General features: G+C 70.8%; 98 protein-coding genes, 2 pseudogenes and 1 riboswitch (2 of these 101 running past the window's edge). Of the genes and pseudogenes, 28 read left to right on the top strand and 72 right to left on the bottom strand.

What is annotated here, in order from left to right; all coding sequences use genetic code 11:
* Positions 1-515 carry the 5' portion of a transcription termination factor NusA gene (gene nusA, locus MQE23_RS12795; RefSeq protein WP_020269632.1) on the bottom strand. Its footprint begins 484 nt before the window's first position, so 515 of the gene's 999 nt are visible here — the first part of the coding sequence; its start codon is at positions 513-515; the stop codon falls past the left edge of the window.
* A gap of 2 nt (positions 516-517) precedes the next feature.
* Entirely contained in the window at positions 518-1,018 is a 501-nt protein-coding gene (rimP, locus tag MQE23_RS12800) for a ribosome maturation factor RimP (protein ID WP_020269633.1), read from the bottom strand.
* A gap of 205 nt (positions 1,019-1,223) precedes the next feature.
* Here rimP and MQE23_RS12805 point away from each other — a divergent pair, with 205 nt between their 5' ends.
* Genes MQE23_RS12805 through MQE23_RS12815 form a run of 3 tightly spaced genes read left to right on the top strand, consistent with a single transcriptional unit; the run spans position 1,224 to position 3,160 of the window.
* Positions 1,224-1,751, top strand: a complete 528-nt coding sequence (locus MQE23_RS12805) for a hypothetical protein (protein WP_243379217.1) — start codon at positions 1,224-1,226, stop codon at positions 1,749-1,751.
* Positions 1,748-2,212: a ferritin-like domain-containing protein gene (locus MQE23_RS12810; protein WP_020269636.1), complete on the top strand. Its 465-nt coding sequence runs from the start codon at positions 1,748-1,750 to the stop codon at positions 2,210-2,212. The genes MQE23_RS12805 and MQE23_RS12810 overlap by 4 nt, the downstream gene beginning before the upstream one ends.
* Positions 2,213-2,260: 48 nt before the next feature.
* Complete coding sequence (locus MQE23_RS12815; protein ID WP_020269637.1) at positions 2,261-3,160, top strand: aminoglycoside phosphotransferase family protein; 900 nt, start codon at positions 2,261-2,263, stop codon at positions 3,158-3,160.
* A 39-nt stretch (positions 3,161-3,199) separates the two neighbouring features.
* On the opposite strand, the gene MQE23_RS12820 is transcribed toward MQE23_RS12815, so the two are convergent.
* From MQE23_RS12820 to MQE23_RS12835, 4 genes are all read right to left on the bottom strand, one after another.
* On the bottom strand, positions 3,200-4,900 hold the full coding sequence (locus tag MQE23_RS12820) for a proline--tRNA ligase (protein WP_020269638.1): 1,701 nt from the start codon (positions 4,898-4,900) through the stop codon (positions 3,200-3,202).
* A gap of 72 nt (positions 4,901-4,972) precedes the next feature.
* On the bottom strand, positions 4,973-5,503 hold the full coding sequence (locus tag MQE23_RS12825) for a GNAT family N-acetyltransferase (protein WP_020269639.1): 531 nt from the start codon (positions 5,501-5,503) through the stop codon (positions 4,973-4,975).
* Positions 5,504-5,533: 30 nt separating this feature from the next.
* A complete protein-coding gene (locus MQE23_RS12830; protein WP_243379218.1) occupies positions 5,534-6,382 on the bottom strand; it encodes a GNAT family N-acetyltransferase in 849 nt (282 codons plus the stop codon).
* Positions 6,383-6,494: 112 nt separating this feature from the next.
* Entirely contained in the window at positions 6,495-8,561 is a 2,067-nt protein-coding gene (locus MQE23_RS12835; protein ID WP_243379219.1) for a tail fiber domain-containing protein, read from the bottom strand.
* 185 nt (positions 8,562-8,746) lie between these two features.
* Between MQE23_RS12835 and MQE23_RS12840 the strand changes: the two genes are divergently transcribed.
* Positions 8,747-8,989 (top strand): hypothetical protein, encoded by a 243-nt coding sequence (locus tag MQE23_RS12840; protein ID WP_020276776.1) that lies wholly within the window; start codon positions 8,747-8,749, stop codon positions 8,987-8,989.
* A 154-nt stretch (positions 8,990-9,143) separates the two neighbouring features.
* On the opposite strand, the gene ispG is transcribed toward MQE23_RS12840, so the two are convergent.
* The 4 genes from ispG to MQE23_RS12860 form a co-directional block, all read right to left on the bottom strand.
* Positions 9,144-10,301 (bottom strand): flavodoxin-dependent (E)-4-hydroxy-3-methylbut-2-enyl-diphosphate synthase, encoded by a 1,158-nt coding sequence (gene ispG / locus MQE23_RS12845; RefSeq protein ID WP_037673331.1) that lies wholly within the window; start codon positions 10,299-10,301, stop codon positions 9,144-9,146.
* Positions 10,302-10,469: 168 nt separating this feature from the next.
* Positions 10,470-11,762 carry a site-2 protease family protein gene (locus MQE23_RS12850; RefSeq protein WP_128092693.1) on the bottom strand — a complete coding sequence of 431 codons (1,293 nt, stop codon included), beginning with the start codon at positions 11,760-11,762 and terminating at the stop codon, positions 10,470-10,472.
* An 8-nt stretch (positions 11,763-11,770) separates the two neighbouring features.
* Complete coding sequence (dxr, locus tag MQE23_RS12855; RefSeq protein WP_243379220.1) at positions 11,771-13,027, bottom strand: 1-deoxy-D-xylulose-5-phosphate reductoisomerase; 1,257 nt, start codon at positions 13,025-13,027, stop codon at positions 11,771-11,773.
* A 94-nt stretch (positions 13,028-13,121) separates the two neighbouring features.
* Positions 13,122-15,062, bottom strand: coding sequence for an acyl-CoA dehydrogenase family protein (locus tag MQE23_RS12860; RefSeq protein ID WP_037673336.1), 1,941 nt, complete (start codon positions 15,060-15,062; stop codon positions 13,122-13,124).
* 345 nt (positions 15,063-15,407) lie between these two features.
* On the opposite strand from MQE23_RS12860, the gene MQE23_RS12865 reads away from it, so the two are divergent.
* The 3 genes from MQE23_RS12865 (at position 15,408) to MQE23_RS12875 (ending at position 19,884) form a co-directional block, all read left to right on the top strand.
* Positions 15,408-16,421: a LacI family DNA-binding transcriptional regulator gene (locus MQE23_RS12865; protein WP_243379221.1), complete on the top strand. Its 1,014-nt coding sequence runs from the start codon at positions 15,408-15,410 to the stop codon at positions 16,419-16,421.
* 120 nt (positions 16,422-16,541) lie between these two features.
* A complete protein-coding gene (locus tag MQE23_RS12870) occupies positions 16,542-18,584 on the top strand; it encodes a glycoside hydrolase family 31 protein (RefSeq protein WP_037673328.1) in 2,043 nt (680 codons plus the stop codon).
* A 112-nt stretch (positions 18,585-18,696) separates the two neighbouring features.
* On the top strand, positions 18,697-19,884 hold the full coding sequence (locus MQE23_RS12875) for a sulfotransferase (RefSeq protein ID WP_243379222.1): 1,188 nt from the start codon (positions 18,697-18,699) through the stop codon (positions 19,882-19,884).
* Positions 19,885-19,916: 32 nt separating this feature from the next.
* Here the strand turns inward: MQE23_RS12875 and MQE23_RS12880 are convergent, their stop codons facing one another.
* The 7 genes from MQE23_RS12880 to MQE23_RS12910 form a co-directional block, all read right to left on the bottom strand.
* Complete coding sequence (locus MQE23_RS12880) at positions 19,917-20,630, bottom strand: hypothetical protein (RefSeq protein ID WP_243379223.1); 714 nt, start codon at positions 20,628-20,630, stop codon at positions 19,917-19,919.
* Between the two features lie 35 nt (positions 20,631-20,665).
* Positions 20,666-22,855 (bottom strand): glycoside hydrolase N-terminal domain-containing protein, encoded by a 2,190-nt coding sequence (locus MQE23_RS12885; RefSeq protein ID WP_243379224.1) that lies wholly within the window; start codon positions 22,853-22,855, stop codon positions 20,666-20,668.
* The gene (locus tag MQE23_RS12890) at positions 22,852-24,831 is read right to left on the bottom strand and encodes a beta-galactosidase (protein WP_243379225.1); all 1,980 of its coding nucleotides are present in this window, start codon (positions 24,829-24,831) and stop codon (positions 22,852-22,854) included. Before MQE23_RS12890 ends, MQE23_RS12885 begins: the two co-directional genes overlap by 4 nt.
* Positions 24,831-27,032 (bottom strand): sialidase family protein, encoded by a 2,202-nt coding sequence (locus MQE23_RS12895; protein ID WP_243379226.1) that lies wholly within the window; start codon positions 27,030-27,032, stop codon positions 24,831-24,833. The genes MQE23_RS12890 and MQE23_RS12895 overlap by 1 nt, the downstream gene beginning before the upstream one ends.
* Positions 27,033-27,163: 131 nt before the next feature.
* On the bottom strand, positions 27,164-28,114 hold the full coding sequence (locus MQE23_RS12900; RefSeq protein WP_020277415.1) for a carbohydrate ABC transporter permease: 951 nt from the start codon (positions 28,112-28,114) through the stop codon (positions 27,164-27,166).
* Positions 28,111-29,151 carry an ABC transporter permease subunit gene (locus MQE23_RS12905; RefSeq protein ID WP_020277416.1) on the bottom strand — a complete coding sequence of 347 codons (1,041 nt, stop codon included), beginning with the start codon at positions 29,149-29,151 and terminating at the stop codon, positions 28,111-28,113. Before MQE23_RS12905 ends, MQE23_RS12900 begins: the two co-directional genes overlap by 4 nt.
* Before the next feature lie 26 nt (positions 29,152-29,177).
* Complete coding sequence (locus MQE23_RS12910; RefSeq protein ID WP_020277417.1) at positions 29,178-30,863, bottom strand: extracellular solute-binding protein; 1,686 nt, start codon at positions 30,861-30,863, stop codon at positions 29,178-29,180.
* 326 nt (positions 30,864-31,189) lie between these two features.
* Here MQE23_RS12910 and MQE23_RS12915 point away from each other — a divergent pair, with 326 nt between their 5' ends.
* Entirely contained in the window at positions 31,190-34,027 is a 2,838-nt protein-coding gene (locus tag MQE23_RS12915) for a glycoside hydrolase family 3 C-terminal domain-containing protein (RefSeq protein ID WP_243379227.1), read from the top strand.
* Positions 34,028-34,121: 94 nt separating this feature from the next.
* Here MQE23_RS12915 and MQE23_RS12920 read toward each other — a convergent pair whose 3' ends face one another.
* The 4 genes from MQE23_RS12920 to MQE23_RS12935 form a co-directional block, all read right to left on the bottom strand.
* A complete protein-coding gene (locus MQE23_RS12920; protein ID WP_037674149.1) occupies positions 34,122-36,923 on the bottom strand; it encodes a hypothetical protein in 2,802 nt (933 codons plus the stop codon).
* A gap of 186 nt (positions 36,924-37,109) precedes the next feature.
* Complete coding sequence (locus MQE23_RS12925; protein ID WP_020277421.1) at positions 37,110-38,555, bottom strand: aldehyde dehydrogenase family protein; 1,446 nt, start codon at positions 38,553-38,555, stop codon at positions 37,110-37,112.
* Positions 38,556-38,675: 120 nt separating this feature from the next.
* A complete protein-coding gene (locus MQE23_RS12930; protein WP_243379228.1) occupies positions 38,676-40,349 on the bottom strand; it encodes a PucR family transcriptional regulator in 1,674 nt (557 codons plus the stop codon).
* 152 nt (positions 40,350-40,501) lie between these two features.
* Complete coding sequence (locus MQE23_RS12935) at positions 40,502-42,649, bottom strand: ATP-binding protein (protein WP_243379229.1); 2,148 nt, start codon at positions 42,647-42,649, stop codon at positions 40,502-40,504.
* Between the two features lie 253 nt (positions 42,650-42,902).
* On the opposite strand from MQE23_RS12935, the gene gabT reads away from it, so the two are divergent.
* Positions 42,903-44,237 (top strand): 4-aminobutyrate--2-oxoglutarate transaminase, encoded by a 1,335-nt coding sequence (gene gabT / locus MQE23_RS12940; RefSeq protein ID WP_243379230.1) that lies wholly within the window; start codon positions 42,903-42,905, stop codon positions 44,235-44,237.
* Between the two features lie 163 nt (positions 44,238-44,400).
* Positions 44,401-44,616: pseudogene (locus MQE23_RS12945) on the top strand (phosphoesterase); the annotation flags it as partial.
* 28 nt (positions 44,617-44,644) lie between these two features.
* Here the strand turns inward: MQE23_RS12945 and MQE23_RS12950 are convergent.
* Positions 44,645-46,375: an acyltransferase gene (locus tag MQE23_RS12950; protein ID WP_243379231.1), complete on the bottom strand. Its 1,731-nt coding sequence runs from the start codon at positions 46,373-46,375 to the stop codon at positions 44,645-44,647.
* A 63-nt stretch (positions 46,376-46,438) separates the two neighbouring features.
* Here MQE23_RS12950 and MQE23_RS12955 point away from each other — a divergent pair, with 63 nt between their 5' ends.
* On the top strand, positions 46,439-47,107 hold the full coding sequence (locus MQE23_RS12955) for a phosphatase PAP2 family protein (protein ID WP_243379232.1): 669 nt from the start codon (positions 46,439-46,441) through the stop codon (positions 47,105-47,107).
* Positions 47,108-47,110: 3 nt separating this feature from the next.
* On the opposite strand, the gene MQE23_RS12960 is transcribed toward MQE23_RS12955, so the two are convergent.
* The 7 genes from MQE23_RS12960 to MQE23_RS12990 form a co-directional block, all read right to left on the bottom strand.
* A complete protein-coding gene (locus MQE23_RS12960; RefSeq protein WP_020272867.1) occupies positions 47,111-47,566 on the bottom strand; it encodes a hypothetical protein in 456 nt (151 codons plus the stop codon).
* 158 nt (positions 47,567-47,724) lie between these two features.
* A complete protein-coding gene (locus MQE23_RS12965) occupies positions 47,725-49,152 on the bottom strand; it encodes an FAD-dependent oxidoreductase (protein WP_020272868.1) in 1,428 nt (475 codons plus the stop codon).
* A gap of 18 nt (positions 49,153-49,170) precedes the next feature.
* On the bottom strand, positions 49,171-49,971 hold the full coding sequence (locus tag MQE23_RS12970) for an ABC transporter permease (RefSeq protein WP_020272869.1): 801 nt from the start codon (positions 49,969-49,971) through the stop codon (positions 49,171-49,173).
* Positions 49,972-50,901 carry an ABC transporter permease gene (locus MQE23_RS12975; RefSeq protein ID WP_020272870.1) on the bottom strand — a complete coding sequence of 310 codons (930 nt, stop codon included), beginning with the start codon at positions 50,899-50,901 and terminating at the stop codon, positions 49,972-49,974.
* Positions 50,901-52,046: an ABC transporter ATP-binding protein gene (locus MQE23_RS12980; RefSeq protein ID WP_128092564.1), complete on the bottom strand. Its 1,146-nt coding sequence runs from the start codon at positions 52,044-52,046 to the stop codon at positions 50,901-50,903. Before MQE23_RS12980 ends, MQE23_RS12975 begins: the two co-directional genes overlap by 1 nt.
* 5 nt (positions 52,047-52,051) lie before the next feature.
* Entirely contained in the window at positions 52,052-53,299 is a 1,248-nt protein-coding gene (locus tag MQE23_RS12985; RefSeq protein WP_243379233.1) for a spermidine/putrescine ABC transporter substrate-binding protein, read from the bottom strand.
* A gap of 56 nt (positions 53,300-53,355) precedes the next feature.
* On the bottom strand, positions 53,356-54,891 hold the full coding sequence (locus MQE23_RS12990; RefSeq protein ID WP_020272873.1) for a gamma-aminobutyraldehyde dehydrogenase: 1,536 nt from the start codon (positions 54,889-54,891) through the stop codon (positions 53,356-53,358).
* Between the two features lie 200 nt (positions 54,892-55,091).
* Here MQE23_RS12990 and MQE23_RS12995 point away from each other — a divergent pair, with 200 nt between their 5' ends.
* Positions 55,092-55,661, top strand: a complete 570-nt coding sequence (locus MQE23_RS12995) for an NADAR family protein (protein ID WP_020272875.1) — start codon at positions 55,092-55,094, stop codon at positions 55,659-55,661.
* Positions 55,662-55,707: 46 nt separating this feature from the next.
* Here MQE23_RS12995 and MQE23_RS13000 read toward each other — a convergent pair whose 3' ends face one another.
* Positions 55,708-56,172 (bottom strand): DUF4190 domain-containing protein, encoded by a 465-nt coding sequence (locus MQE23_RS13000; protein ID WP_243379234.1) that lies wholly within the window; start codon positions 56,170-56,172, stop codon positions 55,708-55,710.
* 69 nt (positions 56,173-56,241) lie between these two features.
* Positions 56,242-56,886: a DUF4190 domain-containing protein gene (locus tag MQE23_RS13005; RefSeq protein WP_037669419.1), complete on the bottom strand. Its 645-nt coding sequence runs from the start codon at positions 56,884-56,886 to the stop codon at positions 56,242-56,244.
* A gap of 156 nt (positions 56,887-57,042) precedes the next feature.
* On the opposite strand from MQE23_RS13005, the gene MQE23_RS13010 reads away from it, so the two are divergent.
* Together MQE23_RS13010 and MQE23_RS13015 are read left to right on the top strand one after the other, a co-directional pair.
* Positions 57,043-58,185, top strand: coding sequence for an adenosine deaminase (locus MQE23_RS13010; RefSeq protein WP_128092566.1), 1,143 nt, complete (start codon positions 57,043-57,045; stop codon positions 58,183-58,185).
* Positions 58,186-58,268: 83 nt separating this feature from the next.
* Positions 58,269-58,973 carry a glycerophosphodiester phosphodiesterase gene (locus MQE23_RS13015; RefSeq protein ID WP_243382614.1) on the top strand — a complete coding sequence of 235 codons (705 nt, stop codon included), beginning with the start codon at positions 58,269-58,271 and terminating at the stop codon, positions 58,971-58,973.
* Here MQE23_RS13015 and MQE23_RS13020 read toward each other — a convergent pair.
* From MQE23_RS13020 to MQE23_RS13030, 3 genes are all read right to left on the bottom strand, one after another.
* Positions 58,918-60,561, bottom strand: a complete 1,644-nt coding sequence (locus MQE23_RS13020) for a sigma-70 family RNA polymerase sigma factor (RefSeq protein ID WP_243379235.1) — start codon at positions 60,559-60,561, stop codon at positions 58,918-58,920. The genes MQE23_RS13015 and MQE23_RS13020 overlap by 56 nt on opposite strands.
* A gap of 128 nt (positions 60,562-60,689) precedes the next feature.
* On the bottom strand, positions 60,690-61,217 hold the full coding sequence (locus MQE23_RS13025; RefSeq protein ID WP_020272881.1) for a hypothetical protein: 528 nt from the start codon (positions 61,215-61,217) through the stop codon (positions 60,690-60,692).
* Between the two features lie 108 nt (positions 61,218-61,325).
* Entirely contained in the window at positions 61,326-62,765 is a 1,440-nt protein-coding gene (locus tag MQE23_RS13030; RefSeq protein WP_020272882.1) for a gamma-aminobutyraldehyde dehydrogenase, read from the bottom strand.
* Between the two features lie 164 nt (positions 62,766-62,929).
* Here MQE23_RS13030 and MQE23_RS13035 point away from each other — a divergent pair, with 164 nt between their 5' ends.
* The 7 genes from MQE23_RS13035 (at position 62,930) to MQE23_RS13065 (ending at position 69,905) form a co-directional block, all read left to right on the top strand.
* Positions 62,930-63,445 (top strand): Lrp/AsnC family transcriptional regulator, encoded by a 516-nt coding sequence (locus MQE23_RS13035; protein WP_010044422.1) that lies wholly within the window; start codon positions 62,930-62,932, stop codon positions 63,443-63,445.
* Positions 63,446-63,464: 19 nt separating this feature from the next.
* Entirely contained in the window at positions 63,465-64,826 is a 1,362-nt protein-coding gene (locus MQE23_RS13040; protein WP_020272883.1) for an aspartate aminotransferase family protein, read from the top strand.
* 207 nt (positions 64,827-65,033) lie between these two features.
* A complete protein-coding gene (locus tag MQE23_RS13045) occupies positions 65,034-65,783 on the top strand; it encodes an ATP-binding cassette domain-containing protein (RefSeq protein WP_020272884.1) in 750 nt (249 codons plus the stop codon).
* A complete protein-coding gene (locus MQE23_RS13050) occupies positions 65,765-67,366 on the top strand; it encodes a hypothetical protein (RefSeq protein WP_243379236.1) in 1,602 nt (533 codons plus the stop codon). The genes MQE23_RS13045 and MQE23_RS13050 overlap by 19 nt, the downstream gene beginning before the upstream one ends.
* 121 nt (positions 67,367-67,487) lie before the next feature.
* A complete protein-coding gene (locus tag MQE23_RS13055) occupies positions 67,488-67,895 on the top strand; it encodes a VOC family protein (protein ID WP_020272887.1) in 408 nt (135 codons plus the stop codon).
* Between the two features lie 24 nt (positions 67,896-67,919).
* Complete coding sequence (locus MQE23_RS13060) at positions 67,920-69,041, top strand: LOG family protein (RefSeq protein ID WP_020272888.1); 1,122 nt, start codon at positions 67,920-67,922, stop codon at positions 69,039-69,041.
* A gap of 204 nt (positions 69,042-69,245) precedes the next feature.
* Entirely contained in the window at positions 69,246-69,905 is a 660-nt protein-coding gene (locus MQE23_RS13065) for an LAETG motif-containing sortase-dependent surface protein (protein WP_020272889.1), read from the top strand.
* Positions 69,906-70,003: 98 nt separating this feature from the next.
* Here the strand turns inward: MQE23_RS13065 and MQE23_RS13070 are convergent, their stop codons facing one another.
* The 4 genes from MQE23_RS13070 to rlmN form a co-directional block, all read right to left on the bottom strand.
* Entirely contained in the window at positions 70,004-71,023 is a 1,020-nt protein-coding gene (locus tag MQE23_RS13070) for an ABC transporter ATP-binding protein (protein ID WP_020272890.1), read from the bottom strand.
* Positions 71,023-72,702, bottom strand: coding sequence for an iron ABC transporter permease (locus MQE23_RS13075; protein WP_243379237.1), 1,680 nt, complete (start codon positions 72,700-72,702; stop codon positions 71,023-71,025). The genes MQE23_RS13070 and MQE23_RS13075 overlap by 1 nt, the downstream gene beginning before the upstream one ends.
* On the bottom strand, positions 72,678-73,715 hold the full coding sequence (locus tag MQE23_RS13080) for a thiamine ABC transporter substrate-binding protein (protein ID WP_051185576.1): 1,038 nt from the start codon (positions 73,713-73,715) through the stop codon (positions 72,678-72,680). The genes MQE23_RS13075 and MQE23_RS13080 overlap by 25 nt, the downstream gene beginning before the upstream one ends.
* Positions 73,716-73,839: 124 nt before the next feature.
* Positions 73,840-73,946: riboswitch (TPP riboswitch) on the bottom strand.
* A 40-nt stretch (positions 73,947-73,986) separates the two neighbouring features.
* Positions 73,987-75,093 carry a 23S rRNA (adenine(2503)-C(2))-methyltransferase RlmN gene (gene rlmN / locus MQE23_RS13085; protein ID WP_020272893.1) on the bottom strand — a complete coding sequence of 369 codons (1,107 nt, stop codon included), beginning with the start codon at positions 75,091-75,093 and terminating at the stop codon, positions 73,987-73,989.
* A 621-nt stretch (positions 75,094-75,714) separates the two neighbouring features.
* Here rlmN and MQE23_RS13090 point away from each other — a divergent pair.
* On the top strand, positions 75,715-76,239 hold the full coding sequence (locus tag MQE23_RS13090; protein WP_128092567.1) for a hypothetical protein: 525 nt from the start codon (positions 75,715-75,717) through the stop codon (positions 76,237-76,239).
* 552 nt (positions 76,240-76,791) lie between these two features.
* On the opposite strand, the pseudogene MQE23_RS13095 reads toward MQE23_RS13090, so the two are convergent.
* The 8 genes and pseudogenes from MQE23_RS13095 to rpsB all read right to left on the bottom strand — a co-directional run.
* A pseudogene (locus MQE23_RS13095) lies at positions 76,792-76,935 on the bottom strand (YdcF family protein); the annotation flags it as partial.
* Positions 76,920-77,324, bottom strand: coding sequence for a VOC family protein (locus MQE23_RS13100; protein WP_051185573.1), 405 nt, complete (start codon positions 77,322-77,324; stop codon positions 76,920-76,922). The gene MQE23_RS13100 and the pseudogene MQE23_RS13095, both read right to left, overlap by 16 nt.
* Positions 77,325-77,416: 92 nt before the next feature.
* Complete coding sequence (locus MQE23_RS13105; RefSeq protein ID WP_020272896.1) at positions 77,417-77,866, bottom strand: SRPBCC family protein; 450 nt, start codon at positions 77,864-77,866, stop codon at positions 77,417-77,419.
* Positions 77,867-78,016: 150 nt separating this feature from the next.
* Positions 78,017-79,168 carry a phosphatidate cytidylyltransferase gene (locus MQE23_RS13110; RefSeq protein WP_243379238.1) on the bottom strand — a complete coding sequence of 384 codons (1,152 nt, stop codon included), beginning with the start codon at positions 79,166-79,168 and terminating at the stop codon, positions 78,017-78,019.
* Entirely contained in the window at positions 79,168-79,725 is a 558-nt protein-coding gene (gene frr / locus MQE23_RS13115; protein WP_037669428.1) for a ribosome recycling factor, read from the bottom strand. The genes MQE23_RS13110 and frr overlap by 1 nt, the downstream gene beginning before the upstream one ends.
* Positions 79,726-79,890: 165 nt before the next feature.
* Positions 79,891-80,649: a UMP kinase gene (pyrH, locus tag MQE23_RS13120; RefSeq protein WP_010044452.1), complete on the bottom strand. Its 759-nt coding sequence runs from the start codon at positions 80,647-80,649 to the stop codon at positions 79,891-79,893.
* A gap of 184 nt (positions 80,650-80,833) precedes the next feature.
* Positions 80,834-81,670, bottom strand: a complete 837-nt coding sequence (gene tsf, locus MQE23_RS13125; protein WP_020272900.1) for a translation elongation factor Ts — start codon at positions 81,668-81,670, stop codon at positions 80,834-80,836.
* A 175-nt stretch (positions 81,671-81,845) separates the two neighbouring features.
* Positions 81,846-82,754, bottom strand: coding sequence for a 30S ribosomal protein S2 (gene rpsB, locus MQE23_RS13130; RefSeq protein WP_010044455.1), 909 nt, complete (start codon positions 82,752-82,754; stop codon positions 81,846-81,848).
* 273 nt (positions 82,755-83,027) lie between these two features.
* On the opposite strand from rpsB, the gene MQE23_RS13135 reads away from it, so the two are divergent.
* Entirely contained in the window at positions 83,028-83,612 is a 585-nt protein-coding gene (locus tag MQE23_RS13135; RefSeq protein ID WP_051185574.1) for a M23 family metallopeptidase, read from the top strand.
* Between the two features lie 39 nt (positions 83,613-83,651).
* On the opposite strand, the gene MQE23_RS13140 is transcribed toward MQE23_RS13135, so the two are convergent.
* The 18 genes from MQE23_RS13140 to proS form a co-directional block, all read right to left on the bottom strand.
* Positions 83,652-84,209 (bottom strand): TetR/AcrR family transcriptional regulator, encoded by a 558-nt coding sequence (locus tag MQE23_RS13140; protein WP_243382616.1) that lies wholly within the window; start codon positions 84,207-84,209, stop codon positions 83,652-83,654.
* A 94-nt stretch (positions 84,210-84,303) separates the two neighbouring features.
* Complete coding sequence (gene whiG, locus MQE23_RS13145) at positions 84,304-85,146, bottom strand: RNA polymerase sigma factor WhiG (RefSeq protein ID WP_020270719.1); 843 nt, start codon at positions 85,144-85,146, stop codon at positions 84,304-84,306.
* 272 nt (positions 85,147-85,418) lie between these two features.
* On the bottom strand, positions 85,419-86,579 hold the full coding sequence (gene dprA / locus MQE23_RS13150) for a DNA-processing protein DprA (RefSeq protein WP_243379239.1): 1,161 nt from the start codon (positions 86,577-86,579) through the stop codon (positions 85,419-85,421).
* Complete coding sequence (locus MQE23_RS13155) at positions 86,576-88,201, bottom strand: YifB family Mg chelatase-like AAA ATPase (protein WP_020270721.1); 1,626 nt, start codon at positions 88,199-88,201, stop codon at positions 86,576-86,578. Before MQE23_RS13155 ends, dprA begins: the two co-directional genes overlap by 4 nt.
* Positions 88,201-88,593 (bottom strand): YraN family protein, encoded by a 393-nt coding sequence (locus MQE23_RS13160; RefSeq protein ID WP_063610741.1) that lies wholly within the window; start codon positions 88,591-88,593, stop codon positions 88,201-88,203. The genes MQE23_RS13155 and MQE23_RS13160 overlap by 1 nt, the downstream gene beginning before the upstream one ends.
* Positions 88,594-88,681: 88 nt before the next feature.
* Positions 88,682-88,990, bottom strand: a complete 309-nt coding sequence (locus MQE23_RS13165; protein WP_003993268.1) for a DUF2469 domain-containing protein — start codon at positions 88,988-88,990, stop codon at positions 88,682-88,684.
* A gap of 56 nt (positions 88,991-89,046) precedes the next feature.
* Positions 89,047-89,571, bottom strand: a complete 525-nt coding sequence (locus tag MQE23_RS13170) for an NUDIX hydrolase (RefSeq protein ID WP_037667652.1) — start codon at positions 89,569-89,571, stop codon at positions 89,047-89,049.
* The gene (lepB, locus tag MQE23_RS13175) at positions 89,561-90,340 is read right to left on the bottom strand and encodes a signal peptidase I (RefSeq protein WP_020270724.1); all 780 of its coding nucleotides are present in this window, start codon (positions 90,338-90,340) and stop codon (positions 89,561-89,563) included. Before lepB (MQE23_RS13175) ends, MQE23_RS13170 begins: the two co-directional genes overlap by 11 nt.
* Positions 90,341-90,391: 51 nt before the next feature.
* Positions 90,392-91,342: a signal peptidase I gene (gene lepB / locus MQE23_RS13180; RefSeq protein ID WP_243379240.1), complete on the bottom strand. Its 951-nt coding sequence runs from the start codon at positions 91,340-91,342 to the stop codon at positions 90,392-90,394.
* Positions 91,230-92,321: a signal peptidase I gene (gene lepB, locus MQE23_RS13185; RefSeq protein WP_020270726.1), complete on the bottom strand. Its 1,092-nt coding sequence runs from the start codon at positions 92,319-92,321 to the stop codon at positions 91,230-91,232. Before lepB (MQE23_RS13185) ends, lepB (MQE23_RS13180) begins: the two co-directional genes overlap by 113 nt.
* On the bottom strand, positions 92,314-93,039 hold the full coding sequence (gene lepB, locus MQE23_RS13190) for a signal peptidase I (protein ID WP_243379241.1): 726 nt from the start codon (positions 93,037-93,039) through the stop codon (positions 92,314-92,316). The genes lepB (MQE23_RS13185) and lepB (MQE23_RS13190) overlap by 8 nt, the downstream gene beginning before the upstream one ends.
* 45 nt (positions 93,040-93,084) lie before the next feature.
* The gene (gene rplS, locus MQE23_RS13195; protein WP_010044485.1) at positions 93,085-93,435 is read right to left on the bottom strand and encodes a 50S ribosomal protein L19; all 351 of its coding nucleotides are present in this window, start codon (positions 93,433-93,435) and stop codon (positions 93,085-93,087) included.
* A 135-nt stretch (positions 93,436-93,570) separates the two neighbouring features.
* Positions 93,571-94,404 carry a tRNA (guanosine(37)-N1)-methyltransferase TrmD gene (gene trmD / locus MQE23_RS13200; RefSeq protein ID WP_020270728.1) on the bottom strand — a complete coding sequence of 278 codons (834 nt, stop codon included), beginning with the start codon at positions 94,402-94,404 and terminating at the stop codon, positions 93,571-93,573.
* Positions 94,404-94,979 (bottom strand): ribosome maturation factor RimM, encoded by a 576-nt coding sequence (rimM, locus tag MQE23_RS13205; protein ID WP_020270729.1) that lies wholly within the window; start codon positions 94,977-94,979, stop codon positions 94,404-94,406. The genes trmD and rimM overlap by 1 nt, the downstream gene beginning before the upstream one ends.
* An 81-nt stretch (positions 94,980-95,060) precedes the next feature.
* Positions 95,061-95,300 (bottom strand): RNA-binding protein, encoded by a 240-nt coding sequence (locus MQE23_RS13210; RefSeq protein ID WP_003973401.1) that lies wholly within the window; start codon positions 95,298-95,300, stop codon positions 95,061-95,063.
* Between the two features lie 2 nt (positions 95,301-95,302).
* Positions 95,303-95,722 carry a 30S ribosomal protein S16 gene (gene rpsP / locus MQE23_RS13215; protein WP_020270730.1) on the bottom strand — a complete coding sequence of 140 codons (420 nt, stop codon included), beginning with the start codon at positions 95,720-95,722 and terminating at the stop codon, positions 95,303-95,305.
* A 293-nt stretch (positions 95,723-96,015) separates the two neighbouring features.
* Entirely contained in the window at positions 96,016-96,618 is a 603-nt protein-coding gene (locus tag MQE23_RS13220; protein WP_020270731.1) for a hypothetical protein, read from the bottom strand.
* A 271-nt stretch (positions 96,619-96,889) separates the two neighbouring features.
* The gene (gene proS, locus MQE23_RS13225) at positions 96,890-98,305 is read right to left on the bottom strand and encodes a proline--tRNA ligase (protein ID WP_243379242.1); all 1,416 of its coding nucleotides are present in this window, start codon (positions 98,303-98,305) and stop codon (positions 96,890-96,892) included.
* A 199-nt stretch (positions 98,306-98,504) separates the two neighbouring features.
* Between proS and MQE23_RS13230 the strand changes: the two genes are divergently transcribed.
* Together MQE23_RS13230 and MQE23_RS13235 are read left to right on the top strand one after the other, a co-directional pair.
* Positions 98,505-99,359 (top strand): methyltransferase domain-containing protein, encoded by an 855-nt coding sequence (locus MQE23_RS13230; protein ID WP_082319767.1) that lies wholly within the window; start codon positions 98,505-98,507, stop codon positions 99,357-99,359.
* Positions 99,360-99,495: 136 nt separating this feature from the next.
* Positions 99,496-100,098 carry a hypothetical protein gene (locus MQE23_RS13235; RefSeq protein WP_243379243.1) on the top strand — a complete coding sequence of 201 codons (603 nt, stop codon included), beginning with the start codon at positions 99,496-99,498 and terminating at the stop codon, positions 100,096-100,098.
* A gap of 78 nt (positions 100,099-100,176) precedes the next feature.
* On the opposite strand, the gene ffh is transcribed toward MQE23_RS13235, so the two are convergent.
* The 5 genes from ffh to MQE23_RS13260 all read right to left on the bottom strand — a co-directional run bounded on the left by ffh (position 100,177) and on the right by MQE23_RS13260 (position 107,804).
* Positions 100,177-101,727 (bottom strand): signal recognition particle protein, encoded by a 1,551-nt coding sequence (gene ffh, locus MQE23_RS13240; protein WP_020270369.1) that lies wholly within the window; start codon positions 101,725-101,727, stop codon positions 100,177-100,179.
* A gap of 83 nt (positions 101,728-101,810) precedes the next feature.
* On the bottom strand, positions 101,811-104,258 hold the full coding sequence (locus MQE23_RS13245; protein WP_243379244.1) for a [protein-PII] uridylyltransferase: 2,448 nt from the start codon (positions 104,256-104,258) through the stop codon (positions 101,811-101,813).
* A 28-nt stretch (positions 104,259-104,286) separates the two neighbouring features.
* Positions 104,287-104,625, bottom strand: a complete 339-nt coding sequence (locus MQE23_RS13250; protein WP_003993253.1) for a P-II family nitrogen regulator — start codon at positions 104,623-104,625, stop codon at positions 104,287-104,289.
* Complete coding sequence (locus MQE23_RS13255; protein ID WP_243379245.1) at positions 104,622-105,965, bottom strand: ammonium transporter; 1,344 nt, start codon at positions 105,963-105,965, stop codon at positions 104,622-104,624. The genes MQE23_RS13250 and MQE23_RS13255 overlap by 4 nt, the downstream gene beginning before the upstream one ends.
* A gap of 339 nt (positions 105,966-106,304) precedes the next feature.
* Positions 106,305-107,804: a hypothetical protein gene (locus tag MQE23_RS13260; RefSeq protein ID WP_020270373.1), complete on the bottom strand. Its 1,500-nt coding sequence runs from the start codon at positions 107,802-107,804 to the stop codon at positions 106,305-106,307.
* 445 nt (positions 107,805-108,249) lie between these two features.
* On the opposite strand from MQE23_RS13260, the gene MQE23_RS13265 reads away from it, so the two are divergent.
* On the top strand, positions 108,250-108,915 hold the full coding sequence (locus MQE23_RS13265; protein ID WP_243379246.1) for a bifunctional DNA primase/polymerase: 666 nt from the start codon (positions 108,250-108,252) through the stop codon (positions 108,913-108,915).
* 115 nt (positions 108,916-109,030) lie between these two features.
* Here MQE23_RS13265 and ftsY read toward each other — a convergent pair whose 3' ends face one another.
* Positions 109,031-110,230, bottom strand: coding sequence for a signal recognition particle-docking protein FtsY (ftsY, locus tag MQE23_RS13270; protein WP_243379247.1), 1,200 nt, complete (start codon positions 110,228-110,230; stop codon positions 109,031-109,033).
* Positions 110,231-110,380: 150 nt separating this feature from the next.
* Here ftsY and MQE23_RS13275 point away from each other — a divergent pair, with 150 nt between their 5' ends.
* Together MQE23_RS13275 and MQE23_RS13280 are read left to right on the top strand one after the other, a co-directional pair.
* On the top strand, positions 110,381-111,352 hold the full coding sequence (locus MQE23_RS13275) for an LLM class flavin-dependent oxidoreductase (RefSeq protein ID WP_243379248.1): 972 nt from the start codon (positions 110,381-110,383) through the stop codon (positions 111,350-111,352).
* Between the two features lie 52 nt (positions 111,353-111,404).
* Positions 111,405-111,782, top strand: coding sequence for a hypothetical protein (locus MQE23_RS13280; protein ID WP_243379249.1), 378 nt, complete (start codon positions 111,405-111,407; stop codon positions 111,780-111,782).
* Positions 111,783-111,893: 111 nt separating this feature from the next.
* On the opposite strand, the gene MQE23_RS13285 is transcribed toward MQE23_RS13280, so the two are convergent.
* Positions 111,894-113,312, bottom strand: coding sequence for a sugar porter family MFS transporter (locus MQE23_RS13285; RefSeq protein ID WP_243379250.1), 1,419 nt, complete (start codon positions 113,310-113,312; stop codon positions 111,894-111,896).
* A gap of 223 nt (positions 113,313-113,535) precedes the next feature.
* A protein-coding gene (gene smc, locus MQE23_RS13290; RefSeq protein WP_243379251.1) for a chromosome segregation protein SMC crosses the window boundary here: on the bottom strand, positions 113,536-114,680 show its final stretch. 2,434 nt of this gene lie beyond the right edge of the window; 1,145 of the gene's 3,579 nt are visible here — the last part of the coding sequence; its start codon lies beyond the right edge, outside the window; it ends in the stop codon at positions 113,536-113,538.

Genomic DNA, 114,680 nt, shown 5'->3' on the forward strand with positions numbered 1-114,680 from the left:
CCGCGGACGCCCTTGGCCACCCGGACGACGTAACTGCGCAGCCGCATGCCGTGCGGGTAGGTCTCGCCCGGCACCTGCTCCTGCACCGGCAGGATGGCCTCCAGCTTGCCGATGTCCACGAGCACGTTCTTCGGGTCGCGGCCCTGCTGGACCACGCCGGTGACGATGTCGCCCTCGCGGCCGGCGTACTCGCCGAGCGTCGCGTCGTCCTCGGCGTCGCGCAGGCGCTGCAGGATGACCTGCTTGGCCGTGGTGGCGGCGATACGGCCGAAGCCGGACGGGGTGTCGTCGAACTCGCGGGGCTCCTGGCCCTCCTCGAGGTCGTCGGGGTCCTCCTTCGCCCACACGGTCACATGGCCGGTCTCCCGGTTGAGCTCCACGCGCGCGTGGCGGCGGCTTCCCTCGGTGCGGTGGTAGGCGATGAGGAGGGCCGACTCGATCGCCTCGACCAGCAGGGGGAAGGAGATCTCCTTCTCCCGAACCAAGCCCCGCAGGGCACTCATGTCGATGTCCACGGCTACGCCTCCTCTTCCTTCTTGTTGTCCTTGCGGCTGAACTCGACCTGGACGCGCGCCCGGACGATGTCGTCGAAGGCGAGTCTGCGCGCGGTGGCCTTGCGGCCCTTCACCCCGGGCACCTCGGTGTCGATTCCCTCGTCGTCGACCTTGAGGATCCTGGCGACCAGCTCGCCGCCCTCGGCCAGCTGGAACTTCACCAGCCGGTCCGTGGCGCGGACGTAGTGCCGGTGTTCCGTGAGGAGGCGCTCCGCGCCCGGGGTGCCGACCTCGAGGGTGTACTCCCCCTCGCCCATCGCGTCCGTCTCGTCGAGCTTCGCCGAGAGCGCGCGGCTCACATCGGCGATCTGGTCCAGGTCGGCGCCCGTGTCCGAGTCGACGACGACGCGCAGCACACGCTTGCGTCCGACGGAGTCCACTTCGATCTCTTCGAGGTCCAGACCCTGGGATGCGACGAGCGGTTCCAGCAGTTCTCGCAGCCTCTCGCTCTGGGTGGTGCTCATCCGGGTGACTCCTCGGCCGCGTGTGCTGTTGTGGGATGGGTCGCGTGTCTGGTCAAAGGGTATCCGGTCGCGGGGTGTGTTGCCGTCCACCCGGTGACGAACGGTGCCGCTGAGTGGTCCCGGGCGGGGGCCCGGGTACCGTGATCACGGGCGTTCAGCCCTTAGAGTCGCTTCTTTCTCTTACGAGCTCCCGAGGACGTCTGACGTGCCGTTCCCCTCATCTCCGCGCGCCCACTGGGGGCCGCGCAGAAGGACTCTGCTCGCCGTCGGCCCGGCGGCCCTCGCCCTGGCGGGCTGCACCGCCGGGGGCGAGGGTCCGGGTGCCTCCGAGAACGGCCCGTCGGGGGCCGAGCGCCGGGCACGCGCGCGTGCGGCGCGGGACAGCGAGGGGCTGGTGGAGCGGTACGACGCCGTGATCGCCGCCCACCCGGGGCTCGCGGAGCGGCTGGGGCCGCTGCGGGCGGAGACCGTACGGCATGCGCAGGCCTTCGGAGGGGGCCCGGGCCGGAAGCCGTCCCCCTCTCCCTCCTCCCCTTCCGCTTCCTCCTCGGCCGCCGCCGTGCCGGGCGACGACAAGGACGCGCTGGCGGCCCTCGCCGCCGCGGAGCGGGAGCTCGCCGACCGGCGGGCCAAGGCGCTGCTCGACGTGCCGGGCGAGCTGGCGCGGCTGCTGGCGTCGGTGGCGGCGGCCGGGGCGGCGCACGTGTATCTGCTGACGGAGGGTGGCGCGTGAGCGAGGCGAAGGACCGGGAGCTGCGGGCCCTCCAGGCGGCGCTGGCGGCCGAGCACGCGGCGGTGTACGGGTACGGCGTGGTCGGCGGGCGGATCGGCGACGGACGGCGCGCCGAGGCACGGACGGCGTACGACGCGCACCGGGCGCGCCGGGACGCGCTGGTGCGCGAGGTGAAGGACCTGGGGGGCAGGCCCGGGGCGGCGGCCGCCGGGTACGCGCTGCCGTTCCCGGTGCCGGACGCGGCGGCGGCCGTGCGGCTCGCCGCCGAGCTGGAGGACCGGGTGGCCGGGGTGTACTCGGACCTGGTGCGCGCGGCGAGCGGCGCGCGGCGGGCCCTGGCCGCCGAGGCGCTGCGGGAGGCGGCGGTGCGGGCGGTGCGCTGGCGCGGCGAGAGCGTAGCCTTCCCTGGGCTCGCCGAGCGGGCCGGCACGGCCCCGCCCCTGGCGGCGCCGACGGCGTGACCCCCGCGGGGCACGCACCGCGGACAGCACGAAGGGAACGACTCGCGCATGGTTTTCGAACCGCCGAAGCGTCTGGTCAGGGCGCTCGGTGAGACGGCACCGGACGGTGACGACTGGCTGGAGAAGCTGCCCGAGGCGGCGCAGCAGGCCGTCGCGCTACGCGAGTTGACCGTGGAGCGGGTGCAGGTGCCCGGGGGGCGCAGCAGCCTGGTCGTGCTGGTGCGGACGGCCGACGGGAAGCCCGCCGTGCTGAAGCTGGCGCCGGGCCGGGCCCGCCCGGAGGCGGAGCGGGCCGCGCTCACGCACTGGGCCGGGCGGGGTGCCGTACAGCTGCTCGAACCCTGTCGGACCGAGGGTGTGCTGCTGCTGGAGCGGCTGCATCCGGACGTGTCGGTGCGGTCGCTGCCGGAGGCGAAGGCGCTGCTGGAGGCCGCGGGGACGCTGCGGCGGCTGTGGGTGGAGCCGCCGGCCGACTTCCCCTTCGAGACCGTGGCCGAGCGGACCGGGCGGCAGGCCGAGGCGATGCGGGCACGTGCCCGGGTCGATGCCGAGGTGGCGCCGCTGGTCGACGTGGCACTCGCGGCGCGCGAGGAGTTGCTGGCCGCGCCGCCCGAACACCGTCTGCTGCACGGCACGTTCCGGCAGAGCAAGGTGCTCGCCGGGGAGCGGATGCCATGGCTGGCCGTGGGACCCGATCCGGTGGTGGGCGAGTGCGCCTTCGATCTGGCCCGGCTGGTCCGCGACCGGGTGGAGGACCTGATCGCCCAGCCGTCCGGCGCGGCGACGACCCGGCGCCGGGTGAAGCGGCTGGCCGAGTCCCTGGACGTGGACCAGGAGCGGCTGCGCGGCTGGACGCTGTTCCGGGCCGTGGAGTCGGGCGTGCGGGCGGGGCGGGTCGGACGCCCGCGGGACGCGGAGCTGCTGCTGGAGTTCGCGGGCTGGCTGTGAGCGCTCCGCAGGCCCGGAGCGCTCACAGGGCCAGGGCACTCAGGCCGTGAGCCGTGCGACGGCCTCCTCGACCGTCAGCTCCTCGCGCTCGCCGGTGCGGCGGTCCTTCAGCTCCACCACACCGTCGCCCGCGCGCCGCCCGGCCACCAGGATCTGCGGTACGCCGATCAGCTCGGAGTCGGTGAACTTGACGCCCGGGGAGACGCCGGCGCGGTCGTCGACCAGGACGCGGACACCGGCGGCGGCCAGCTTCTGGGAGATGTCGAGGGCCAGTTCGGTCTGGAGGGCCTTGCCGGCGGCGACCACGTGGACGTCGGCCGGGGCGACCTCCTTGGGCCAGCACAGGCCCTTGTCGTCGGCGCTCTGCTCGGCGATGGCGGCGACCGCGCGGGAGACGCCGATGCCGTAGGAGCCCATGGTGACGCGGACCGGCTTGCCGTTCTGGCCGAGGACGTCGAGCTTGAGGGCGTCGGTGTACTTGCGGCCCAGCTGGAAGATGTGGCCGATCTCGATGGCCCGGTCGAGGACGAGGCCCGTGCCGCACTTCGGGCAGGGGTCGCCCTCCTGTACGACCACGACGTCGACGTAGCTGTCGACCTCGAAGTCGCGGCCCGCGACGACGTTCTTGGTGTGCGTGCCGGCCTTGTTGGCGCCGGTGATCCACGACGTGCCCGGGGCGACCCGCGGGTCGGCGATGTACGTGACCTTGTCCAGGCCCTGCGGTCCGACGTAGCCGCGGACCAGGTCGGGGCGGGCCGCGAAGTCCGTCTCGGTGACCAGCTCGACGACGGCCGGGGCGAAGTGCGCCTCGACCTTGTCCATGTCGACCTCGCGGTCGCCGGGGACGCCGACGGCGACGATCTCGCCGTCGACCTTGACGAGGAGGTTCTTCAGCGTGGCCGAGGCCGGGACGCCGAGGGACGCGGCGAGGGTCTCGATGGTCGGGGTGTCGGGGGTCGGGATGTCCTCGGCGGCCGGGACGTCGGCGGCGTCGACGGGCTTCAGCTCGTACGTGATCGCCTCGGTGTTGGCGGCGAAGTCGCAGTTCGGGCAGTCGGCGAAGGTGTCCTCGCCGGCCTCGGCGGGGGCGAGGAACTCCTCGGACTTGGAGCCGCCCATCGCGCCGGCGGTGGCGGCGCAGATGCGGTAGTCGAGGCCGAGGCGCGCGAAGATCCTCTGGTAGGCCTCGCGGTGCAGGGCGTAGGAGCGGGCGAGGCCCTCGTCCTCGGTGTCGAAGGAGTAGGAGTCCTTCATGAGGAACTCGCGGCCGCGCAGGATGCCGGCGCGGGGCCGGGCCTCGTCGCGGTACTTGTTCTGGATCTGGTAGAGGATCACCGGCAGGTCCTTGTAGGAGGACGCCTGGTCCTTCACCAGCAGGGTGAAGATCTCCTCGTGTGTGGGGCCGAGGAGGTAGTCGCCACCCTTGCGGTCCTGGAGGCGGAACAGCTCGGGGCCGTACTCGTCCCAGCGGCCGGTGGCCTCGTAGGGCTCGCGCGGCAGGATGGCGGGGAGCAGCACCTCCTGGGCGCCGACGGCGTCCATCTCCTCACGGACGATGCGCTCCACGTTGGCCAGGACCCGCTTGCCGAGCGGCAGCCAGCTCCAGATTCCGGCGGCGGTGCGGCGCACGTAGCCGGCGCGGACGAGGAGCTTGTGGCTGAGGACCTCGGCGTCCGCCGGGTCGTCGCGCAACGTCTTCGCCATCAACTGGGACATGCGCTGGACCGGTACGTTCGCCATGGCTTTTCTGCTCCTGCTGCGTGTAGGTGATGCCAGGAGGTTATCCGGGGGGTGCCGGGCGGTGGAAATCGGTTAACGGCGCAGGAGCGGGAGCGGAGCGCCCATCACGGCGTACGGCTTGGGGGCGCTCGGGAAGAGGACCTGGCGGGCCAGGTCCCGGTAGCCGAGGGAGCGGTAGAGCGCGCGGGCGGGGCTCTCGGTGTCGATCGCGGAGAGGATCGACCGGGGTTCGGCGGCGCCGTCGGTGATCGTGGTGATCAGGGAGCGGCCGATGCCCCGGTTCTGGTGGGCGGGGTGGACGTGCAGTTCGGTGATCACGAAGGCGTCGTCGAGCCAGTGGTCGTGGTGGTTCGCCCTGAGGTACGGCTCCACGACGGTGGACCACCAGTGGGCGCGGTCGTTGGGCATGCCGTAGACGAAGCCGACGAGGTTGCCGCCGACTGTCGCGCCGAGGGCGCGGGCGCCCGGATAGGTCATGTGGCGCAGGACGATCTGGCGGCGGACTGCGACTTCGTCGGGGCCCAGTCCGAATGCCACGGCTTGGACTTCCAGGGCCTCGTCGACGTGGCCGGAGAGGTCGAGGGGGCCGATCACCAGGTCCATGGCGGGGAGCCTACAGGGGGCTTCGAGTTGTCAGAACAGCACGCTCATGAAGGCGCCGACCTCTTGGAAGCCCACCCTCTGGTACGTCCTGCGCGCTGCCGTGTTGAAGTCGTTGACGTACAGGCTCGCCACCGGGGCCACGTCGGCCAGGGCGTAGCGCAGGACCGCTGCCATGCCCGGGGCCGCCAGGCCGGTGCCCCGGTACTCGGGGGCGACCCAGACGCCCTGGATCTGGCAGGCGCGGTCGGTCGCGGCGCCGATCTCGGCCTTGAAGACGACCTTGCCGTCCGCGTCGAAGCGGGCGAAGGCGCGGCCGGATCCGACGAGTTCGGCGACGCGGGCCTGGTAGAGGAGGCCGCCGTCGCCGGCCAGCGGGGAGACGCCGACCTCCTCGGTGAACATCGCCACGCACGCCGGCATGATCTTCTCCATCTCGTCCTTGCGGACGCGACGGACGTAGGGGTCCGGGGCGATGCCGTCCGGCAGGCGGTCCGTGACCATGAGCGGCTGGTGGCGGCGGACGTCGCGGGCCGGGCCCCACTGGGGTTCCAGCAGTCGCCACAGGTCGGCGGTGGAACCGGCCGGTCCGACGATGGAGGAGCAGCGGCGGCCGGCCCGGCGGGCGCGGTCGGCGAAGGCGCGGACGGCGCGCGGAGTGGCGCAGATCGGGACGAGGTTGGCGCCCGCGTAGCACAGGGACGTCAGCATGCCGTCCTCGTACCAGCCCCACATCTCTCCGCCGAGCCGCCACGGGTCGAGGCCGGCGATCTGCACCCGGGACGTCACGAAGGCGTTGGCGACCGGCTCGCGGTCGAGTATGGCGAGCGCGGCGTCCAGGTCGCTCGGTTCGAGGACCCGGGAGGTGGTCTGCGTCAACACGTGCGGGGCCTCACACACAGGGGTCGGCTGATCCACGCACTGTACCTGGCGGAGCTTGGGAGTGCCGCCCGCGTGCGGTGCCTTGACCGACGGGACGCCCGCGGACCTGGCGTCATCGGTCGTCGAGCCGCTTGCCGAGCCGGCTCACCTCGTCCTGGAGGCCGCGCACCATCCGGTACAGGGCCTGTACGGCGACGACGGACACCCCGTTGGCGTCGATGGGGTGGATGGTCCGGTCGTCGGCTCCCAGCCCGAGGGCGGCGTACCAGTCCTGGGCCATGGGACCGAGGTGCCGTACGCCCTCCTCGCCCCGGTAGCTCCATGTGCTCACCGGCAGCGCCGCCACGGCACGCAGCACCGCGTACCCGTCCGTGGTGGAGCCGTCGCCGGTGGCCTCGGTGCCGGCGTCCGGGTCGGGCGGCCACAGGACGGGGTCGATGTCGCACTTGAGGGCACGGTCGCTCCCGTTGCCGCCTCCCTCGCCGTGCGTGCCGTACGAGTGCCTGGAGTGAACCCACCGTCGCGGGCCGTGCCCCGTGTCCGTTCCCGGCCGCTCCCCCCGGTCGATCTCCTGGAGGAGTTCCCTGCCCAGGACGGTTTCGGGGTGCTCGTCCCCCAGCACTCTGCGGAGCGACGCGACGACCCGCGCGCACAGCGGCCGGGCTGCGACGGCCCCCTCGGTCTCGAGGGTGGCGATGGCCAGGTTCATCCGGACGCGGAGTGTCTCGGGGTGGTCCTCGCCCAGTGCCTGAGCGCAGTCCCGGGCGAGATCGCGGAACAGGCCGAGGACCGGAAGAGGCCCGTCGATCGTGGCCCGGACCGCCGCGTAGTTCGACCAGGCCTGCACCGTCTGGGGATGCCCGTGGCCGAGATGCTGCTCGCGGCGCGAGGCAACGTCCCGGAGGTCGTCGATCGCCGTGTCCGGATCGGCGTCCAGCCGGCACAGCGCCTCGACTTCGGCGGCCTCGGTGCTGAGGGGATGGTCCGGGCCCAGCAGCGCCTCGCAGCGCTTCCGCACGGCCGTGGCCATGGACAGCGCGTCCTCGGCCGAGCCGCAGCGCTGCGCCCAGTAGGCCAGCGAGATGCGGATGCGCAGGCTGGTGGGGTGGCCGGGGCCCACGGCCGCGTCAGCCTGGTCGGCGAGCCGGGTCAGCAGGGCGCATGCCGTGTCGTGGTCGCCCGCGCGTGCGGCGGCCCAGGCATGGGAGTGGCGGGCGGCCAGTGCGGCCGGATCGTCGGGCCCGAAGGCGGTGATCATGTCGGGCAGCAGCTGGTCGAGTTCGATGTGCGCGTGGATCCAGTTGCCCGACCGGCCGCCAGTGCGGGCCATGCCCCAGCGGGCGAGCAGCCAGAGGGTGCGGTCCCGGTCGGGGTGCGCGGCTTCGCTCCGGGCGGTCTGGGCGTAGAGCCGGTTCGCCTCGTGCCAGCGGCCCATGTGTCCGAGCCAGAGGGCCCTCCGCAGGGCGGCGAGCCGGGTGAGGATGTGCTCCGGCCCCAGGTGGCGTGAGCAGTCCGCGTGCAGGTCCGTCGTCAGCTCCAGGGCGCGGCGGACGTCCTGGGTGTGGCCGGTCCAGAACGCGAGTGCGTGCCGTGCGGCCAGGGTCTTGGGGCTCGCCTCGCCCAGCTCCGCGTCGGCACCGGCGACGAGCCGTGCCGCCGCGTCCCGTGCCAGTTCCGGTTCGCAGGCGGCGCTGAGCCTGGTGACGGCCTGCGCCAGCGCGTCGAGCCGCTCCTGGCCCGCCGGCCAGACCACGAACTCCTGTGCCGAGGAGCAGGCCAGTACGGCATCGGCGGCGCCGTCCCAGCCGCCGATCCAGGTGTCGGCCGACAGGCGCGGGGTGAACTCCCGGTCCTGCCGGGTGCCTGAAGTGCCCTGCCGGTCCCGGAGGTTCTGCCAGGACTCCTCCCAGTGGGCGTAGTCGATGTCCAGGGCACGGCCCTTGCCCCTGGCGAGGGAGTCGATGCGGCGCAGCAGCGCCTCGACGGTGTGCCAGTCGCCGTTGCCGACGCCCGCCTCACGGTCTCTCAGGTAGCCGTAGAGGGTCTCTCGCCCGATGGTGAAGGACGGGCCGGGTACGTCCCGAGCCGGCCTGGTGGCCTTGACCACCTGTGCGACGGTGACGTCGCCCTCTCGCATGAGCCGGGCGAGCTCCGCCCGGAAGTGCCGCCACGTCTCCACGGTGCCCTCTCGACGGAGCCTGTCCGGGACAGGTGTCCATGGTGTCCGGGACGGTCCGGGGCCGTCCAGCGGAATCGGTCAGTCCGGCAGCTGTTCCCGGACGTCCGGGATTTCTCCGCGCGGGGCGTGCGCGGGGTGCACTCGTCTCAGGTGCCCGGTGCTGCCGGGCGGTTCTGGGAGGTGCCGTGCTTCACTTCGTCGTCGGTCTGCTCGACGGTTCGCCGGTCGTCGCCGTGCTGGCCCTCACCGTGCTCACGGGCCCGGTGCTGCTCCGGCAGGTGCTGCTGTTCCTCGGTTTCAGGTGGGCCCTGCGCGGTGCGCGGCAGGACGCGTCACGTGTGTCGCTGTTCACCACGTACTCCGCCGCGCTGACTGCTCGGCGTGCGCGCAGGGCCCGACGGGGTGGGCCGGGGGCACGGTCACGGTGACGGGGAGGCACTGTAGCGGGAACCCGTACGACCGGGAGGGCACGGTGGCGGGAACCCGTACGACCGGGACGGCACGGTGGCGGGACCGGTACACCCTCGTCGGCGGCCGGGAGGCGGCGTGCGGCCCCTCCCGGCCGGATCCGTCGCCGGACGGTCAGCCCGCTACCGCCACCGACGGCTCGCCGGAGGTGACGCCGTCCTTCTCCATCTGCTCGGCCAGCTTCATGGCCTCCTCGATGAGGGTTTCCACGATCTTGGACTCGGGGACGGTCTTGATGACCTCGCCCTTGACGAAGATCTGGCCCTTGCCGTTGCCGGAGGCGACGCCGAGGTCGGCCTCGCGGGCCTCGCCGGGGCCGTTGACGACGCAGCCCATGACGGCGACGCGGAGGGGGACCTCCATGCCGGTGAGGCCGGCCGTGACCTCTTCGGCCAGCTTGTAGACGTCGACCTGGGCGCGGCCGCAGGACGGGCAGGAGACGATCTCCAGGCCGCGCTCCTTGAGGCCCAGCGACTCCAGGATCTGGAGGCCGACCTTCACTTCCTCGGCCGGGGGCGCGCTCAGCGAGACGCGGATCGTGTCGCCGATGCCCTGGCTGAGCAGCGCGCCGAAGGCGACCGCCGACTTGATCGTGCCCTGGAAGGCGGGACCGGCCTCCGTGACGCCGAGGTGCAGCGGGTAGTCGCAACTCTCGGCGAGCTGCTTGTACGCCTCGATCATCACGACCGGGTCGTTGTGCTTGACGGAGATCTTGATGTCCCGGAAGTCGTGCTCCTCGAAGAGGGACGCCTCCCACAGGGCCGACTCGACCAGGGCCTCGGGGGTCGCCTTGCCGTACTTCTGGAGGAGGCGCCTGTCGAGGGAGCCCGCGTTGACGCCGATGCGGATCGGCGTGCCGTGGTCCCGGGCCGCCTTGGCGATCTCCTTGACCTTGTCGTCGAACTGCTTGATGTTGCCGGGGTTGACGCGGACCGCCGCGCAGCCGGCCTCGATCGCGGCGAAGACGTACTTCGGCTGGAAGTGGATGTCGGCGATGACCGGGATCTGCGACTTGCGGGCGATGGTGGCGAGGGCGTCGGCGTCGTCCTGGGTCGGGCAGGCGACGCGGACGATCTGGCAGCCGGAGGCGGTGAGTTCGGCGATCTGCTGGAGGGTCGCGCCGATGTCGGACGTACGCGTGGTCGTCATCGACTGGACCGAGACGGGGGCGTCTCCGCCGACGGCCACGGATCCGACCTGGATCTGCCGGCTCTTCCGGCGCTCGGCGAGCTTGGTCGGAACGGACGGCATGCCGAGAGAAATCGCAGTCATCTGCTGTGCAACCCCAAGTCGTGGATCAAGGTCCGGTCCCGTGAGCAGCGGGCTCCGAGCTTCGAGATTACGGCACATGCCTTGGCGCGGGCACATCCCAGTCGCATTGCCACTCAATGGGAGGCGGCCCGGCACAAAGTGTGCCGAGCCGCCTCGAACGCCGTATGACTAGGAGATTCTCACCGGGTTAACCACGTCCGCGATCAGGACCAGGATCGTGAAGCAGATGAAGATCCCGGCGACCACGTAGGCGACCGGCATGAGCTTCGCCACGTCGAAGGGCCCCGGGTCCGGCCGGCGCAGCACCTTGGCGATGTTGCGGCGCAACGACTCCCACAGCGCGCCCGCGATGTGGCCGCCGTCGAGCGGCAGCAGCGGGAGCATGTTGAACAGGAACAGGGAGAGGTTGAAGCCGGCGACCAGCATGAGGGCCATGGCCAGCTGCTGGGTCGGCGGGATGTCGAGGGTGAAGATCTCGCCGCCGACGCGGGCCGCGCCGACCACGCCCATCGGGGAGTCGGCCTCGCGCGGGGCGCCGTCGAAGGCCGCGTTCCACAGGGCCGGGATCTTGCCGGGGAGGGCGGCGAGGGAGTCGACGGCCTCGCCGATCCGGTCGCCCATCCAGGTCACGGACTCGCCGAAGTCCTGCTTGACCACGCCGGTGGCGGCGCTGAAGCCGAGGAAGCCGGCCCGGACGTACTCGCCCTCGACGATCTGTCCGCCGGAGTCCTTCTTGGCGACCTGGTTGGTGGCGATCTTCGCCTGCAGGGTGACGTCCTGGCCCTTGCGGTCGACGACGATCGGCACCTCCTTGCCGGGGGTGGCGCGGATCAGGTCGGACAGCTTGTTCCAGTCGTCGGTCCGGACGCCGTTGAAGGAGACGATCTTGTCGCCCGCCTTGAGGCCCGCGGCGGCGGCCGGGCTGGCCGGGTCGCCCTTCTCGCACTTGTCGCGGTTCTCGCTCTGCGCGATGACGCACTGGGAGACGGAGCTGACCGTGGTGGTCTGCTGGGTGATGCCGAAGCCCATCAGGATGGTGAGGAACAGCGCCACGGCCAGGACCAGGTTCATGAAGGGCCCCGCGAACATCACGATCACGCGCTTCCAGGGCGCGCGCGTGTAGAACATGCGGTTCTCGTCGCCGGGCCTGAGCTCCTCGTACGCGGCCGAGCGGGCGTCCTCGATCATGCCGCGCCACGGGGAGGTGGAGCGGACCTCCAGCCGACCGTCGGGGCCGGGCGGGAACATGCCGATCATGCGGATGTAGCCGCCGAAGGGGATGGCCTTGAGCCCGTACTCGGTCTCGCCCTTCTTGCGCGACCACACGGTCGGGCCGAAACCGACCATGTACTGCGGCACGCGGATACCGAACAGCTTGGCGGTGGACAGGTGCCCCAGCTCGTGCCACGCGATCGAGAACAGCAGGCCGACCACGAAGAGACCTATGCCGAGGATGAACATCAGGGTCGTCATGCACGGGCCTCCGCCGTCTGTGCCGCCAGTTCCCGGGCCCGGGTCCGCGCCCAGGTCTCCGCTTCGAGGACGTCCGACACGGTGAGTGAGGTTCCCGTACGCGGGGTGCCGTGTTCCTCGACGACCCGGGTGACGGTCTCCATGATCCCGTTGAAGGGCAGCGCGCCCTGGCGGAACGCCTCCACGCACTCCTCGTTGGCCGCATTGAACACCGCCGGTGCGGTGCCCGCGAGCTCGCCGACGTGCCGCGCGAGGTTCACCGACGGGAAGGCCTCGTTGTCGAGCGGGAAGAACTCCCAGGTCGAGGCCTGGCTCCAGTCGAAGGTGGGCGCGGCGTCGGGGACGCGCTCGGGCCAGCCGATGCCGATGGCGATGGGCCCGCGCATGTCGGGCGGGGTCGCCTGGGCCAGTGTCGATCCATCCGTGAACTCAACCATCGAGTGGACATACGACTGGGGATGCACGACGACCTCAATGCGGTCGAAGGGAATGTCGTAGAGGAGGTGTGCCTCGATGACCTCCAGGCCCTTGTTGACGAGGGTCGCGGAGTTGATCGTGATGACCGGGCCCATGGCCCAGGTGGGGTGCGCGAGGGCGTCGTCGACGGTGACGTGGGCCAGCTCCGCCTTGGTCCGGCCGCGGAAGGGGCCGCCGGAGGCGGTGACGACCAGCTTGCGGACGTCGGCGCGGGTGCCGGCGGCCAGGGCCTGGAAGAGGGCGGCGTGCTCGGAGTCGACCGGGATGATCTGCCCGGGCTTGGCGAGGGCCTTGACCAGCGGGCCGCCCACGATGAGCGACTCCTTGTTGGCGAGCGCGAGGGTGCGGCCCGCCTCCAGGGCGGCCAGGGTCGGGGCGAGTCCGATGGAGCCGGTGATGCCGTTCAGCACGGTGTGGCAGTCGGACGCCGCGAGCTGCGTGGCCGCGTCCGGGCCGGCGAGGATCTCGGGGAGCGGCTCGCCGGTGCCGTACTGCGCGGTGAGCGCCTCGCGCAGGGCCGGTACGACGTCCTCGCGGGCGACCGCGACCGTGCGCGCCCGCAGCCGGTACGCCTGCTCGGCGAGGAGGGCGACGCGGCCGCCGTTGGCGGACAGGCCGGTGACCCGGAACCGGTCGGGGTTGCGCAGCACGAGGTCGATGGCCTGCGTGCCGATGGACCCGGTGGAGCCGAGGATCACCACGTCCTTCGGGCCGTCGCCCGCTACGGGGTCGTAGACCAGGTGTGGATCGGCGAGGGGGGCTGGACTGTCGCTCATTCCTCCATTGTTGCCGTAAGCATCGTGTGTGAGGACAGCGCATCCCCCTCGACGGGGCGCGCGCCACACCGGCCCGCGCCCCCGGGGTGGCCGGTCAGCGGATCGGCCGGTGGACGTTCTCCTTCTGGGACGGGCCCGGTGTCGCGTCCGCGATCCACGGCCCCTCGCCCGACGGGTCGACGATGCCGCGCTCCAGCCACTCGTATGTGCCCGACAGGACGCCCTTGACGACCTTGCGGTCGAGGTCGTCGGTGTTGGTCCACAGCCGGTTGAAGAGCTCCTCGATCCGGATGCGGGACTGGCGGCAGAAGACGTCGGCGAGCTGATAGGCCTCGCGGCCGTGGTCGCCCTGGCTGCGCAGGAGTTCGGCCCGGACGCAGGCCGCGCTCATGGCGAACAGCTCGGCGCCGATGTCGACGATCCGGCCGAGGAAGCCCTGCTTGGACTCCATCCGGCCCTGCCAGCGGGACATGGCGTAGAAGGTGGAGCGGGCGAGCTTGCGGGCGGTGCGCTCGACGTAGCGCAGGTGCCCGGAGAGGTCCACGCCGTGTTTGAACTCGCCGTAGGTGGCCGGGAGCTGGCCGGGGCCGGCGACCAGCTTGGGCAGCCACTTGGCGTAGAAGACGCCCGCGTTGGCGCCTGCGCGGGCCTTCTCCCCCAGGGACTTCCCGGGGTCGATGAGGTCGCCGGCGACCGAGAGGTGGGCGTCGACGGCCTCGCGGGCGATGAGGAGGTGCATGATCTCCGTCGAGCCCTCGAAGATGCGGTTGATCCGCAGGTCGCGCAGGAGCTGCTCGGCGGGGACGCCGCGCTCGCCGCGGGCCCGGAGGGACTCGGCCGTCTCGAATCCGCGGCCGCCGCGGATCTGGACGAGTTCGTCGGCCATCGTCCAGGCCATCTCGGAGGCGTAGAGCTTGGCGAGGGCGCCTTCGATGCGGATGTCGTTGCGGTCCTCGTCGGCCATCTGCGAGGCCAGGTCCGTCACGGCCTCCAGGGCGAAGGTGGTGGCCGCGATGAAGGAGATCTTGGAGCCGACCGCCTCGTGGTGCGCGACGGGCTTGCCCCACTGCTCGCGGGCCGCCGACCACTCGCGTGCGATCTTCAGGCACCACTTGCCGGCCGCGACACAGGAGGCGGGCAGGGAGAGCCGTCCGGTGTTGAGCGTGGTCAGGGCGATCTTCAGGCCCTGGCCCTCCTCGCCTACGCGGTTGGCGGCGGGGACGCGGACCTGGTGGAAGCGGGTGACGCCGTTCTCGATGCCGCGCAGGCCCATGAAGGCGTTGCGGTTCTCGACGGTGACGCCCGGCGAGTTCGTCTCCACGACGAAGGCCGTGATGCCGCCCTTGTGGCCCTCGCTCCTCGGGACCCGGGCCATGACGACCAGCAGGTCGGCGACGACGCCGTTGGTGGTCCACAGCTTCACTCCGTCGAGGACGTAGTCGTCCCCGTCGGGCACGGCGGTGGTGGCGAGGCGGGCCGGGTCGGAGCCGACGTCGGGCTCGGTGAGCAGGAAGGCGCTGATGTCCGTGCGGGCGCAGCGCGGCAGGAAGCGCTCCTTCTGTTCCTGTGTGCCGAACAGCTTCAGCGGCTGCGGCACGCCGATCGACTGGTGTGCGGAGAGCAGCACGCCGATCGCGGGGCTGGCGGAGCCGGCCAGGGAGAGCGCTTTGTTGTAGTACACCTGCGTGAGGCCGAGACCGCCGTACTTGGTGTCGATCTTCATGCCGAAGGCGCCGAGGTCCTTCAGCCCGTCGATCACCTCGTCGGGGATGCGGGCCTCGCGCTCGATGAGGGCCGGGTCGACCTTCGTCTCGACGAAGTCGCGGAGCTTGGCGAGGAACTCCTCGCCGCGCTGGGCCGCCTCGTCGGCCGGCAGGGGGTGGGGGTGGATGAGGTCGAGCCGGAAGCGGCCGAGGAACAGCTCCTTGGCGAAGCTGGGCTTGCGCCAGTGCTGTTCCCGGGCGGCCTCCGCCACCTCACGGGCCTCCCGCTCGGTGACGGCGGGACGGGAAGAGGGGGTGGTGGAAGCGGACATGATGGCCACCTCGCCGCATATAGGGATGTTGAGGACCGTACGTTACCGATCAGTGCTACTGGATCGTTGGTACCCGAAACCGGACGCTCCCACCAGTCCTCGCGCATCCGTTCAGCCGATGAGGCGGAACGCTCCCGGACTTGTCGGGGGCCTGAGGACGGTGTTGCATCGGGGTGTCTTCCCGGGAACGGCCCTCCCCTCCGGCGCCGTTCCGGAATTCGGTATCGAAGCGCTTCGACAACCTATGGACACGTACTCCCCGCTGGAGCTACTGTCGAACCACCCTCACCCACTCATATCAGCAACGCGCATTGTCGAAGCGCTTCACAAAGCTTGGAGAGCTGGATGGTCACCCTCGCCGAGGTCGCCCAGCACGCCGGAGTCTCGGCGAGCACGGTGAGCTATGTCCTCAGCGGCAAGCGGTCCATCTCCGCGAACACCCGGCAGCGGGTCGAGCGGAGCATCCGCGAGCTCGGGTACCACCCGAACGCCGGGGCCCGTGCCCTGGCCAGCAGCAGGTCGAACATCATCGCGCTGATGATCCCGCTGCGCACGGACATGTACGTGCCCGTGATGATGGAGATCGCCATCGCAGTGGCGACCGCTGCCCGGACGCACGGGTACGACGTGCTGCTGCTCACCGGTGAGGAGGGCCCGGACGCGGTGCGCCGCGTCGCCGGGAGCGGGCTCGCCGACGGGATGATCCTGATGGACGTCGAACTCGACGACGAGCGGCTGCCCTTGCTGCGCGCGACGGACCAGCCGTCCGTGCTGATCGGGCTGCCCGCCGACACCACCGGTCTGACCTGTGTCGATCTGGACTTCCGGGCGACGGGCGCGCTGTGCGTGGAGCACCTGGCGAAGCGGGGGCACCAGGACATCGCTGTCATCGGCGAGGCCCCGGCGGTATACGAGCGGCACACCGGTTTCGCCGAGCGCACCCTCGACGGGCTCCGGTCCCGTTCCCGGGAGCTCGGCGTGCGGCTGCTGCACCGGCCGTGCGAGGGCGGGTACGACGCGATGGCGGTGACGCTCGCCCGGATCCTCGACGAACGCCCGGACACCTCGGGGATCATCGTGCAGAACGAGTCGGCGGTCGAGCCGCTGCTCGCCCTGCTGCGGCAGCAGGGCCGGGCCGTGCCGGAGGACGTGTCGGTGGTCGCGATCTGCCCCGACCAGGTCGCGACGCAGGCCTCGGTGCGGCTCACGTCGGTCGCCATCCCCGCGCAGGAGATGGGCCGGCACGCCGTGGAACACCTGGTCGCCAAGTTCGAGGGGCGGGGCAGCGACGAGGTCGTGCTGCTCGCGCCCGAGCTGACGGTCCGGGGCAGCACGGGGCCGGCGCCCACCCGGCCGTAAGGCACACCCCAGGCACACCCCAACCCTTCTCCCGCCCTCCTCCCAGGGCACCCCCATGTCCGCGCACCTCTGTCCGCACACCTCTGTCTGCACTCCCCCAGGAGCACAGGAGCCCGCCACGTGAATCAGCCTGCTGAAACCCAGCCCCAGGTGAGTCTGGCGCAGTCCTCCCCCACCGTCGGCACGTTCCGCGAGCGGGGCGGCGCGCTGGAGTGGAGCGGCCGCCAGGAGACCGTACGGATCGAGCCGTGGGGTCCGGACGCGGTCCGGGTGCGGGCCCGGCTCGGCGGCCCGGTGCTCGAAGGGCTCCCGGGCGCGCTCCTCGACGAGGCCCCCGCGACGCCGTCCACGGTGAAGATCGAGGAGGGCCGCGGGCAGCTGACCGTCGGCACGCTCACCGTCGAGGTGAACGCCGAGGGCCTGGTCCGCTTCCTGCGGACGGAGGATTCCGCCGAGCTGCTCGCCGAGGACCGCGCCCACTTCTGGTGGCCCGGCTCCCGCCTCTACACGGCCGTCGGCAACGGCCATCACCGCCTGGAGCAGCGCTTCGCCGCGTACGACGACGAGAAGCTGTACGGCCTCGGCCAGCACCAGCACGGGCGCCTGGACCAGAAGGGCCTGGTCCTCGACCTGGTGCAGCGCAACGCCGAGGTCGGCATCCCGGTACTGACCTCCAGCCGCGGCTACACCCTGCTGTGGAACAACCCGGCGATCGGCCGTGTGGAGCTGGCGCACAACGGCACGCGGTGGGTCGCCGACTCGGCCCGGCAGATCGACTACTGGATCACGGCGGGCGACCCGGCCGCCGCCCAGCGCCGCTACAGCGCGGTGACCGGCCGGACGCCGATGCTGCCGGAGTGGGCGGCGGGCTTCTGGCAGTGCAAGCTGCGCTACCGCACCCAGGACGAGCTCATGGCGGTGGCACGGGAGTACAAGCGGCGGGGGCTGCCCATCTCGGCGATCGTCTGCGACTTCTTCCACTGGACGCACCTCGGTGAGTGGAAGTTCGACCCGAAGGAGTGGCCGGACCCGGCGGCGATGGTGCGCGAGCTGGAGGAGCTCGGCATCAAGCTGGTGGTGAGCGTGTGGCCCTCGGTGTCGCCGCTGAGCGAGAACCACCCGGTCATGGAGCAGCGCGGCTGGTTCATCGGCACCCAGTACGGCCCGATGGCGCACGCCGACTGGCCCGACAAGGAGGTGGCGTCCACGGTCCAGGTGGCCTTCTACGACGCCACCAACCCGGAGGCCCGGGAGTTCGTGTGGTCGAAGGTGAAGGAGAACTACCTCGACCCGTACGGCATCACGGCGTTCTGGCTGGACGCCTGCGAGCCGGAGCTGAAGCCGGGCTTCCAGGAGAACCTGCGCTACTGGGCCGGCCCGGGCCTGGAGGTCGGCAACATCTACCCGGCCGAGAACGCCCGCACGTTCTACGAGGGCCTCGTCGCCACCGGCGAGGAGGAGGTCGTCAGCCTCAACCGCTCGGCGTGGGCGGGCAGTCAGCGCTACGGCGCCGCCCTGTGGTCCGGGGACATCGGCACCGACTTCCCGACCCTGCGCCGCCAGATCGCGGCCGGCCTCAACACCGCGCTGTCGGGCATCCCCTGGTGGAACACCGACATCGGCGGCTTCCACGGCGGCGACCCGGACGACCCGGCGTACCGGGAGGTGATGGTCCGCTGGTTCCAGTTCGGCGCGCTGTCCCCGCTGATGCGTCTGCACGGCTTCCGCGACCCGGGCATGCCGCTGGGCCCCGCGATGACCGGCGGCCCGAACGAGGTGTGGTCGTACGGCGAGGAGGCCGGGGCCGTCCTGGAGAAGTACCTCCGGCTGCGCGAGCGCCTGAAGCCGTATGTCCTGCGCGTCATGCGGGAGGCGCACGAGGAGGGCCTGCCGGTGATGCGGCCGCTGTTCCTGGAGTTCCCGGACGACCAGGCCACCTGGTCGGTCGACGACTCCTACCTCTTCGGCCCGGACCTGCTGGTCGCCCCGGTGCTCACCGCCGGCGCCACCGCCCGGACGGCGTACCTCCCGGCGGGGGCCACCTGGACGGACGCGTGGACGGGTGAGACGTACCAGGGCGGTCGGTCCGTGACGGTCGACGCCCCGCTGGACCGCATCCCGCTGTTTCTGCGGGACGGGGCGCGGCTGCCCGTAGCGGAGTAGCCGCGCCGGCTGGAGGGGTGGCCGGATCGATGGAGGTCTTCCGGCCACCCCTTCCGCCTGTTCGGCCAACTTTCGTCCACCGCAAGCGGGTTCGAGAGGATAAGTTCCCTGCGTGTCCACGTCACCGCTCGCCCTCACCCTGGCGAATCTGTTGCTGCGGCCGGGCTTCGCCTCCCGTCGTGCCCCGGACCGGATCTTCGACCGCATCGTGGTGGAGGCCGGTGAGGCGCCGGGGGACCGGGAGTTCGTCGACGGCTTCCGGTCGCTGCTGGGGTGGTGGGCGAAGGCGGATCGGCTGACCCCGGTCGGCTGGCAGTCGGCGCAGGTGCACGTGCGCCGGCACCTCACCAACCGGGCCCGCGTCCTGCGGCTGATCGCCGAGCGTCCGGAGATCGAGCGGGAGCCGATCGAGAAGCCGGTGTTCGTCGTGGGGCTGCCGCGCACCGCCACCACGGTCACGCACTCGGTGCTGTCGATCTCGGACGAGCACCGGTGCCCCCTGCTGTGGGAACTGCTCGGGCCCGACCTGGAGCTGCCGCCCCGGCAGCGCCGCAGGGCGATCACGGCCGGACGCCGGCTGGTGCAGGGCACGGACCTCTTCGCGCCGCGTTTCCGCGACATCCACGCGATGGCCGCCGAGGGCCCCGAAGAGTGCACGTTCGCGCTGCCGCACGCCCTGATGCCGTTCTCCCAGGCCCGGATCCCGGAGTACCTGGACTGGCACTGCGAGCGGGACTTCGTCGCCGACTACCGGTACCTCAAGCAGGTCTACCAGGTGCTCCAGTACGGCCGTCCGCGGCGGCGCTGGGTGCTGAAGTCCCCCATGCACCTGGAAAACCTGGACGCACTGCGCAGGGTGTTCCCCGACGCCACGATCGTGTGGTGCCACCGCGACCCGGTCACCGTCGTGGCGTCGTTCTGCTCGCTGATCGAGCACGGCATGGCCGTCAGCACCCGCCCGCTCGACCTGCCCGGCATCGGCGCCACCTGGCTCGGCCTGCTCAGCCGCGCCATGACGCGCGGTCTCGCGGCCCGGGCCGCGATCCCCGCGGAGCAGTTGGTGGACGCCCCGTACTCCTGGCTCGGCTCCGAACCCTCAACCGGCGCCCCGAAGCTCTACGCGGCCGTCGGCGCCCCCTGGACCGAATCCGACGCGGCCCGTCTCCCGGCGGCCGTCGCCCGCCCCAAGGGCACCCGCAAACACACCTACGACCTGTCCCGCTACGGTCTGAGCCGCGCCGACGTCGAGTCGGCGTTCGCCGAGTACAACGCGCTGCGGGCCGAGGTCGACCGCGCCTGAACGGCACGGCCGGCCCCGGCCCTCGCCACGGATCAGCTGCTGCTGACCGTCAGGTTGTTGGTGGTGAAGTTCAGCCCGCCGGACGACGAGGTGACCTCGTAGCCGAACTGGACGTCACCGATGGTCTCGTTGCCCATCCAGCGCTTGGTGTCCTTGATCCACTTCAGGATCGGCAGGATGTTCACGGTGCCGGAGCTGGAGTTGGAGGTGCGGATGAACGAGAACACCTCGTTGGAGCCGTTGGTGCCCTTGAAGACGTTCCAGGAGTGGCCGCCGAGACTGACGCTGCCCTGCGAGGTTCCGATCGGGCCGACGGGGCCGGTCTTGTTGACCCAGAGCATGATCTCGTAGTCGTGGTCCGTGTCCCAGATGTCGTACGAGGTGTTGTACGCGCCGGAGGACGGGACACTGACGTTGTAGCTGCTGGACAGCGAGCCCAGCGAGGTGATCGACTTGTTGATCGCCTTGGTCTGGTTCGGGTAGGACTTGATGCCGCCGGTGTTGGGATGGTTGGCCCAGACACCCCAGTTGGTACCGGAGTTGGCCCAGATGCACTGGCTGCCGGCGCCGCCGCCCCAGATGTTGTTGTAGAGCGTGTAGCCGTTCAGGTTGGTCTGGCCCCACTGGTCGCAGGAGTTCCAGACGGCGGCCGAGGCGGGGGCGGAGGCGAGGCCGACGGTGGCGCCGAGCGCCAGGGCGGGAGCCAGCAGGGCCTTGGTGACCCTGGTCAGCGTGCGTGATGCCATGGTGTCCCTTCCATGGGGTGGGGGGATGGGGGGAACTACCACGCCCTCAGGGTGAGGACGTGGTCTTCTCCGGCGACCAGGTGGAGGGATTCTGCGCCGGAGGAAGTCCGCAGTTCGACGCGTTGGGTGCGGCCGGGCCGGATGACGGCGGTGGCGCCGTCCCGTGTCCAGGTGAGGTCGAGCTCCGCCCCGAACCGGGTGCGCACCCCGCGCAGGGCGCCATCGGGGTACGCCGCCGGCAGCGCGGGCAGCAGCACCAGCCGGTCGGGGGTCGACTGCACGAGCATCTCGATCAGCACGGCGGGCAGGGTGTGCGCGGCGTCGGCGTTGTAGACGTTCCGGTTCGGGTAGTGGGCGCTCATCAGGGACGCGTGGAAGAAGTCGCCGTCCAGGACCTGGCCGAGGGCGTGGGCGACGCGGTCGCCGTCCCTGAGCCGGGCCGCGATGAGCGCGTGGTGCAGGTGTCCGTGCGCGGAGTCGTTCTCGGCGCCGCGCAGTTCCAGGGCGCGGTGCGCGGCGGCCGCGAGTTCGGGGGTGTCGTAGGGGGTGATCTCGTCGAGCGGCCAGACGCCGTAGAGGTGGCTGAGGTGGCGGTGGTCGTAGGAGTCCGCAAGGCCCGGCCAGGCCCATTCGGCCAGGGCTCCGTCGGCGTTGATCCGGTGCGGGGGGAGCCGGTCGGCGAGGGCGCGCCAGCGGTCGGCGTCGGGGCCCGGGTGGTAGGCGGCGGCCGTCAGCAGGGCGTGGCGGGCCGCGGAGAGGTCCATCGCCGCGTTGAGGGTGCCCCAGCTCGCGCCTGCGGGCCGGTTCTCCGGCGAGTAGGAGGGGACGACGACGAGCCGGCCGTCCTCGTCCGTGCGGGTGAGGAAGTCCTCGTAGAACACGGCGACTTCGGCGAGCGCGGCGGCGGTGCGCGGATCGCGGGTGCCGTGGGTCTCGTCGTGGTCGACGAGCGGTTTGAGCAGCCAGTCGGCGCCGGCGGTCCACAGGTGCAGCGGGTACTCGCGGCTGAAGTGGTACGAGTGGCCGGACTCGCCGTCGGTGTGGGCGGGGGCGACAGCGCCCCGGGTGCCGAAGACCGCGCGGGCGTTGTCGCGCCAGTCGGGCAGCTGGCGGTGGATCAGGTTCGCATGGGCCTCCGTGACCTCGGGGAGGGCGGCGGCAGCGGCCGAGGCGGTCTGGAGGTTGAGGTTGGCGTCGTTGGTGAACGCGCCCGACCAGGCCGTGTTCCAGTCGCCGGTCCACAGTCCGGTCAGGCGGGGCGGGAAGAGGCCGCTGGCGGACAGCAGGTGGTAGCGGCCGGCCGCGAACAGGCGCTCCAGCAGGGCCGCGCTGCGGGGCCGCTTCAGCAACTCGGAGCCCGGCAGCGCCCGTTCGGCGGGGTCGGCGGCCAGGTCGAGGGTGACGCGCTCGTAGGCGGTGCGGTGCAGGGCGGCATGGCGGTCGAGGAGCTCGTCGTACCCGGTGGGCAGGTCGCGCAGGGCACGCCCCTCCTCGACCACGTCCAGTTCGCCGGTGTGCCGGTGCACCCGGGTGAGGAGAAGCACGGACCGGGCTCCCTCGATGTGCACGCCGGGTGGCGTGAGGGTGGTCGTGCCGCCGGTGACGGTGAGCAGGGTGACGCCGGTGCAGGCCAGGTCGCTGTCCGGGTAGCGGGCGCGCAGGCTCAGCAGGGCGCCCTCGGGGGTGAGGACGGCTCCGTGGCCGACGCCCAGTCCGACGGGGGCGCCGGGCAGCCGGTGGTCCAGGTCGATGTCGAGGATGAGACCGGGACCGCTGACCTGCTGGACGAGCACGTCGTCGGCGCGGGAGACGAAGACGCGGCCGGCCCAGCCGGCACAGGTCGTGCTCACCACGCCGGTGGTGAAGTCGACGTCGCGCCGGTAGCCGGGGCAGTCGTCCGGCGGCCGGCGCAGCCGAATCTGGAAGGCGGGGTGGAAGGGCTGCACCCACTGGAGCGGCCTGCCGTCCGTGAAGGTCTCGGCCGCGGTCGTGTCACCCGCCAGGAGGCGGTCCTGGAGGGCGGGGAGGCCGGCGGCGAGCTGCGGGGGCCGGGGGTCCCTGCCGTTGGGCCGTACCAGGGTGTGATGGGTGACGACGACCCGTTCGTCGTTCGGGTCACCGGACACAAGGGCGCCGTGGTGGCCGTTGCCGCTCAGGAAGCCGTCCTCCCAGCGAGCGGCCGGGTGCGGCTCCCACGTGCCGTGGACGGGTGCGGAGTCGGTCATGGCCGGAGCACCGCCGCCCCGTAGCGGCCGAGGGTGACCCGGTCGGTGACGGCCGCCCCCGTCAGCAGGTCGTGGTGGGTGCCGGGGACCTCGACGGTCACCGGCTCGCGGCCGTGGTTGAGCACGAACAGCACCTCGCCTCTCAGGACGGCCTCGACCTGCTCGGGCAGGCCGTCGAGCACCGGCCGGACGCCCGCCTCGCCCGCGATCCGGGTCAGCAGCTCGCGCAGGGCCTCGGGTTCCGGGAGCGTGGAGACGTACCAGGCCCGGCCCTTGCGCAGTACGGCGGGCATGCCGTCCAGTTCGCCGCCCTTGTAGGGGGTGGTGTGGTCGGGGTCGGCGGGCTCGATCTCCTCGGACCACTGCGTGCCCCGGAAGCCCTCGCACGCGACCGTCTCGTCCGCGTCCAGCGGCCACCACTCGTGCAGCGTGCGGATGCCGAACAGCTCCCGCAGCCGGGCGTCCATGCCGCCGGGGCGGACCCGGTCGTCCTCGTCGGCGACGCCGGTCAGGAAGCCGCAGACGAGGGTGCCGCCGCCGCGGACGTAGGCCAGGAGGTTGTCGATCGCCGCGTCGGTGAGCGCGTACAGCTGGGGCACGAGGACCACGGAGTACGGCGTCAGATCGTGCTCGGGGTGGGCGAAGTCGCAGGTGAGGTGTGCCTGCCAGAGGGCCCGGTGCCAGGCGCGCAGGACGTCCGGGTACTCCACCCGGCTGGACAGGCGGCCGTCATGAGCCCCGGCCCACCAGGCGTTCCAGTCGTGCAGGACGGCGACGTTCGCGGTGAGGTGCCGGCCGGTCACCTGCGGGGCGATCCTGGCCAGGTCCGCGCCGAGCTGCTTGACCTCCTGGTACGTACGGCCTTCCTCCCCCGCGTGGCTGACCATGCCGGAGTGGAACTTCTCCGCGCCCTGCCGGGACTGCCGCCACTGGAAGAAGCAGACGGCGTCGGCGCCCCGGGCCACGGCCTGGAGGGACCACAGCCGGTTGAGGCCGCGCGGCTTGGGGTGATTCACGCCCCGCCAGTTGACCGGTCCGGCCGCCTGCTCCATGAGCATCCAGGGCCCGCGTGCCTGGGAGCGGGTCATGTCCTGCACGAGCGCGCCGTTCTGGGCGCCGAGCGGGTCCCGCGGGTCCGGGTAGATGTCGACGGAGACGACGTCCTCCTCCGCCGCCCAGCGCCACGCGTCCTGCCCGATCCAGAGCGGCATGAAGTTGCTGGTCACCGGGATGTGCGGGGTGTGACGCCGGACGATGTCCCGCTCGGCGGTGTAACACTCCAGGAGCATGTCGGAGGTGAAGCGCCGGAAGTCCAGAACCTGGCCGGGGTTGCGCATGTAGTGCGGCAGGCGGGGCGGCAGGATGCCGTCCCAGGTGTCGTAGCCCTGGCTCCAGAAGGCGGTGCCCCAGGCCTCGTTGAGGGCGTCGAGGGTGCCGTACTTCGTGCGCAGCCAGCGGCGGAAGGCGACTGCGGCCTCGTCGCCGTAGTCGAAGGTGCAGTACTCGTTGTTGATGTGCCACATCGTCAGGGCCGGGTGGCCGCCGTAGCGGGCGGCCAGGTCCTCGGTGATGGCGGCGGCGTAGCGCCGGTAGGTGGCGCTGGAGTGCGAGAAGTGCTGGCGGCCGCCCCACCACTCGGTGCGGCCGTCCTCGGTGACGGGCAGGGTGTCGGGGTGCAGCCGGCCCATCCAGGGCGGGGGCGAGGCGGTGGGGGTGGCGAGGACGACCCCGATGCCGTTCTCGTGCATCAGGTCCATCAGCGTGTCCAGCCAGCCGAACTCCCGCGCGCCGGGCTCCGGTTCCAGCGTCGACCACGAGAACACCCCGAGGGTGACGGAGTTGACGCCGGCGTCCTTCATCAGCCGGACGTCCTCGTGCCAGGTCTCCCTCGGCCACTGCTCCGGGTTGTAGTCGCCGCCGAAGAGGAGACGGCCCCGGGTGGCGTCGCTCAGGGCAGGCCCTTTTCGCTCCGGCATCAGACGGGCTCCCCGTACTGCACGCCGCGTCCGTTGGTGGCGATGTACACACGGCCGTAGACGCGCGGGTCGCCGGTGATGGCCGCGCCGATCCAGCCCCACTGGTGCTTCTCGTCGTTGATCCGCCTCCAGGTCTTCGCCTCGTCGTCGGAGCGGTAGACGGCGGTGATGGTCTCCGTGGAGCCGACCATGTAGATCGCCGGGTAGGAAGCGCCCCTGGCGGCCTTGCCGAAGCCCAGGGTGTGTGAGGCGTGGCAGCTGCTGACCTCGGCGAAGGTCGCGCCCCCGTCGGTCGAGCGGTACAGCCCGTTGCCCTTGAGGCTGAGCCACAGGTCGCCGGTGCGGCCCGGGGCAGCCGTCAGCTGGAACTCGCTGTCGCCCGAGGCCAGGCCGGTGGCGCGCGCCGTGAAGGTCTTGCCGCTGTCGGTGCTGGCGAACAGCGTGCCGGTCGTGGTGTCGAAGGCGTAGAAGCGGGCCGGGGCGACGGGGTCCGGGACCGGGGCGGCGCCCTTCGGGAAGGAGGCGACCTCGGACCAGGAGGCGCCGTTGTCCGCCGAGCGGTAGCCCGGGTTGGCCGTGCCGAAGGACCAGAGCAGCACGCTGCCGTCGGCGTTGGTGGCGATCGGGCCGGGCGCGGACTTGGCCACGTCTGGCTGGGCCTTGAAGGGGGTCCAGGTCTTGCCGCCGTCGTTCGAGAAGGCGCCGTTGCCGTGGTCGCCCCAGCCGGCCCGGACCACGTACGACGGCTTGGCCGCGGCCAGCGAGAGGCCCGTGGCCGTACCGAACACCGGGTTCGACGCCATGCCGCGCGACGGGGAGGCGGTGAGCCGCTCGTGGTACATCACGCCGATGTCACCGGACCCGCTGAGCAGGTGCGCCTGCCCGGTCGGGGGCGAGACCAGCTGGCGGATGGACGCCTCCTCCACACCGCGGATCTGCGGGGCCCAGTGCTTGAGGTCGCGGGTGCCGTAGAGGGTGGCGCCCGTGCCGTAGACGACGTGCCGGGAGTCGTACGGGTCGAGCCCGACGGCCTGGATCCACCAGCCGAACTTGGGCTTGTCGCCGCCCCAGTTCAGGTACGGCGTCTCGGTGACGTCGAGGACGGCCCTGTCTTTCAGGGAGGTCCAGGTGCGGCCGCCGTCGGTGGTCCGGTACAGGGTGTCGATCAGCGACCAGCGGTTGTTGGTGGAGACGACGACGGTGCCCGGGCGGCGGGCGTCGACGGCGCAGCCGCCATAGCCGAAGGAGTCGGTCCCGCCGTCGCTCGTCGCCCCGCCGGGCTTCACGGGCGTGACCTCGGTCCACTTCCCGTTGGTCGTCCGCAGCTTGTGCACGCTGCCGTCGGACTGGCCGTTCGGTCCGGGGACGTTGGCGTACGTCACGTACAGCTCGCGTGTGTGCTTGTCGTAGGCGGCGCGGATCGGCACCTTGGCGGCGGTGCCGGTGGGCTGCCCAGGGACGGGTTCCCAGGTCGTGCCGTCGGAGGTGCGGTACAGGCTGGGCTGCCCCGCGGTGCCGTCGGAGTCGCCCCAGCCGGCGTAGACGCTGCGGCCCGCGGCGACCAGGAGCGTGACGCCCTGGCCCGTGGCGCTCGGCGTGGCCGGGAAGCTCACGGCCTTGAACGTCGCGCCCCGGTCGGTCGACTTGAGCAGTCCGTCGTGCCGGGTGCCGAGCCACAGCGTGTCGCTGTCCCGCGGATCGACGAGCAGCCGCTCCCCACAGCCCCGCCCGTCCTCGTTGGCCCCGAGCTTGACGGTGAGGTCGGTGCGCTTCCAGGAGGAGCCGCGATCCTCCGACCGCAGCACGGCCCCGTTGCCGGCCCAGGACTGCGCGTAGGTGCCGAGGGCGAGGTACACCCGGTTCGGATGCGCCGGGTCGACGGCCATGGCCTCCACGCCGAGCAGGTTCCAGTCGTCCCAGCCGAGGTGGTCGGTCAGCGGGATCCACCGGTCGGTGCGGTCGTCCCAGCGGTAGGCGCCGCCGATGTCGGTACGCAGGTAGGCGAGCCCGCGTACGGAGGGGTGGAACAGCACGCCGGTGATGAATCCGGTGCCACCCTGGACCACGTTGCGCCAGCGGTACGCGGTCCCCGCCGGAGCGGCGGCCTGCGCACGCCCCTGGGCCATCGGAAGGGAGACGACCGCGGCGGCGGCAGCGGTCCCGGCCAGCACGGAACGTCTGCTGAGGTGAAACGTGCTCATGACATACCTCGGTTCTTGCGCAGAGAGTTGGGGAGAGGCTTGGGGGGCGCGGGGAACTGCGCGATCAACCACGACGCAGCCGCAGCCGACACACGAGGAACAGCCCTACGGCGAGAACCAGGTCGAGGGCGTCAGCCCTTGACCGCCCCCGTGAGCATGCCCTTCTTGAAGTGCTTCTGGACGAACGGCGAGATCACAGCCACCGGCAGCAACGCCATCACCATCACGGCCATCTGGATCGCCAGCGCGGAGATCTGCCCGGTCTTGATCGCCTGGCTCACCCCGACCGGCGCTTCCTGCTTCTGCACCAGCTGGATCATGACGTTCTGCAACGGCATCATGTCCTGGTCACCGAGGTAGATCGACGCGTTGAACCACGCACTCCAGTAACCGACCGCGTAGAACAACGTGATCACCGCGACCACGGCCCGCGAGAGCGGAAGGACGATCTGCCAAAGGATCCGCCAGTCCCCCGCCCCGTCGATCCGCGCGCTGTCGATGAGCTCCGGCGAGACCCCCATGAAGAACGCGCGCAGGACCAGGATGTTGAAGACACTGACCGCACTCGGCAGGATCAGCGCGAGGTACGTGTCCGTCAGCCCGAGCGACTGCACCAGCAGATACGTCGGAATGAGCCCGGCCCCGAAGAACATCGTCGCGAGCAGCGTCATCAGCAGCCAGCGATGCCCGAGCGACCCGCTCCGGGACAGCCCGTACGCCGCGAGAACCGACACCGTCATCGAGAACAACGTGCCGGCCAGCGTGACGCCCACGCTGACGATCGCCGCCCGGGTCACCTGCCCGCCGCTCAGCAGCTCCTGATAGGCGATGAAGGTGATGTCCTTCGGGATCATCACCAGCCCGCCGGCCTCGGTGATGGTCTTCTTCGAGGACAGGCTCGTGACGATGACGATCCACAGTGGGAACAGCACGGCGAGGCAGGCGCCGACCAGGACGATGCCCTTGCCCGCGACCCCTGCCCTGCTGGGCTCCTCCTCCCAGACGGGCCTCGGCGGAGCCTCCCACCAGCGGGGTTCACGCGCCGCCTCCTCGATGGCGGCCTTGTCGATGACGGCGGTCACTTCTTGTACACCCCCTGCTCGCCCATGAAGTGGGCCACCTTGTTCGCGGCGAGGACGAGCGCCACACTCACCAGGCCCTTGATCAGCCCCGCGGCGGCCGCGTAGCTGAAGTCCTGGTTGCGGACGCCGTTCCACCAGACGTAGGTATCGAGGACCTCCGCCGCCCCTGGTCCCACCGCGTCGCGTTGCAGCAGGATCTGCTCGAAGCCGACGGTGAGCGCGTCACCGACTCGCAGCACCAGCAGCAGGGCGATCACGGGCCGCAGCGCGGGCAGCGTGACGTGCCACATGCGGCGCCAGCGCCCGGCCCCGTCCATGGCCGCCGCCTCGTACAGGTCGGGGCTCACGGAGGCGAGCGCGGCGAGGAAGACGATGATGCCCCAGCCCGCGTCCTTCCAGACGCCCTCCGCCGTCACCAGGAACTTGAAGATCCCGGGGTCGGTCATGAGGTCGAAGCCCTCGTACCCGCGCTGCCGCAGGGTCTGCGCGATGATGCCGGCGCCGCCGAAGATCTGCTGGAAGACGGTGATGACCAGCACCCAGGAGAAGAAGTGCGGCAGGTAGAGGATGGCCTGCGACACCGCCCGGATCCGGGGCCTGATCACGCTGTTGATGAGCAGCGCGAGCAGGATGGGGATCGGGAAGAACAGCACCAGCTGGAGGAAGAACAGCACGAGTGTGTTCTGCACGGCGTCCCAGAACGCCGAGTCCGCGAAGACCCGCTGGAACTGCTCGAAGCCCACCCAGGGGCTCTCCAGCATCGCGATGAAGCCGTTGTCGCTGACGTACGGGTCGTAGTCCTGGAAGGCGACGACGTTGCCCAGGATCGGTATGTAGTTGAAGACCACGACCAGCGCGATGGCCGGCAGGGTCATCAGGATCAGTGTGCGGTCGCGGCGCAGCCTCAGCCGGAGGCTGACCTTGCCGGAGGGCTTTTTCTTCTCCGGCCGCTCACCGGCGGGGTCGCCCGCCGCCCCGGGAGCCGCCTCACTCGTCTTCGCCTCGGCCCTGCTGCGAGGCACCGTGCTGTTGGACACGGCTTTCTCCTTGCCTCAGGCCCGGATCACTGCGCGGAACCGTTGTCGTCGTGCAGCTTCTGGTACCAGTCGCGCAGCTTGTCGCCGCCCTGCTTCTTCCATTCGGAGACGGCCTGCTGCATGTCACTGATCTTCTTGCGGCCGCGGACGACGTCGTCCTCCAGCTGCTCGAAGTCGTTGGAGAGGTTGGTGTAGCGCGCCGGTTCGGTGATCTGCATGCCCCAGAAGGTGGACTTCTTGGTGAAGGCGCCCATCCGCTGCTGCCACTCCACCTGCTCCTTCGCGATGTCCGGGAAGTCCGGGTGCGCGATGGTCGGGGCGGGGCTGGCGAGCATCACGAAGGCGTTCAGGACCTCCTGGTTGCCCTTGTCGTTCTTGGTGGGCACCCCGTCCTTGACGGTGTAGTGCGTGCCCTCGACCCCGTAGTTGGTGAGCATGTACTCCTTGGTGCCGTACGGGGCGGCGGTGACGTTGGCGGCGGCCAGGATGTCCTCGATGACGGCCTTGGAGGCCTTCTTGTTGACGAAGGCGAAGATGCCCGCGGGGGATCCGGCCCACAGCGTGGGGTCGCCGCCGTCGGCGCCGAAGATGTCCATGCCGGAGATACGGAAGTCGGGGTTCTGGACGGCCTGTTCGGCCATCTTGCCCCACCAGTCCGAGATGTTCTGGTTGTACATCAGGACCTGGCCGGAGGTGAACCGGTCACCCGCGGTGCCCTGGTTGACGGCCTTGGCGTCGGGGTGGACCACACCCGCCGCGTACAGCTTGCGCGTCCACTCCAGCGCCTCGAGGTACTCCTCGGTCTCGACGCGGTAGATCATCTTGCCGTCGGTCAGGTTCCAGCCGAGCGGCTTCTCGCTGCCTGAGAGCACTCCGAAGATGTTGAAGGCGGTCCACTTCATGTCGTCGCAGGCCCACACCTTGGCCCTGGGCCGGCTGATCTCCTTGGCGAGGGCGAGGAACTCGTCCGGGGACTTGGGGAGTTCCCAGCCCTCCTTGTCGAAGACGTCCTTGCGGTAGAAGGGCACGATGCCGACGACGGACGGGGCGGGCTGGGGCAGGCCGCGCAGCTTGCCGCCGAAGATGGAGTACTGCCAGGCGCCACTCGGGATGGCGGCGAGGTTCGGGTACTTCTTGATCGCGTCCCCGGACAGGTACGGGCCGAGGTCGGCGAACTTGCTGATGATGGCGCTGGGTATCTTGCCGCCCATGTTCCAGCTGGGGATGACCACGACGTCCGGCACGTCGCTGGAGGCGAGGACCGCGCCGAGCTTCTCGTCGTAGGTCACGCCGTCCTGGTTCTGCCAGGTGATGTCGACGCCGATCAGGTCGTTCATCGCCTTGTAGTAGGCGTTGTCGCCCTTCGGCGGCGAACCCCAGAACGGCGACATGATCTTGATTCGGCTGCCCTTGCCGAGCTTCTTCGACACCGAGGTCTTGAGGTCGGCCAGGTCGAGCTTGCTGGTGAAGCCCATCGCCGAGCCGTTCTTGGACGGGATGTCCGGCGTCACCACGTTGCTCGCGACGTAGGCCGGCAGCAGCTTCTTGGCGCTCTTGCCGGACGTCGTGCCGTCCTTCGAACCACTGTCCGACCCGCCGCACGCGGCGAGCAGTGGCATTCCACCGGCCACCGCTGCGGTGGCGACCGCCGTGGAGGCGAGGAAACTTCTCCGGCTCGGTCCGGAGGAGGCGGAGGCGGCGTTCGGCGTCATTGCGTCAACCCTTCATGGCGCACCAGGACACCCGGCGGTGGGCCGTCGGCTGCGGTGTCTCGAGTGGAACTGGCTGAGCCGAAGCGAACTTTCGACCCAGCAGGGGCTTGTCGTAGTCGAAGCGCTTCGATGTTGCTGTGAGGTTAAGTGAACGCCCAGGGGTGCACAAGGGTCGTCCCCAAACTTCCTCGAAGGCACGAGAGGGGACCGTTCCTCATGCACGGCTTGAAGGGAGGGCACCGGTCTCTTGACACCCGACCCGTCGCCGACTCAGCATCGAAGCGCTTCGAAAGGGCCTTGCCGCTCCACCGCAAAGGGAATCCCACGTGACCGCACCCACGCCGCCCAGTCCGCCGTTCCGCGATCCGCGCCTGCCGTTCGCGAAGCGGATCGACGACCTCCTGTCGCGGCTCACGCCGGCGGAGAAGATCGCCTTCCTGCACCAGTTCGCACCCGCCGTCGAACGGCTCGGCATCGCCGCCTTCCGCACGGGCCAGGAGGCGCTGCACGGCGTGGCGTGGATGGGCCCGGCGACGGTCTTCCCGCAGGCGGTCGGCCTCGGCGCCACCTGGAACCCGGAGCTGGTGCGGCGCGTCGGCGACGCGGTCTCCAAGGAGGTCCGCGCGATGCGCGCCAAGGACGACCGCGTCGGCCTCAACGTCTGGGCGCCGACCGTCAATCTGCTGCGCCACCCCCTGTGGGGCCGCAACGAGGAGGGCTACTCGGAGGACCCCAAGCTCACCTCGGCGATCGCCACCGCCTACACGCACGGCCTGCGCGGCGACCACCCCACCTACTGGCGCACCGCGCCCGTGCTGAAGCACTGGCTCGCCCACAACAACGAGACGGACCGCTCCACGACGTCGAGCTCCGTGCGCCCGCGCGTGCTGCACGAGTACGACCTGAAGGCCTTCCGCGAGACCGTCGAGGCGGGCGCGGTGGCCGGCGTGATGCCGGCGTACAACCTGGTCAACGGCCGCCCCAACCACGTCTCCCCCTACCTGAGCACGCAGCTGCGCACCTGGACCGACGAGGACCTGCTGGTCTGCTCCGACGCGGGCGCGCCGAGCAACCTGGTCGAATCCGAGCACTACTTCGACACCCACGAGGAGGCCACCGCGGCCTCCCTCGTGGCGGGCGTGGACAGCTTCACGGACCACGGCACGGACTCCTCGCAGATGATCGGCCGCCTGCAAGGCGCCCTGGAGCGCGGGCTGCTGACCGAGGCAGACGTCGACACCGCCGTCCGCCGGCAGCTCTCGGTCCGTTTCCGCCTCGGTGAGTTCGACCCGGAGTACGACCCGCACGGCGCCACCAGCGAGTTCGACACCCCGGCGCACCGCGCCCTCGCGCAGGAGGCCGCCGAGCAGGCCGTCGTGCTGCTGAAGAACGACGGCGTGCTGCCGCTCGCCCCGGACACCCGGGTCGCGGTGGTCGGTCTGCTCGCCGACGAGTGCAAGCTCGACTGGTACAGCGGCACGCTCCTCCACCGCTCGACCCCGCTGGAGGGTCTGTACGAGCGGTGCGGCGCGGAGCGGGTGGAGTTCGCCGAGGGCGTGGACCGGGTCCGGCTGAAGACCTCCGCCGGTGCCTTCCTGCACGTTCCGGTGGCCGAGGACGCCGCCGACGAGGTGCGCGGCGCCGAGGGCGCGCTCGACCCGGCGCTGCTCGCGGGCCGCACCGACCTGCCCGCACTCACCACCGACGCGACCGGCACCGAGCTGGCGCTGGTCGACTGGGGCGAGGGCGTGCTGACCCTGCGCGCGCCCGACGGCCGCTACCTCTCGGTCGCCGACGACGGCCGCGTCCGCGCCTCCGCCGACCAGCCGGGGGGCTGGGTCGTCCAGGAGACGTTCCGCCTGGAACCGCATGGGAACGGGCACCTCCTGAAGCACCTGGGAACGGGTCGCCACGTGTGTGTCTCCGCCGACGGCGTGAAGGTTGCCGACGAAGATCCCGAGGTCTTCGAGCTGGTGGTCGCCGAGCGCGGCGAGGAGGCGGTGGCGCGTGCCGCCGCGCGGGCCGACGTGGTCGTGGTGGTGGCGGGCAACGACCCGCACATCAACGGCCGCGAGACCGAGGACCGTACGACCCTGCGGCTGCCCGGGCACCAGGAGCGGCTGCTGCGGGCCGCCCGCGCGGCGAACCCGGCGACCGTGCTGGCGCTGGTCTCCGCCTACCCGTACGCCGTCGACCCGGCGGACCTGCCGGCCATGCTGTGGACGGCACACGGCGGCCAGGCGGCCGGCACCGCCCTGGCCCGTGTGCTGGCCGGCGACGTGTCCCCCGCCGGCCGCCTCCCGCAGACCTGGTACGCCGACGACGCCGACCTGCCCGGCCTCCTCGACTACGACGTGATCGGGAGCCGGCAGACGTACCTGTACTTCGAGGGCACGCCCCTGTTCCCCTTCGGGCACGGCCTGTCGTTCACGTCGTTCGCGTACGACGGCCTGACAGCCCGGGTGGCGGACGGGTCGGTGCACGTCTCCTTCACGGTCACCAACACCGGAGACGTCACCGCCGACGAGGTCGCCCAGCTCTACACCCGGGCCGTGGACCCGACCGTGCCGCGCCCCCGCCGCGAGCTGCTGGACCACCGCCGCGTCACCCTCGCCCCCGGGGCGGCAACGGAGTTGGCCTTCCAGGTACCGCTGTCCGCCTTCGAGTTCTGGGACGTGGCGCAGGACCGGTGGCGTCTGGAGCCGGGCACGCACGAGCTGCTGGCCGGAGCGTCCAGCGAGGACGTCCGGCTGCGGACGACCGTCACGCTCGACGGCGAGCCCGCCCTGCCGCGCCCGGTCGTCGCACGCGGACTGGCCGCGGCCGGCTTCGACGAGCAGAGCGGCATCGAGATCGTCGACCGTACGAAGGTGTCGGGCGACGCTGTGACGCCGACGGGCGGGGCGACGGGCGAACTGGTCTACCGGCGCTGCGACTTCGGGCGCGGCATCGCCGAGGTGACGGTGGAGGTGGCCGGTGAGGGCACGGTCGAGCTGTCCCTCGACGGCGGTCCGGCGCTCGCGGTGCTGTCGACCGCCACGCCCACGTCAGGCCCGTACGACTACGTCTCGCTGAGCGCGTCCGTCACCGCCGCGGGGGTGCACGACGTGCATCTGAGACTGCGCGGCCCGCTGCGGCTCGCGCACGTCGGCTTCTCCGGTTGAGGGTCCGGAGCAGGCCGGCGTAAAAGGAGGGGCCCGGCACCGGAAGGCATCGGTGCCGGGCCTCTTCGTGAAGCTTACATGAAAATGGTTCCCATTAGCAAGGTTTGGGTGCCTGAATGCTCGGCCCACCGTCCAGCAGTTTCGCCAACTGCTCGGGGGCCGATGACACCCCGGCATCCTGCGCCTTCCGAAGTGCCCGCTTCGCTCCGGCCAGGTCTCCTCGTCGCTGCCGGAACTCGGCCAAGGTCAACAGCACCCTCGCCTCTCCTTGAGCGATCACTGCGACCAGCACCTCTTCTGCTGCGTCCAGCTCGCCCCGGTCCGCCCGCGCTCGCGCGAGTACCAGGAGAAGGTCCGTGGAGTCACCGGCCAGTTCCTCGGCTTCTCTTACCCGCCCGCTGGTCTCCAGAATGCGCACGAGATGATTCGCCGCGTAGTCCTGCCCCTCTCGCAGAGCACGCCAGTACAGCCGTTCAACTTGCCTGAGCTTGCCCTCCGTCTCCCTGAGGGCAGCCAACTCGAACAACACGTAGCCGAGACCGAGGTTGTAAGCCCTCCAGAACAAGGCGGCGGCGGAACGGTGGTCGCCTCTCCTGCGGCGCATCATTCCCAGCCCACGCAGCACGTTCGTCTCACCAAGAGAGACAGCGACCTCACAGAAGTGATCAGCTCGTGCGGAGTCGCCCTCCTCTTCGTAGATCCAGGCCAACTCCCGCGGGGCGTTGGTATCGCCTGCTTCCGCCGCATACAGGAGCACGTCGATCGCCCGCTGCGTGTCGTCGTACCTGTAGCGCCAGGCAAGCCCAGTAAAAGCTTCAGTGTTGCCGGCCTCGAATGACCAGGTTGCGAGGAGTAGGGCAAGTTCGTGGCGGCCACTCTCGGCCATCCAGCGAGCCTGGTATTCGACGGCCCGAGCACCGAAGAAGCCGGATTCCAGAACCCTTCCGTAAAGTCTGGCCGCCGCCGTTGCGTGTCCGCGCCAGGTCAGGACGGAGGCGAGCCCCACTGCGGCGTCGAACCTGCCGCTGGACTCCAGGGCCTTGCGGTACCACGCTTCGGCGTCGTCGAGTCGCCCAGAACGTTCGCACCGCCAGGCAATGACGACTTGAGCCTGGGCGTCACCGGCTTCGGCAGCCAGCTCGTAGTAGAGCACGGCGTCCTCGCCGTTGGCGTGCTCACTCATCCACTCGGCGAGCCTGAAGAGAGCGCCGCCTTCCCCTTCCGCTGCCGCTGCCATGGCCAAGGACTCGGCGTCGGCCCTCCTCCCGCGGACCAGAGCTTCCCGCGACAAGGCGACCTTGTCCTGCGCACCGGCAGAACACCGTGCGCCCGCGGACCAGAACTCCGAGGGCGGACACACCATCCTCCGGTGCCGTCGCGCATGTAGTTCGATGAAGTCGGACAACCGGAAGTGGCTCGGCTCCTGGTCATCCGTCACGGCCAAGCCCGGCACCGGAGCCAGCGGACCGCGGACACCACGGCACGGGGCCGACAGGTACTCCACCGCCTGCCGGAACCAGTCGGGAGGGGATAGATCGCGCTGCAGCGGCGTGAGGTACGCGGGCGCAACAGACTCCAGAAAGGCAGCAGGCAAGTCGGGACCGTGCCCCAGTCGGCGGGCATCCATGGCGGCCTCCAGCACCGCCCGGGCTGTCGGAGAGCCCATCTCGTAACGCTCGAGCTGGGCGGGGCCACCGGCCAGATACTGGATGACATGCCCGCTCTCGGCGAGGCGCGCCGCCAGCAGCATCCTGTCGTCCGTCTGCCCTGACTCCGCGGTGAGGGCTGAGAGCTCGTTCTCGCTGAACGTCTCCGGCACTCGGATCCAGTCTCTGGCCAGCAGGGATTTCGTTTGCGCGCGTTCGTTCCGCGGCGCCGTCGTCATCGTGGACCAGTGCTCATACCAGGCCGTGCCGAGTACGAACACAGGCGCTCGGTCAGGATTGCGCAGCAGCTCCGTGAGCCGTCCGGCGACTTGCTCATCACGAACGGCGTCGCCGGAAAGCAGGTACCGGTTGATCTCGTTGAGCCACAGCACGGTGCAGGGAGCCACGGAGTGGAGTGAACCGAGCAGGTCGTCCTGGCCGGCCGGATGCCACAGCCGCCACTCCTTGGGCAGGAGCTGGATCGCTTCGTACGCCGCGCGGGACTTCCCTGTGGAGGAATCACCTAACAGGACCTTTATCACACTTTGCCCGCTGCGAGCCTGGTCTGCAGCGGCATCAAGTGCGTCGTCGAACGGACGGCGAAAGTACTTGGGAAGCGCGCTGCCCTGTGCGTGGCCGTCCACGGAGATCGCCTCGTGGATTTCCAATCCGAAGGGATCCGCTTCGGCGACAGGGATTCCCACCGCACCTGTGCTTGCTGCGGAGAAGAACGCTGCGAGTGCGTCAGTGTCGCAGAACCGCCAAGCGACCTCGTCTCCGAAGTAACGGGCGACAATGCGTGGTTGTACCCGCAGAAGCCGGCACAGGTGCTCGGCGTCCCAGACCTCGCCCAGAGTCAGGTTCGGATGCCGGTCCTGGTACTCCTGGGCCACCTCGCGCACCTGGGTCCGTGTCCCCTTGCACGAGGTGACGATGACCAAACGCGTCGCACCTTGAGGGCGAGGGCCACGGACGAACAGGTCCAAGGCCTTCTTCGCATTGGCAGCGGTGAACTGGGCCACCTGCTTGACCTGGAAGGCGGACCAACTCCCATCCGGCGCGCGACCGGTGATATCGACCCCGCCCTGCGCCTGCCCCGGCGTGCCGTAGCGGTGACATGGCGACAGTTCTTCGACAACTTGGACGAGTTCGCATACCAGCGTCTCCAACTCGCTCCAGGACATGTCGTGGAAGGGGAGAGAGCCGATTTTCCCGTCGATGACCACAGACCGCCGCGCAGGTTGAGCCACGCTGCCTCCGTTCGATAGATGGGCTGCCGTCCAGAGACTAGACAGACCCACTGACATCGGGGAGCACATGCGTTTCCCGCGGTCGTACCGCCTCGAAGCAGCAAGCGGACAGCCGCCTGGGAACAGGAACGGCCGCAGCCCCGCGCAGTGGGCTGCGGCCGTTCCACTCGGGCCTGTCCGGGAAGGTCAAAGGGCGAGGCCGGTGAGGACCATCACGCGCTCGTACGTGTAGTCCTCCATCGCGAACCGCACGCCCTCCCGGCCGACGCCGGACTGCTTGACGCCGCCGTACGGCATCTGGTCGGCGCGGTAGGACGGCACGTCGCCGACGACGACGCCGCCGACCTCCAGGGCCCGGTGGGCCCGGAAGGCGGTCTGGAGGTCGTGGGTGAAGACGCCGGCCTGGAGGCCGTACTTGGAGTCGTTGACGGCGGCGAAGGCCTCGGCCTCGCCGTTCACCTTCTGCACGGTGAGGACCGGCCCGAAGACCTCCTCGCAGGAGAGCGTGACGTCGGCGGGTACACCGGCCAGCACCGTCGGCGCGTACGAGGCGCCGTCGCGCTTGCCGCCGGTGAGCAGCGCGGCACCGGCGTCGACCGCCTCCCGGACCCACGTCTCGACGCGCTTGGCGGCGTCCTCGCTGACCAGCGGGCCGACGTCGGTCGCGTCGTCGCTCGGGTCGCCGGTGACCTGGGCCTCGACGGCGGAGACGATGCGCGGCAGCAGCCGGTCGTACACGGAGGCGTCCGCGATGACCCGCTGGACGGAGATGCAGGACTGGCCGCCCTGGTAGTTGGAGAAGGTGGCGATGCGGTTCGCGGCCCAGTCCAGGTCCTCGTCGCTCGCCCAGTCGGCGAGCACGACGGCCGCGCCGTTGCCGCCCAGCTCCAGGGTGCAGTGCTTGCGCGGCACCGAGTCCATGATCGCGTAGCCGACCTTCTCGGAGCCGGTGAAGGAGATCACGGGCAGGCGCTCGTCCTGCACCAGGGCGGGCATCTTGTCGTTGGCGACCGGCAGGATGCTCCAGGAGCCCGCGGGCAGTTCCGTCTCGGCCAGCAGGTCGCCGATGACCAGGCCGGACAGCGGGGTGGCCGGGGCCGGCTTCAGGATGATCGGCGCGCCGGCGGCGATGGCCGGGGCGACCTTGTGGGCACACAGGTTCAGCGGGAAGTTGAAGGGCGCGATGCCGAGCACGACGCCCTTCGGGAAGCGGCGGGTGAGGGCGAGCCGGCCCTGGCCGCCGAGGTCGGTGTCGAGCCGCTGGGCCTCGCCTCCGTTGAACCGCCGGGCCTCCTCTGCCGCGAAGCGGAACACGGACACGGCCCGGCCGACCTCACCTCGGGCCCACTTGAGCGGCTTGCCGTTCTCGGCGGAGATCAGCCGGGCGATCTCCTCGGTGCGCTCGACGAGGCGCTTGCTGACGTGGTCGAGGGCGGCGGCACGGACGTGGGCCGGAGTGGCGGCGAACTCGTCCCGCACGGCGTACGCGGCGGCCACGGCCTCCTCGACCTGCGCGTCCGTCGGCACGCTCACCTTGCCGACGAGCCGCCCGTCCCACGGGGAGGTGACGTCGAAGGTGTCCTCGCCGGCGGCCTCACGACCGGCGAGCCAGAAGGCGTGGGTGGAAGTCATATGGGTTCCGGCCCTTCGGCGTTGGGGGTGGTCCGTGCTGCGGTTCCACGGTAGGGGCGAGGTGGCCGAAGGTCGTTTGTCCGGGGCGTAGCAATACGGGGCGGGGACACTACGGTTTGGCTACTCGGAGCTGGTCGCCTTCAGGGCGAGCCAGAGCTCCATCCGCGCGTCGGCGTCGTCCAGGGAGCGGCCGAGGATCTCCTCGACCCGGCGCATGCGGTAACGGAGGGTGTGGCGGTGGACGCCGAGGTCGGCCGCCGCCGCGTCCCACTGGCCGTGCCGGGACAGCCAGGCGCGCAGGGAGGCGACGAGGTCGCCGCGGCCCGTGGCGTCGTGCTCGTACAGCGGCCGCAGCATCCCGTCGGCGAAGGCCCGTACCGCGTCGTCCGCCAGCAGCGGCAGTACGGATCCGGCCGCCATCTGCTCGTGCTCCACGAGGACGCGCCCGCGCCGCCGCGCCACCGACAGCGCCTGTTCGGCCTGCTTGTACGCGGCGGACGCGGCGATCGGCCCGGCCGGCGCCGACAGGCCCACGACCAGCTCGTCGTCGTCACCGCCCGGCACCTTCTCGCGTACGCCGGCCCGGGCCGACTCCAGGGCTGCCGCGTACTCCCCGCAGGCCGCCGCGGCGGCACCGCCGTCCGCGGCCAGCACCACCAGCCGCTCGCCCTCCGGCACGACGAGGACGGCCTCGCCGGCCCGGGCCGCGGCGGACTCCATGACGTCGGCGAGCGCCGCGAGGGGATCGCCGTTCGTGTCGGCCGCGGCGAGCGCGGCTGCGGAGGGCCGGTCGGCGGCCGGGGCGCCCGAGTGGGCCTCGGCACGGGCCAGCGCGGCCGAGGCCGACACCGGCACCCGTTCCGCGACCAGCATCCGGAACGGCGCGTCCAGCAGACCGCCGTAGAGGTCCCCGGCGACCGCACGGGCGTGGTCGGGCTCCCCGGCCAGCAGCATGCGCAGCACCGCCGTGCCGACCCGCTGCTCGGCAGCCTGGAGGGACCGGGAGCGTTCCGTGGTCAGGGTCAGCAGCGCGATGGCCGAGTGGACGGCGTAGCGCTCGGCGGTGCCGAGGGCGGCGGCCGTGCCCACGGCGAGGGCCGCCCGGGGACGCCGGCCCGTGCCGATGCTGTGCAGCTCGACCCGGTCCTCGTTCTCCGGCCCGCCGACCACCGAGGAGGCGGGCGCGGGCCGCTCCCCCAGCCGCTGTACGTCGCCGGTGAGCCGCGCGGCCCGCCGCCCGGCCCACTCCGGTGCCGTGGCGACGACGGCGCCCGAGGCGTCGTACAGCGCGGCCCAGCCGTCGACCTGCGAGGCCAGGGCGGCCAGCAGCCCCTCCGGCCCGCCCGTCTGCGCCTGCCGGGTCAGCTCCCGCTGGGCGGCGAACCCGGCCGTGACGGCCCGGTACTGGTCCGCGGCGATCGCGGCGGACACGGCCTTGCTTATGGCGAGGAACGGGGTGCGGCGCGGCACCTCCAGCAGCGGCAGGCCCTCCTCCTCGGCCGCGTCGACGAGCGCCTTGGGGATCTCCTCGTAGTTGACGCCGACGGCGAAGCCGAGCCCGACCACGCCGGCCCCGGCCAGCCGCCGTACGTAGCGGCGCATGGCCTCCGGGTCCTCGGCGTCCAGTTTGAGCGCCGTGACCAGCAGCAGTTCCCCGCCCTCCATGTACGGGACGGGGTCGGCGAGCTCGCTGACGTGCGCCCAGCGGACCGGCACGTCGAGGCGGTCTTCGCCCGCCCGCACGGTGAGTTTCAGCGCGGAGTGGTGGACGAGCGAGGCGAGCGTCGGGGGCATGAGGCCTTCAGGTCTGCGTCAGGGCTGTGTGATCTTTGTGCTTTTTTGGCCGTCACGTATGAACGACCTGTGACGATTCTGCCTCACCGTACGGTCCCCGCGTACCCCGCACCGTCCGGAAGACGTCAGCCCTGCCTGCTCCGGAAGCCCGGTCAGCCCCGGAGATCCACGAGCAGCGGCGGCGCGTGCTCGCCCTTCACATCGGTCAGCGACAGCACCGCGTGCCCGGCCGGCACCCCGTGGGCCAGCTCGGAGGCTGACCAGCGCTCCCGTTCGACCTGGCGCACGGTCACCGCCCGCGCGGTCGGGGCCTTGCCGGTGATCACCCGGCGCAGCATGTGCGCGGCCTTGCCCGCGGGCGTCTCCGCGATGATCTGCCGGTCGGTGACGTCCCGGGCCTCGGTCCACTCCTTGCCCCACACCTCGGCGAAGTCCTGCCCGTCCCACGGGGTGAGCCCCGACAGCGCCATCCGGCAGCCGGTGGCGCCCAGCAGGGGCCCGCGCAGAGGCCGGGGCACGTCGTCCAGCGTCCGCAGGGTCAGCACGACCCCGGCGTTGCCGGAGCGCAGCCGCTGGATGCCGCGCACGGCCTCGGGCGTCACCACGCCGGTCGCGTCGTCGAGCAGCAGACAGGCGAACAGCGACCGGTCCTCGCGTACGGCGACACTCGCCGTGAACTGCGCGAGCACCAGCCGCGCCAGCATCCGGGAGGCGTCGGCGTGCCCGCGCTCGGGCAGGTCGATCCGCACGCGTACCGGATGGTCGAGGGCCTTGAGGGTGAAGGGCCGAGTGGTCCCCGAGGTGTCGAAGAAGGAGGCGAACGCGGGCCGATCGAGCAACGCGACCCGGTCCGCGAGCACCCCGCCGACATCACCCGGCTGCCCCAGCTGCCGCTCCCGGGCATCCAGTTCCCGCAGCAGCGACTCCTGCCCGGCGTCCTGCAGCCCCTGCCGCAGCGCGGCCAGCGGCCCCGGCGCCCCGTCCAGCAGCTGCCGCAGCTCCGGCACGGACGGGAAACGCCCGTGCACGGCCCGGAACGGCCCCAGCAACTGCGCGAGGACGGTCGTGGAACGCCGGCTGTCACTCCCCGGATGCGGATCGGCGAGGTCCCCCACCAGTGCCTCGGCGAGCACGGCCGCGGCCTCGTCCGGGTCGCCGGTCCCTCCGTACAGATCCAGGTCGTACTCGGACTCCTGGTTCCCGATCCGCACGACGACGTCATACGCGTCGGCCGGCCCGAGCCCGGCCCCCGCCGCCCCGACCACGACGACAGCGGCCCGCCCGGCGAGAGCATGCAGACACAACGACTCGGCGAGCGGCCGCACGACGGTACCGGTCTTGCCGGAGCCGGCGGGGCCGACGGCGAGCAGCGAGGTACCGAGCAGCTCGGGGCCGAGAGCAAGGCCGGTGCCGCGGTAGGCGTACGGATTACGCGGGTCGTCGGCACTGGTGCCCAGCCGCACCTGCCCGGTGAGCAGATCATGCCGGGCCAGCCGGGTGGGCAGGTCGCGGGCGCCGGAGGGATGCAGGCAGGCGGCCGCGCCGTCCTGGAGCACGGCGCCGCTGAAGGCGGCCAGACTGTGCCGGCCGCTGCGGACGCCCTGCCAGGCACGGGCGATCCGGGCATGGTCGACGTCCAGCATGACCCCGGCCCGCGCATCGGCGGCAAGCCGCTCAGCGACGTCGACGGCTCCGGCGGCGCGCAGGGCCGGCCATTCAGCAGGATCGGCTTCGGGAGTGGGCGGCGGCGCGGCACTGGGCTCGCTGCGGCGCCAGGCGGCGAGGCCATACCGGCGCCACAGCTCGGGCCAATGCCCGATCCTTCCGAAGAGCGCGAAGATCGCGACGAACACCAAGCCTTCGTAGATGTACGAGGCCACGCCTCCCACGGCCCCTGCCTGGCCGAGGGCCCAGGAATCCGGAGCCAGCACGAACCATGGCCAGAGCCAGAAGCCTCCGAGATAGCCGTTGTACAGCAGCGAGCACAACAGCCAACCACACAGGAACGCGATCACCGCGCCGCCGACCAACTGCCGCGTCGGGATCCGCTCCGGCTCTTCCTCGGGCCGCGGCCGATGTCCGAACCGCCACACGCCGGGCGGCGCCTCGGGCCGAGGCGTACGCAGCCAGGTCAGAAACGAGGACCCGTCCGGCATCGGAGGCACCCCGGGCGCCCGGGTCGGCCGGGGTGGGACGGTGAACCCGTTCGGCGGCGCCGCGGGCATCTCCGGCGGCCCCGCCGGACGCGGCACCGGGCTCGCATGCGTACCCCGCGCCTCCTGCGTCCCGTCGCTGTCCATCGCCTTTGCCCCCTGACCAGCCGCTGCGTCCACCATCAGCGAGCCAATCTAACGCCCTCCCCTGGGGAGTTCACCGCTTACACGGCCGGGTCGTGGGCAGCAGCCCCACGAGACCGCCATGTCCACCCCGGACAAGCCGCCCTGCCGACAACGCCCACATGGAGCATGCCCACCCCCCTCCCCCCGCCCTAGCCTGCGAGAAAAGAAGCGAAGTGGCTGTACACATTCGTCCGCACCACCCCAGGAGCCCCGCATGACCGCACTTCCGCAGGAGCGTCGCGTCGTCACCGCCATTCCCGGACCGAAGTCGCAGGAGTTGCAGGCCCGCCGTACCGCCGCGGTCGCGCAGGGTGTGGGGTCCGTGCTGCCCGTGTTCACCGCGCGGGCCGGTGGCGGGATCATCGAGGACGTCGACGGCAACCGGCTGATCGACTTCGGGTCGGGCATCGCCGTGACCTCCGTCGGCGCCTCCGCCGAGGCCGTGGTGCGCCGGGCGTCCGCGCAGCTCGCCGACTTCACCCACACCTGTTTCATGGTCACGCCGTACGAGGGGTACGTCGAGGTCGCCGAGGCGCTCGCCGAGCTGACCCCGGGTGACCACGCCAAGAAGAGCGCGCTGTTCAACTCCGGCGCCGAGGCCGTCGAGAACGCCGTGAAGATCGCGCGGTCGTACACGAAGCGGCAGGCCGTCGTGGTGTTCGACCACGGTTACCACGGCCGGACCAACCTGACCATGGCGCTGACGTCCAAGAACATGCCGTACAAGCACGGCTTCGGGCCGTTCGCGCCCGAGGTGTACCGCGTGCCCGTGGCGTACGGCTACCGCTGGCCGACCGGTCCCGAGAACGCCGGTCCCGAGGCCGCCGCGCAGGCCATCGACCAGATCAGCAAGCAGGTCGGCGCGGAGAACGTCGCCGCGGTCATCATCGAGCCGGTGCTCGGCGAGGGCGGTTTCATCGAGCCGGCCAAGGGCTTCCTGCCGGCGATCCGCAAGTTCGCCTCCGACCACGGCATCGTCTTCGTCGCCGACGAGATCCAGTCCGGCTTCTGCCGTACGGGGCAGTGGTTCGCGTGCGAGGACGAGGGTGTCGTCCCGGACCTGATCACCACCGCCAAGGGCATCGCCGGCGGTCTGCCGCTCGCCGCCGTGACGGGGCGCGCCGAGATCATGGACGCCGCGCACGCCGGGGGTCTGGGCGGCACCTACGGCGGCAACCCGGTCGCCTGCGCGGGCGCCCTCGGCTCGATCGAGACGATGAAGGAGCTCGACCTCAACGCCAAGGCGAAGAACATCGAGGCGATCATGAAGGCCCGGCTCACCGCCATGGCCGAGAAGTTCGACGTCATCGGCGACGTCCGCGGCCGCGGCGCGATGATCGCCATCGAGCTCGTCAAGGACCGTGCCACCAAGGAGCCGAACCCGGAGGCGACCGCCGCGCTCGCCAAGGCGTGCCACGCCGAGGGCCTGCTGGTCCTGACCTGTGGCACCTACGGCAACGTGCTCCGCTTCCTGCCCCCGCTGGTGATCGGCGAGGACCTGCTGAACGAGGGCCTCGACATCATCGAGCAGGCCTTCTCCCGCATCTGAACCGCCGTCGCGCGCATCTGAGCCCCCGTCCGGGCAGGTGAGCCGCCCCGGTTCCGCTACCGGGGCGGTGAGCGGCAGAGCGTGTGAAGAAGGTGTGCGAGGTGGATGACAGGGGGCCCTACGGCCTGTCCTGCGCCCTGCCCCTGTCGTAGGTTCTACCCAGATGAGAGATACACCCCGCCCACAGGGGACTGTGGGTGACATCAGGCCGGGGCCTCCCCAGCTTCGACCTGGTCGTGCCCTCGCGCACACAACCGGAGCCTGAGGCTCTGGATCTCCTCACCGATCGGACAGTCGCCCGCCCCAAACCCCCCGGGGCGCGCGACGTTCCGGTCCGGACGGCCGCCCCGGAACTACCCCCCCTGTTCCGGGGCGGCCGACCTCCATTTCCGGGTCGTGAGCCGGGTTCATGCCATTCCTTCGGCGGGCGGTGCCGGTTCCGGCCGGTGGATCCCGCGCGGGCGGTATCCCAGGACGTCCGCGAGCCCGACGAGATCCGCGAGCAGCCAGACGATGGCGAGCCACATCTCCGTGCCCTGGAGGCCGGGTTCACGGCCCGGGCCGGTGCCGTCGGGAGTCGGGCCGAAGGGGAAGCCCCGGCCCGGGTGCCAGCGGCGCAGCGCGGCGGTGAGCTGGGCCGACGCCCAGGAACGGGCCTCCTCGCCGCGGTGGGTGGTCTGCCGGGCGCAGAGCCACAAGGGGTGGATCACGTCCAGGACGTTGCAGGCGTTCTCCCGGCCGGGTGAGAAGTGGCGGGGGTCGCGCGCGTGGTCGAGGACCGTGTCGATCACGCGCTCCGCGTACGGCACGGGCAGGCCGAACTGAGCGAAGGAGCCGCGGGTGAGCCGGTAGTAGCCGTTGACCATCTGGAGGCGTCCGGACTCGGAGGTCGGCGAGCCCCACATGCCCGTCCAGGGATCGGCGTGGGTGTGCAGCCAGCCGAACAGCGCCTCCAGCGCCCCGGGCGCGGCGGCCTCCGTGCCGAGGCGCAGGTTCCAGTGCGCTGCGGTGGCCCAGGAGTCGACCCACGCTCCGGCGTGCCAGGCACGGTCGGGCCAGGGCAGCTCGGCCAGGTGCCCGACCAGTTGCTCCGGCGTGGTGGCGCGCACCGTGTGGACCGGGTGCGCGAGGGAACTGCCGAGCACATCCAGCGCGTAGCCCACGCACAGCACGTGATACGCAGAGGCCCCGTCCTCCGGCAGCCCGGCCGGGCCGGGCACCGGCGGTGCCGCGGCGAACTCGGGGACCAGTCCGGTGACGGGGTCCTGGAGCGCACGCAGCCGGGCCGCGTGCTCGGCGGCGGGCAGCTGGGGCGGCGCTTGACCGAGCAGCAGCGCGGCGATCTCGACGGCGTCGCAGTGCGCCCGCACGGTCGGCTCGGCACCGGGTCGGTCGACGTACCGGCCGGTGCCGGGCTGCCAGCAGCGGTCGAGCAGATCGGCGGCCTGCGCGCGGGCGGAGTTGGCGAACTCGGACAGTTCAGGCGCCACACCACCCGACACGGCGCCACCCGACACTCCCTTGCGCCGCCCCGCCTCCCGCGGCTCCCGGCGGTCGCGGATCCGGCGGGCCGGATTACCGGCTGCCACCGTCCACTCCGGCAGGTCCTTGGTGACGACCGCGCCGGCACCGATGACGCAGTGATCGCCGATGGTGACACCGTCCACGACGACCACGTGGGAGCCGATCCACACGTCGTCGCCGACCGTGATCCCGGCGCTGGTGACGGGCTGCTGATGGACCGGCAGGTCGGGCGAGGTCCCGTGGTTGAAGGCGAGCAGCGAGCTGTGGGCGCCGATGCGCACCCCGTTCCCGAGGGTCACGGTGCCGCGCACCACGGTGAAGGGATTGATCGTGCAGTCGGCGCCGGTGCGTATGTCGCCGGTGACGTAGGCGTGGGCCGCGATGTACGACCGGTCGCCCAGGGACAGATGCTCCGGGTACACGGCAGCCGTCTCCGCGACGAAACAGCCCTCACCGAGCCGTACGGACGCCGCCCCCGCTCCCGCCTCCGCTCCCCCGAGCAGCCGCTTCTGGCGCTGCTCCTGTGCCGCGCGCTGCCGCCCCGACGCCTGCTCGGCGTAGAGCCACGGACAGTGGTCGAAGAGGCCGTCGTCGCCGCTGTCGGGCTGGTTCACGTGATCCTCCGCTGGGTCGGGGGGTGGACAGTGGCTGCCTGTGCCCGTGTCAAGCTAAGTCCCATGCCGATCTCCGGGAACCAGGATCTCGACGAGCCTGCCACCGCCCAGCGTCCACGCTTCCCGGCCCTCCTGCTCGGCATCCCCGCGCTCCTCTTCGCCCTGATCACCTGGCAGGTCGTCGCGGACGGTCCGCTCGTCCGCCTCGACGAGCGCGTCAGCCGCGCCCTCGTCCACCCGGACGGTCTCTCCGAGTCCCTCTCCGACCTGGGCAACCTCCAGGTCGCGCTCCCGGTCCTCGCCGTGGCCCTCGGATACGTCGCTCTACGGACCCGCGGTACGGACCGCTGGTGGCTGCCCGTCATCGCCGCGGCCCTCGCCATGGCGCTGGTTCCGGCCCTGATCGTCCCGCTCAAGGAACTCACGGACCGCCCGGGCACCCCGGCCGTGCCGCCCGCCACCGGCTACTACCCCTCGGGCCACACCGCCACGGCCGCCATCGCCTACGGCAGCGCGACCCTGCTCCTGCTCCCCCGGCTGCGCACACCCTTCGCCCGCCACGCTCTCGTCACCGCCTGCGTCGTCCTCGTACTGGGCACGAGCTACGGCCTGGTCCGCCATGGCTACCACTGGCCACTGGACGTGGTGGCCAGCTGGTGTCTGTGCGCGGTGCTGCTGTCGTCGCTGTGGCTGTTCCTCAGACGGAGGACACCACCGGAGCAGCCCCGGTAGGCCCTAATCCTCGTCGCCCGTGGCCTGCCCCGCCGCCGCCTCGTGCATCGCCAGTTCCAGCAGGGCCGGGTCCGTCAGGGTGCCCGAGCCGTCCGGGGGGACGAGCCAGCGGACGCCGCCGGGTGAGGAACGGCCCGGGTACGGCACGACGATCCAGGTGCCGGGGCCGGCCGTGCGGATGCCCGTGCCGAGCCAGCGGGCCGCGGTGCCCGGCGGCACGAAGAACCCCATGCGCGCGTCGCCGAAGTCGACGAGCACGGGGCCCGGCTGGTCGAGCACGCGTGTGAGCACGTCGAGCGTGGCGTAGCCGAGCTCGGCGGGCAGGATGAGCACGTCCCACGCGCTGCCGGCCGGCAGCAGCGCCACCCCGAGCGGGTTGCGCTCCCACTCCCGGCGGCAGGCCTCGGGATCGGGTGCGACGGATGCGAGCCACTCGACCGCCGTCTTCGCACCGGTCATCAGGAAGACCTCCTTCTCTCGCGCATCTCTGCATGTCGTGAATCTCGCGGAACGCGCAGGGCGTCCCGAGGGCGTCACGAGGGAGAGGGAGGTCTCCTTGCGGTCATTACGCGGGTTGTGGCCCCTCGTTGGAGTGAACCGTCTCACACCCCGCTGGTTCAGCTGTCGAAGCCCAGCCCCAGCCGGTCCATCGTGCGCAGCCAGAGGTTGCGGCGGCCGCCCTGGGCGTCAGCGCGGGCCAGGGACCACTTCGTGAGGGCGATGCCCGTCCAGGCGAAGGGTTCCGGTGGGAAGGGCAGGGGCTTCTTGCGGACCATCTCCAGTTCCGTGCGTTCCGTGCGCTCGCCCGACAGCAGGTCCAGCATCACCTCGGCGCCGAAGCGCGTCGCACCGACGCCCAGGCCCGTGTAGCCCGCCGCGTACGCGACCTTCCGCTGGTGCGCGGTGCCGAAGAACGCCGAGAAACGGGAGCAGGTGTCGATCGCGCCGCCCCAGGCGTGGGTGAAGCGGACGCCCTCCAGTTGCGGAAAGCAGGCGAAGAAGTGCCCGGCGAGCTTGGCGTAGGTCTCCGGGCGATCGTCGTACTCGGCGCGGACGCGGCCCCCGTAGGGGTAGATCGCGTCGTAGCCGCCCCAGAGGATCCGGTTGTCGGCGGACAGGCGGAAATAGTGGAACTGGTTGGCGCTGTCCCCGAGGCCCTGGCGGTTCTTCCAGCCGATCGAGGCCAGCTGCTCGGCGCTGAGCGGCTCGGTCATCAGGGCGTAGTCGTAGACCGGGACGGTGTACGAGCGGACCCGTCGGACCAGGTTCGGGAAGATGTTCGTGCCGAGGGCGACCCGGCGGGCGCGGACCCGGCCGTACGGGGTGCGTACGGCCATGCCCGCGCCGTACGGCTTCAGGGTGAGGGCGGGGGTGTGCTCGTAGACGCGGACGCCCAGCTCGACGCAGGCCCGCTTCAGGCCCCAGGCGAGCTTCGCGGGATGCAGCATGGCCACGCCCCGGCGGTCCCACAGGCCCGCCTGGAAGGTCGGTGAGTTCACCTGTTCCCGGACGGCCTCGGCGTCCAGGAACTCGACGTCCCCGGCGAGACCCCGGCGGGCCGTCTCCTCGTGCCAGCCGCGCAGTTCCGCCGCCTGGTAGGGCTCGGTGGCGACGTCGATCTCGCCGGTGCGTTCGAAGTCGCAGTCGAGGGAGTACCGGGCGACCGCCGCCTCGATCGCGTCGAGGTTGCGGGCGCCCAGCTCCTGGAGCTTGTGGATCTCGTCGGGCCAGCGAGCGAGGCCGTTGGGCAGGCCGTGGGTGAGGGAGGCGGCGCAGAATCCGCCGTTGCGGCCCGAGGCGGCCCAGCCCACCTCGCGGCCCTCCACCAGCACCACGTCGCGCTGCGGGTCGCGTTCCTTGGCGATCAGCGCCGTCCACAGTCCGCTGTAGCCGCCGCCGACGACCAGCAGATCGCAGGTCTCGGAGGTGGTGAGGGCGGGTTCGGGGCGGGGCCGGCCGGGGTCGTCCAGCCAGTACGGGAGCGGCTGGGCTTCGGAAAGCGAACGAATCCATGTGTTCCGCTGGTTCATGGCGCTCGGGGCCATGATGTCAACTCCCTACAGTCAGGCCTTGTGTCTGTTGCGCCGATTACCGACGACCATGGAAGCCAGGACGAGCAGCACGGCGACGACGAACATGGTCGTGCCGATGACATTGATCTGAACGGGCGTTCCGCGCTGCGCCGAACCCCAGACGAACATGGGGAAGGTGACGGTCGAGCCGGCGTTGAAATTGGTGATGATGAAATCGTCGAAGGAGAGGGCGAAAGCGAGCAGGGCGCCCGCCGCAATTCCGGGTGCCGCGATCGGCAGGGTGACCCGGACGAAGGTCTGGAACGGACCCGCGTACAGGTCCCGCGCCGCCTCCTCCAGTTTCGGATCCATCGACATCACCCGCGCCTTGACGGCCGTGACCACGAAACTCAGGCAGAACATGATGTGCGCGATGAGAATCGTCCAGAAGCCCAGCTGAGCGCCCATGTTGAGGAACAGGGTGAGCAGCGAGGCGGCCATGACGACCTCGGGCATCGCCATCGGCAGGAAGATCAGCGAGTTCACGGCGCCGCGGGCGCGGAACCGGTAACGGACCAGGGCGAAGGCGATCAGCGTGCCGAGGAGGGTGGCGCCGAGCGTCGCCCAGAACGCGATCTGGAGGCTGACCGACAGTGAGCCGCACAGATCGGAGACGCCGCACGGGTCCTTCCAGGCGTCCAGGGAGAACTGCTGCCATTCGTAGTTGAAGCGCCCCTTCGGTTTGTTGAAGGAGAACACCGTGACGATGACGTTCGGCAGGAGCAGATAGCCGAGCGTCAGCAGTCCCGCGATGACGACGAGATTTCTTTTCAGCCAGTTGACGAAGGGCATTTAGACCAGATCCTCCGTCCCGGACCTGCGGATGTAGAGGGTGACCATGAGGAGAATGGCCGCCATGAGGATGAAGGAGAGTGCCGCGGCCGTCGGATAGTCGAGCACTCTCAGGAACTGCGTCTGGATGACGTTTCCGACCATGCGGGTGTCCGTGGAGCCGAGCAGGTCGGCGTTGACGTAGTCGCCGGTGGCCGGGATGAACGTGAGCAGCGTGCCGGAGACGACACCCGGCATCGACAGCGGGAAGGTGACCTTGCGGAAGGTCGTCCAGGGGCGGGCGTACAGATCACCGGCGGCCTCGTGGAGCCGGCCGTCGATGCGCTCCAGCGAGGTGTAGAGCGGCAGGATCATGAACGGCAGGAAGTTGTACGTCAGTCCGCAGACCACCGCGAGCGGTGTGGCGAGGACCCGGTCGCCGGCGGTCCAGCCGAGCCAGTTGGTGACGTCCAGGACGTGCAGCGTGTCGAGCGCGCCGACCAGCGGGCCGCCGTCCGCGAGGATCGTCTTCCAGGCCAGCGTGCGGATCAGGAAACTGGTGAAGAAGGGCGCGATCACCAGGATCATGATCAGGTTCCGCCAGCGGCCCGCGCGGAAGGCGATCAGATACGCGAGCGGGTAGCCGAGCAGCAGGCACAGGATCGTCGCGGTGCCCGCGTAGAGCACGGAACGGACGAACTGCGGCCAGTACGCGGACAGCGCGTCCCAGTACGTGGCGAAGTGCCAGGTGACCTTGTAGCCCTCCTCCAGGGAGCCCGTCTGCACGGACGTGGAGGCCTGGTAGATCATCGGCAGTGCGAAGAAGACCAGCAGCCAGAGGATGCCGGGGAGCAGCAGCCAGTACGGCGTCCAGCGGCCCCTGCGCTTCGGGGGCTTCGGCTCGGGCGCTTCCGGCGCGAGCGGGGGTGGCGCCTCGGTGAGTGTCGACATCAGGCCGCCTCTTCCACTCCGGCGTCGGCGTCCTGGGCGGCGTCCAGGCCGAAGGTGTGCGCCGGGTTCCAGTGCAGGACGACCTCGGCGCCGGGCACGAGCCGCGGGTCGCGGTCGATGTTCTGGGCGTAGACCTCGAAGTCCGGGCAGACCGGGCTGTCGACGACGTACTGCGTCGAGACGCCGATGAAGCTGGAGTCGGCGATCCGGCCGGTGATGCGGTTGCGGCCGTCGGGTATCTCGCCGGCGTCGTCCGCGTGGGTGAGGGAGATCTTCTCCGGGCGGACGCCGACCAGCACCTTGCCGCCGGTGGCCGCAGGGGCGGAACACCGCGCCTCGGGCAGGACGAGCTTGCCGCCGCCCGCCTTCAGCACGATCTCCTCGCCGCTCCTGGAGTCGACCTCGGCCTCGATGAAGTTGGAGGTGCCGAGGAAGTTGGCGACGAAGGTGGTGCGCGGGTTCTCGTAGAGGTCGGCCGGCGAGCCGAGCTGCTCGACGCGGCCCGCGTTCATCACGGCGACCGTGTCGGCCATGGTCATGGCCTCCTCCTGGTCGTGCGTGACGTGGATGAAGGTGATGCCGACCTCGGTCTGGATGCGCTTGAGCTCCAGCTGCATCTGGCGGCGCAGCTTCAGGTCGAGGGCGCCGAGCGGCTCGTCGAGGAGGAGCACCTTGGGGTGGTTGATCAGCGCGCGGGCCACGGCGACGCGCTGCTGCTGGCCGCCGGAGAGCTGGTGCGGCTTCTTGCGGGCCTGCTCGCCGAGCTGGACGAGGTCGAGCATCTCCCCGACCTGCTTCTTCACCGACTTCAGGCCGCGCCGGCGCAGGCCGAAAGCGACGTTCTCGAAGATGTCGAGGTGCGGGAAGAGGGCGTACGACTGGAAGACCGTGTTCACGGGCCGCTTGTACGGCGGGAGGGCGGTCACGTCCTGGCCGCCCAGCGACACGGTCCCGGCGGAAGGTTCCTCCAGGCCGGCGATCATGCGCAGGGTGGTGGTCTTGCCGCAGCCGGAGGCGCCGAGCAGGGCGAAGAAGGAGCCCTGCGGCACGGTCAGGTCGAGCGGGTGGACGGCGGTGAAGGCACCGTAGGTCTTGGAAATGCCCGTCAGGCGGACGTCGCCGGTGGGGTCTGTCTGGTTCGTCATGATGGTCACGCCCCCGTCAGCTTCGCGAACTTCTCTTCGAACTCGGTCTCTTCCTTCGAGCTCAGCGAGCGGAAGGCGTGCGACTTGGCGGCCATGGCCTTGTCGGGGATGATCAGCGGGTTGTTCGCCGCGTCCTCGTCGATCTTCGCCAGTTCGGCCTTCACGCCGTCGACGGGGCACACGTAGTTGATGTACGCGGCGAGTTCGGCGGCCGGCTTCGGCTCGTAGTAGAAGTCGATGAGCCGCTCGGCGTTCGTCTTGTGCCGGGCCTTGTTGGGGATCAGCAGGTTGTCGGTCGACGTCATGTAGCCGCTGTCCGGGATGAGGAAGTCGATGTCGGGGCTGTCCGCCTTGAGCTGGACGACGTCACCGGCCCAGGCGACACAGGCCGCGAAGTCGCCGCTGGTCAGGTCCGAGGTGTAGTCGTTGCCCGTGAAGCGGCGGATCTGGCCCTTGTCGACGGCCTTCTGGAGCCGGGCGATCGCCGCGTCGTAGTCGTCGGCGGTGAAGTCCGCCGGGTCCTTGCCCATGTCGAGCAGCGTCATGCCGACGCTGTCGCGCATCTCCGACAGAAAGCCGACCCGCCCCTTGAGCTTGGGGTTGTCGAGCAGGTCCGATATCGACTTCACCTCGACGCCGTCGAGGGCCTTCTTGTTGTACGCGATGACGGTCGAGATGCCCTGCCAGACGTAGGAGTAGGCGCGGCCCGGGTCCCAGTCGGGGCTGCGGAACTGGGCCGACAGGTTGGCGTAGGCGTGCGGCAGGTTACTCGGGTCGAGTTTCTGCACCCAGCCCAGACGGATGAGGCGACCGGCCAGCCAGTCGGTGAGGACGATCAGGTCCCGGCCGGTGTCCTGGCCCGCGGCGAGCTGCGGCTTGATCTTGCCGAAGAACTCGTTGTTGTCGTTGATGTCCTCGGTGTACTTGACCTTGACGCCGGTGCGTTTCGTGAACTGCTCCAGCGTCGGATGGTGCTTGCCGCTGTCGTCGACGTCCATGTACTCGGTCCAGTTGGAGAAGTTCACGGTCTTCTCCTTGGCCGAGTGGTCCTGCGCCGGGACGCCGCCCTGCGACTGGCCCGCCGCCGGGATGCCGCAGGCGCCCAGCGTCCCGATTCCGCCGGCCGCCAGCGCCCCGCCCGCGGAGGCGCGCAGCAGCGACCGCCGGGTGAGGGCGGCCCTGCCGTTCCTGAAACTGCGCCGCATGGCGGCCACTTGGGCCGGGGACAGGCGGTCGGGCTCGTACTGCTCCATGCGCGTGGTGCCCTTTCGGAGGGTGGACGGCCGTTGGTCAGGCGGCCTGCAGACGACTATCGGTCCCCGAAGACGGTGCGGTGCCAGTCCTTCGCGGCCACCGCGGTGTTGTCGAACATGACGTGCTTGATCTGGGTGTATTCCTCGAACGAGTACGCGGACATGTCCTTGCCGAAGCCGGAGGACTTGTAGCCGCCGTGCGGCATCTCGCTGATGATCGGGATGTGGTCGTTGACCCACACACAGCCCGCCTTGATCTCGCGCGTGGCCCGGTTCGCCCGGTACACGTCCCGGCTCCACGCGGAGGCGGCGAGCCCGTACGGCGTGTCGTTGGCGAGCGCGATGCCCTCGTCGTCCGTGTCGAACGGCAGCACGACCAGCACGGGTCCGAAGATCTCCGACTGGACGACCTCGCTGTCCTGGGCGGCGTCGGCGATGAGGGTGGGCCGGTAGTAGGCGCCCTTGGCCAGCTCACCCTCCGGCGCTTCTCCGCCGGTCACCACGCGTGCGTAGGCACGCGCCCGGTCGACGAAACCGGCGACCCGGTCGCGCTGCGCGTGCGAGATCAGCGGGCCGAGGTCGGTACCGGCGGCGAAGGGGTCGCCGAGCCGGACGGTCTCCATGAGCGCCGCCGTCCGCTCCACGAAGGCGTCGTAGAGCGGTCGCTGCACGTACGCGCGCGTGGCGGCCGTGCAGTCCTGCCCGGTGTTGATGAGCGCGCCGGCGACCGCGCCGTGGGCGGCGGCCTCCGGGTCGGCGTCGTCGAAGACCACGAAGGGCGCCTTGCCGCCGAGCTCCAGGTGGAGGCGCTTGACGGTGGCGGTGGCGATCTCCGCGACGCGCTTGCCGACGGCGGTGGAGCCGGTGAAGGAGGTCATGGCCACGTCGGGGTGGCCGACGAGGTGCTCACCGGCCTCCCGGCCGGTGCCGGTGACGATGTTGAGCACGCCGTCCGGGATGCCTGCGTCCGTCGCCGCCTGGGCGAAGAGCAGCGAGGTCAGCGGGGTGAGCTCGGCGGGCTTGAGGACGATGGTGTTGCCCGCCGCGATCGCCGGAAGGACCTTCCAGGCGGCCATCTGGAGGGGGTAGTTCCAGGGCGCGATCGAGCCGACGACGCCGATGGGCTCGCGCCGGATGTACGACGTGTGGTCCCCGGAGTACTCACCGGCGGACTGGCCCTGGAGCAGCCGTGCGGCACCGGCGAAGAAGGCGGTGTTGTCGATCGTCCCCGGGACGTCGAACTCCCGGCTCAACTTCAGCGGCTTGCCGCACTGGAGCGACTCGGCACGGGCGAAGTCCTCGGCGCGGTCGGCCAGGACCGCGGCGAACCGGTGCAGGGCGTCGGAACGCTCGCCGGGCGTGGCCGCCGCCCAGGCCGGGAAGGCGGCGCGGGCGGCAGCGACGGCCCGGTCGACGTCGGCCGTGCCCGCCAGTTCGTAACGGAGCACCTCCTCGCCCGACGCCGGGTCGACGACCGCGTGCGTACGGCCGGAGGTGCCCCTGCTCAGGCGCCCGGCGATGTACTGCGCGCCCTCCGCGAAGCGCTCCTCGGCCGGGAATCGGTCCGGGGTGGCGTTGCCCGGGTTGTGCATGTCGCTCTCCTCCGTGTCCCCGTGAGGGGGCCGGCGTGGCTCAGGCTCGATTTGAGTGCCGATCCTGACAGAGGGATGACACGCCAACAAGGGATTCCGTTGTTGATTTTTGGTTACGCGACGGAATCTGTCGACCAGGTGTCGAGTCCGCCGTGCCTGGACAGGACGGTGTGTCAGTGGTGCGTGCCAGACTCGGGTGCATGGAGAAGATCACGGGGGTGGTCCATTCCCGGGACGCCCTGATCGGGGCGGTCCGCGCGGGGGCCAGGATCAAGTATCTGCATTTCTGGGGGCACCGGCCGCGGCCGGACGGCCGGATCGGGGCGAGCTGTCTGAGCCAGTGGTGGCCGGCGCCGTTCACGGTGGACGGCGTGGAGTACGCGACGGCCGAGCACTGGATGATGGCGGGCAAGGCCCGGCTCTTCGAGGACGCGGCGGCGGAGCGGGCCGTGCTGTCGGCCGCGCATCCCGCCGAGGCGAAGAAGGCCGGGCGGCTCGTGCGCGGGTTCGACGAGGCGATATGGGAGCGGGAGCGGTTCCGGATCGTCGTGGAGGGCAGTGTCCACAAGTTCGGCGCGCATCCCGAGCTGCGGGCGTTTCTGCTGGGCACGGGTGATCGTGTGCTGGTCGAGGCGAGTCCCGTGGACCGGGTGTGGGGCATCGGGCTGGCAGCGGACGACGAGGCGGCGGCGGATCCGGAGCGGTGGCGTGGGCCGAACCTGCTGGGCTTTGCGCTGATGAAGGCGCGGGATCAGCTGCGCGGGGCATGAGTCGGGGGCCGGCCCACAGGACCGGCCCCCCGGTGGAGCAGCGGCTTCAGGCAGCCGCGCCGAGCCCGCCCATGATGCTGGCGAAGAGCAGGAAGCCCAGCAGCGGAAGGATCACGGTGGCGATGATGCCGCAGACCAGACCGGCGGTCGCCGCCCCCTTGTTGGTGGCCTCACCACGCGTGGCCTTGCCCCGGCCGATGGCGCCGAAGATGATCGCCAGGATGCCCAGGATCACGCCGAAGAACCACAGAATGAAGGTCACGCTGCACACCACGCCGATGATGCCCAGCACCAGACCCGTGGTTCCCATGCCGTTGCTCGGCTGCGCGGGCATCGCGTACCCGGGCGCCTGGGGGTAGCCCGCGGGCGGCGCGGCCGGGTAACCGGGGCTGCCCTGGGGGTAGCCGTAGCCGGGGCCGCCCTGCTGCGGGTAGCCGTAGCCGGGGGCCGGCTGCTGCGGGGGCTGGGACGGCGGACCGAACCCACCGGGCGTGGGGTTGGTGTTGGACATGGACGATCTCCCCTCCGTTGTCAGACCAGGGAATCGTAGTGGCCAAATCGGCCACGCAGTACGGCTGTTTCAGCGGTGGGACGCGGCGGTGGCCACGGGCCCCTGGGCGCCGTAGTACGGATCGTCGTCGTAGTCGTCGCTGTTGATCGCGGCCGTGATGCCGACGGCTATCAGGACGATCACGGTGATGCCGAGGATGATCCCGATGATGCCCATGATCAGACCCGCCTGCGCCTGACCGTGGTTGGTGGCCACGCCGGCCTCGGCGCGCTTGCGGCCCTTGATGCCGAAGACGACGGCGAGGATGCCGGTGACCAGGGAGACCACGCCGTACAGGCAGAAGAGCGTGCAGGAGATGATGCCCAGCACCATCGCGGCGATACCCATGCCGTTCTGGGGGGCCATGGGCATGCCCGGCCAGCCGTAGCCTCCCTGGGGGTAGCCGCCTCCCTGTGGGTAGCCGGGGTAGCCGTACCCGCCGGGGGCGACGGGTGGGGGCGGGACAGCGCCGGAGTTGGACGTGTCGTACTGGGGCGTGCCGGCGGGTGGGGTGAACCCTGCGCTGGGCATCGAGGTGACCGTGGCCTGGTCGTGCACGGACGGCGACCCGGACGGCGACTGTGGCGTCTGATTCTTGTCGAGCGAGGTCTTGTTCTCCGGGGGCGCCCACGGGTCGTGGCCGCCGCCTCCGTCTGGTTGCGTCGCGTCCGTCATGGTGCATCCCCCCTGGGTCGATCGTGCCGCCATGCTACGGGGCCGTTCGGTGTGGGCCACAGTGCGGGTGCGTGGGGGCTGGTCGCGCCCACGCGGCGGAGCCGCACATCGATACAGCCCGCGCCCACAAAAGGGGGCGCTCCCCCACGGCATACGATGACTCCGAGTCATCGATCAGCCGATCACCCGCGCCCGCCCGCCATGCGCCGGCAGGGGCGCCGTTCCGGGGAGGAACCCTTGACCGAGCATCTCGTCGACCCTCGTGCCCCACGCGATCTCACGGCCTTCGTCGCCGGACTGCCCAAGGCCGAACTGCATGTGCACCACGTGGGCTCCGCCTCCCCCCGGATCGTGTCCGAGCTGGCCGCCCGCCACCCCGACTCGAAGGTCCCGACCGATCCCGCCGCCCTGGTCGACTACTTCTCCTTCACCGACTTCGCCCACTTCATCGAGGTGTACCTGTCGGTCGTCGACCTGATCCGCACGCCGGAGGACGTCCGGCTGCTGACCTTCGAGGTGGCGCGTGACCTGGCCCGGCAGCAGGTGCGGTACGCCGAGCTGACCATCACCCCGTTCTCCTCCACCCGCCGCGGCATCGACGAGCGCGCCTTCATGGACGCGATCGAGGACGCCCGCAAGGCCGCCGAGGCCGATTTCGGGACCGTGCTGCGCTGGTGCTTCGACATCCCCGGCGAGGCGGGGCTCGAAGCCGCCGAGGAGACGACCCGGCTCGCCACCGACGACCGGCTCCGCCCGGAGGGTCTGGTCTCCTTCGGTCTGGGCGGGCCCGAAGTCGGCGTGCCACGGCCGCAGTTCAAGCCGTACTTCGACCGGGCGATCGCCGCCGGGCTGCACTCCGTACCGCACGCCGGTGAGACCACGGGTCCGGAGACGGTGTGGGACGCCCTCACACATCTGCGGGCCGAGCGCATCGGGCACGGCACCAGCTCCGCGCAGGACCCGAAGCTCCTCGCGCACCTCGCCGAGCACGGGATCCCGCTGGAGGTGTGCCCGACCTCCAACATCGCCACGCGCGCGGTCCGCACCCTCGACGAGCACCCGATCAAGGAGTTCGCCGCGGCCGGGGTCGTCGTCACGATCAACTCCGACGACCCGCCGATGTTCGGCACCGACCTCGACAACGAGTACGCGGTCGCCGCCCGGCTGCTCGACCTCGACGAGCGGGGCCTGGCCGACCTGGCGAAGAACGCCGTGGAGGCGTCCTTCCTGGACGCGGCGGGCAAGGCCCGGATCAAGGAGGAGATCGACACGTACACCGCGGGTTGGCTCGACCGGTGACGTCCTCCCCCGAGCACCCCGAGCACCCCGAGCACCCGGGACACCCCGGGCACCCCGGCCACCCCGGGCGCCGCGTGACCGCCGTGGCCCACCGGGGCGACCCCTACCGCCACCGCGAGAACACCGTCGCCTCGCTGCGTTCCGCGCTCGACCGGGGCGCGGACGCGGTGGAGATCGACGTACGGCTCACCCGGGACGGCGTGCCGGTGCTGCTGCACGACGACACGCTGAAGCGCCTCTGGGAGCAGGAGCGGCCGGTGCTCGCGCTGTCCTGGGAAGAGGTGCGCGGACTGACCGGCGGCGGGGTCCCTGCCCTGACCGAGGCGCTGGCCGCGACCGACGGCCACCGGGTGATGATCGACCTGCCCGGCTCGCCCGACGTACGGGCGGTGCGGCGGGTGATGGACGCCGTACGGGAGGCCGGGGCGGCGGATCGCGTCTACTACTGCGCGGGCGCCGACGCCATGCTCGCCGTGCGCGCGGCGGACCCGGCCGCGGAGATCGCCCTCACGTGGACGACGCTGGCCCCACCCCGGCCCGTCCTGCTGGAGGCGATCCGCCCGCGCTGGCTCAACTACCGTTTCGGCCTGGTGGACCGGCCCCTCGCCGAGCGGGTCCACCGGGACGGCTACCTGCTGTCCGTCTGGACCCCCGACACGCGCCGCTCCATGCGACGGCTGCTGCACGCGGGGGTGGACTCGATCACGACCAACCGCATCGACGTGCTGTGCGCTACACGCGCGAGCGCTGCGGGACCGTCGCCGGATCGGCCGGGGTCGCCCGCGTGACGTACTGCGGCACCGGCGCGCTGTCCGTGCCGGTGTCGCGGACGAGGCCGTAGCGGATGGCGCCCTGGGCGGGGCCCGTGTTGACGTCCTTGTCCACGGCCGCCCAGTCGGAGGGGAAGACGGCGATGCCGTAGTCGCAGCCGCGTTCGTTCTGGGTGAGGGTGACGGTGCCGTCGACGTAGAAGTACTCGTTCTGCCACATCTGCTGGGTGCCGGGCGGCAGCACGGCGTATCCGATGTCCGGGCCGCCCATACCGGTGACGTAGCCGTTCGGGGCACCGGGCAGCGGGTCGTCCATGCGGCGCGAGCCGCCGGAGGCCACGTGGAACAGCTTGCCCTTCAGGCCGGTCCAGGTCGGCATGACCACCCCGCCGGGCCGGGCGTGCGGCGAGATCTGCCAGCGGACCAGGACATAGCCCCGGCCGCTCAGCGTCACGCTGTCGCCACGGTGCTGCATGACGGCCTTCGGGCCGCCGGTGCTGGTGACGCCGGACTCGGGGCGGCGGGGCAGGGCGGCGGGCCGGGCGTCCGGGTCGGGGGCGCGGTCGACGGCGTCGACGACCGTGCCGTACAGGTCGACCTTCCTCTTCGCCGACGGTGAGGGCGTGGAGGTGGGGCTGGGTGTGGGCGTGGCGGAGGGCGGCGGTTCGGACGTGGCCGTCGCCGTGGGGGTGACCGCGGCCCGGGGAGGCGGGGCGTGAGGCGGCTGGGTGACGACGTACGCGCCGCCCGCGACGATCGTCGCGCCGGCGGTCATCGCGACGGCCGGCTTGGTGAGCGCGCCCAGCAGCTTGGCGGACCACCCGGCGGAGCCGGCGGCCACGGCCGTCTTGCCGCCGAAGGCGAGCGACAGGGTGAACCCGACGGGCAGCGGGACGAGCGCGATGCCGACCAGGAGGCGTTCGGCCGGTACGACCGTCTCGCGCGGGTCGCCGCAGTAGCCGCAGCCGCGGATGTGCCGGGCCAGCCGCTTGCGCCACACCGAGTCGGGCCGGCCGTCCCAGCGTCCGGTCAGCTCGCGCAGGTCCGGGCAGGCGCCGTCCAGGGCGCGGACGATGCCGCGCGAGGTCTCCAGGCGCTCCTTCATCCGCTGCACGCGCACGGCGGCGTGCTGCCGGGTGATGCCCACGGCGGCGGCCAGTTCGCGCCGGGTCAGTTCGCCCGCGACCTCCAGCCACCACAGCGACAGCAGTTGCCGGTCCTCGTCGTCGAGCCAGCGCACGGCCTCGGCGACCTCACGCCGCTGCCCCTCCAACTGCAGCCGCAGCACGGTCAGTTCGGCGAAGTCGGAGGCCGCCGCCTCCTCCAGCCGCTCCGGGGTGCGGCGCCGGGCGCGGTCGCGTATCTGGCGCATGGCGATCGCCACCAGCCAGGACCGGAAGCTGTCCGGGTCGCGCAGCGAACCGAGGTTGTCGACCGCGCGCAGCATGGTCTCCTGGACGACGTCGTCGACGTCCGCGTGGCCGTTCAGGGCCCGGCCCACGATGTTGTAGACCAGCGGCAGCCAGCCCGCGACCAGCTCGTCCAGCGCCTGCCGGTCGCCGGACTGCGCCGCCGTGATGACGGCGCGCCAGTGATGACTGTCCACGGTGGCCTCTCGCCGGCTGAGATCAGTACTTTTCCGCACGCACCCTCTCAGGCAGGACGGGGGTCTTGGCTATGTGGGGGATCACATGCGGGGAGACGGCGTGAAGGTTCTCGGGATAACAGTTTTTCTCAGCCGCCGAGCGCCGGGGTGGCGGCCGCCGGGGCGCTCAGCGCCTCCAGCCGCTTGATCCGCTGCCGTACGACATACAGCGGGATCACCCCGAGTACTCCGAAGGCCATGTCGATCACCGACCACCAGAAGGGGATCTGCCGGATCGGCCCGCAGACGAGGGCGAGCGGGATGATCCCCGCGCAGGCGATCATCCCGAACTCGACGACCCAGATGTTGCGGACCGGGTCGCGGTAGGGCCCGTAGAAGGCGACCGCGATCACCAGGTGCGCGAAGGCCAGCCAGTCCGTGCCGTAGAGCAGGAAGGGGTACTCGGCGTCGGCCTCGTCGAGGCCGGCCCGGACCCGCTCGATCCAGTCCGTCAGCCCGGGCAGATACTCGCCCACGGACAGCGCGCGCAGCAGGTCCTCGGTCCAGCGCAGTTCGTGCACCAGGGGGAAGGCCGTGGCGCCGCTGAGCACCAGGCACACGACGAAGAAGACCAGCCACGCACGGATGCCCTTCAGCAGGGCGGCTCTGTCGCTCATGGCGGCACTCTACGCCCATGTTGAACATGTTCAAAAACAGATTCCGCGGGCAGACGAACGGCCCCGGGCGGCATCAGCGCCCGGGGCCGTCACAACCGAACGGAGTGGCTACGCGTCCAGCGACGTCATCACGTGCTTGATCCGCGTGTAGTCGTCGAAGCCGTACGCCGACAAGTCCTTGCCGTAGCCGGACTTCTTGAAGCCGCCGTGCGGCATCTCGGCGACCAGCGGGATGTGCGTGTTGATCCAGACGCAGCCGAAGTCGAGCTTCTTGGACATCCGCATGGCGCGGCCGTGGTCCTTGGTCCACACGGAGGAGGCGAGGGCGTACTCGACGCCGTTGGCCCACTGCACCGCCTGGTCCTCGTCGCGGAAGGACTGGACGGTGATGACCGGGCCGAAGACCTCCTTCTGGATGATCTCGTCGTCCTGCTTGAGGCCCGAGACGACGGTCGGCGCGTAGAAGTAGCCCTTGTCGCCGACCCGCTTGCCGCCGGTCTCCACGCGCGCGTGCGCGGGCAGCCGGTCGATGAAGCCCTCGACCTGCTTGAGCTGGTTGGGGTTGTTGAGCGGGCCGAACAGCACGTCCTCGTCGTCCGGCTGCCCGGTCTTCGTCTCGGACGCGGCCTTCGACAGTGCGGAGACGAACTCGTCGTGGATGGACTCGTGGACGAGGACGCGCGTGGCGGCCGTGCAGTCCTGGCCGGCGTTGAAGTAGCCCGCGACCGAGATGTCCTCGACGGCCTTGGCGATGTCGGTGTCCTCGAAGACCACGACCGGCGCCTTGCCGCCCAGCTCCAGGTGGACGCGCTTGACGTCCTTGGAGGCGGACTCGGCGACCTGCATACCGGCACGCACCGAGCCGGTGATGGAGGCCATCGCCGGGATCTCGTGCTCGACCATCATGCGGCCGGTCTCGCGGTCGCCGCAGATGACGTTGAAGACGCCCTTCGGCAGGATCCCGCCGAGGATCTCCGCCATCAGCACCGTGGACGCCGGGGTGGTGTCGGACGGCTTCAGCACGACCGTGTTGCCCGCCGCGATCGCCGGGGCGAACTTCCACACGGCCATCATCATCGGGTAGTTCCACGGCGCGACCTGCGCGCAGACCCCGACCGGCTCGCGGCGCACGATGGAGGTCAGGCCCTCCATGTACTCGCCGGCCGAGCGGCCCTCGAGCATCCGCGCCGCACCCGCGAAGAAGCGGATCTGGTCGACCATCGGCGGGATCTCCTCGGAGCGGGTCAGCCCGATGGGCTTGCCCGTGTTCTCCACCTCGGCCGCGATCAGCTCCTCGGCGCGCTCCTCGAAGGCGTCCGCGATCTTCAGCAGGGCCTTCTGGCGCTCGGCGGGCGTGGTGTCGCGCCAGCCGGGGAAGGCCTCGGCGGCCGCCGCCATCGCGGCGTCCACGTCCGCCTGCCCGGACAGCGGAGCGGTCGCGTACGCCTCGCCCGTCACGGGATTGACCACCTGGGTGGTCCGTCCGTCGGCGGCGTCCCGGAACTCACCGCCGATGTAGTTGCGCAGACGACGCAGCTCGGTGCTCACTGCCGGCCCTCCAGTTCGGATGTCCAGTACTTGAGACACCCACCCTAGTCGGCCGGTCCACGTTTTCAACACCCCCACTCCCTTCGATCGTGCGGAATCCGCAGATGTGAGCTACACAAACAACGGATTTCATCGATCAGACCTTGCGGAAGTGTCGAGACCTCGTGCACAGTGAGCCGGTGGCCAGTCGAAGCGCAGACCAGAGGGACTCCCGCGAGTCCAGGAACGGCGGTCCCCAGCTGGACGCCGTCTCCCTCGCCATCATCGAGCAGCTCCAGGAGGACGGCCGCCGGCCGTACGCCGCCATCGGCAAGGCCGTGGGCCTCTCCGAGGCGGCCGTGCGCCAGCGCGTGCAGAAGCTGCTCGACCAGGGCGTGATGCAGATCGTCGCCGTCACGGACCCGCTCACCGTGGGCTTCCGCAGACAGGCCATGGTCGGCGTCAACGTCGAGGGCGACGTGGAGTCGGTGGCGGACGCGCTGACGGCCATGTCCGAATGCGAGTACGTGGTGATGACCGCAGGCTCCTTCGACCTGATGGTGGAGATCGTCTGCGAGGACGACGACCACCTCCTGGACGTCATCAACAAACGCATCCGGGCCGTCCCCGGAGTGCGCTCCACCGAGAGCTTCGTCTACCTCAAGCTCAAGAAGCAGACCTACATGTGGGGAACCCGATAACCGTGAGGACCCGATAGCCGTGAGCAAGGACCTCTCCCAGACCGCGTACGACCACCTGTGGATGCACTTCACGCGCATGTCGTCGTACGAGAAGGCCCCCGTCCCCACCATCGTCCGGGGCGAGGGCACGTACATCTACGACGACCAGGGCAAGCGCTACCTCGACGGTCTCGCCGGCCTGTTCGTGGTGCAGGCCGGGCACGGCCGCGTCGAACTCGCCGAGACCGCCTTCAAGCAGGCGCAGGAGCTGGCGTTCTTCCCGGTGTGGTCCTACGCCCACCCCAAGGCCGTCGAGCTGGCCGAGCGCCTCGCGCACCACGCACCGGGCGACCTGAACAAGGTCTTCTTCACCACCGGCGGCGGTGAGGCGGTCGAGACCGCCTGGAAGCTCGCCAAGCAGTACTTCAAGCTGGTCGGCAAGCCCACCAAGCACAAGGTCATCTCCCGCGCGGTCGCCTACCACGGCACCCCGCAGGGCGCCCTGTCCATCACCGGACTGCCCGCTCTGAAGGCGCCCTTCGAGCCCCTCGTGCCGGGCGCCCACAAGGTCCCGAACACGAACATCTACCGGGCGCCGATCCACGGCGACGACCCCGAGGCCTTCGGCCGCTGGGCCGCCGACCAGATCGAGCAGCAGATCCTCTTCGAGGGCCCGGACACGGTCGCCGCGGTCTTCCTGGAACCGGTGCAGAACGCGGGCGGCTGCTTCCCGCCCCCGCCCGGCTACTTCCAGCGCGTCCGCGAGATCTGCGACCAGTACGACGTGCTGCTCGTCTCCGACGAGGTCATCTGCGCCTTCGGCCGCCTGGGCACGATGTTCGCCTGCGACAAGTTCGACTACGTCCCGGACATGATCACCTGCGCCAAGGGCATGACCTCCGGCTACTCCCCCATAGGCGCGTGCATCATCTCCGACCGCCTGGCCGAGCCGTTCTACAAGGGCGACAACACCTTCCTGCACGGCTACACCTTCGGCGGCCACCCGGTCTCCGCGGCCGTGGGCCTGGCCAACCTCGACCTGTTCGAGCGCGAGAACCTCAACCAGCACGTCCTCGACAACGAGGGCAACTTCCGCGCCACCCTGGAGAAGCTCCACGACCTGCCGATCGTCGGCGACGTCCGCGGCAACGGCTTCTTCTACGGCATCGAGCTGGTCAAGGACAAGGACACCAGGGAGTCCTTCGACGCGGACGAGACCGAGCGGGTCCTGTACGGCTTCCTCTCCAAGAAGCTGTACGAGAACGGCCTGTACTGCCGCGCCGACGACCGCGGCGACCCGGTCGTCCAGCTCGCCCCGCCGCTGATCTCCGACCAGTCGACGTTCGACGAGATCGAGCAGATCCTGCGCGCCACGCTGTCGGAGGCGTGGACGAAGCTGTGACCCCGCGTCGCTCCGATCGTCTGCATGGATGATCAACACCGGCCCCGGTGCCGCCCGTTCGAGTGAGAAACGGCGGCCCGGGGCCGCGTGCTGTCCGGCGTCCCGCCGCCTTCTGCCTAGCGTGCCAGTGACTGATCGGCCCTGCCTTCGTTCCCCCGCACGGGGGATTGGCAAGGGAACTACGGATCTGAACCGAGGTGTACGCCCATGGAGGCCCCGCCGGACAACGACGTGCTCTGGGCACGTGCCCTGCACTTCCAGCACGACGACGGCTCCCCCGCGCTCAGCGGTGTCTCGCTCGGCGTCCGGGAGGGCGAGATCCTCGCCGTCAGCGGCCCGCGCGGCAGCGGCAAGACCACCCTGCTGCGGTGCCTGTCCGGCCTGGTGCCCGTCCGGCGCGGCGAGGTCTGGTTCAACAGCGTGCCCGTGCACACCATGGGCCCCCTCACCCGCGAGCGGCTGCGCCGCGACCGCTTCGGCTGGATCGACCCGGCTCCCTCGCTGGTCCCGGAGCTCAACGCCTGGGAGAACACCGCCCTGCCGCTGATGCTGCGCGGCACCAGCAGGCGCCGCGCCAAGAAGGCGGCCCTGGAGTGGCTGGAGCGCCTGGACATCGGCGAGAGCGCCCGCAAACGCCCGCACCAGCTGGTGCAGGCCGCGCGCCAGCGGGTGTGCATCGCCCGTGCCCTCGCCCCCGCGCCGTCGGTCCTGTTCGCCGACGAGCCCACGGCGCCCCTGCACCGCGCCGACCGCGCCCATGTGCTGCGCACCCTCACCACGGCGGCCCGCTCCCACGGCATCACGGTCGTCCTGGCCACACACGACGCGGAGACCGCCGCGCTCGCCGACCGCACGCTCTCCCTGCTCGACGGGCGGTGCGTGCAGACGGTGCACCTGCCGCCGGTCGCCGGACCCACCGAGGCGGAAGGCCGGGCCGCGTGCTCGCTCTCCGTCTGACCCGCGCCGCCCACCCCGCCGTCCAGCTGCGCCGCCTCCTGGTCGCGGCGGCCTCGGCGGGGACGGGTTTCCTGTTGCTGTGCGCCCTCGGCTACGCGCTGGGCCACCCCGGCTCCACCGGCGCCGCCCTGCTGAGGCTCGCCTGGTGCACGGCGCCCCTGGCCGCCACGGTGTACTTCGCGATCGCGGTGGCCCGCACCGACCCCGGTACGAAGCCCCGCCCCGGCCTCTCCGCGATCGGCCTCGGCCCGCTGCGCCTGATGGCCGTCTCGGTGACGACGACAGCCCTGTCCTGCACGCTGGGCTCGATGCTGGCCCTGCTGTTCTTCCTGCACCTGCGCGGCGACCTGACGGGCATGCCGTTCGACGGCGCGGCCGCCGAGTCCCTCGCGGCGGACCAGCCGCTGCCGCTGCCGGGAGCCCTGACGCTGCTCGCGATCGTGCCCGGAGCCGCGACGGTGGCGGTGGCGCTGGCGCTGCGGCCGAGGGAGGCGAGCCCGGCACCGTCCCGGCCGGCCGGGACGTACGGCCGTTTCGGCGCGTACCGGCGCACGAGCACACGCGAGACCTTCGGGGCGTACGGCCGTTTCGGCCGGCAGATCATCCGGCCCACGGACGGTCCTGCCACCGAACCCGCCACGTCGGCCGGGCAGAACGCGCAGCACGGCGGGCCGCCTGCGGCGCGGACGGGCGCGTCCGTCCCGGCGGCTGCCACGGGCTCGACCACCCGGGGCGCCGGGAGCACGGTGAGCGCGGTCGAGGACCCGCCCGAGCCGTCCGGGTCCCAGACGGTGGCACATGGCTCCGTGAGCACCGTGATCCCGGCCGGCACCGCCGCACACGCGGCCGACGGCAGCACCGTGCACGTGGCAGGGAACGCCGCCGGGCATCCGGCCCGGCACGCCGCGGCACCGGACGGCGCCGACGATCCCGCCGCTTCCGCCGAGGCCCTGCCGGACACCGTCCTGCTCGGCAACGCCCTCACCGCCGCCCCCTCCGGTCTCCCCTGGGGCATCACCGTCCTGGCCGCGGGTCTCGCCGTGGAGACGTACACGAGCCGTACCGCCCCAACGCCCCCCGACCTCACCTTCTCCGGCGCCTCCCCCGGCGTCCTGGCGGGCTGGGCGCTGGCCGCCGTCGGCATGGCCCTGGCCGGTCCGGGCCTGACCCATCTGTGCGGGCGGCTGCTCCAGTCGGCCCGCCCCGGGGCCCTCCGGCTCCTGGCCGGCCGGATCCTCATGGCGGAGGCCACCCGGATCGGCCGCCCCCTGGGCGTGGTCTGCGCGGTGCTCGCGGCGGCGTACGCCATGGCGCTGCTGCACGCCCCGGACGGACTGTCGCTCGGTCCGCTCACCACGCTCGGCGTGCTGCTGGTGACCGGCTGCACCGTGGCCACGGCCCTCATGGCCGCCGTCGAGGCCCGGCAGGCTCGCGCCGACACCACCGCCGCGCTGCTGCGCCTCGGCGCCCCCGCGACGATGCTGCGCGGCGCCGCCGCCCTCCGCGCGGGCGCGCTGCTCGCCCTGTTCGGCCCGCTCACCCTGACCGTCGCCGAACTGGCGGCGCTGCCGCTGGCCCGCTGAAGCCCGCCCCTCCAGCCCGCTGAAAACTCGTACGAAAAAAATCTCCGTACGGCGATGAGTTCCGCTCGGGCCCCCGGTCTATCCCCGCGTAACGACACACACCTGATGGGAGAGACCTCGCATGTACCAGCAGATGATCTTCGTGAACCTGTGCGTCAGCGACCTCGACGCCTCGAAGAAGTTCTTCACGGAGCTCGGCTACTCGATCAACGAGCAGTTCAGCGATGACAGCACCGCCTCGGTCGTGATCAGCGAGACCATCGTGGTGATGGTGCACACCAAGGAGAAGTACGCCCAGTTCACCAAGAAGGAGATCGCGGACGCGAAGAAGACCAGCGAGGTGCTGATCGCGCTGAGCTCCGAGAGCCGCGAGAAGGTCGACGAGCTGGTCGAGAAGGCGGTCGCGGCGGGCGGTTCGGTCTCCGGCGAGACCCAGGACCACGGGTTCATGTACGGCCGTGCCTTCGACGACCCGGACGGCCACACCTTCGAGGTCGTGTGGATGGACCCGGCGGCCGTCGAGGGCTGAGACGCGCTGTGCCAGCATGGGCGAGTGCAGACGATGCCCGCCCATGCGGCCCACCATGACGACCGTGAGATCGAGACGCTGGAGGAGTTCGACGCGACGGTCTCGGCGCGCGGCACGCTCGCCGGTCACCGCGTCCAGGCCGTCGACCTGACGGACCGTACGCGCGAACTGCTCGGCACGGACACGGCGGGTGCCGTCTTCCTCGGCTGCGCGATGCGCGAGGAGGCCGCCGCGAAGATCCGCACGGACGGCGCCCTGGTCTTCCCGCCGGTCCCGGACCTGCCCTTCGACCCGTACCGCGGCCATGTCTACGCGCCGGACGAGCTCTTCGAGTCGCTGGCTGACGGCTACGAGGCCACGCCCGACGCCCAGGCGTACGCCTGGTTCCAGCGCACGAAGGCGGACCGGGACATCTACGCCTCCATGCTGCGCGCGGTCCACGACGACTCGGTCTCGGACGCGCTCGACGAACTCCTGTCCGGCGCCCGGGTCGTGGGCGTGATGGGCGGCCACGCGATGGCCCGTGGCACGCAGGAGTACGCGGGGGCGGCACGGCTCGGCCGGGAGCTGGCCCGCGCCGGTCTCACGGTCGCCACGGGCGGCGGCCCGGGCGCGATGGAGGCAGCGAACCTGGGCGCCCACGCCGCCCCGTTCGGCGACGAGATGCTCACCGAGTCGCTCGAACTGCTCGCCAAGGCACCGCACTTCACGCCGTCGATCACCCAGTGGGCGACGGCCGCCTTCGAGATACGCGCGCGCTGGCCGCAGGGCGGTCGTTCCGTGGGCATCCCGACCTGGTTCTACGGCCACGAGCCGCCGAACGCCTTCGCGTCGCACATCGCCAAGTACTTCGCCAACGCCACGCGTGAGGACGGCCTGCTGGCCCGGTCCAACGCGGGCGTGGTGTTCCTGCCGGGCGCCGCCGGCACCGTACAGGAGATCTTCGACAACGCGACGCCCAACTACTACGAGTCGCGCGGCGAGCCGACGCCGATGGTGCTCGTGAACCGCGCGCACTGGACGGAGAAGCTGCCGACGTGGCCGCTGCTCCAGTCGCTGGCCAGGGGCCGTTCGATGGAGGCGCGAATCGCGCTCGTGGAGCGGATCGAGGAGGCACCGGAGGCGTTGAAACGTCTCGGCGGTTAATAAGCTGGCAAAGCAAGTGCTTGCAACCTGCATATGCGTTGACACTACTTATGCGGCGCTTATAGACCTGAGAGCCTCCCGGTAGTGCTGATGTTCAGTCAACACTGCCTCCACCCCCCGCATTTGCGCATCCTGTAAAGGACAAACGTGGCAGTTCTGTCCGTATCACGCCGTACGGCTTCGCGCCGTACCGTCACACGTTCCGTGCGGATCCTCGGTGTCGTCTCCGCCTCGGCCGCGCTCGCGCTCGGTGCCGCCGGCAACGCGCTCGCCTGCAACATCAACGAGTTCTCGGCCGAGGCGAAGTGCGACGGCGACAAGGGCGTCATCACCGTCACCGACGTGGACCCCGCAGGGGTCCCGGCGACCGTGACCGTGTACCTGGAGAACAACGGCGCCGACGTGAAGAAGGTCGGCGAGCAGGAGGTCAAGGGCTCGCGCGAAGGCACCACCATCACCTTCGCCGAGGACTGGAAGCCGAACGCGGAGTACCGCATCCACGTCAAGGCCGCTCCGTACGTCGACGAGGACATCAAGCCGAACCTCGTCACCCCGGCCACGGCCTGCAAGAAGGAGGAGGAGAAGCCGCCGGCGACTCCCCCGGCCACGCCGACCCCGTCGGCCTCCCCCTCGAAGCCGGCCGAGGAGACGGACACCCCGGCTCCTTCGCCGTCGGAGAGCGAGAGCACCACGCCGGCGGGCAACGCGCCCGCGCCCGCGGCCGGTGACTCCAACCTCGCCGAGACCGGCGCCGACTCCAACACCGGCATCATCGCCGGTATCGCGGCGGCCCTGGTCGTCGTCGGTGGCGGCGCGGTGTTCTTCGGCATGCGCCGTCGTGGGACGAACAGCAGCGACAGCTGACGCCCGCCCTTCAGCGCCCGGTGGTGGCCCGTCCCTCTCGTGGAGGCGGGCCATCGCCTCGTGTCAGGCCTGGGTGCAGTGCCCCGGGCCCGGTCCGATCAGTCGAGCACGGCGATGTCGGTCGCGTCGAACTCCACCCCGACCTCGTCCCCGGGCTCCGGCGCCGCCCGCAGCGCGCAGGCCGCCTCCAGGCGCGGGGCGTCCTCCGGCTGGAGGTGGACGGCGACATGGGTGCCCTTGAAGGTGCGCGCGGTCACCGTGCAGCGCAGGCCCGTGCCGGCCGGCACCAGGCGCACGCCCGCGGGCCGCACGAGCAGGGTCCGGGTGCCCTGCGGGGCGCCCTCCGGCACCGGCACCTTGCCCCACGGCGTGTCCGCGGCCTCCGCCCCGACCGTCGCCTCGACGACGTTCTCGAAGCCGAGGAAGCGGGCCACGAACGCGTCGGCCGGCCGCTGCCACACCTCAAGAGGCGTACCGGACTGGGCGATCCGCCCGTCCCGCATCACCACGACCCGGTCGGCCAGCGCGAAGGCCTCCCCCTGGTCGTGTGTCACGGCGAGCACGGTGGTGCCCAACCGGCCGAACAGTTCCTTCAGTTCGACGACCAGCCGCTCCCTGAGCGACCGGTCGAGCTGGCCCAGCGGCTCGTCCAGCATCAGCAGCCGGGGGCTCGGAGCGAGGGCCCGGGCCAGCGCCACCCGCTGCTGCTCCCCGCCGGACAGCGCAGCGACGGCCCGGCGGGACGCGCCCGGCAGGCCGACCAGGTCCAACAACTCCTGTACTCGCTCGGCCTGTTGCCGCTTCGACGTCCCGCGCATACGCAGTCCGAAGGCGACGTTGCCGCCCACGTCCCGCTGCGGGAACAGCTGGTGGTCCTGGAACATCAGCCCGACCCCACGCCGGTGCGCGGGCACGCCCGCCTGGTCGCGCCCGTCGAGCGCCACCCGCCCGGAGTCGAGCGGCTGAAGCCCCGCCACCGCCCGCAGCAGCGTCGACTTGCCGCTGCCGCTGGGCCCGAGCACGCACACGATCTCGTGCTCGGCGACCTCCAGATCGACGGCGTCCAGCACGGCACGCCCGCCGAAACGGACCGTCGCACCCTCCAGGGCCAGCAGCATCAGAACTCCCCGCTCCGGTCCGTGCGAAGCCTCTCCAGCACCAGCAGGGCCACCGCGCACACCACCATCAGAATCGTCGAAAGGGCCATCGCCTGGCCGTAGTTCAGCTCCCCTGGCCGCCCCAGCAGTCGCGCCACCGCGACCGGCAGCGTCGGGTTGTCGGGCCGCGCGATGAACACCGTCGCCCCGAACTCCCCGAGCGACACCGCGAAGGCGAACCCGGCCGCGATCAGCATCGCCCGCCGCACCATCGGCAGATCCACCTCACGCCACACCCGCCAGGGCGAGGCCCCCAGCACCGAGGCCGCCTCCCGCAGCCGCACGTCCACCGCCCTCAGCACGGGCAGCATCGTCCGCACGACGAACGGCACACCGACCAGCGCCTGCGCGAGCGGCACCAGGATCCACGAGGCCCTCAGATCCAGCGGCGGCTCGTCCAGCGCGATCAGGAACCCGAAGCCGACGGTCACCGCGGACACCCCGAGCGGCAGCATCAGCAGCGCGTCGAAGCCGCGCACGAACCGCCCGGCGTCCCGGCGGGTGAGCGCGACGGAGGCGAGGCCGCCGATCACCACGGCGATGGCGGTGGCGGCGACGGCGTACTCGAGGGAATTGCCGATCGCCTCGATCGGCGCCACCAGGAACACTCCGCCGTCGTCCCTGGTCAGGGCCCGGTAGTAGCCGAAGCCGGATGCGTCCAGAGATCGCTGCACCAGCACGGCGAGCGGCAGCAGGAGCAGCACGACGACGGTGCCGAGCACCCCGCCCAGCAGCGCCCACTGCCCCGTGCCGCGCGGCCGGCGCGCGGTCGCGGACGGGTCCACCAGCCGCAGCGCGCTCTCCCGCCGCCGTACGGTCCAGGCGTGCAGGGCGAGGATCGCGCCCACAGCGACGAACTGGATCAACGTCAGCACGGCGGCCGTGGACAGGTCGAAGATCTCCGACGTCTGCCGGTAGATCTCCACCTCCAGGGTCGAGAACGTGGGCCCGCCGAGGATCTGGACGACACCGAAGGAGGTGAAGGTGAACAGGAAGACCATGAGCGCGGCGGCGGCCACGGCGGGCGCGAGCGCCGGCAGCGTGACCTGTCGCCAGGCCCGCAGCGGCGACGCCCCGAGCATCCGCGCGGCCTCCTCCTGCCGCGGGTCGAGCTGCGCCCACAGCCCGCCGACGGTCCGCACGACGACCGCGTAGTTGAAGAAGACGTGCGCGAGCAGGATCGCCCACACCGTCGTGTCCAGCCGTACGCCCCACAGCTCGTCGAGCAGCCCGCCGCGCCCGACCAGCGCCAGGAACGCCGTACCGACGACGACCGTCGGCAGCACGAACGGCACGGTCACGACCGCCCGCAGGACCTGCTTGCCGCGGAAGTCGAAGCGGGCGAAGACATACGCGCCGGGCAGTGCGACCAGCAGCGTGAGCGCCGTCGAGACGACCGCCTGCCAGGTGGTGAACCACAGGACGTGCCGGACGTCCGACTGGGCCAGCACCTCCCCGAGCCGCCCGAACTGCCAGACCCCGTCGACCTTCAGACCGCGCGCGACGATCGCGGCGACGGGGTAGGCGAAGAAGACCGCGAAGAACGCGACGGGCACGGCGATGAGCCCGAGCCGCGCCGCGCTCCCGCGCCGGTCCTTGCGGACGGCTGCTTCGGTCACTTCAGTACGAGCGAGGTCCACGACTTGACCCACTGGTCACGGTTGTCGGCGATCTTCGCCGGGTCCATGGTCTCCGGGTCCTTGGCCTGCGGCCCGTACTTCACGAACTCCGGCGGCACCTGGGCGCCCTCGCGCACCGGGTACACGTACATGTTGAGCGGCATGTCCTCCTGGAACCGCTCGCTGATCAGGAAGTCGAGGAGCGCCTTGCCACCCTTGCTGTTCTTCGCGTTGCTCAGCAGCCCGGCGTACTCGACCTGCCGGAAGCAGGTGCCCTGCGCGACCCCGGTCGGTGCCGTGCTGGGCTTCGGGTCGGTGTAGACGACCTCGACGGGCGGCGAGGAGGCGTACGACACGACGAGCGGCCGGTCCCCCTTGGCCTTCTTGCCGCCGGCCGAGCCGGAGAACTCCTCGTTGTAGGCCTGCTCCCAGCCGTCGACGACCTTCACGCCGTTGGCCTTGAGCTTCTTCCAGTACCCCGCCCAGCCCCCGTCGCCGTACTTCGCGGCGGTGCCGAGCAGGAAGCCCAGGCCGGGCGAGGAGGTGGAGGCGTTCTCGGTGACCAGGAGGTTCTTGTACTGGGGCTTGACCAGGTCGTCGAAGCTGCGCGGCGGGGCGAGCTTGTGGTCGGCGAAGTACTTCTTGTCGTAGTTGACGCAGATGTCGCCCGTGTCGATGGGCGTGACCCGGTGCTTGCCCTGGTCGGCCCGGTACTCCGGCGCGATCCGGTCCGCGCCCTTCGGCTCGTACGGCTGGAACAGGCCATTGTCGAGGGCGCGGGACAGCAGCGTGTTGTCGACGCCGAAGAAGACGTCGCCCTGCGGGTTGTCCTTGGTCAGGATGGCCTTGTTCACGGCCTGCCCGGCGTCGCCGTCCTTGAGGACGTTCACCTTGTAGCCGGACTGCTTCTCGAAGGCCGCGATGACGTCCTTCGAGGCGGCCCACGAGTCGTGGCTGACGAGGGTCACGGTCTTGGAGTCGCCGGACCCCTGGCCGCCGTCGGACGACCCGCACGCGGCGAGCGTGCCGGCCATGCCGAGCCCGACGGCCACGGCTGTCAGCCGCTTGAGGTTGTTGCTCACTGGATTCCTCCTGGAGGACCAGGAGAAGACGCGGCCCTGCCCGGGATCTCTGGGGGTCCCGGGCAGGGCGCAACAGCTCGAGTGATGACCGATCTCCCTACCCAGAATGACCTGGGCCAGGTTCGGAGGGTCTGCGGCCGTGTGCCGCACTCTCAGCGCTGTGGCGCTCCCCTGTCGGAATATGAAGGTGTCGGAAAATACGGTTGTGCTTACGCCGGTCAGACTACCGTTCGGTGGCCGCGAGCTGGCCACACGCCCCGTCGATCTCCTGACCACGGGTGTCCCGGATCGTCACCGGCACACCATGGGCCGCGATGGCCTCCACGAACGCCTTCTCGTCCTCCGGCCGGGAAGCCGTCCACTTCGACCCGGGCGTCGGGTTGAGCGGGATCAGGTTCACGTGCACGGGCCTGCCCTTGAGCATCCGCCCGAGCCGGTCACCGCGCCAGGCCTGATCGTTGATGTCCCGGATCAGCGCGTACTCGATGGACAGCCGGCGCCCGGACTTGGCGCTGTACTCGAAGCCTGCGTCCAGCACCTCCCGGACCTTCCACCGCGTGTTCACGGGGACGAGGGTGTCGCGCAGCTCGTCGTCGGGGGCGTGCAGTGAGATCGCGAGGCGGCACTTGAGGCCCTCGTCCGCGAACCGGTGGATGGCCGGGACGAGACCGACCGTCGAGACGGTGATCCCGCGCTGCGACAGCCCCAGGCCGTCGGGCTCGGGGTCGGTGAGCCGCCGGATGGAGCCGAGGACCCGGTTGTAGTTGGCGAGCGGCTCGCCCATGCCCATGAACACGATGTTGCTGAGCCGAGCCGGCCCGCCCGGCACCTCACCGTCCCTGAGCGCCCGCATACCGTCCACGATCTGGTGCACGATCTCGGCGGTGGACAGGTTCCGGTCGAGCCCCGCCTGCCCGGTCGCACAGAACGGGCAGTTCATCCCGCACCCGGCCTGCGAGCTGATGCACATGGTCACCCGGTCCGGGTAGCGCATCAGCACGGACTCGACGAGCGTCCCGTCGAACAGCCGCCACAGCGTCTTGCGGGTGGTGCCCTGATCGGTCGACAGATGCCGCACGACGGTCATCAGCTCGGGCAGCAGGGCCTCCTGCAGCCGCCCGCGCGACCCGGCCGGAATATCGGTCCACTGCTCCGGATCGTGCGCGTACCGCGCGAAGTAGTGCTGCGAGAGCTGCTTGGCACGAAACGGCTTCTCCCCGACAGCGGCAACGGCCTCCTTGCGCTCGGCAGGAGTGAGGTCGGCGAGATGCCGCGGCGGCTTCTTGGCTCCGCGCGGGGCGACGAAAGTGAGTTCTCCGGGTGCAGGCATAACTCGTCCAGTGTGGCAGATCAACTCCGGCGGCCCAGGCCAGAGCGGGGTGGGGGCGGTCACCCGTGGGCGTCGGCTGTCAGCGTTGGTCGGCCTCGGACGGCCCAGGGACGGCCCAGCACTGATCGAGGACGCCGTGATCACTGCCTTGTAAGCCCGGTGGCACGGGTGTACAACGACGTCGTGACAACTCAACCAACACGGGCGATGTGGTGGGCCGAATTGGCGGTCTTTCTCGCTGTGGCAGGAGCGACCCTCACGCTGATCATGTTTCTGTTGTCGCTGGCAGCCGGGCACCACTCGGTCTCTCTTGGCGTTGGGCCCTCATCCGTGCTGCTCGCCCTGTCCATCGGTGTCGGCATCTTCGGCAGCGGCCGGTTCAGGGCTTGGGGGTTGCGCCGCCGAGATGCGTCCCCCGCCAGGAGATCTTGAAAACCGTCCTGGCAGCGGTGTCACCGTGGGTTCAATCCCACCGCCTCCGCGTGATGAGCAGTGAGAACGGCCCCTGACCTGGGTAGATGGTCGGGGGCCGTTTCTGTGCTCGGAGTCCGTGGCTGCCCGCTGTTCCCCGCTGGTTCCCGCTCGATCGGGCACGGCAGGGACACGGAGTAGGGGGGAGCAATGCCAGGTGATGTGGCGGTTGCAGCGATCTCTGCGAGCTCCGCGCTTGCGGCGAGTCTGATCACTGGGCTTGTGACGTGGCTGGTGATGCGGACACAGCTACTGCACCAGGCGCGGGAACAGCGTTCGGCACGGCGTGAACAGCTACTCCGGGACGTGTGTGCCAAGTGTCTTGAAGCGATCAGCAAAGCCCGGCTGGAGCTGGTCGCCCTCGGTAGAGCATCCGTGGCTCAATCCGGCGAGTTGAGAGCTGCGGCAGAGCGGGAGCTGGACGTGGCCGTGAGGGCCCTGTTCACTCACAGGACGCATCTCGCCCTAATCGCAGAGATCAAGCTGCAGCGGCTCGCTGCCAACATGTCTGATGCGTTCGAGGCGCTCTGGTACAGGCAGGAGCAAACACTTGCTGCAGCTGTGCCGGTTACTGAAGACGACCTCTGGTCAGCACAGACCCAGGAAGCCGAGAAGCTGGAGGAGGCCATGGCGCAGTTTGTTGCTGGAGCCAGCGAGACTCTGCGTTCCCTCTAGGACGGCCGAGGTCTGCCGGACTACCCAGCCACAACCTCCCCCAGCTCCCATCCCGTCTGCCGTCGACCCACACACCGTGGAGCGGGCGTGGTCCCTGGCGTCCAGGTGGAGCGCGCCACTGTACGAACGACCTGGACGCCAGGGACCGCGTCTGCTCGGCTCTGCCTGGGTCGATGGCAGACGGGATGGGAGCTCCCCGCGCCCGCCACTACTCCGGCCGGCACTCGCGAGTCGGCGCCCCCGCCATCTCGGAGCCTGAGCGCCCCCGCCGGAGGCATGCTTTGAGCGTTGCCGCGCTCCGCGGATCTCGACTCATGACCCGGCCTGTTCACATGTGGGCGCGCGTCGGCGCAGCCCGGGCAGAGCGGGCCGAAGGCAGGAGCCGCGCCCGGAGCGGAGCCGGGAAGCGCGCCCGGCGGAGTGGAGCGCAGCCGGGGCTTGATGAGGTAGAGAAACTCGATGAGGTAGAGAAACTCGTAACAGCTCGGGCGTGGCCGGTCGGGTAGGAGCATCTCTCGTGGCGTGAGTGCTTGGCCTGGCGCCGAGTTGGTGTCAGGCGGAAGCCTTGCCGGTGGTGCTGAGGAGCCGACTGGTGAAGCCTTCGCGGCAGAGCCGCTCGAACGCTTGACGTACGTCCTCCGGCACCGGCTGGCTGATCATGAACCCTTGCTCCGGGTAGATCAGCAAGCGCTGAAGTAGCAGAGCCGATAGCTGTCCTCGTACTGCACCACCTCGCCGACGAGTTCCGCGCCGTGGGTGTGCAGGCGGGCGATGGCGTCCTCGATGTCGTCGACGGCGAACATGACGCGGCGGAGGCCCAGCGTGTTCGGCGGCGCGTCCTTCGGCTCGGGGCGGATCGCCTTCGGCCGGTGGAACATCGCCAGCTCGATTCGGCCGTGACCGTCCGGGGTCCGCAGCATGGCGATCTCCTGCCGGACGCCGTCGAGCCCGATGACCCGCTCCACCCAAGCTCCCTCGGCCGGCCCTCTGCCCTCCAGCTCCATGCCGAGTTCGACGAAGAACGACAGGACGGCGTCGAGGTCGTCGACCACGATGAGGACGTTGTCCATCCGCTGGATCGTCACGCGGGGCCTCCTCGGCGTCGTCGGGCCACGGCGACGGGACCCTTTCCGGGCGCACGGCCCGTCACGCGTCGGCCGTAGCCCTTCGAAGGCCCCTACTCGCCCGTGTGCTCCAGCCGGTCCTTGAGGAGTTGCTCGTTGCGGGGCAGTTCCTTGCGGACCTGGGGGCGTACGACGAGCGGGACGAGGACCTTGCCGACGCCGTGGCCCTCGAAGTCGACCTCGATCGTCACGTGGGAGCGCTGCCCCTCGTCGAACGGCTCGACCTCGCCGTGCACCCGTGCCCGGACAGGACCGTCGACACCCCGCATGCCCCAGCTGTGCGGCGGGTCGTACTCCGTGACTTCCATGGTCATCGGCATGATCCGGCGGCCGACGTGCCGGGTGACCCGCATCCGGGAGCCGACGCCGACCGGCCCTTCGTCGAGTCGTTCCGCGGACACGGCGCTCAGCTGCCACTCCGGCAGCCGCGGGGTGTCCATGACGTAGTCGTAGACGTCCTCGGGACGCCGGTCGACATCGATGGTCTGTCGAATGCTGGACATGATGCCCCCTTTGCTACGTACACCTGAATCGTCCCACTTGGTGACGCTGCAGGCACCCCCGCGCAAACGCCAGTGAGCTCCCGCCGGTCATCGGACGGGAGCTCACCACAGAAGCCGCAAAGGCCGTAAGAATCACAAAGCCGTATCGCCTCAGCCGGACCCGACGAAGAGCACCAGCAGCAGCCACACCACCGGAGCCGTGGGCAGCAGCGAGTCCAGCCGGTCCATGATGCCGCCGTGCCCCGGCAGCAGCGTGCCCATGTCCTTGATGCCGAGGTCCCGCTTGATCATGGACTCGCCGAGGTCGCCCAGCGTGGCGCTGACCGCGACCGCGAGGCCGAGCACCAGGCCCTGCCACCAGGCACCGTCGTCGATGAGGAACTGCATGCACAGCGCGCCCACGACCATGGCGAAGGAGACCGCGCCGAGCAGGCCCTCGCGGGTCTTGCCGGGACTGATGCGCGGGGCCAGCTTGTGCCGGCCGAAGCGCCAGCCGACCGCGTAGGCACCGGTGTCGCTGACGACCGTGAGCAGCAGGAACATGAGCACCCGCTGCGCCCCGTCGTCCGCCGTCAGCATCATCGCGACGAACGTCGCCAGGAACGGCACGTAGAACGCCGCGAAGACGCCCGCCGTGACGTCCCTGAGGTAGTTCTCGGGCGGTTCCGTCATGCGCCACACCAGCACCGCCAGTGCCGTGAGCGCCATGGCGACCCAGGCGCCCTCGGCGCCCCGGACGTACCCGGCGACGACCATCGCGGCGCCGCCGAGCGCGAGCGGCACGAGGGGCGCCCGGATGCCCTTGCGCTCGTCCAGCCGCTTGGTCAGCTCCCACAGGCCCACCACGACGGCGACCGCGATCACGCCGACGAACACGGCCTTGACGACGAACAGCGACGCGACGATCACCGCGCCGAGCCCGACCCCGACCCCTATCGCGGCACTCAGGTCGCGACCCGCGCTCTTCTTCTGCGGCTTGGGTGCCGGCTCTGCGGCGTCGGGCATGGGCTCCGGCTTCGTCTCGTTTCGGACCGGGGAGCCGCTCAGCCGAGCAGCTCCCCGGTCGTCATCCTGGTTTCCGCCGTGATCGGCTACGTCGGGCACGATGGGCATGGGGCGAGTCTGAGGCGCTTCATGCGCATCGTATGCGGGACCCGCCGTAGCGGCTCCCTGGACGTGTCCATGGCCAGGGCCGTGGGCACGTCCATGGCCAGGGCTCTGGGCGTGCCCATGGCCATGCCCTTGGTCGGTGGGCCCCCAGTACCCGGCCTGCGGCGGCGCCCCCCAGGAAGAGTCGTTCATCAGACCTCGAGCAGCTCCGCTTCCTTGTGCTTCAGGAGCTCGTCCACCTGCGCCACGTACTTGTGGGTGGTGTCGTCGAGCTCCTTCTCCGCACGGCGGCCCTCGTCCTCGCCGATCTCGCCGTCCTTGATCAGCTTGTCGATGGCGTCCTTGGCCTTGCGGCGCACGGAGCGGATGGAGACCTTGGCGTCCTCACCCTTGCTCTTGGCGACCTTGATGTACTCGCGGCGGCGCTCCTCGGTCAGCTCGGGGAACACCACCCGGATGATGTTGCCGTCGTTGCTCGGGTTGACGCCGAGGTCCGAGTCGCGGATCGCTTGCTCGATATTGCGCAGCGCGCTCTTGTCGAACGGGGTCACCACGGCCATGCGCGGCTCGGGCACCGAGAACGAGGCCAGCTGGTTGATCGGGGTCGGCGCGCCGTAGTACTCGGCCACGATCTTGTTGAACATCGCCGGGTGCGCACGGCCGGTGCGGATCGCGGCGAAGTCCTCCTTGGCGACCACGACGGCCTTCTCCATCTTCTCCTCGGCCTCGAGGAGGGTCTCTTCGATCACCACTTGCTCCTGCGTGTCTTGAGTAGGCCCGGCTGCGGTTCCATGTGGGGCGGCGGCCGGCTGCGTCGCGTCTTCTTCCTGCACGGTTCCCGACCGGCGGGACATTGTCCATCCCCCGGCCCGGCTCCGTCCCGTCCGTCCCCCGGACGGGGTTGTTCTCGGGTCTCAGTCCCTGCTGCCGGGGTCCCCCACCAGCGTGCCGATCTTCTCACCCTTGACGGCGCGCCCGATGTTGCCCTCCGCCAGCAGCTCGAAGACCACGATCGGGAGCTTGTTGTCACGGCACAGCGTCACGGCCGTGGCGTCGGCGACCTTCAGATCACGCGTGATGACCTCGCCGTAGCCGAGGTGGTCGAACTTCACCGCGTCCGGGTTGGTCTTCGGGTCGGAGTCGTAGACCCCGTCCACGCCGTTCTTGCCCATCAGCAGCGCCTCCGCGTCGATCTCCAGGGCACGCTGGGCGGCGGTGGTGTCGGTGGAGAAGTACGGCATGCCCATACCGGCACCGAAGATGACCACGCGGCCCTTCTCCAGGTGCCGCACGGCGCGCAGCGGGATGTACGGCTCGGCGACCTGGCCCATGGTGATGGCGGTCTGCACCCGGCAGTCCACTCCCACCTTCTCCAGGAAGTCCTGGAGAGCCAGGCAGTTCATGACGGTGCCGAGCATGCCCATGTAGTCGGAGCGGGCCCGGTCCATGCCGCGCTGCTGGAGCTCGGCACCGCGGAAGAAGTTGCCGCCGCCGATGACGACCGCGATCTGCGCACCGTCGCGGACGACGGCCGCGATCTCGCGGGCGATCTTGTGCACCACGTCGGGGTCGACGCCCAGGCCCCCACCGCCGGAGAAGGCCTCTCCGGACAGCTTCAGCAGAAACCGGCCGCGCACTTTGCCGTCGTCGCTCTTCTGGGCCTTGGTGGTCATGGGGGATCCCGCCTCTTTCACGTGTTGCACATACGAAGAAGGCCATTGCCGGTGGGGCGTGGTTCGCATCCCATACGGCAATGGCCTCCTCGTCAGATCTGCTGTCGTCCGCCACCCCTGTGACGGCGTACCGGGACGACTGCTGCCGACCCTATCGGGGTCGGGCGTCGATCGCGGTACGGACTCAGATGCCGACCTTGATGCGCGAGAAGCGCTTCAGGGTGACACCGGCCTCGTCCAGGACCTTCTGGACGGACTTCTTGTTGTCGAGCGCGTAGGGCTGGCCGAGCAGCGTGGCGTCCTTGAAGAAGCCGTTGAGGCGACCCTCGACGATCTTCGGCAGGGCGGCCTCGGGCTTGCCCTCGGCGCGGGTGGTCTCCTCGGCGACGCGGCGCTCGGACTCGACGACCTCGGCCGGCACGTCCTCCTTGGAGAGGTACTTCGGCGCGAAGGCGGCGATGTGCTGGGCGACGCCCTTGGCGATCTCCGCGTTCGGCTTGTCCAGCTCGACGAGGACACCGATCTGCGGGGGCAGGTCGGGCATCGTGCGGTGCATGTACGCCGTCACGTAGCCGTCGGCGAACTGGGCGAAGCGGTCCAGGACGATCTTCTCGCCCAGGTTGGCGTTGGCCTCGTCCACGAACGCCTGGACGGTCTTGCCGGCCTCGATCTCGGAGGCGAGCAGGGCCTCGAGGTCGGCCGGGGAGGTCTTGGCGACGTGCTCGGCGATGGCCGTGGCCACGGCCTGGAACTTCTCGCCCTTGGCGACGAAGTCCGTCTCGCACTTCAGCTCGACGATGACGCCGGAGGAGTTGTCGTCGGCGATGATCGACACGACGGCACCGTTCTCGGCGGAACGGCCCTCGCGCTTGGCGACGCCCTTCTGGCCCTTGATACGGAGCGCCTCGACGGCCTTCTCGACGTTGCCCTCGGCCTCGTCCAGCGCCTTCTTGCAGTCCATCATGCCGGCGCCCGTGAGCTCACGGAGCTTCTTGACGTCGGCGGCGGTGTAGTTCGCCATGAGTCTGTGAATCTCTCTCGAAGTCTGGAAGATCGAAGATCTGCGGATGCGCTCCATGGAGCCGGAGCGCACTGTCCTGCCGCTGACCTACGGGTGAACGGCGGGAGCGGACTTCACACCGCGCCGAGGCGCTGGTGATGCAGTACCGCTCCCGCCGTCACCTCGGACTGACGGGTCAGGCCTGCTCGGCCTCGGCGGCCTTCTCGCCCTCGGCCGGCTTCTCGGCCTCGGCGGCGGGGGCGGCCTCGGCGGCCGGAGCAGCCTCAGCGGCCGGAGCGGCCTCAGCGGCGGGGGCAGCCTCGTCGGCCTTCTTCTCGCCCTCGAGCAGGTCGCGCTCCCACTCGGCCAGCGGCTCGCCCGCGGCCTTCTCGCCCTTGCCCTCGGTGGCGACACCGCTGCGGGCGATGAGGCCCTCGGCGACGGCGTCGGCGATGACGCGGGTGAGCAGGGTGACGGAGCGGATCGCGTCGTCGTTGCCCGGGATCTTGTAGTCGACCTCGTCGGGGTCGCAGTTGGTGTCGAGGATCGCGACGACCGGGATGTTCAGCTTCCGGGCCTCACCAACGGCGATGTGCTCCTTCTTGGTGTCCACGATCCAGACGGCGCTGGGCACCTTCTGCATCTCGCGGATACCACCGAGGGTCTTCTCCAGCTTGGCCTTCTCGCGCGAGAGCACGAGAAGCTCCTTCTTGGTCAGACCGGACGCGGCGACGTCCTCGAAGTCGATCTGCTCGAGCTCCTTGAGGCGCTGCAGACGCTTGTAGACGGTCGAGAAGTTGGTGAGCATGCCGCCCAGCCAGCGCTGGTTGACGTAGGGCATGCCGACGCGGGTGGCCTGCTCGGCGATGGCCTCCTGCGCCTGCTTCTTCGTGCCGACGAACATGACCGTGCCGCCGTGGGCGACGGTCTCCTTGACGAACTCGTAGGCGCGGTCGATGTACGACAGCGACTGGAGCAGGTCGATGATGTAGATGCCGTTGCGCTCCGTGAAGATGAAGCGCTTCATCTTCGGGTTCCAACGACGGGTCTGGTGACCGAAGTGGACGCCGCTCTCCAGCAGCTCCCGCATCGTGACGACGGCCATGGCCGTATCTCCTTGTGCTTCTCGGTTGTGCCGCGGATGCCGGATGGCTTCCGCGCCTGACGCCCACTGCGCGCCGTGCCACGAGGGACCGAGGGGCGCTGATACGGCCCGTTGCCGGGGTGCGTATCGGGGCGTGCGAAGTCGACCCGGTGACCCGGATCGCCACCAGAAGTGTACGGGACCCGCGGGGCACCGGGTGACGCCGTTGTCCACAACCGGACGGCGGTCCACAGCCACGGCCGGTGACGGGCGGCGGTCCGGGACGCTTTCCGCATGCGAGCGAAGCGATGTGTGCGTGTGTGTGCGCGGCTGATCCTGCTGCTGGTCGTGACGGTGACGGCCCTGCTGGCCCCACCGCCGCCCCTGTTCGCGGCCGGTGCCGCCGCACCCGTCCCGGACGCCACCGTCCCGACGGTGGGACGTGCGTGGCCGGTGGGGTTACGCCCCCGGGTCCTGCGCGGCTGGGAGCCCCCGGCGTCGGTCTACGGCCCCGGCCATCGAGGCGTGGACCTGGCGGCAGCCCCCGGCACGCCGGTACGGGCGGTGGCGGCGGGCCGGGTGGCGTTCGCGGGCAGGGTGGCCGGCAAGGGAGTCGTCTCGGTGGATCTCACGGGGACGGGCGATCCACTCTTGCGGACGACATACGAACCGGTGACGGCGTCCGTGGAGGAGGGCCAGGAGGTCGAACCGGGCGAGGTGATCGGGACAGTCGACACGGCGGGCTCACACTGCACGGCGACATGCGTGCACTGGGGCCTGCGGCGGGACGAGACGTACCTGAACCCGCTGTCGCTCCTACCGCCCTGGCTCCTGCACAGGGGCCCGTCGAGGCTCCTGCCGGTCTACGGGACTGCTTAGCGGCGGGCGGTCGTGCCGCTGGGGCGGCACCAACGGCGCTCAGCCCCGCACACCCCGCAGAGCCATACTCACCGCAGCATCCGCGATAGCGCCCGGCTCCTCCGCGGCTCCCAGCTCGATCCGCCGCACCGCCGCGTCCACGATCCCCTGCACCAACATCGCCGCCAGCCGGGGCTGCTCATGCCCCATCTCGTCCAGCGCCTCGACGATCATCGCGACCAGACCGCCGTGCGCCGCCCGGATCTTCTCCCGGGCCCCGGCGTCCAGCTCACTCGCCGAGATCGCCACCACGGCCCGGTGCCGCCGGTCCCCCACCAGCTCCAGCTGCTGCCGCACGTACGCCTCGACCTTGGCCTCGGCCGTTCCCGCCCGCTCCATCGCCGCCGACACGTCCGCCGCCCAGACGGGAAAGTCGACCTCGCACAGCTCCTCGACCACGGCCGCCCGTGACCGGAAGTACTCGTAGACGGACGACCGCGCGAGCCCCGTCCGCTCGGCGAGGGCCGGGAAGGTCAGCGCCTCCGTACCGCCCTCGGACAACAAGGAACGAGCCGCGTCCAGCAGGGCGGCTCGCTGCATCGACCGGTGCTCGGCCACGGAGGCCGCTCGAATCCTTGGCACGTCAACCACTCTACGGACGCGCCAGGCCCGGCGGGAGTGCCTTCCGCCCACCCGCCCCCATCCGGCCAGGTCAGCGGCCGAAGCTCGCCAGTTTCGCCCTCAGCTGGAGCACCGACTTGGTGTGGATCTGGCTGACCCGGCTCTCGGTCACGCCCAGCACGTTCCCGATCTCGGCAAGGGTGAGCCCCTCGTAGTAGTACAGCGTGACCACGGTCTTCTCGCGCTCGGGCAGCGTGTTGATCGCCCGCGCGAGGAACCGGCGGAGCTCCCGGTCCTCGGCGACCTCCACGGGGTTGTCGGCGGCGGTGTCCTCCAGCGTGTCCATGACGCTCAGGCCGTCGCCGCCCTCGCCCCCGCCGTGCAGCAGCTCCTCCAGAGCCACCACGTTGGCCAGCGACAACTGGCTGAACACCGCGTGGAGTTCCTCCACCGCGATGCCCATCTCGGAGGCCACCTCGCCCTCGGTCGGCGTCCGCCGCAGCCGGGCCTCCAGCGTGGCGTACGCGCGCTCCACGTTGCGCGCCTTCTGCCGCACGGACCGGGGGATCCAGTCCAGGGCCCGCAGCTCGTCGATCATCGCGCCCCGGATCCGGGTGATCGCGTACGTCTCGAACTTGATCTCGCGGTCGATGTCGAACTTCTCGATCGCGTCGATCAGTCCGAACACCCCGGAGGAGACGAAGTCCGCCTGCTCGACGTTGGACGGCAGGCCCACGCTGACCCGGCCGGCGACGTACTTCACGAGCGGCGAGTAGTGCAGGATCAGCTGCTCCCGCAGCCGCTCGTCCCCCGTCGCCTTGTACGACCGCCACAGCTCGTCGAGCGTCGAGGGAGCGGGCGGCCGCACGCTGCCACCGTCACGGGCGGCTGGGGGGATCGCCGCCCGGTCGGACCCGGAGGTGTGCTGGGGCATTCGTCGCCTTGTGCCGTTCTGCTGCGGAGTGGTGCTGCTGGGGTGGGCTGTCTGTCTGATGTCGAGTTGCCTGTCCGTGTCGGGATCCTCGTGAGCGTAGCGTGACTGGGGTGTCGCGGTGCGCGAAGGACGGAGGCCAGGACGGACGCAGATACGTTCCGGAGGGCGTCCCACCGGGTCGGCGAGCGGGCTCGGTGTGATCACCGGAGAACCCCAACTGGGGGAATTTCCAAGGCGTGTCGGGGTTCCCCCGGACGGCCGAACCGGCGCGGTCAGCATGGCTCCGGACCGCCGCGGACCGACACCATCGCCTGGCGTGTCAACTTCCAGCCGTCGCCGTGTCGTTCGACGTAACCGAGTGCCCGGAGTTCGTACAGTCTCGCGATCGCGTCGTCCTGTGCGGTCTGCGCGCGGCGCGCGATCTCGTCCGGCCGGGCCGCCCGGCCGCCCGGCAGGGCGGCGAGCACCTGCCGGGCGGCCGGTGCCAGCAGGTCCCGGGGCAGGACGGGGCCGCGCCGGTCGGGGGCCAGCTGTCCGATGTCGCCGACCAGCTCGACGACGTCCGCGGCGTCGGTGACCAGGGCGGCCTCGCCGCGCAGCAGCTCGTGCACCCCGGCGGACAGCCCGCTGGTGGCCGGGCCCGGTACGCCCATGGTGTACCGGCCGAGGCGCTGTGCCGCCCGTGCCGTGACCAGGGAGCCGCTGCGGTGGGCGGCCTCGACGACCACGGTGCCGCGGGTGAGTGCCGCGATCACCCGGTTGCGCAGGATGAACCGGCTGGGTGTCGGGTGATCGCCGGGCGGCAACTCGCCGATGACCAGTCCCTGGTCGGCGATTCTGCCGATCAGCTGGGTGTGTCCGCGCGGGTAGGGGCGGTCGACGCCACAGGCGAGGACGGCGACGGTGGCGCCGCCCGCGCCGAGGACACCGCGGTGGGCGGCGCCGTCGACTCCGTAGGCGCCGCCGGACACCACGACCCAGCCCTGCTCGGCGAGGCCGGCGGCGAGGGTGGCCGCCATGTGCGCCCCGTACTCGGTGCAGGCGCGGGCGCCGACGACGGCCACCGACCTCAGCGCCCACATCCGCAGACTGGCCCGCCCCCGCACCCACAGCCCCAGCGGCCGGGCATCCCCGAGATCATCGAGCTGCCCCGGCCACTCCGCGTCCCCGGGGCGGACGAACCGCACCCCGGCCTCCCGGGCGACGGCGAGGTCCGCACGCGGCCGGGCCACCTCGGCTCTGGCCAGCAGGCCCTTCCACCGCTTCCCGCTCACCCCGGCCAGGGGCCGTCCACCCTCCGCCAGCCGCCGGGCCACCTCCCGCACCCCGTACTCCCGCACCCACCGCCCACCGATCTCGTCACCGGGCTCGATGACACGGGTGAGGAAGACCCGGGCGAACAGCTCCTCGTCCGGTTCGTCGGCGGCGCTCATGTCAGCGCTCCGATGGCCATGGGGACGCCCCTCGGGACACCGGTGCGCAGCTGGAGCGCGAGGGCGATGTCGGTCGCGTCGGGCCGGTCGTGGCCGACGAGATCGGCGATGGTCCAGGCCACGCGCAGGACGCGGTCGAGGCCGCGGGCGGTCAGGACGCCCCGCTCCAGGTTCCGCTCGGCCTCGTCCATCGCCCCGGACGCGGCGTACCAGCGGCTGCGCAGCTCGCGGCCGGGTACCTCGCTGTTCGTGCGCCACGGAGTGCCGGCGAGGCGCTCCGTGGCCCGCTCCCGGGCCGCCCGTACCCGGTCGGCGACCGTCGCGGTGGACTCGCCCCGCGCGCCGGAGGAGGTCAGCTCGGTGCGGGTGACGCGGTCGACCTCCACGCGCAGGTCGACCCGGTCGAGCAGCGGGCCGGAGAGCCTGGCCTGGTAGCGGCGGACCGCCGAGGGCGGGCACTCGCACAGGTCGTCCCGCTGCGAGAACCGGCCGCAGGGGCAGGGGTTGGCCGCGAGCACCATCAGGAACTTCGCCGGAAAGCGCACCACTCCCGCACTGCGCGCGATGACGACATGCCCCGCCTCCAGCGGCTGGCGCAGGGCGTCCAGGGCCTGGCTGTTGAACTCGGGGGTCTCGTCCAGGAAGAGGACTCCCCGGTGGGACAGCGACACCGCGCCGGGCCGCGCGATGCCCGGGCCGCCGCCGACGAGGGCCTGCATGGTGGCCGAGTGGTGCGGGGCGCAGTACGGGGCGACGTCGATCAGGGGCTTGCCCGGGGGCAGCAGGCCCGCCACCGAGTGGACAGCGGTGACCTCCAGTGACTCCTGCCGGCCGAGCCGGGGCAGGATGGCGGGCAGCCGCTCCGCGAGCATCGTCTTGCCTGCGCCGGGAGGCCCTTCCAGGAACAGGTGGTGTCCGCCCGCAGCGGCCACCTCCACCGCTGTGCGGGCGGAGATCTGCCCGACGACGTCCGCCAGGTCGTGGCCGGGCTCGTGCTGGGCCGCGCCGACGCTGTGCATGCCCGTGGCGGCGCCCGTGCCCGGCATGCGCAGGCCGGCCAGGAGCGGATCCGGGCGGCCCTGCTCGTCCGGATCCTCGTCGGGCACGGGTTCGTCGGCCAGGATGGCGATCAGCTGGCGCAGGCTCCGGACGCCCAGGACGGACACCCCGGGCACGAGGGACGCTTCGGCGGCGGCACACTCCGGCACCACCACCTGCTCGTATCCCGCATCCGCCGCCGCCAGCACCGCGGGCAACACCCCCCGCACCGGCCGTACCCGCCCGTCCAGCCCCAGTTCGCCGATCATCACGATGTCGGCGAGGACACGGGGGTCGATGCGCTCCGCCGCGCCGAGAACCGCTGCCGCGACGGCCAGGTCGAAGCCGCTGCCGGACTTGGGGACGGAGGCCGGGCTCAGGCCGACCGTGAGTTTCTTCTGGGGCCAGGCCGCGCCCGAGTTGACGACCGCGGCACGCACCCGGTCCCGGCTCTCCGTCAGGCTCTTGTCGGGCAGTCCCACCAGCGTGAACGCCGCGACGCCCGGTTCCAGGTCGGCCTGGACCTCGACGACCACGCCCTCGACGCCCACCAGCGCCACCGAACACGTACGGGCGAATCCCATCAGGCCACCCCCCGCACGTGCTCGACCACGGCCGCGCCGCGGGCCGGCAGCAGCACCCCGACCACGTCGATGCGGACCCCGCCGGGCGGTGCGCCCCCGTGTGTCTGGATCCACCGCTCGGCGAGGTCCCGCAGCCGCTCCGCCTTCTGTGGGGTCACGGCGGCCATCGGATGCTCGAAGGGGCCCTCCCTGCGGGTCTTCACCTCGCAGACGACCAGGACGTCCCCGTCCCTGGCCACGATGTCGATCTCACCGGCCCGGCCCGAGCGCCAGTTGCGCTCCAGGACCGTCAGTCCGGTCTCCGCCAGCCGCCGGGCCGCCAGAGTCTCTCCGTACCTGCCCATCGCACTGCGTGCGTTCATGTCGGCACCACCTCCGGCGCCAACGATCACGCAGCCGTCCCCCACGAAGTGGATCTTGGTGGACAGCTCAGCGGCTGTGGAAAACTCCGTCGCCCTTCCAGGTGCAGGTCACCCAACATCACCCGCTCGGCAGTTCGAGATCGCTCTTGTTCAGCTCCTCGATGTTCACGTCCTTGAACGTGAGGACCCGGACCTGCTTCACGAACCGCGCCGGCCGGTACATGTCCCACACCCAGGCGTCCGCCATGGACACCTCGAAGAACACCTCACCCTGGACCGAGTGCACCTGCATCTCGTAGTCGTTGGTCAGGTAGAAGCGCCGCTCGGTCTCGATCACGTATTTGAACAGACCGACGACATCGCGGTACTCCCGGTAGAGCTTCAGCTCCATCTCGGTCTCGTACTTCTCGAGGTCCTCGGCGCTCATGGCATGTTCCCCTTCAGCCGTGCGATCCCACCATTGTGCGCCAGTCCCGTGCGCCCCTAGACGATTTCCGGGTCAAGGATCACGGGCCTGGCCGGGGGACCTTCGTCGAGCAGCGTGCGCAGCAGCCCGGCGAGTCTGGTCGGATACACCGTCTCATGTGCCCGGCAAAGTTCCGGACACGTCCACCAGCGCGCTCCGGCGACACTGCGCCTCTCCAGCTCGGTCAGCCCCGCGGCCTCGACCGCCGTTCGGTCCGTCCGAGCCAGGTAGTACCACTCGTCCTGGTCCCAGCGGCGGCCCGCGAACGGGAACGAGCACATCCGCCGCCACAGCACCGGGCCCAGCTCGACCTCGGTGATGCCCGTCTCCTCGGCGAGTTCCCGCAGGGCGGCCTCTTCACGGGTCTCCTCGCCCTCCACACCGCCGCCGGGCGTGAACCACCAGTCGTCGGCCGGATCGTCCGGCTCGTGCCCGTGCAGCAGCAGGATGCGGTCCTGCGGGTCGAGCAGCACGACCCGGGCGACCTTGCGCAGCCCGCCCTCGTAGCTGTCCTGGCCCGCCCCCACGGCCTCAGCGGACATCTGCGGGCTCCGCACTCGCCTGCCGGGCCCGGGACGCGCCCGTGCGCTTGGCGACGGGACCGTAGGCACCCCCGCCCAGGACGAGCACGGCACCGGCGATCACCAGGGCGGTGATCGTCCGCAGCGGACCCGGCGAGGACAGGGTGCCGAGCGCCTCGAAGCCGGTGGGCCGCTCCAGCATGCCCTTCATGGGCCAGACGACCGAGTCGACGCGGGCGTCCACGGCGGAGCGTGCCACCGTGCCGCTGGCGGCGTCGGTCAGGTGGGCGGTGGAGTCCACGGAGTTGCCACGCTCGTCACCGAGCAGGAAGAGACGGCCCTTGGGGACGGTCACGGTCGGGAAGTTGCTCATCTCCGCCGGTGTGCCCTTGGGCAGGTACGTCTCGTCGATCTCCTTGCCGTTGACCTTCAGCTTGCCGTCCTGGCAGCAGGAGACCGTGTCGCCGCCGACGGCGACCACGCGCTTGACCATCGGGGCGTTGGCCCAGGTGGCGTCCTTGAAGACGACGACGTCACCGCGGCGCACCTCGCCACCGTCGACGCGCTGCGCCAGGATCCGGTCGCCCGCGTCGATCGTCGGGGTCATCGAGCTGGTGGGCACCGTGTACGGCCGGTAGACCACCGCTCCCCAGGCGAAACCCCCGAGGAACAGCACAAGGCCCAGTGCGACGGCCAGCCCGGACAACCGCTGTCCGGTCCGGCTGCCCACCGGGCCCGAGCCTGTGCCACCGCTGCGCGGGGCCGTGTGCGTCATGCTCTCGCCACCCATGGGTCCGCACCCTACCCGGGGGTACCGACCGGGGTCAGCCCACCGTCGGGATCACTGCTTCCTGCGGCGCCACAGCACCACCGGCACCACACCCAGCAGCGCCAGCCCCTGCGGCGCCACCGCCGGGCCGACCGCGCCCAGACCGGACTGGTCGAAGGTGTCCGGCACCGGCAGGTCGTCCCAGCGGTTGATCGGCCAGGCGATGACGATGGCCCGGCCGACGACGTCCTTCACCGGGACCATGCCGTGGTGCTCGTCGGACTGGTTGTAGCGGGAGTCCCGGGAGTTCTGCCGGTGGTCGCCCATGACCCAGATGTAGCCCTTGGGAACCTTTACCTTGAATTGACCGCCCTGGTCGTCGACGCTGCACGGCGTGTTGCCCGCGTAGACGTACGACCGCTCGTCCAGCGCCTTGCCGTTGACCGTCAGCGGGCCCGTGCCCTTGCACTCGACCGTGTCGCCGCCGACACCGACGACCCGCTTGATGAGGTCCTTCTCCTCCGCGGACGGCATGAGGCCGATCCAGCTGAGGAACGTCTGCAGGGCGTTCGGGTCCGCCGTCGGCTCGCCCGCCAGCCAGTTGTCCGGGTCGTGGAAGACGACGACCTCGCCGCGCTCGGGCTCGGAGCCGAACCAGGGGGTCAGCTTGTCGACCAGGACACGGTCGCCCTGCTGGAGGGTGTTCTGCATCGAGTCGGAGGGGATGGAGAACGCCTGCACCAGGAAGGTCTTGATCAGCAACGCGAGCACCAGCGCGATGCCGATCAGGATGGGCAGCTCCTTCCAGAAGGAGCGTTGCTTCTTCGGCGTCCTGGCCGTGCCTCCCGGCCCCTCGCCCTCGGCTGTGCTGTGCTCGCCTGTCACCCTGTCGTCCTCGGCTGCCCCGGAGTCATTCCCGGAGGTCACGGCGCTGTCCGCGGCCGGGACGGCGGATTGCGCGGGGCGTCCGCGGTGCTCCTCGCCGTCGTGTCCGGACCGTGCGCCAACCGCCACATCCCCCACGCCAACTCCTCACTCTGTGCCGCCGCCTGCCCCACACACGACGCAGGCCCACCACTCCCATAACGAGCGGGAGTTCCGCAGGGGTCGGGAGCTGGATCGTTCCGTTCGAATCGTCGGAAGCAACCCTATGCGACAGTTCGGCAGCGGCGGTCGACCCGGGGGCCGAGTCGGACACGGAGGCGTAGGTGTTCGGTTCCTCCAGGGTGCTCCAGTGCCCGAAGGGCCAGGCGATGACCATGGCGCGGCCGACGACCTCCTCCTCGGAGACCGTGCCGCCGTAGTCGGTGTCCTGGTGGGCGCGGGAGTCCGCGGAGTTGTTCCGGTGGTCGCCCATCACCCACAGCCGGCCCGGGGGGACGGTGATGTCGAACGGCGTGTCGGACGGGGCGTTGCCGGGGTAGAGGTAGTCCTCGTTCAGCGGGATGCCGTTGACGGTCACGCGCCCTTGGGTGTCGCAGCACTTGACGCGGTCTCCGCCGACGCCGACGACCCGCTTGATGAGGTCCTTCTCGTTGTCGGACGGCAGCAGGCCGATGAAGGTGAGCCCTTCTTTGACCTGCTTGATGACGATGGGGTCGTCCTTCGGAAGGCTGGTCTGCTCGTCCTGGAGCCAGCCGCCGGGGTCCTTGAAGACGACGACGTCCCCGCGCTGCGGCTTGGAGCCGAACCACGGGGTGAGCTTGTCGACCAGGACGCGGTCGCCGATCTGGATCGTCTGCTCCATGGAGCCGGACGGGATGACGAAGGCCTGGACGAGGAACGTCTTCAGTACGAGCGCTATCAGGACGGCGACGCCGACGAGGAGCGGTATCTCCTTGACGGCACCGCGCCTGCGGCGCCGCTTGACCTTCTTCTGGAGCTTGCGCCGCTCGGCGCGCGTACGGCCGCCGGACGGGCCGGCGGCGCGCCGGGCGCCGGTGGGCAGCAGGTTTTCGGCGGGGCCGGCGGGGACGCCGCGCGGTTTTCCGCGGTTACCCATGGGCGCCCGCCCTTCCGGCGGCGGCAGCGGGCACGCGCGCGTAGGCGTCGGGGCGGTGCAGACGGGTGGCGTGACCGAAGGGCCAGACGATCCAGTCGGCGCGGCCGATCACCTCGTCGACCGGGATCATGCCGCCGCCGGGCGAGCCGAGGTGGTCGCGGGAGTCGCTGGAGTCGCCGCGGTGGTCGCCGAGGAGGAACAGGGCGCCGGCGGGCACGACGACGTCGAAGGGCACGGTGGAGGGGCTGTCGCCGGGGTAGAGGAAGCCCGACTCGTCGACCGGCCGGCCGTTCACCTGGATCCTCCCCTCCTCGTCGCAGCAGACCACGTGGTCTCCCCCCACGCCGACAACGCGTTTGATGTAGTCCGCGTGCCCGAAGTACCCGGTCCCGTCGAACACGACGATGTCTCCCCGCTGCGGCTCGGCTCCGAAACGGTACGCCAACTTATTTACGAGAACCCGGTCCCCGATCCTCAATCCCTGTTCCATGGATCCGCTGGGGATCTGGAACGGCCGCAGCACGAACGTGCTGAGCAGCAGCAGGAAGAGCAGGCAGGCCAGCAGCGTCAGAGTGATCCGGCCGCCCGGGACCCACTCGGTGACACGCGACAACGCGAAACGCGACCGTTCCTCCGGCCGTCCGGGCTCCGAGGCGTCCTCGGAGTCGGTAGGGCGGGAGGAGCGGTCGCGCTCCGTCGGCTGAGCTTCGGTGTCCATCGGAGCCAGATGCTATCCGGCCCCGATGTGAACTCCTCAGAGCGCTCAGTTCTCGCGCTTCTCCTTGATCTTCGCGGCCTTGCCGCGCAGCTCGCGCAGGTAGTACAGCTTGGCGCGGCGGACGTCACCCTTGGTGACGAGCTCGATCTTCTCCACGATCGGGGTGTGCACCGGGAAGGTGCGCTCGACGCCGACGGAGAAGGAGACCTTGCGGACCGTGAAGGTCTCGCGGACGCCGGCACCCTGGCGGCGGATCACCACACCCTTGAACTGCTGCACACGGGAGCGGTTGCCCTCGATGACGCGGACGTGCACGTTGACCGTGTCGCCCGGGCGGAAGGCGGGGACGTCGCTGCGCAGCGACGCGGAGTCGACGGTGTCGAGCAGGTGAGACATTTCGTCTGCTTTCCTCGCTGATGCCACAGGTCATCAACGGAAACTAGGTGTTCTGGATCAGGGCTGTGCGGGTCGGAGCGGGCGTCGTCTCCCCCTGTGGCAGGGGCGCGCGCCGGACGGACGCACAACAGCTGGCTATTCTTCCACGCCGTCGGTCCTGCGCCAAAATCGGCCGTACGGCTCCCCCTCGGGGTCCGGTTCCCAGCCCAGGATGGACAGCATCTCGCGGTCCTTCTTGTCGAAGGCCTTGGGGTCGCACCGCTCGATGAGGTCGGGCCGGTGGGCCGTCGTGCGCTTCAGGGCCTCGTCGCGCCGCCAGCGGGCGATCTTCCCGTGGTGGCCGCTGAGGAGCACGTCGGGGATGTCCCGGCCGCGCCACTCGGGTGGCTTGGTGTAGACGGGGCCTTCCAGCAGGCTCGCCATGGCGCCGGGCGCGAAGGAGTCGTCCCGGTGGGACTCGGCGTTGCCCAGGACGCCGGGCAGCAGCCGCGCCACGGCCTCCGTGACGACGAGGACGGCCGCCTCGCCGCCGGCCAGGACATAGTCGCCGATGGACACCTCGTACACCGGCATCCGCGTCGCGTACTCGTCGACGACGCGCCGGTCGATGCCCTCGTAGCGGGCCGGCGTGAAGATCAGCCAGGGCCGCTCGGAGAGGTGGACGGCGAGTTCCTGGGTGAAGGGGCGGCCGCTGGGCGTGGGCACGATGAGGGCGGGCGCGTGGGAGCCGGTCTCGTAGCCGTCGGCCAGGACGGAGTCCAGCGCCTCTCCCCAGGGCTCGGTCTTCATGACCATGCCGGGGCCGCCGCCGTAGGGCGTGTCGTCGACGGTGTTGTGGCGGTCGTAGGTCCAGGAACGCAGGTCGTGGACGTGCACGTTCAGCTGTCCACGCGCGCGTGCCTTGCCGACGAGGGAGACGTTCAGCGGTTCCAGGTATTCGGGGAAGATCGTGACGACGTCGAGGCGCATTACGACTCGGCCCCGCCGGTCTCTTCCGCGCCCGCGGTCTCTTCCCGGCTGGACGCGATCTCCGCGCGGTCGTCGATCAGGCCCGGCGGCGGGGTGATGACGGCCTTCTGCTCCTCCAGGTCGATCTCGGTGACGATCTCCTCGACGAAGGGGATCATCACCTCGCTGCCGTCGGGGCGCTCCACGATGAACAGGTCCTGGGTGGGCAGGTGCGAAATCTCCGTGATCCGGCCGACCTCCGTGCCGTCCGCGGTGACCACGTCGAGGTCGATGAGCTGGTGGTCGTAGTACTCGTCCTCGCCCTCGGGCAGTTCCTCCGGGTCGATCTCGGCGATCAGGAGGGTGTTGCGCAGGGCTTCGGCGCCGGTGCGGTCGCTGACGCCCTCGAAGCGCAGCAGGAGACGGCCGCTGTGGACGCGGCCCGTCTCGATGGTGAGGGGTCCCGCGGCGGCGGGATCGGTGGCGAGTACGGCGCCGGGGGCGAGCCTCAGCTCAGGCTCGTCGGTCCGTACCTCGACGGTGACCTCGCCCTTGATGCCATGGGCGCGGCCGATCCGTGCGACTACCAACTGCACGTGTCCAGTCTCCTGTCATACGACTGCGGGCCGGGGACGGCCCTCAGGCCATCCCCGGCCCGAGCCGGTTGCATTGAAGCGTCAGCGGACGTGGTCCACGTCGACGAGGTCGACGCGGACACCGCGACCGCCGATGGCGCCCACGACGGTACGCAGGGCGCGTGCGGTGCGGCCGTTGCGGCCGATCACCTTGCCGAGGTCGTCCGGGTGGACCCGGACCTCGAGCACTCGCCCGCGGCGCAGGTTGCGCGAGGCGACCTGCACATCGTCAGGGTTGTCGACGATGCCCTTCACGAGGTGCTCGAGAGCCTCCTCGAGCATGCTCAGGCCTCGGTCGAAGCGGACTCGGCGGCGGCCTCGTCCTTCTTCTCAGCCTTCTTCTTCTGGGTGATCGCCTCACCCTTGCCCTCGTCGTCACCGCCGAGAGCCTCGAACGACGGGCGCGCGGCCTTCTCGGGCTGCGTCAGCAGCGGAGCCGGGGCGGGCTCGCCCTTGAACTTCTGCCAGTCGCCGGTCTTCTTGAGGATGGCCATCACGGGCTCGGTCGGCTGGGCGCCGACACCGAGCCAGTACGCCACACGCTCGGCGTCGACCTCGATCACCGACGGGTTGTACGTCGGGTGGTACTTGCCGATCTCCTCGATCGCACGACCGTCACGACGGGTACGGGAGTCGGCGACGACGATGCGGTAGTGAGGCGAACGGATCTTGCCCAGACGCTTCAGCTTGATCTTGACTGCCACGGGAGTGGGTTCTCCTGGTTTTGACGTGGTTGGGCACGGCGAGGAAAGCCGCGTGGGGTTGCGGTACCCGAGTGCCCGATGGACGCGTCAGCCGGAGGCGAGAGGGTTCCTGTGCGGCTGTCGAGTACAGCTAGCCATTGTGCCACACCCCGCCGGGCGGCTTTGACCGCGGGGTTCGCCACGGCGCGGGCAGGCTGAGGGGGCACCCGGCGTGGAGGTGAAGTACGTCGGGTGCCCTGCCCGGCAGTGGCGGGTGCTGTCCCGACCGGCAGCCACGAGATGCCGGTGGGACGTCAGCCGGCCACCGCTCCCACCACGTCCGGGATCCGGAACGGCTTGCCGCAGCCGCCGCAGACGATCGGCGCCTGGGCGAGGACCGACGGCACGACGCGTACGTTGCGGCCGCAGTCGCAGACCGCCTTGACGCGGACGCCGCCGCCGGAGGAGCCGTGCCGGGCGGCCGGGCCCCGGAAGGTGCGGGAGGTGTCGGAGGAGGTCGCGGCCGTGTGGGCCTTCAGGGCGCGCTGGAGGCGCTCCATCGTCGGGCGGTAGCGGCGCTTCGCCTCGGGGGTGAGCGTGACCAGGGAGAAACCGCTGCTGGGGTGCGGTTCCTCGGGGTGGTCCAGGCCCAGCTCCTCGGCGATCGCGAGGAATCTGCGGTTGTGGTAGCGGCCGGCACGGGAGGTGTCGCGGACGCCGCGGGCGGCGGCGATGCCATGGACTGCCTCATGGAGCAGTCGCTCGAAGGAGAGCTCGTGACCGCACGCGGACGACGACTCCCCGATCAGGGACTCTGGCGCGGCAAGGTCGGGCAACTCGGGGTGGTACCGCTGAATGTCGGCCCACGCCTGTGCCAGCTCTGCGGCGAGAACAGGTGGTGTCTGTGTCGTGCTCACGTAATGACAACGAGCCGGGGTGCCCCAGTGTTCCGATTCCGGGGCATCCCAAATAATTTGCACGTACCCGTCAGTTGCCTCTGATGCGTCCCGACGAGGGCGGGTGCGCTGATCTATGGAGAAGCTTCACAGCTCACCACAAGGTGGTGCGTAGCCCCGCGTACGCCCCGGCGCGTACACGATGTCCGCGCGCCGAGGAAGCAGGGGTCCGCGGTTACGCAAGAGGCGTTTCGGCCGCCTTGCGCCCCACTCGGTGAGCGCCTGCGCCTACTCAGTAAGCGCGTGCGACGACCGCGACGTTACCGGGTGCGTCGTCGGCGTCCGGCACCGACCCGTCCTCGGCGACCAGACACCGTACGGTCACCGCGTGATCGGCCAGCTTGGCTTCGCCCTCCTCGCCGAGCACCGCCCACGGGATGCGCGCCCAGCCGCCGGCGCCCGTGACCTCGACGGCCTCGTCGATCGTCGAGACCTCGGCGGTACGGGACTCCCGGCGCTCCCGGGACTGCTCCAGCAGCAGGGCCTGGTCCTCTTCGAGGACCTGCGGCAGCAGCGACACCAGGGCATCCAGGGAGACCGGCTCCTTGCCGCCGGGGATGCGGCGGGCCAGCATCGCGGTGCCGCTCTCCAGGTCGCGGGGGCCGATCTCGATCCGGACCGGCACCCCCTTGAGCTCCCAGTCGACGGCGCGGCGGCCGAAGGGGATGTCGGTGCGGTCGTCCACGTGGACGCGGATCCCGGCCGCCTTCAGCCGGTCGCCGAGCTCGCGGACCTTGGCCAGAACCGCCTCATCGCCCTTGATCGCCAGCACCACCGCCTGGATCTGCGCCAGCCTCGGCGGGACGCGCAGGCCGTTGTCGTCGCCGTGCATCATCACCAGGGCGCCGATCATGCGGGTGGTGGAACCCCAGGAGGTCTGCCAGACCAGCTCCTGCTTGCCGTCCTTGGACAGGTACTGCGTGTTGAAGGCCTTGGCGAAGTTCTGGCCCAGTTCGTGGCTGGTGGCCATCTGGAGGGCCTTGCCGTCGCCCATCATGCCTTCGAGCGTGAGGGTGTTGACGGCGCCGGCGAACCGCTCCTTGACGGTCTTGCGGCCGGGGACGACGTCCATCGCGAGGACGTTCACCATGAAGTCCTCGTAGACCTTCCGGTGAATGTGCGCGGCGAAGTCGCGCGCCTCCTCGTACGTGGCGTGCGCGGTGTGGCCCTCCTGCCAGAGGAACTCGGTGGTGCGCAGGAACAGGCGGGGCCGCAGCTCCCAGCGCACGACATTCGCCCACTGGTTGATGAGCAGCGGCAGGTCGCGGTAGCTCTGGACCCACTTCGAGAAGTAGTCGTTGATGATCATCTCGGAGGTGGGCCGGACCACGGCGGGCTCTTCGAGTTCCTTGCCGCCGCCGTGCGTGACCACGGCCAGCTCGGGCGCGAAGCCCTCGACGTGGTCCGCCTCGCGCGTGAGGTACGACTGCGGGATCAGGAGCGGGAAGTACGCGTTCTGAGTGCCCGTCTCCTTGATGCGGGCGTCCATCTCGCCCTGCATCCGCTCCCACAGCCCGTATCCGTACGGTCGGATGACCATGGTGCCGCGCACCGGACCGTTGTCGGCGAGCTCCGCCTTGGTGATCAAGTCCTGGTACCAGCGCGGGAAATCGTCCGCCTGGGGGGTGAGAACGGGTGCCTTGGCCATGGCGAGATCGTACGGCCCCACGTTGCCGGAATGTGAAATCTCGCCATAGGCACATGACAACTCATATGCCGTGCCGCTTTCCACTGGACGACAGGTCGAGGGGGGAGTTTCCTGGCATACGGGGGTAGTGCGAGCGCACTGTCACGGGGGCCATGGAATCGGGCAAGAGGCAACTCTCGGCGGATTGGGGCGCTTACTTATGACACCTACGCTCGTGCGGCAGCACCTGCCTCACGCGGGGGCCGCACCCCGCGTGGACCTGCGTGCACGCGCGCGTGACTGGTCCGAAATCCAGGAGCGGATGCTCGTACCGCTCTACGAGGCCGTCTACGAGCGACTGGACGTGGGTCCCACGACGCGGCTGCTCGGCCTCGGCTGCGGTTCCGGACTCGCCCTGCTGATGGCCGCCGCCCGGGGAGCGGCGGTCACCGGTGTCGACGCTTCCCCCGAAAGAATGACCCTCGCACGGGAGCGACTGCTGCCCGAGGCCGGGGCCACACGCGCGCGGGCGGGCAACCGGCTGGTCGACGGCTCACCGAGGGACACCGCGGAGCCGGGCGCTCCCGCGTACACCCTGGTGACGGCCTTCGAGCCGATCGGGTGCCTGGCGGGCGACTCGGAGGGGCTGGGCGGGCTGCTCGCGGAGGCGACGCCGCTGGCGGGGCGCGGAGCGGCCGTGGTGCTGGCCGGCTGGGGTCCGCCGGAGCGGTGCGCCACGACGTCCGTGCTGCGGGTCGCCACCAAGCTGGCGGAGCCGCTGCGCAGCACGGGCAGCTGGCGCCCCGCCCTCCGTGACGACCTGGAGGACGTCGCCCAGCGGGCCGGTCTCAGGCCGGACGGGTCCGGGCGGGTGGCGTGCCCCTTCGGATACGCCGATGTGGACAGCGCGGTGCGCGGGCTCAAGTCGACCGGGCTGTTCGACGCGGCGATAACGGCGACGGACCAGGTGCAGGTGGACAAGGAGCTGACCGAGGCGCTGCATCCGCACCAGCGGCCGGACGGGACGGTGTGGATGCCGAATGTGTTCCGGTATCTGATCGCTCGGATTCCATAGCGAACAGATCTTGAGTGCAGGTGTGAATGGTGTGAAGAAAGCACCATGGCGTGCTTTTGGTTTCACCAAGTGGATCATGAACGCTTAATGTGATCCACCGCTCGGGGGACCTACACATCTGCATACAGGAGCTGTTGTGCCGCACCGCAAGACCGCGCTGCGTCTCGTCGCGCCCGTCGCCGTCCTCGCTCTGGCGCTCACCGCCTGCGGTGGCGGCGGCGACAAGGCCGACGCGAAGAGCCCGGACACCGAGAAGGCCAAGGTCTTCCCTTCGCCGGAGCCGGCCTCCGGCGGTGAACTGGAGACCGGCGAGAGCGCCACGGGCAAGGTCGCGGAGGACCCGGGCGAGGTCACCTACGAGGTCGTGGCGCAGAAGGTCGACGTGGGCACCGAGGCGGAGGCGGCCAAGGCCGTCTCGGAGCCGGACAAGGTCAAGGGCAAGGTGCTGGCCGTCGCCCACGTGAAGTACACGCACAAGAGCGGGCCCGCCCTCACCGACGGCTCCGACGTGCACGACGGCACCACGGTCTTCGCCGACGGGCAGCGCGGCAGCGTCCTCATCGGGGCGTCCGAGGACGCGACGGGCTGCGAGGACCCGTACGACGTCGAGAGCTGGAAGCAGGGCGAGAGCCACGTCTTCTGCGAGACGTACGTGATCCCGGCGAACGCCAAGAGCGCCGAGGTGCACTGGTCCGAGGAGGACGGCGAGCCCTACGTCTGGACGTTCCCGAACGCCTGACCGACAGGTCATCGACAGACCACCGAGGGCGCCCCCTTTCGAAATGGGGGCGCCCTCGGTGTCGTACGGTACGGGCCGTCAGCCCATGAACTTCTTGAACTCGTCGGGGAGTTCGAAGTCCTTGGCGCCCTGCTGCGGCAGCCCGAAGGCGTTGCCGCCCTCGGCGGCGGCCGCGCGGCGGGCGGCCTCCTCCTGCTCCTGCTGCTTGCGCTTCATCGGGTTGCCGGAGCGCTGCTTGCCCTTGGCCTGCTTCTGCTTCTTCTTCGTCCGGCCGGGACCGCCGCCCATGCCCGGCATCCCGGGCATCCCCGGCATGCCGCCGCCCTGAGCCATGCGGGACATCATCTTGCGGGCCTCGAAGAACCGCTCGACCAGGTTCTTCACCGCGCTGACCTCGACACCGGAACCCCGCGCGATACGGGCGCGGCGCGAGCCGTTGATGATCGTCGGCTCCTGGCGCTCGGCCGGGGTCATCGACTTGATGATGGCGGCCGTGCGGTCGACGTCCCGCTCGTCCAGGTTGTTGATCTGGTCCTTCATCTGGCCCATGCCCGGGAGCATGCCGAGCAGCTTGGAGATGGAGCCCATCTTCCTGACCTGTTCCATCTGGGCCAGGAAGTCGTCGAGGGTGAAGTCCTGGCCCTTCTTGGAGGCCAGCTTCTCGGCCATCTTCTGGGCTTCGGCCTGGTCGAAGGTCTTCTCCGCCTGCTCGATCAGGGTGAGCAGGTCACCCATGTCGAGGATGCGGGAGGCCATCCGGTCCGGGTGGAAGGCGTCGAAGTCGTCGAGCTTCTCGCCGTTCGACGCGAACATGATCGGCTTGCCGGTGATCTGCCGGATCGACAGGGCCGCACCACCGCGGGCGTCGCCGTCGAGCTTGGAGAGCACCACGCCGTCGAAGCCGACGCCGTCGCGGAAGGCCTCGGCGGTGTTGACCGCGTCCTGACCGATCATCGCGTCGACGACGAAGAGGATCTCGTCGGGGCTGACCGCGTCCCGGATGTCCGCGGCCTGCTGCATCATCTCCTGGTCGATGCCCAGGCGGCCGGCGGTGTCCACGATCACGATGTCGTGGACCTTGGACTTGGCGAAGTCGATGGAGTCCTTGGCGACCTTGACCGGGTCACCGACGCCGTTGCCCGGCTCCGGGGCGTATACCGCGACACCGGCGCGCTCGGCGACGACGCTGAGCTGGTTGACGGCGTTGGGGCGCTGGAGGTCGCAGGCGACGAGCAGCGGCGAGTGGCCCTGCTCCTTCAGCCAGCGGCCGAGCTTGCCCGCGAGGGTGGTCTTACCGGCACCCTGCAGACCCGCCAGCATGATCACGGTGGGCGGCTGCTTGGCGAAGCGCAGGCGCCTGGTCTCGCCGCCGAGGATGGTGACCAGCTCGTCGTTGACGATCTTGAGGACCTGCTGGGCGGGGTTCAGCGCCCGCGAGACCTCGGCGCCGAGTGCGCGCTCCTTGACGTTCTTGATGAACGTACGGACGACCGGCAGGGCCACATCCGCCTCGAGGAGCGCGATCCGGATCTCGCGCGCCGTGGCGTCGATGTCCGCCTCGGAGAGCCGTCCCTTGCCGCGCAGGTTCTTGAAGGTCGCTGAGAGGCGATCGGAAAGAGTATCGAACACGGCGCTCGCGGTCCTCGGGGTCGGAGTCAGACTGGGGAATCGCCCTCCAGGGTATCCCGGCGTGACAAGTCGCCGGGTCGCCCTCACCCACGCAGTGTCTCCTCCAGCTTCCGCGCCACCGACTCGGCCTCGTCGCCGGGCAGCGGCGCGCCCTGCGGACCGGTCACGTAGAAGGCGTCGACGGCGTTGGCGCCGAGCGTCGAGACGTGCGCGCTGCGCACCAGTACGCTCGCGTCCTCCAGGGCGCGGCCGATGCGGAACAGCAGGCCCGGGGCGTCCTGGGAGCGGACCTCGATGACGGTGGCCAGCCGGGAGGCGGCCGGGTGCACCGACACCCGGGGCGGCGGGGCCACCACGCCCCGGCGGCGCGGATAGGCCGCGTCCCGTTCGGCGAGGCGCCCGGCGATGTCCAGGGAGCCGTCCAGCGCCCGCACCAGGTCGGCGCGCAGGCGGGCGGCCTGCGGCAGGGAGCCGTACTCGGCGGCGACCCGCCAGTCCAGCAGCAGGACGGAGCCGTCGACGCCGTCCGGGAGGGTCAGGGACCGCAGCTCCGCCGTCCGTACGGTCAGCCGGTGCATGGCGAGGACACCGGCCACCGCGGGCAGCACACCCGGCTGGTCGGGGACGGCGATGAGCAGTTCCACGCCGAGCGGCTCGGGGTCGCCGGAGGGTTCCTGTCCGGCGGGCGGCTCGGTCTGTGCCCGCAGGGAGAGGACCGGGCTGCCCGTCGCGACCGCCTCGATGGCGAGCCGCTCCTGCTCGGCGGTCGGCGCGGCGTCCTCGGGATCGTCCGGGGCGTCCCCGGCGAGCACCGCCGAGACCCGCTCGACCAGGTCGGCGACGAGCGAGCCGCGCCAGGACGACCAGGCGGCCGGGCCGGTGGCCAGGGCGTCGGCCTCGGTGAGCGCGTGCAGCAGTTCCAGGGTGCCCTGGGAGCCGACGGCCTCGGCGACCGAGCGCACGGTGGCAGGGTCCTCCAGGTCACGCCGGGTGGCCGTCTCGACGAGCAGCAGGTGATGCCGGACGAGGGTGGCGACGACCGTCACGTCGTGGCGGTCGAAGCCGATGCGGGCGGCCACGTCCTTGGCGATGATCTCGCCGGCCACCGAGTGGTCGCCGGGCCAGCCCTTGCCGATGTCGTGCAGCAGCGCGGCGACCAGCAGCAGGTCGGGGCGGCTGACCCGGCGGGTGAACTCGGAGGCGCGCACGGCGGTCTCGATGAGATGCCGGTCGACGGTCCACAGGTGCACGGCGTTGCGCTGCGGGCGGCACCGCACCCGCTCCCAGTCGGGCAGCAGCCGCGTGATCAGCCCTTCGGCCTCCAGGGCCTCCCAGACCTCGATGGTCGGGCGGCCGGAGCCGAGCAGGGTGACGAGCTGCTCGCGGGCCTCGGCGGGCCAGGGCGTGGGCACCGGGCGCACGGTGGCCGCCATGCGCCGTACGGCGTGCAGGGAGAGCGGGAGTCCGGCCTGCGCCGCGGCGGCCGCGGCGCGCAGCGGCAGCACGGGGTCGCGCTCGGGGCGTGCGGCACGGGCGAGTACCACCTCGCCGTCCTGCTCCACCACGCCCTCGGCCAGCGGAGAACGCTCGGCGGTCGGCTTTCCGCCGCCCAGCATGGCGCGCAGCCGGGGCCGCACAGCGCGCGACCGCAGTACGCGCCCCACCTCGCGCCACGTGACATCACTGGCGTACGAGATGAGCCGCGCCGCCTCGTACACCTGCCGCAGCAGCGTGTCCGCGTCGAGCAGGCCGAGCTCGGCGGCCACCTGGTCCTGCTCCTGGAGCGCGAGCCGGTCGGTGGCCCGCCCGGTGGCCAGGTGCAGGGCGTCCCGTACGTCGAGGAGCCGGCGCCGGGCGTCGGCGAGGCCTTCGCGCGGGGCGTCGGCGAGCCAGGAGGCGGCGACGGCGCGCAGCGCGGTGGCGTCGCGCAGTCCGCCGCGGGCCTCCTTCAGGTCGGGTTCCAGGAGGTACTGCAGCTCGCCCTGGCGCTCGGCGCGTTCGGCGCACAGTTCCTGGAGTTCGGGGAGGCGCTTGGGCGCCTGGTTGCGCCAGTCGGCCAGCACGGCCGTACGCAGTCCGGCGGTGAGGCCGAGGTCACCGGCGATGTGCCGGGCGTCCAGCAGGCCGAGCTGAACCTTGAGGTCCTCCCCCGCGGTCCTGCGGGCCTCGGCGGGCGTGCGGACGGAGTGGTCGAGGGCCAGGCCCAGGTCCCACACCGGGTACCAGAGCCGGTCGGCGAGGGCGGCGACCGCCTTGGCGTCGCTGCCGTCGTGCAGCAGGAGCAGGTCGAGGTCGCTGCGCGGGGAGAGCTCGCCGCGTCCGTAACCGCCGACGGCGACCAGGGAGGCACCACGCAGCCCTTCCGCGCCCGCGGCGAACAGGCCGGTGAGCCAGTCGTCGGTCAGTTCGGCCAGGGCCGCACGGCGCGGCGGCCCGGACCGCGCCTCCTCGGTGAGGAGACGCAGCCGGGCCGCCGCGTAGCCGCTGGGTCCCGAATCCTCTGCTTCCTTCTGCACGTCCGTACCCGTCACCCAGCGACTCCTGTTCTGTTTGCCTGCCTCAGAGCGCGTCGGGGCCGCGCTCGCCGGTCCGGACCCGTACGGCCGTGTCGACCGGGATGGACCAGACCTTGCCGTCACCGATCTTGCCGGTGCGGGCCGCCTTGACCACGACATCGATCAGCTGCTCGGCGTCGTCGTCCTCGACCAGGACCTCGATGCGGATCTTGGGGACGAGGTCGACCGTGTACTCGGCACCGCGGTAGACCTCGGTGTGGCCCCGCTGACGACCGTAGCCGCTGGCCTCGGTGACCGTCAGGCCGTGCACTCCGAAGGCCTGGAGGGCTTCCTTGATCTCGTCGAGCCGGTGCGGCTTCACGACGGCGGTGATGAGCTTCATGCGTCCACCTTCTTGCTCTCGGCTCCGGCCACGGCGGCCGCGACGCCGGCGGTCTTGGCGGCACCGCCACCGGCGCCGCTGAAGTCGTATGCGGTCTCGGCGTGCTCGGCCTGGTCGATGCCGGCGATCTCGTCGTCCTCGGGGACCCGCATACCGATGGTCTTGTCGAGGATGAAGGCGAGGAGCGCGGAGACGATCAGCGAGTAGGCGAGCACCGCGAAGACACCGGCGCACTGCTTCCAGAACTGGGTCAGGCCGCCGCCGTAGAAGAGGCCCGCGACGTCGGACTGGCCGTGGCCGCTGGCGAAGAAGCCGATCAGCAGGGAGCCGACGACACCGCCGACCAGGTGGACGCCGACGACGTCGAGCGAGTCGTCGTAGCCGAACTTGTACTTCAGGCCGACGGCCATGGCGCACAGCACACCGGCGATGACGCCGACGGCGATCGCGCCGAGCGGGCTGACCGCACCACCGGCCGGGGTGATGGCGACCAGACCGGCGACGGCGCCAGAGGCCGCGCCCAGCGTGGTGAACGCGCCGTGGCGGATCTTCTCGTAGGCGAGCCAGGCCAGCATGGCGGCGGCGGTGGCGACCTGCGTGTTGACGAACATCAGCGCGCCGACGCCGTCGTCGTTGCCCAGCCACGAGCCGGCGTTGAAGCCGAACCAGCCGAACCACAGCAGACCGGCACCGAACATGACCAGCGGCAGGCTGTGCGGACGCATCGGGTCCCGCTTGAAGCCGACGCGCTTGCCGATGACCAGGATCACGCCGAGCGCGGCGGCACCGGCGTTGATGTGGACCGCCGTACCACCGGCGAAGTCGATCACACCCAGCTCGAAGGCCCAGCCGCCGGCGCCCCAGACCCAGTGCGCGACCGGGAAGTAGACGACCGTGGCCCACAGGGTGATGAACAGCGCCCACGCGCTGAACTTCACGCGGTCGGCGAGGGCACCGCTGATCAGGGCGGGCGTGATGATCGCGAACATCAGCTGGAAGACCAGGAACACGAAGATCGGGATGGTGTAGCCGTCCCACAGCTGGGTCAGGCCGATGTTGCTGAGGCCGACCCAGTCGGAGTTCCAGCCGATGAGGCTGCCGGAGTCGGTGCCGAACGCCATGGAGAAGCCGTACAGCACCCACAGGATGGTGACGATCCCGAGGCTGATGAAGCTCATCATCAGCATGTTCAAGGTGCTCTTGACGCGGACCATGCCTCCGTAGAAGAAGGCCAGGCCCGGGGTCATGAGCATCACCAGGGCGGAACAGATGAGCATGAACCCTGTGTTGGCGGCAGACAGCTTGGGTGCTTCTGCGGCAAGGGTGATGGCTGGTGCCATCGGCGTCTCCTCGTCGTTGGTACGGCCCCGTGCGGGCGAAGCCTCGAGCGGAATGAGGGGTGGGCCGGTTATGCGCCACGAGATTGGCGCAGCGCGGTTTCGGTGGAAGCCCCTCGTTGTTTCGCCGCCGTGACGAAGGCGCTCTGTGTGTTACGCCTCGATGAACTGCCGGATCGCGGGCGCGTCGATCGTTATCGTGGCGCAATCTTCCGCGAGGAAGCAGGTCCGGCCGCGGTCGGCCTTCCGATGACCTGGCATGGGGGAGCCGAGTCGGGCAGTTCGGGAGGGCCGGCCGCGGCCGGGGTTCAGGGGGTGGGCGGATTCTCGGAGGAGGGCAGCTCAGACCGCCTCTGCGGTCTCGGGCAGCTCGGCCGCGAGCCGCTCGGTGAGGTCGACGACCTCGCCCAGGTCGCCGAAGTCGCGTGCGGCTGTGTCGACCGTCTTTCGGATACGAGTGTTGACCCGCTCGGAGCGGACCTTCTTGGCGACCTGCATGGCCTGGGAGGCGTAGACCGTGCACTGCTCGGGCTCGCGCTGGAGGAGGTTCACCGTGGCCATGCCGATCAGGTTCAGTGCGTACGACCGCTGGTGCTCGCCGTCCTCGGAGAAGAGCTCCACGGCCCGCTTCATCAGGGGCTCGGCCAGCGAGGCGTAGGTCGGGCTGCGGCCGGCGACATAGGCCAGGTCGCGGTACGAGTGCGAGTTCTCGCCGTACAGCTCGGCCTCGGAGAAGAAGCGGATCCAGTCGGGGTCGGGCTCGTCCCACTCGTCGGCCTCGGCGAAGGTGTCCTCGGCCATCCGGACCGCCCGCTTGCACTTGCCGGGCTGGCCCATGTTGGCGTAGGCGCGGGCCTCCATCGCATACAGCATCGACTGGGTCCGCGGGCTCGCGCAGTCCCGGCTGCCGTACTGCGCGAGGTGGATCAGCTCCAGCGCGTCGTCGGGCCGGCCGAGGTGGATCATCTGCCGGCTCATGCTGGACAGCACGTACGAACCGAGGGGCCGGTCACCGGCCTCCTTCGCGGCGTGCAGCGCGAGGACGAAGTACTTCTGGGCGGTCGGCTGGAGCCCGATGTCGTACGACATCCAGCCGGCCAGCTCGGCAAGTTCGGCGGCGACCTTGAACAGGCGCCGGGTGGTGGCCTCGGGCTGGGGCTCCTGGAGGAGGTCCGTCACTTCGTGCAGCTGGCCGACGACCGCCTTGCGGCGCAGGCCGCCGCCGCACTGGGCGTCCCACTGCCGGAACATCACGGTCGTGGACTCCAGGAGGTCCAGCTCCGGCTTGGAGAGCCGGCCGCGGGCCCGCCCGGAGGCACCGGCCGCGGGCTCGGGCTCCGACCGCGGGGCCGGGGGCGAGGGCACGAGCCAGCGCTGCATGGGCTCGATGAGGGCCGGGCCCGCAGACAGGACCAGCGAGCTCCCGAGGAAGCCGCGCCGCGCCAGCATCAGGTCGCTGCGCGAGAACTCGCTGAGCAGGGCCACGGTCTGCGGGCCCGTCCAGGGCAGGTCGACGCCGGTCGCGGAGGGTGACTGGCGCGCGGTGCGCAGCCCCAGGTCCTCGACGGAGACGACGACGCCGAAGCGCTCCGAGAACAGCTCGGACAGAATCCTGGGGATCGGCTCGCGGGGGTTCTCGCCGTCGAGCCAGCGGCGCACGCGCGAGGTGTCCGTGGAGATGTGGTTGGCGCCCAGCTGGCGGGCCCGGCGGTTGACCTGGCGGGCGAGCTCGCCCTTGGACCAGCCGCTGCGCACGAACCAGGAGGTGAGCAGCTCGTTCGGGCGCTTGTCAGCGTGCGTCGCGTTTGCAGCGTTCGTCCCGCTTCCGCCGTTGCCGCTCACTGGAACGCCCCCATCCCTGAGACCACTTGTCGCCGAGTGCGCCAAGCCCTATCAGCATGCCGGTTCGTACGGCCGCCCGTCCGGTCCTTGTCACCCTTCGAACGGAATACCGACTTGCCTCCGGCATACCCACGAGTGCATGTGCCCCCAGGACTCGTGCACACAAAGTAATCCTACGATCACCCGTCCAGCCACGGCTCACACGGAAACGCCACCATTCGCCACCCCTTCGAATGAACTCATGTGCGTGCGACCGCGATTCACTTGACACAGCACAACCAGGAGCGGGTGCAGCGATGTACTCAGGGGCGCGTGTCGCCAGGCGCACCACCCTGGGCGCTTCCGGGCGCGGAGTTAACCGATCGTGGCCGGGAAGGCGGAAACAGAGAGTCACGTACTGCGTCCGCAGCGTAACCACCGGTGCGTCGGACCCGTTGGAGGGGGCATGGGCTTCACGATCGGCATCAGCCGGGGCATGCGCGACATCCGGTCCGGCTCCCGCCGCCGCGGCCGCACGTCGGACGGCACGGCCGTGGCCGAGTACACCGGCCTGTGGGGATGGGACGTGGTGCCGGGCGCCCGGGCCGCGGCGGGCGCCTGCTCCTGCGGCCGCCGTGACTGTCCGGTGCCGGGCGCGCATCCGCTGGACTTCGCGCCGGTGATCCCCGCGGGGGCGACGCTGGACGACGTGACCGAGACCTGGGGCGAGTTCCCCGGCGCGTCGGTGATGCTGCCGGTCGGCCGGGCGTTCGACGTCATCGAGGTGGCCGAACCCGCCGGCTGCCGCGCCCTCGCCCGGCTGGAACGCATGGGCCTGCCCGTCGGCCCGGTCACGGCGACGCCGGACGGCCGCGCCCACTTCTTCGTCGCCCCCGGCGCCGCCGCCGACCTGCCCGGCCTGCTCTACCGCATGGGCTGGGACGACCCGGCCGCCCTCGACCTGCGCGGTCTCGGCCCCGGCGCGCACATCACGGCACCGCCCTCCGACCGCGGCGGTCTCGGCCCGGTGCGCTGGCTGCGCTCCCCCGCCCTGGACTCGGCGTCCAGGCCCCCGGAGGCCCGCCTGGTGCTGGGCACGCTGGCCTACGTGGCGCACCGGTCACGGGCTTAGCCGGCAGGAATCCGTACACAACGAAGCGCCCGACCCGAGTGCGTATCGGGACGGGCGCTTCGTGACCGCATCACATACGGATTTCCGTAAGTGACTCCTCGGCAGTGGCCGCAGCTCACTCTCCGATGAGAGCGTCAACGAACGCCTCCGGCTCGAACGGCGCCAGGTCGTCCGCGCCCTCGCCGAGCCCGACCAGCTTGACCGGGACGCCCAGCTCGCGCTGGACCGCGACCACGATGCCGCCCTTGGCCGTGCCGTCCAGCTTGGTGAGGACGATGCCGGTGATGTCGACGACCTCGGCGAAGACCCGGGCCTGGACCAGGCCGTTCTGGCCGGTGGTGGCGTCGAGCACGAGCAGCACCTCGTCCACCGGGGCCTGCTTCTCCACGACCCGCTTGACCTTGCCGAGCTCGTCCATGAGGCCGGTCTTGGTGTGCAGACGGCCGGCGGTGTCGATGAGCACGACGTTCGCGCCCATCTCCTTGCCCTCCTTGACCGCGTCGAAGGCGACGGAGGCCGGGTCGCCGCCCTCCGGTCCGCGCACGGTGTGGGCGCCGACGCGCTCGCCCCAGGTCTGGAGCTGGTCGGCGGCGGCGGCACGGAAGGTGTCGGCGGCACCGAGAACCACGCTCTGGCCGTCGGCCACCAGGACGCGGGCGAGCTTGCCGGTGGTGGTGGTCTTACCGGTGCCGTTGACGCCGACGACCAGCACGATGCCCGGCTTGCGGTCCTCCGGCTCGGTCCTGACCGTGCGGTCCATGTCCCGGCCGACCAGCGTGACCAGTTCCTCACGCAACAGGGTGCGCAGTTCGTCGGTGGTGCGGGTGCCGAGCACCTTCACGCGCTCGCGCAGGCGCTCGACCAGTTCCTGGGTGGGCTGCACACCGACGTCGGCGGTGAGCAGCGTGTCCTCGATCTCCTCCCAGGTGTCCTCGTCGAGGTGCTCGCGCGACAGCAGGGTCAGCAAACCCTTGCCGAGAGCGTTCTGCGAGCGGGAGAGCCGGGCCCGCAGCCGGACCAGGCGGCCTGCGGTGGGCTCCGGGATCTCGATCTCGGGAGCCTCGGCGGGCGGCTCCTCGACGACGACCGGAGCCGAGCCGTCCGGGAGATCCACCTCCTCTATCGTGCGCCGCGGTTCCTCCCGCGGCGTCTCGGCCTCGTCGCCGACGTGCGGCTCGGCCGGTGGGGCGGTGATGTCGGGCGCTGCGGGCGGGGGCGGGGGCAGCTGCTTCTTGCGCCGGCTGCCGACGATGAGCCCGCCGAGCGCGCCGAGCACGACCACGGCGATGACTACAGCAAGGATGACGATGTCCATAACGGGTCCAGTATCAGTCATGGAGCCTCGGGTCACGCGGCTCGTGCCGTCCTCCTGGCACCAGGGCCGCCGGATCTCCACACCCCTGGCCGTCTGACGCCCCGTCAGCTAACGTCCTCCGGACACCCGCCCGGTGAAGGGAGACGTCCCATGCCCGTCTCGGTCGTACGCTTCAACCTCGTCGCTCCCGGGGCCTCCCCCGCCGAGCTCGGCGCCCGTTACCGGGCGGCCCTGGAGATGGCGTCGTACGCCGACGACCGGGGCGTGACCACCGTGCAGACGGAGGAGCACCACGGGGCCGACAACAACTGGCTGCCGTCGCCGTTCGCCTTCGCGGGGGCCGTCTTCGGCGCCACTCGGCGTGTCGCGGTCACGGTCTCGGCGGTCATCGGCCCGCTGCACGACCCCCTGCGGCTCGCCGAGGAGATCGCCGTGCTGGACCTGCTGAGCGGCGGCCGGCTGGTGACGGTCGCCGGGATCGGGTACCGGCCCGAGGAGTACGACCTGTTCGGCGTGGACTTCGCCCGGCGCGGGCGGCTCCAGGACGAGCTGCTGGAGACGCTGCTGAAGGCATGGACGGGCGAGCCCTTCCCCTACCGGGGCCGCACGGTCCGCATCACCCCGCGTCCGTACACCGAACCGCACCCCCTGCTCCTGGTCGGCGGCTCCTCCAAGGCCGCCGCCCGCCGGGCCGCCCGGCTCGGCCTGCCCTTCTTCCCCAGCGCGCATCTGCCGGAGCTGGAGGCGTACTACAAGGAGCGGCTCGTGGAGTACGGCACCGAGGGCTGGGTGATGATGCCCGCCGCCGAGACACCGCTGCTGCATGTGGCCGAGGATCCGGACCGGGCGTGGGCTCGGTACGGGGAGCCCTTCCTGCACGAGGCGCGGACGTACGCGTCCTGGCAGTCGGGCGGGGTGCGGTCCGCGGTGAAGTCGGCCGCGACGACGGTTCAGGAGCTGCGTGCCGAGGGCGTGTACCGGATCCTCACGCCGGACGCGTGCGTGGCGCTGGGCTTGGACTCCTATGTGCTGCATCCGCTGGCGGGCGGGATGCCGGTGGAGGAGGGGTGGCGGAGTCTGCATCTGTTCTGCGAGCAGGTGCTGCCGCGGGCGGCGGGCTGACGCGCCTGATATCCGCTGGAACGCCGCCGCCCGTCGGTGATGCACTGCGCGCATGACGTTGGCGGTGGATGTGTTCGTGCGCGACGCGAACGGAGAGTGGCGGGTCCTCGATGTCCCGGAGGGGTGCTCCGACTCGGCCGGCTTCGAGTCCTGGCGCCGGACGGTGTGGGGTTCGGAAGCGGTGCGCTCGCTGGGCGCTCGTCATCTTCCGGTCCTGGCCGAGGACAACCTGTTCGTCGAGGCCGGCGAGGTGCCCGGGTTCCTACGGGAGGTGGCACTGCTGCGGGCGAACCTCGAGCTGATCGCCGCCACCACCGAGCGGCCGCGCGGAATCGCGGAGCGCCGGCACCAGTTCGACTCACGGCTGCGGAACATCGAGGCGACCGCCCTGCGCGCCCTGGAGAGTGGTGGCGGCGTTCTGATCTGGTGAACGACGGACCGCCGCCCCGGCTCGGGCAGTGGCCGAACCGGGGCGGCGGCGGGTTACGGGGAGAGGGGCAGCGGGGACTTTGGCCCTCCTCCCCGAGTCTGCGGGACGGGCCTAGCCCATCTCCTCCAGGGTCTTGCCCTTGGTCTCCTTGACGAACTTCAGGACGAACGGGATGGAGAGCGCGGCGAACGCCGTGTAGATCACGTAGGTCGCGGACAGGTTCCAGTCGGCCAGCGACGGGAAACTCGCGGTGATCGCCCAGTTGGCGATCCACTGCGCGGCCGCGGCCACACCCAGGGCGGCGGCACGGATCTTGTTGGGGAACATCTCGCCGAGGAAGACCCAGACGACCACGCCCCAGGACAGGGCGAAGAACAGGACGAAGATGTGCGCGGCGATCAGGGCGATCCAGCCCTGCGTGGCGGGCAGCTTGCCGTCGACCAGGTGGTACGAGAACGCCCAGGCCTCCAGCGCCAGGCCGATGACCATGCCGACCGAGCCGATGATCGCGAGCGGCCGGCGGCCGATGCGGTCGACGAAGATCATCGCGATGACGGTGCCGACGATGTTGATGATCGACGTGGTGAAGGAGTAGAAGAACGAGTCCGTCGGGTCGACGCCGACCGACTGCCACAGCGTCGAGGAGTAGTAGAACGCGACGTTGATGCCGACGAACTGCTGGAAGACCGACAGGCCGATGCCGACCCAGACGATCGGCTTGAAGAAGAAGCCGCCGCCGAGCAGGTCCTTGAAGCTGGACTTGTGCTCGCTCTTCATGGCGTGCTCGATCTCGGTGACACGGGCGTCCAGGTCGACGTCCTTGCCCTCGACCTCGGTGAGGATCTCCCGGGCCCGCTCGTGCTTGCCGACGGAGATGAGGAAGCGCGGGGACTCCGGGATGACGAAGGAGAGCAGCCCGTAGAGGACGGCCGGGACGACCATGACGCCGAGCATGACCTGCCAGGCCTCCAGGCCCATCAGCTTGCCGCGCTGATCGCCGTCGGCGGCGTTCAGTACACCCCAGTTGACCAGCTGCGACACGGCGATGCCGATGACGATCGCGGCCTGCTGAAAGGAGCCGAGCCGGCCGCGGTAGGCGGGCGGGGCGACTTCGGCGATGTAGGCCGGGCCGATCACGGAGGCCATGCCGATGGCGAAGCCGCCGACGACGCGCCAGAAGGCGAGGTCCCACAGCGCGAAGGGCAGCGCGGAGCCGATGGCGCTGACCGTGAAGAGGACGGCGGCGATCTGCATGCACCGGATGCGGCCGATGCGGTCGGCTATGCGGCCGGCGGTCGCGGCGCCGATGGCGCAGCCGATGAGGGCGATGGCGATGACCTGGGCGAGGGCTGCGGAGCCGACGTCGTAGCGGTCCCGGATGGCCTCGACGGCGCCGTTGATCACGGAACTGTCGTAGCCGAAGAGGAAACCGCCCATCGCGGCCGCTGCCGCGATGAAGATGACATGCCCGAGATGCTCGGGATGAGCCGCCCTGGCTCCGGACTTGGGTGCCTGCGCTGTGCTGGTCACGTGTACTCCTCGGGCCACCGGCAACGCTGCCGGAGCGAATCAGCCTTCGAGGTGCCACCTGAAGGTACCTGAAGGTAAAAGGAACGTTGCCGAGACTATGCCTTCAAGTTTCGAAGTCAATAGGTCCCTAGCTATGAATCTGAGGCAGGAGTGTGTCAGTGATGTGTTCAAGTATTGAAGTCTTCGAGGGCCCGCAGGTGAGACAGGTGTAGAGCACACTCATCTAGCGGAGGCGCTGGCTGATGACCTTCGACACACCGTCGCCCTGCATGGAGACGCCGTACAGCGCGTCGGCGACCTCCATCGTGCGCTTCTGGTGGGTGATCACGATCAGCTGGGAGGCTTCCTGGAGCTCCTGCATGATCCGGATGAGCCGCTGGAGGTTGGTGTCGTCGAGGGCGGCCTCGACCTCGTCCATGACGTAGAACGGACTGGGCCGGGCCTTGAAGATCGACACGAGCAGCGCCACCGCGGTCAGCGACCGCTCCCCGCCGGAGAGCAGTGACAGCCGCTTGACCTTCTTGCCCGGCGGCCGGGCCTCGACGTCCACGCCCGTGGTGAGCATGTTGTCGGGGTCGGTCAGGATCAGCCGTCCCTCACCACCCGGGAACAGCCGGCTGAAGACGCCCTCGAACTCCCGGGCCGTGTCCCGGTAGGCCTCGGTGAAGACCTGCTCGACGCGCTCGTCGACCTCCTTCACCACCTGGAGGAGATCCGCCCGCGTCTTCTTCAGGTCCTCGAGCTGCTCGCTGAGGAACTGGTGGCGCTCCTCCAGCGCCGCGAACTCCTCCAGGGCGAGCGGGTTCACCTTGCCGAGCTGCTGGTAGGCGCGCTCGGCCGACTTCAGGCGTTTCTCCTGCTCGGACCGGACGAACGGCCTGGGCCGGTTGCGCGGGTGCTCGGGATCCTCCGGCAGCTCCTCGCCCTCGGCGGGGGGCGAGGGCGGCACGAGCTGGTGCGGTCCGTACTCCGCCACGAGCCCGGCCGGTTCCACACCCAGCTCCTCCAGCGCCTTGGTCTCCAGCTGCTCGATCCGCAGCCGCTTCTCGGCGCCGAGTACCTCGCCGCGGTGGACCGAATCCGTCAACTTGTCGAGTTCGGCCTTGAGATCGCGTCCCTCGGTGCGGGCACGGGCGAGTTCCTGTTCGCGGCGGGCCTTGGCGGCCTCGGCGGCGGTGCGCTCCTCGTCGGCGCGGGCGAGGGAGACCTCGACGTGCGCGAGCAGCTGCCGGGCGCCCGAGCCGACGGCCTCGGCGACGGCCGCCTCGTGCCGCAGCCGGGCCCGCCGCTGCTCGGCACGCGCGCGTGCCTCGCGTTCCGCGCGGGCGGCCCGGTCCAGGGAGTCGGCCCGTCCGGCCAGTCCCTTGA

It is taken from the genome of Streptomyces sp. HP-A2021, from assembly GCF_022807935.1.
In the GTDB taxonomy this organism is placed as follows: Bacteria; Actinomycetota; Actinomycetes; order Streptomycetales; family Streptomycetaceae; genus Streptomyces; species Streptomyces afghaniensis.

Bases quoted from the DNA above. Each gene is read 5' to 3' on its own strand.
- rimP (WP_020269633.1), bottom strand. From the start codon at position 1,018: ATGAGCACCACCCAGAGCGAGAGGCTGCGAGAACTGCTGGAACCGCTC.
- MQE23_RS12815 (WP_020269637.1), top strand. From the start codon at position 2,261: ATGGTTTTCGAACCGCCGAAGCGTCTGGTCAGGGCGCTCGGTGAGACG.
- MQE23_RS12820 (WP_020269638.1), bottom strand. From the start codon at position 4,900: ATGGCGAACGTACCGGTCCAGCGCATGTCCCAGTTGATGGCGAAGACG.
- MQE23_RS12825 (WP_020269639.1), bottom strand. From the start codon at position 5,503: ATGGACCTGGTGATCGGCCCCCTCGACCTCTCCGGCCACGTCGACGAG.
- ispG (WP_037673331.1), bottom strand. From the start codon at position 10,301: ATGACTGCGATTTCTCTCGGCATGCCGTCCGTTCCGACCAAGCTCGCC.
- MQE23_RS12850 (WP_128092693.1), bottom strand. From the start codon at position 11,762: ATGTTCATCCTCGGCATAGGTCTCTTCGTGGTCGGCCTGCTGTTCTCG.
- dxr (WP_243379220.1), bottom strand. From the start codon at position 13,027: ATGAGCGACAGTCCAGCCCCCCTCGCCGATCCACACCTGGTCTACGAC.
- MQE23_RS12860 (WP_037673336.1), bottom strand. From the start codon at position 15,062: ATGTCCGCTTCCACCACCCCCTCTTCCCGTCCCGCCGTCACCGAGCGG.
- MQE23_RS12865 (WP_243379221.1), top strand. From the start codon at position 15,408: ATGGTCACCCTCGCCGAGGTCGCCCAGCACGCCGGAGTCTCGGCGAGC.
- MQE23_RS12880 (WP_243379223.1), bottom strand. From the start codon at position 20,630: ATGGCATCACGCACGCTGACCAGGGTCACCAAGGCCCTGCTGGCTCCC.
- MQE23_RS12885 (WP_243379224.1), bottom strand. From the start codon at position 22,855: ATGACCGACTCCGCACCCGTCCACGGCACGTGGGAGCCGCACCCGGCC.
- MQE23_RS12890 (WP_243379225.1), bottom strand. From the start codon at position 24,831: ATGCCGGAGCGAAAAGGGCCTGCCCTGAGCGACGCCACCCGGGGCCGT.
- MQE23_RS12895 (WP_243379226.1), bottom strand. From the start codon at position 27,032: ATGAGCACGTTTCACCTCAGCAGACGTTCCGTGCTGGCCGGGACCGCT.
- MQE23_RS12910 (WP_020277417.1), bottom strand. From the start codon at position 30,863: ATGACGCCGAACGCCGCCTCCGCCTCCTCCGGACCGAGCCGGAGAAGT.
- MQE23_RS12925 (WP_020277421.1), bottom strand. From the start codon at position 38,555: ATGACTTCCACCCACGCCTTCTGGCTCGCCGGTCGTGAGGCCGCCGGC.
- MQE23_RS12930 (WP_243379228.1), bottom strand. From the start codon at position 40,349: ATGCCCCCGACGCTCGCCTCGCTCGTCCACCACTCCGCGCTGAAACTC.
- MQE23_RS12935 (WP_243379229.1), bottom strand. From the start codon at position 42,649: ATGGACAGCGACGGGACGCAGGAGGCGCGGGGTACGCATGCGAGCCCG.
- gabT (WP_243379230.1), top strand. From the start codon at position 42,903: ATGACCGCACTTCCGCAGGAGCGTCGCGTCGTCACCGCCATTCCCGGA.
- MQE23_RS12955 (WP_243379232.1), top strand. From the start codon at position 46,439: ATGCCGATCTCCGGGAACCAGGATCTCGACGAGCCTGCCACCGCCCAG.
- MQE23_RS12960 (WP_020272867.1), bottom strand. From the start codon at position 47,566: ATGACCGGTGCGAAGACGGCGGTCGAGTGGCTCGCATCCGTCGCACCC.
- MQE23_RS12965 (WP_020272868.1), bottom strand. From the start codon at position 49,152: ATGGCCCCGAGCGCCATGAACCAGCGGAACACATGGATTCGTTCGCTT.
- MQE23_RS12970 (WP_020272869.1), bottom strand. From the start codon at position 49,971: ATGCCCTTCGTCAACTGGCTGAAAAGAAATCTCGTCGTCATCGCGGGA.
- MQE23_RS12975 (WP_020272870.1), bottom strand. From the start codon at position 50,901: ATGTCGACACTCACCGAGGCGCCACCCCCGCTCGCGCCGGAAGCGCCC.
- MQE23_RS12980 (WP_128092564.1), bottom strand. From the start codon at position 52,046: ATGACGAACCAGACAGACCCCACCGGCGACGTCCGCCTGACGGGCATT.
- MQE23_RS12985 (WP_243379233.1), bottom strand. From the start codon at position 53,299: ATGGAGCAGTACGAGCCCGACCGCCTGTCCCCGGCCCAAGTGGCCGCC.
- MQE23_RS12990 (WP_020272873.1), bottom strand. From the start codon at position 54,891: ATGCACAACCCGGGCAACGCCACCCCGGACCGATTCCCGGCCGAGGAG.
- MQE23_RS12995 (WP_020272875.1), top strand. From the start codon at position 55,092: ATGGAGAAGATCACGGGGGTGGTCCATTCCCGGGACGCCCTGATCGGG.
- MQE23_RS13000 (WP_243379234.1), bottom strand. From the start codon at position 56,172: ATGTCCAACACCAACCCCACGCCCGGTGGGTTCGGTCCGCCGTCCCAG.
- MQE23_RS13005 (WP_037669419.1), bottom strand. From the start codon at position 56,886: ATGACGGACGCGACGCAACCAGACGGAGGCGGCGGCCACGACCCGTGG.
- MQE23_RS13010 (WP_128092566.1), top strand. From the start codon at position 57,043: ATGACTCCGAGTCATCGATCAGCCGATCACCCGCGCCCGCCCGCCATG.
- MQE23_RS13025 (WP_020272881.1), bottom strand. From the start codon at position 61,217: ATGAGCGACAGAGCCGCCCTGCTGAAGGGCATCCGTGCGTGGCTGGTC.
- MQE23_RS13045 (WP_020272884.1), top strand. From the start codon at position 65,034: ATGGAGGCCCCGCCGGACAACGACGTGCTCTGGGCACGTGCCCTGCAC.
- MQE23_RS13055 (WP_020272887.1), top strand. From the start codon at position 67,488: ATGTACCAGCAGATGATCTTCGTGAACCTGTGCGTCAGCGACCTCGAC.
- MQE23_RS13070 (WP_020272890.1), bottom strand. From the start codon at position 71,023: ATGCTGCTGGCCCTGGAGGGTGCGACGGTCCGTTTCGGCGGGCGTGCC.
- MQE23_RS13080 (WP_051185576.1), bottom strand. From the start codon at position 73,715: ATGGCCGGCACGCTCGCCGCGTGCGGGTCGTCCGACGGCGGCCAGGGG.
- rlmN (WP_020272893.1), bottom strand. From the start codon at position 75,093: ATGCCTGCACCCGGAGAACTCACTTTCGTCGCCCCGCGCGGAGCCAAG.
- MQE23_RS13090 (WP_128092567.1), top strand. From the start codon at position 75,715: ATGCCAGGTGATGTGGCGGTTGCAGCGATCTCTGCGAGCTCCGCGCTT.
- MQE23_RS13105 (WP_020272896.1), bottom strand. From the start codon at position 77,866: ATGTCCAGCATTCGACAGACCATCGATGTCGACCGGCGTCCCGAGGAC.
- MQE23_RS13110 (WP_243379238.1), bottom strand. From the start codon at position 79,168: ATGAACGACTCTTCCTGGGGGGCGCCGCCGCAGGCCGGGTACTGGGGG.
- pyrH (WP_010044452.1), bottom strand. From the start codon at position 80,649: ATGACCACCAAGGCCCAGAAGAGCGACGACGGCAAAGTGCGCGGCCGG.
- tsf (WP_020272900.1), bottom strand. From the start codon at position 81,670: ATGGCGAACTACACCGCCGCCGACGTCAAGAAGCTCCGTGAGCTCACG.
- rpsB (WP_010044455.1), bottom strand. From the start codon at position 82,754: ATGGCCGTCGTCACGATGCGGGAGCTGCTGGAGAGCGGCGTCCACTTC.
- MQE23_RS13135 (WP_051185574.1), top strand. From the start codon at position 83,028: ATGCGAGCGAAGCGATGTGTGCGTGTGTGTGCGCGGCTGATCCTGCTG.
- whiG (WP_020270719.1), bottom strand. From the start codon at position 85,146: ATGCCCCAGCACACCTCCGGGTCCGACCGGGCGGCGATCCCCCCAGCC.
- dprA (WP_243379239.1), bottom strand. From the start codon at position 86,579: ATGAGCGCCGCCGACGAACCGGACGAGGAGCTGTTCGCCCGGGTCTTC.
- MQE23_RS13155 (WP_020270721.1), bottom strand. From the start codon at position 88,201: ATGGGATTCGCCCGTACGTGTTCGGTGGCGCTGGTGGGCGTCGAGGGC.
- MQE23_RS13165 (WP_003993268.1), bottom strand. From the start codon at position 88,990: ATGAGCGCCGAGGACCTCGAGAAGTACGAGACCGAGATGGAGCTGAAG.
- MQE23_RS13170 (WP_037667652.1), bottom strand. From the start codon at position 89,571: ATGTCCGCTGAGGCCGTGGGGGCGGGCCAGGACAGCTACGAGGGCGGG.
- lepB (WP_020270724.1), bottom strand. From the start codon at position 90,340: ATGGGTGGCGAGAGCATGACGCACACGGCCCCGCGCAGCGGTGGCACA.
- lepB (WP_020270726.1), bottom strand. From the start codon at position 92,321: ATGGGTAACCGCGGAAAACCGCGCGGCGTCCCCGCCGGCCCCGCCGAA.
- lepB (WP_243379241.1), bottom strand. From the start codon at position 93,039: ATGGACACCGAAGCTCAGCCGACGGAGCGCGACCGCTCCTCCCGCCCT.
- rplS (WP_010044485.1), bottom strand. From the start codon at position 93,435: ATGTCTCACCTGCTCGACACCGTCGACTCCGCGTCGCTGCGCAGCGAC.
- trmD (WP_020270728.1), bottom strand. From the start codon at position 94,404: ATGCGCCTCGACGTCGTCACGATCTTCCCCGAATACCTGGAACCGCTG.
- MQE23_RS13210 (WP_003973401.1), bottom strand. From the start codon at position 95,300: ATGCTCGAGGAGGCTCTCGAGCACCTCGTGAAGGGCATCGTCGACAAC.
- proS (WP_243379242.1), bottom strand. From the start codon at position 98,305: ATGGCCAAGGCACCCGTTCTCACCCCCCAGGCGGACGATTTCCCGCGC.
- MQE23_RS13230 (WP_082319767.1), top strand. From the start codon at position 98,505: ATGACACCTACGCTCGTGCGGCAGCACCTGCCTCACGCGGGGGCCGCA.
- MQE23_RS13250 (WP_003993253.1), bottom strand. From the start codon at position 104,625: ATGAAGCTCATCACCGCCGTCGTGAAGCCGCACCGGCTCGACGAGATC.
- MQE23_RS13255 (WP_243379245.1), bottom strand. From the start codon at position 105,965: ATGGCACCAGCCATCACCCTTGCCGCAGAAGCACCCAAGCTGTCTGCC.
- MQE23_RS13265 (WP_243379246.1), top strand. From the start codon at position 108,250: ATGGGCTTCACGATCGGCATCAGCCGGGGCATGCGCGACATCCGGTCC.
- ftsY (WP_243379247.1), bottom strand. From the start codon at position 110,230: ATGGACATCGTCATCCTTGCTGTAGTCATCGCCGTGGTCGTGCTCGGC.
- MQE23_RS13275 (WP_243379248.1), top strand. From the start codon at position 110,381: ATGCCCGTCTCGGTCGTACGCTTCAACCTCGTCGCTCCCGGGGCCTCC.
- MQE23_RS13280 (WP_243379249.1), top strand. From the start codon at position 111,405: ATGACGTTGGCGGTGGATGTGTTCGTGCGCGACGCGAACGGAGAGTGG.